General features: G+C 70.5%; 99 protein-coding genes, 3 tRNA genes and 1 pseudogene. 64 read left to right on the top strand and 39 right to left on the bottom strand.

Annotation, left to right across the window (positions count from 1 at the left end; translation table 11 throughout):
• The first annotated feature begins 351 nt into the window (after positions 1 to 351).
• Positions 352 to 3,099 carry a pyruvate dehydrogenase (acetyl-transferring), homodimeric type gene (gene aceE, locus ABT004_RS08525; RefSeq protein ID WP_351332852.1) on the top strand — a complete coding sequence of 916 codons (2,748 nt, stop codon included), beginning with the start codon at positions 352 to 354 and terminating at the stop codon, positions 3,097 to 3,099.
• A 126-nt stretch (positions 3,100 to 3,225) separates the two neighbouring features.
• Here aceE and ABT004_RS08520 read toward each other — a convergent pair whose 3' ends face one another.
• The 3 genes from ABT004_RS08520 to ABT004_RS08510 all read right to left on the bottom strand — a co-directional run bounded on the left by ABT004_RS08520 (position 3,226) and on the right by ABT004_RS08510 (position 5,841).
• The gene (locus ABT004_RS08520) at positions 3,226 to 3,534 is read right to left on the bottom strand and encodes a small hydrophobic protein (protein ID WP_451191223.1); all 309 of its coding nucleotides are present in this window, start codon (positions 3,532 to 3,534) and stop codon (positions 3,226 to 3,228) included.
• 106 nt (positions 3,535 to 3,640) lie between these two features.
• Positions 3,641 to 4,015, bottom strand: coding sequence for a peptidase inhibitor family I36 protein (locus tag ABT004_RS08515; protein ID WP_351332847.1), 375 nt, complete (start codon positions 4,013 to 4,015; stop codon positions 3,641 to 3,643).
• A 215-nt stretch (positions 4,016 to 4,230) separates the two neighbouring features.
• Complete coding sequence (locus ABT004_RS08510) at positions 4,231 to 5,841, bottom strand: MFS transporter (protein ID WP_351332844.1); 1,611 nt, start codon at positions 5,839 to 5,841, stop codon at positions 4,231 to 4,233.
• 110 nt (positions 5,842 to 5,951) lie between these two features.
• On the opposite strand from ABT004_RS08510, the gene ABT004_RS08505 reads away from it, so the two are divergent.
• From ABT004_RS08505 to ABT004_RS08475, 7 genes are all read left to right on the top strand, one after another.
• Positions 5,952 to 6,593, top strand: a complete 642-nt coding sequence (locus ABT004_RS08505; RefSeq protein ID WP_351332842.1) for a TetR/AcrR family transcriptional regulator — start codon at positions 5,952 to 5,954, stop codon at positions 6,591 to 6,593.
• Positions 6,594 to 6,776: 183 nt separating this feature from the next.
• Positions 6,777 to 7,988, top strand: a complete 1,212-nt coding sequence (locus tag ABT004_RS08500; protein WP_351332840.1) for an alpha/beta hydrolase — start codon at positions 6,777 to 6,779, stop codon at positions 7,986 to 7,988.
• A gap of 76 nt (positions 7,989 to 8,064) precedes the next feature.
• Positions 8,065 to 8,943 (top strand): DUF4429 domain-containing protein, encoded by an 879-nt coding sequence (locus tag ABT004_RS08495; protein ID WP_351332837.1) that lies wholly within the window; start codon positions 8,065 to 8,067, stop codon positions 8,941 to 8,943.
• Positions 8,944 to 9,073: 130 nt separating this feature from the next.
• A complete protein-coding gene (locus tag ABT004_RS08490; RefSeq protein WP_351332834.1) occupies positions 9,074 to 10,450 on the top strand; it encodes a sensor histidine kinase in 1,377 nt (458 codons plus the stop codon).
• A 15-nt stretch (positions 10,451 to 10,465) separates the two neighbouring features.
• The gene (locus ABT004_RS08485) at positions 10,466 to 11,143 is read left to right on the top strand and encodes a response regulator (protein ID WP_351332831.1); all 678 of its coding nucleotides are present in this window, start codon (positions 10,466 to 10,468) and stop codon (positions 11,141 to 11,143) included.
• 152 nt (positions 11,144 to 11,295) lie between these two features.
• Positions 11,296 to 12,426 (top strand): alpha/beta hydrolase, encoded by a 1,131-nt coding sequence (locus ABT004_RS08480; protein ID WP_351332828.1) that lies wholly within the window; start codon positions 11,296 to 11,298, stop codon positions 12,424 to 12,426.
• A complete protein-coding gene (locus ABT004_RS08475) occupies positions 12,423 to 13,652 on the top strand; it encodes an acyltransferase family protein (RefSeq protein ID WP_351332825.1) in 1,230 nt (409 codons plus the stop codon). Before ABT004_RS08480 ends, ABT004_RS08475 begins: the two co-directional genes overlap by 4 nt.
• Before the next feature lie 154 nt (positions 13,653 to 13,806).
• Here the strand turns inward: ABT004_RS08475 and ABT004_RS08470 are convergent, their stop codons facing one another.
• Complete coding sequence (locus ABT004_RS08470; RefSeq protein WP_351332823.1) at positions 13,807 to 14,280, bottom strand: MerR family transcriptional regulator; 474 nt, start codon at positions 14,278 to 14,280, stop codon at positions 13,807 to 13,809.
• Between the two features lie 96 nt (positions 14,281 to 14,376).
• Between ABT004_RS08470 and ABT004_RS08465 the strand changes: the two genes are divergently transcribed.
• Positions 14,377 to 14,844 (top strand): GNAT family N-acetyltransferase, encoded by a 468-nt coding sequence (locus ABT004_RS08465; RefSeq protein WP_351332820.1) that lies wholly within the window; start codon positions 14,377 to 14,379, stop codon positions 14,842 to 14,844.
• Between the two features lie 24 nt (positions 14,845 to 14,868).
• Positions 14,869 to 15,684 carry a serine hydrolase domain-containing protein gene (locus tag ABT004_RS08460; protein WP_351332817.1) on the top strand — a complete coding sequence of 272 codons (816 nt, stop codon included), beginning with the start codon at positions 14,869 to 14,871 and terminating at the stop codon, positions 15,682 to 15,684.
• Between the two features lie 76 nt (positions 15,685 to 15,760).
• On the opposite strand, the gene ABT004_RS08455 is transcribed toward ABT004_RS08460, so the two are convergent.
• On the bottom strand, positions 15,761 to 16,417 hold the full coding sequence (locus ABT004_RS08455) for a pirin family protein (protein ID WP_351332815.1): 657 nt from the start codon (positions 16,415 to 16,417) through the stop codon (positions 15,761 to 15,763).
• Between the two features lie 179 nt (positions 16,418 to 16,596).
• On the opposite strand from ABT004_RS08455, the gene ABT004_RS08450 reads away from it, so the two are divergent.
• The 5 genes from ABT004_RS08450 to ABT004_RS08430 all read left to right on the top strand — a co-directional run bounded on the left by ABT004_RS08450 (position 16,597) and on the right by ABT004_RS08430 (position 21,576).
• Entirely contained in the window at positions 16,597 to 17,826 is a 1,230-nt protein-coding gene (locus tag ABT004_RS08450; RefSeq protein ID WP_351332814.1) for a PucR family transcriptional regulator, read from the top strand.
• A gap of 89 nt (positions 17,827 to 17,915) precedes the next feature.
• Positions 17,916 to 18,842 (top strand): ACP S-malonyltransferase, encoded by a 927-nt coding sequence (locus ABT004_RS08445; protein WP_351332811.1) that lies wholly within the window; start codon positions 17,916 to 17,918, stop codon positions 18,840 to 18,842.
• Positions 18,843 to 18,860: 18 nt separating this feature from the next.
• The gene (locus ABT004_RS08440) at positions 18,861 to 19,892 is read left to right on the top strand and encodes a ketoacyl-ACP synthase III (RefSeq protein WP_351332809.1); all 1,032 of its coding nucleotides are present in this window, start codon (positions 18,861 to 18,863) and stop codon (positions 19,890 to 19,892) included.
• A gap of 73 nt (positions 19,893 to 19,965) precedes the next feature.
• The gene (locus ABT004_RS08435) at positions 19,966 to 20,217 is read left to right on the top strand and encodes an acyl carrier protein (protein ID WP_351332807.1); all 252 of its coding nucleotides are present in this window, start codon (positions 19,966 to 19,968) and stop codon (positions 20,215 to 20,217) included.
• 87 nt (positions 20,218 to 20,304) lie between these two features.
• Positions 20,305 to 21,576: a beta-ketoacyl-[acyl-carrier-protein] synthase family protein gene (locus ABT004_RS08430; RefSeq protein WP_351332805.1), complete on the top strand. Its 1,272-nt coding sequence runs from the start codon at positions 20,305 to 20,307 to the stop codon at positions 21,574 to 21,576.
• A gap of 224 nt (positions 21,577 to 21,800) precedes the next feature.
• Here ABT004_RS08430 and ABT004_RS08425 read toward each other — a convergent pair whose 3' ends face one another.
• Positions 21,801 to 22,295 (bottom strand): DUF3145 domain-containing protein, encoded by a 495-nt coding sequence (locus tag ABT004_RS08425; protein WP_351332803.1) that lies wholly within the window; start codon positions 22,293 to 22,295, stop codon positions 21,801 to 21,803.
• Between the two features lie 326 nt (positions 22,296 to 22,621).
• Between ABT004_RS08425 and ABT004_RS08420 the strand changes: the two genes are divergently transcribed.
• A complete protein-coding gene (locus ABT004_RS08420; protein WP_351332801.1) occupies positions 22,622 to 23,536 on the top strand; it encodes an SGNH/GDSL hydrolase family protein in 915 nt (304 codons plus the stop codon).
• 46 nt (positions 23,537 to 23,582) lie between these two features.
• The gene (locus tag ABT004_RS08415; RefSeq protein ID WP_351332799.1) at positions 23,583 to 24,584 is read left to right on the top strand and encodes an aldose epimerase family protein; all 1,002 of its coding nucleotides are present in this window, start codon (positions 23,583 to 23,585) and stop codon (positions 24,582 to 24,584) included.
• Between the two features lie 106 nt (positions 24,585 to 24,690).
• Here the strand turns inward: ABT004_RS08415 and ABT004_RS08410 are convergent, their stop codons facing one another.
• The gene (locus tag ABT004_RS08410) at positions 24,691 to 27,135 is read right to left on the bottom strand and encodes a beta-glucosidase family protein (protein WP_351332797.1); all 2,445 of its coding nucleotides are present in this window, start codon (positions 27,133 to 27,135) and stop codon (positions 24,691 to 24,693) included.
• A 111-nt stretch (positions 27,136 to 27,246) separates the two neighbouring features.
• Between ABT004_RS08410 and ABT004_RS08405 the strand changes: the two genes are divergently transcribed.
• Positions 27,247 to 27,831 (top strand): TetR/AcrR family transcriptional regulator, encoded by a 585-nt coding sequence (locus ABT004_RS08405; RefSeq protein ID WP_351332795.1) that lies wholly within the window; start codon positions 27,247 to 27,249, stop codon positions 27,829 to 27,831.
• Here the strand turns inward: ABT004_RS08405 and ABT004_RS08400 are convergent.
• The 3 genes from ABT004_RS08400 to ABT004_RS08390 all read right to left on the bottom strand — a co-directional run bounded on the left by ABT004_RS08400 (position 27,828) and on the right by ABT004_RS08390 (position 30,277).
• The gene (locus ABT004_RS08400; protein WP_351332793.1) at positions 27,828 to 28,688 is read right to left on the bottom strand and encodes an EI24 domain-containing protein; all 861 of its coding nucleotides are present in this window, start codon (positions 28,686 to 28,688) and stop codon (positions 27,828 to 27,830) included. The two genes, ABT004_RS08405 and ABT004_RS08400, sit on opposite strands and share 4 nt — an antisense overlap.
• A gap of 53 nt (positions 28,689 to 28,741) precedes the next feature.
• Positions 28,742 to 29,164 carry an organic hydroperoxide resistance protein gene (locus ABT004_RS08395; protein WP_351332790.1) on the bottom strand — a complete coding sequence of 141 codons (423 nt, stop codon included), beginning with the start codon at positions 29,162 to 29,164 and terminating at the stop codon, positions 28,742 to 28,744.
• 87 nt (positions 29,165 to 29,251) lie between these two features.
• Positions 29,252 to 30,277: an NADP-dependent oxidoreductase gene (locus tag ABT004_RS08390; RefSeq protein ID WP_351332787.1), complete on the bottom strand. Its 1,026-nt coding sequence runs from the start codon at positions 30,275 to 30,277 to the stop codon at positions 29,252 to 29,254.
• Between the two features lie 125 nt (positions 30,278 to 30,402).
• Here ABT004_RS08390 and ABT004_RS08385 point away from each other — a divergent pair, with 125 nt between their 5' ends.
• From ABT004_RS08385 to ABT004_RS08350, 8 genes are all read left to right on the top strand, one after another.
• Positions 30,403 to 30,840 (top strand): MarR family winged helix-turn-helix transcriptional regulator, encoded by a 438-nt coding sequence (locus ABT004_RS08385; protein WP_351332784.1) that lies wholly within the window; start codon positions 30,403 to 30,405, stop codon positions 30,838 to 30,840.
• A 116-nt stretch (positions 30,841 to 30,956) separates the two neighbouring features.
• Entirely contained in the window at positions 30,957 to 32,114 is a 1,158-nt protein-coding gene (locus ABT004_RS08380) for a mandelate racemase/muconate lactonizing enzyme family protein (protein WP_351332781.1), read from the top strand.
• Positions 32,111 to 33,133 carry a zinc-dependent alcohol dehydrogenase gene (locus ABT004_RS08375; RefSeq protein ID WP_351332778.1) on the top strand — a complete coding sequence of 341 codons (1,023 nt, stop codon included), beginning with the start codon at positions 32,111 to 32,113 and terminating at the stop codon, positions 33,131 to 33,133. Before ABT004_RS08380 ends, ABT004_RS08375 begins: the two co-directional genes overlap by 4 nt.
• 267 nt (positions 33,134 to 33,400) lie before the next feature.
• Positions 33,401 to 34,357 carry a hypothetical protein gene (locus tag ABT004_RS08370; protein WP_351332776.1) on the top strand — a complete coding sequence of 319 codons (957 nt, stop codon included), beginning with the start codon at positions 33,401 to 33,403 and terminating at the stop codon, positions 34,355 to 34,357.
• A gap of 137 nt (positions 34,358 to 34,494) precedes the next feature.
• A complete protein-coding gene (chvE, locus tag ABT004_RS08365; RefSeq protein WP_351332774.1) occupies positions 34,495 to 35,610 on the top strand; it encodes a multiple monosaccharide ABC transporter substrate-binding protein in 1,116 nt (371 codons plus the stop codon).
• A 30-nt stretch (positions 35,611 to 35,640) separates the two neighbouring features.
• Positions 35,641 to 37,191, top strand: a complete 1,551-nt coding sequence (mmsA, locus tag ABT004_RS08360) for a multiple monosaccharide ABC transporter ATP-binding protein (RefSeq protein ID WP_351332771.1) — start codon at positions 35,641 to 35,643, stop codon at positions 37,189 to 37,191.
• A complete protein-coding gene (gene mmsB, locus ABT004_RS08355) occupies positions 37,188 to 38,441 on the top strand; it encodes a multiple monosaccharide ABC transporter permease (RefSeq protein ID WP_351332768.1) in 1,254 nt (417 codons plus the stop codon). The genes mmsA and mmsB overlap by 4 nt, the downstream gene beginning before the upstream one ends.
• Positions 38,442 to 38,482: 41 nt before the next feature.
• Complete coding sequence (locus ABT004_RS08350) at positions 38,483 to 39,643, top strand: aldose epimerase family protein (RefSeq protein ID WP_351332765.1); 1,161 nt, start codon at positions 38,483 to 38,485, stop codon at positions 39,641 to 39,643.
• Positions 39,644 to 39,718: 75 nt separating this feature from the next.
• Here the strand turns inward: ABT004_RS08350 and ABT004_RS08345 are convergent, their stop codons facing one another.
• On the bottom strand, positions 39,719 to 40,705 hold the full coding sequence (locus tag ABT004_RS08345) for an arabinan endo-1,5-alpha-L-arabinosidase (RefSeq protein WP_351332763.1): 987 nt from the start codon (positions 40,703 to 40,705) through the stop codon (positions 39,719 to 39,721).
• Positions 40,706 to 40,838: 133 nt separating this feature from the next.
• On the opposite strand from ABT004_RS08345, the pseudogene ABT004_RS08340 reads away from it, so the two are divergent.
• Positions 40,839 to 42,047: pseudogene (locus ABT004_RS08340) on the top strand (pyridoxal phosphate-dependent aminotransferase); the annotation flags it as partial.
• Positions 42,048 to 42,052: 5 nt separating this feature from the next.
• Here the strand turns inward: ABT004_RS08340 and ABT004_RS08335 are convergent.
• The gene (locus tag ABT004_RS08335) at positions 42,053 to 42,517 is read right to left on the bottom strand and encodes an RrF2 family transcriptional regulator (RefSeq protein WP_351332761.1); all 465 of its coding nucleotides are present in this window, start codon (positions 42,515 to 42,517) and stop codon (positions 42,053 to 42,055) included.
• Positions 42,518 to 42,660: 143 nt separating this feature from the next.
• Between ABT004_RS08335 and ABT004_RS08330 the strand changes: the two genes are divergently transcribed.
• Positions 42,661 to 43,605, top strand: a complete 945-nt coding sequence (locus ABT004_RS08330) for a sulfite exporter TauE/SafE family protein (protein WP_351332758.1) — start codon at positions 42,661 to 42,663, stop codon at positions 43,603 to 43,605.
• 73 nt (positions 43,606 to 43,678) lie between these two features.
• Here the strand turns inward: ABT004_RS08330 and arfA are convergent, their stop codons facing one another.
• The 8 genes from arfA to ABT004_RS08290 all read right to left on the bottom strand — a co-directional run bounded on the left by arfA (position 43,679) and on the right by ABT004_RS08290 (position 51,735).
• Positions 43,679 to 45,184, bottom strand: coding sequence for an arabinosylfuranosidase ArfA (gene arfA, locus ABT004_RS08325; RefSeq protein WP_351332756.1), 1,506 nt, complete (start codon positions 45,182 to 45,184; stop codon positions 43,679 to 43,681).
• 61 nt (positions 45,185 to 45,245) lie between these two features.
• Positions 45,246 to 46,103: a carbohydrate ABC transporter permease gene (locus ABT004_RS08320; protein WP_351332754.1), complete on the bottom strand. Its 858-nt coding sequence runs from the start codon at positions 46,101 to 46,103 to the stop codon at positions 45,246 to 45,248.
• Entirely contained in the window at positions 46,100 to 47,041 is a 942-nt protein-coding gene (locus ABT004_RS08315) for a carbohydrate ABC transporter permease (RefSeq protein ID WP_351332751.1), read from the bottom strand. The genes ABT004_RS08320 and ABT004_RS08315 overlap by 4 nt, the downstream gene beginning before the upstream one ends.
• Positions 47,038 to 48,414 (bottom strand): extracellular solute-binding protein, encoded by a 1,377-nt coding sequence (locus ABT004_RS08310; RefSeq protein WP_351332749.1) that lies wholly within the window; start codon positions 48,412 to 48,414, stop codon positions 47,038 to 47,040. The genes ABT004_RS08315 and ABT004_RS08310 overlap by 4 nt, the downstream gene beginning before the upstream one ends.
• A gap of 174 nt (positions 48,415 to 48,588) precedes the next feature.
• Positions 48,589 to 49,437, bottom strand: a complete 849-nt coding sequence (locus tag ABT004_RS08305; protein WP_351332747.1) for an SMP-30/gluconolactonase/LRE family protein — start codon at positions 49,435 to 49,437, stop codon at positions 48,589 to 48,591.
• On the bottom strand, positions 49,434 to 50,210 hold the full coding sequence (locus ABT004_RS08300) for an IclR family transcriptional regulator (RefSeq protein ID WP_351332744.1): 777 nt from the start codon (positions 50,208 to 50,210) through the stop codon (positions 49,434 to 49,436). The genes ABT004_RS08305 and ABT004_RS08300 overlap by 4 nt, the downstream gene beginning before the upstream one ends.
• 139 nt (positions 50,211 to 50,349) lie before the next feature.
• Positions 50,350 to 51,579: a PucR family transcriptional regulator gene (locus ABT004_RS08295; protein WP_351332742.1), complete on the bottom strand. Its 1,230-nt coding sequence runs from the start codon at positions 51,577 to 51,579 to the stop codon at positions 50,350 to 50,352.
• Between the two features lie 3 nt (positions 51,580 to 51,582).
• A complete protein-coding gene (locus ABT004_RS08290; protein WP_351332739.1) occupies positions 51,583 to 51,735 on the bottom strand; it encodes a hypothetical protein in 153 nt (50 codons plus the stop codon).
• Between the two features lie 300 nt (positions 51,736 to 52,035).
• On the opposite strand from ABT004_RS08290, the gene pgfA reads away from it, so the two are divergent.
• The 11 genes from pgfA to ABT004_RS08235 all read left to right on the top strand — a co-directional run bounded on the left by pgfA (position 52,036) and on the right by ABT004_RS08235 (position 65,499).
• Positions 52,036 to 53,046, top strand: a complete 1,011-nt coding sequence (gene pgfA / locus ABT004_RS08285) for a cell envelope lipid trafficking protein PgfA (protein WP_351332737.1) — start codon at positions 52,036 to 52,038, stop codon at positions 53,044 to 53,046.
• Between the two features lie 181 nt (positions 53,047 to 53,227).
• Positions 53,228 to 54,376 (top strand): glycosyltransferase family 4 protein, encoded by a 1,149-nt coding sequence (locus tag ABT004_RS08280; RefSeq protein WP_351332734.1) that lies wholly within the window; start codon positions 53,228 to 53,230, stop codon positions 54,374 to 54,376.
• Between the two features lie 21 nt (positions 54,377 to 54,397).
• On the top strand, positions 54,398 to 55,147 hold the full coding sequence (locus tag ABT004_RS08275; RefSeq protein ID WP_351332731.1) for a class I SAM-dependent methyltransferase: 750 nt from the start codon (positions 54,398 to 54,400) through the stop codon (positions 55,145 to 55,147).
• A complete protein-coding gene (locus ABT004_RS08270; protein WP_351332728.1) occupies positions 55,144 to 59,379 on the top strand; it encodes an alpha-(1->3)-arabinofuranosyltransferase in 4,236 nt (1,411 codons plus the stop codon). The genes ABT004_RS08275 and ABT004_RS08270 overlap by 4 nt, the downstream gene beginning before the upstream one ends.
• The gene (locus ABT004_RS08265; RefSeq protein WP_351332725.1) at positions 59,376 to 60,677 is read left to right on the top strand and encodes a condensation protein; all 1,302 of its coding nucleotides are present in this window, start codon (positions 59,376 to 59,378) and stop codon (positions 60,675 to 60,677) included. The genes ABT004_RS08270 and ABT004_RS08265 overlap by 4 nt, the downstream gene beginning before the upstream one ends.
• Positions 60,674 to 61,426, top strand: coding sequence for a class I SAM-dependent methyltransferase (locus ABT004_RS08260; protein WP_351332722.1), 753 nt, complete (start codon positions 60,674 to 60,676; stop codon positions 61,424 to 61,426). The genes ABT004_RS08265 and ABT004_RS08260 overlap by 4 nt, the downstream gene beginning before the upstream one ends.
• A gap of 6 nt (positions 61,427 to 61,432) precedes the next feature.
• Positions 61,433 to 62,356: a hypothetical protein gene (locus ABT004_RS08255; protein WP_351332719.1), complete on the top strand. Its 924-nt coding sequence runs from the start codon at positions 61,433 to 61,435 to the stop codon at positions 62,354 to 62,356.
• Entirely contained in the window at positions 62,346 to 62,579 is a 234-nt protein-coding gene (locus ABT004_RS08250) for a Trm112 family protein (RefSeq protein ID WP_351332716.1), read from the top strand. Before ABT004_RS08255 ends, ABT004_RS08250 begins: the two co-directional genes overlap by 11 nt.
• Positions 62,576 to 63,415, top strand: a complete 840-nt coding sequence (locus ABT004_RS08245; RefSeq protein WP_351332714.1) for an FkbM family methyltransferase — start codon at positions 62,576 to 62,578, stop codon at positions 63,413 to 63,415. The genes ABT004_RS08250 and ABT004_RS08245 overlap by 4 nt, the downstream gene beginning before the upstream one ends.
• Positions 63,387 to 63,977 carry a hypothetical protein gene (locus ABT004_RS08240; protein ID WP_351332711.1) on the top strand — a complete coding sequence of 197 codons (591 nt, stop codon included), beginning with the start codon at positions 63,387 to 63,389 and terminating at the stop codon, positions 63,975 to 63,977. The genes ABT004_RS08245 and ABT004_RS08240 overlap by 29 nt, the downstream gene beginning before the upstream one ends.
• A 484-nt stretch (positions 63,978 to 64,461) precedes the next feature.
• Positions 64,462 to 65,499, top strand: a complete 1,038-nt coding sequence (locus ABT004_RS08235; RefSeq protein ID WP_351332708.1) for a rod shape-determining protein — start codon at positions 64,462 to 64,464, stop codon at positions 65,497 to 65,499.
• A 92-nt stretch (positions 65,500 to 65,591) separates the two neighbouring features.
• Here ABT004_RS08235 and ABT004_RS08230 read toward each other — a convergent pair.
• The 3 genes from ABT004_RS08230 to ABT004_RS08220 form a co-directional block, all read right to left on the bottom strand.
• A tRNA-Ile gene (locus tag ABT004_RS08230) sits at positions 65,592 to 65,665 on the bottom strand.
• A gap of 177 nt (positions 65,666 to 65,842) precedes the next feature.
• Positions 65,843 to 65,915: transfer RNA gene (locus ABT004_RS08225), tRNA-Asn, on the bottom strand.
• 5 nt (positions 65,916 to 65,920) lie between these two features.
• A tRNA-Asn gene (locus ABT004_RS08220) sits at positions 65,921 to 65,993 on the bottom strand.
• Positions 65,994 to 66,173: 180 nt separating this feature from the next.
• On the opposite strand from ABT004_RS08220, the gene ABT004_RS08215 reads away from it, so the two are divergent.
• The 4 genes from ABT004_RS08215 (at position 66,174) to ABT004_RS08200 (ending at position 71,816) form a co-directional block, all read left to right on the top strand.
• Positions 66,174 to 66,485: a YtxH domain-containing protein gene (locus tag ABT004_RS08215; RefSeq protein WP_351332705.1), complete on the top strand. Its 312-nt coding sequence runs from the start codon at positions 66,174 to 66,176 to the stop codon at positions 66,483 to 66,485.
• 39 nt (positions 66,486 to 66,524) lie between these two features.
• On the top strand, positions 66,525 to 67,955 hold the full coding sequence (locus ABT004_RS08210; protein ID WP_351332703.1) for a xylulokinase: 1,431 nt from the start codon (positions 66,525 to 66,527) through the stop codon (positions 67,953 to 67,955).
• A gap of 196 nt (positions 67,956 to 68,151) precedes the next feature.
• A complete protein-coding gene (locus tag ABT004_RS08205) occupies positions 68,152 to 69,891 on the top strand; it encodes an ABC transporter ATP-binding protein (protein ID WP_351332702.1) in 1,740 nt (579 codons plus the stop codon).
• Complete coding sequence (locus ABT004_RS08200; RefSeq protein WP_351332699.1) at positions 69,891 to 71,816, top strand: ABC transporter ATP-binding protein; 1,926 nt, start codon at positions 69,891 to 69,893, stop codon at positions 71,814 to 71,816. Before ABT004_RS08205 ends, ABT004_RS08200 begins: the two co-directional genes overlap by 1 nt.
• A gap of 173 nt (positions 71,817 to 71,989) precedes the next feature.
• Here ABT004_RS08200 and ABT004_RS08195 read toward each other — a convergent pair whose 3' ends face one another.
• The 5 genes from ABT004_RS08195 to ABT004_RS08175 form a co-directional block, all read right to left on the bottom strand.
• Positions 71,990 to 73,282 (bottom strand): RNA polymerase sigma factor, encoded by a 1,293-nt coding sequence (locus tag ABT004_RS08195; RefSeq protein ID WP_351332697.1) that lies wholly within the window; start codon positions 73,280 to 73,282, stop codon positions 71,990 to 71,992.
• 269 nt (positions 73,283 to 73,551) lie between these two features.
• A complete protein-coding gene (gene dnaG, locus ABT004_RS08190) occupies positions 73,552 to 75,459 on the bottom strand; it encodes a DNA primase (RefSeq protein ID WP_351332694.1) in 1,908 nt (635 codons plus the stop codon).
• 34 nt (positions 75,460 to 75,493) lie between these two features.
• Positions 75,494 to 76,759, bottom strand: coding sequence for an NAD(P)/FAD-dependent oxidoreductase (locus ABT004_RS08185; RefSeq protein WP_351332691.1), 1,266 nt, complete (start codon positions 76,757 to 76,759; stop codon positions 75,494 to 75,496).
• 78 nt (positions 76,760 to 76,837) lie between these two features.
• Positions 76,838 to 78,178: a deoxyguanosinetriphosphate triphosphohydrolase gene (locus tag ABT004_RS08180; protein ID WP_351332689.1), complete on the bottom strand. Its 1,341-nt coding sequence runs from the start codon at positions 78,176 to 78,178 to the stop codon at positions 76,838 to 76,840.
• 256 nt (positions 78,179 to 78,434) lie between these two features.
• Positions 78,435 to 79,316, bottom strand: coding sequence for a sirohydrochlorin chelatase (locus tag ABT004_RS08175; RefSeq protein ID WP_351332879.1), 882 nt, complete (start codon positions 79,314 to 79,316; stop codon positions 78,435 to 78,437).
• Between the two features lie 334 nt (positions 79,317 to 79,650).
• Between ABT004_RS08175 and ABT004_RS08170 the strand changes: the two genes are divergently transcribed.
• From ABT004_RS08170 to ABT004_RS08150, 5 genes are all read left to right on the top strand, one after another.
• Positions 79,651 to 80,322 carry a SanA/YdcF family protein gene (locus tag ABT004_RS08170; protein WP_351332686.1) on the top strand — a complete coding sequence of 224 codons (672 nt, stop codon included), beginning with the start codon at positions 79,651 to 79,653 and terminating at the stop codon, positions 80,320 to 80,322.
• Between the two features lie 80 nt (positions 80,323 to 80,402).
• Positions 80,403 to 82,490, top strand: a complete 2,088-nt coding sequence (locus ABT004_RS08165) for a molybdopterin oxidoreductase family protein (protein ID WP_351332683.1) — start codon at positions 80,403 to 80,405, stop codon at positions 82,488 to 82,490.
• Between the two features lie 237 nt (positions 82,491 to 82,727).
• Positions 82,728 to 84,296: a M4 family metallopeptidase gene (locus ABT004_RS08160; RefSeq protein ID WP_351332680.1), complete on the top strand. Its 1,569-nt coding sequence runs from the start codon at positions 82,728 to 82,730 to the stop codon at positions 84,294 to 84,296.
• A gap of 228 nt (positions 84,297 to 84,524) precedes the next feature.
• Entirely contained in the window at positions 84,525 to 85,076 is a 552-nt protein-coding gene (locus tag ABT004_RS08155) for a GVDTG sorting domain-containing protein (protein WP_351332678.1), read from the top strand.
• 142 nt (positions 85,077 to 85,218) lie between these two features.
• Positions 85,219 to 85,815, top strand: coding sequence for a class F sortase (locus ABT004_RS08150; RefSeq protein ID WP_351332876.1), 597 nt, complete (start codon positions 85,219 to 85,221; stop codon positions 85,813 to 85,815).
• A gap of 3 nt (positions 85,816 to 85,818) precedes the next feature.
• Here ABT004_RS08150 and ABT004_RS08145 read toward each other — a convergent pair whose 3' ends face one another.
• Both ABT004_RS08145 and ABT004_RS08140 read right to left on the bottom strand, forming a co-directional pair.
• Entirely contained in the window at positions 85,819 to 86,085 is a 267-nt protein-coding gene (locus tag ABT004_RS08145; protein ID WP_351332676.1) for a hypothetical protein, read from the bottom strand.
• Between the two features lie 23 nt (positions 86,086 to 86,108).
• Positions 86,109 to 86,516 carry an ATP-binding protein gene (locus ABT004_RS08140; RefSeq protein WP_351332674.1) on the bottom strand — a complete coding sequence of 136 codons (408 nt, stop codon included), beginning with the start codon at positions 86,514 to 86,516 and terminating at the stop codon, positions 86,109 to 86,111.
• Positions 86,517 to 86,744: 228 nt separating this feature from the next.
• Between ABT004_RS08140 and ABT004_RS08135 the strand changes: the two genes are divergently transcribed.
• The 3 genes from ABT004_RS08135 to ABT004_RS08125 are packed head-to-tail and all read left to right on the top strand — an operon-like array spanning position 86,745 to position 88,041.
• On the top strand, positions 86,745 to 87,596 hold the full coding sequence (locus ABT004_RS08135) for a helix-turn-helix domain-containing protein (protein WP_351332672.1): 852 nt from the start codon (positions 86,745 to 86,747) through the stop codon (positions 87,594 to 87,596).
• Between the two features lie 8 nt (positions 87,597 to 87,604).
• The gene (locus ABT004_RS08130) at positions 87,605 to 87,814 is read left to right on the top strand and encodes a DUF397 domain-containing protein (protein ID WP_351332669.1); all 210 of its coding nucleotides are present in this window, start codon (positions 87,605 to 87,607) and stop codon (positions 87,812 to 87,814) included.
• 8 nt (positions 87,815 to 87,822) lie between these two features.
• A complete protein-coding gene (locus ABT004_RS08125) occupies positions 87,823 to 88,041 on the top strand; it encodes a DUF397 domain-containing protein (RefSeq protein ID WP_351332667.1) in 219 nt (72 codons plus the stop codon).
• Here ABT004_RS08125 and ABT004_RS08120 read toward each other — a convergent pair.
• Together ABT004_RS08120 and ABT004_RS08115 are read right to left on the bottom strand one after the other, a co-directional pair.
• Entirely contained in the window at positions 88,010 to 88,792 is a 783-nt protein-coding gene (locus ABT004_RS08120; protein WP_351332664.1) for a sulfite exporter TauE/SafE family protein, read from the bottom strand. The genes ABT004_RS08125 and ABT004_RS08120 overlap by 32 nt on opposite strands.
• Positions 88,793 to 89,090: 298 nt before the next feature.
• Complete coding sequence (locus ABT004_RS08115; RefSeq protein ID WP_351332662.1) at positions 89,091 to 90,536, bottom strand: ferredoxin reductase family protein; 1,446 nt, start codon at positions 90,534 to 90,536, stop codon at positions 89,091 to 89,093.
• 367 nt (positions 90,537 to 90,903) lie between these two features.
• Between ABT004_RS08115 and ABT004_RS08110 the strand changes: the two genes are divergently transcribed.
• The 4 genes from ABT004_RS08110 (at position 90,904) to ABT004_RS08095 (ending at position 96,550) form a co-directional block, all read left to right on the top strand.
• A complete protein-coding gene (locus ABT004_RS08110; protein ID WP_351332659.1) occupies positions 90,904 to 92,172 on the top strand; it encodes an NAD(P)/FAD-dependent oxidoreductase in 1,269 nt (422 codons plus the stop codon).
• A gap of 1 nt (position 92,173) precedes the next feature.
• Positions 92,174 to 94,732, top strand: coding sequence for a nitrite reductase large subunit NirB (gene nirB / locus ABT004_RS08105; protein WP_351332656.1), 2,559 nt, complete (start codon positions 92,174 to 92,176; stop codon positions 94,730 to 94,732).
• On the top strand, positions 94,729 to 95,070 hold the full coding sequence (gene nirD / locus ABT004_RS08100; RefSeq protein WP_351332653.1) for a nitrite reductase small subunit NirD: 342 nt from the start codon (positions 94,729 to 94,731) through the stop codon (positions 95,068 to 95,070). Before nirB ends, nirD begins: the two co-directional genes overlap by 4 nt.
• A gap of 202 nt (positions 95,071 to 95,272) precedes the next feature.
• Positions 95,273 to 96,550, top strand: a complete 1,278-nt coding sequence (locus ABT004_RS08095; RefSeq protein ID WP_351332650.1) for a peptidase — start codon at positions 95,273 to 95,275, stop codon at positions 96,548 to 96,550.
• A 93-nt stretch (positions 96,551 to 96,643) separates the two neighbouring features.
• On the opposite strand, the gene ABT004_RS08090 is transcribed toward ABT004_RS08095, so the two are convergent.
• Positions 96,644 to 97,570 (bottom strand): oxidoreductase, encoded by a 927-nt coding sequence (locus tag ABT004_RS08090; RefSeq protein ID WP_351332647.1) that lies wholly within the window; start codon positions 97,568 to 97,570, stop codon positions 96,644 to 96,646.
• A gap of 215 nt (positions 97,571 to 97,785) precedes the next feature.
• The gene (gene ppdK, locus ABT004_RS08085; RefSeq protein ID WP_351332644.1) at positions 97,786 to 100,503 is read right to left on the bottom strand and encodes a pyruvate, phosphate dikinase; all 2,718 of its coding nucleotides are present in this window, start codon (positions 100,501 to 100,503) and stop codon (positions 97,786 to 97,788) included.
• Positions 100,504 to 100,975: 472 nt separating this feature from the next.
• Here ppdK and ABT004_RS08080 point away from each other — a divergent pair, with 472 nt between their 5' ends.
• Entirely contained in the window at positions 100,976 to 101,167 is a 192-nt protein-coding gene (locus ABT004_RS08080; protein WP_451191266.1) for a hypothetical protein, read from the top strand.
• An 11-nt stretch (positions 101,168 to 101,178) separates the two neighbouring features.
• Here the strand turns inward: ABT004_RS08080 and dusB are convergent, their stop codons facing one another.
• Together dusB and ABT004_RS08070 are read right to left on the bottom strand one after the other, a co-directional pair.
• Entirely contained in the window at positions 101,179 to 102,306 is a 1,128-nt protein-coding gene (dusB, locus tag ABT004_RS08075; RefSeq protein WP_351332641.1) for a tRNA dihydrouridine synthase DusB, read from the bottom strand.
• Positions 102,307 to 102,369: 63 nt separating this feature from the next.
• The gene (locus tag ABT004_RS08070) at positions 102,370 to 103,194 is read right to left on the bottom strand and encodes a helix-turn-helix transcriptional regulator (protein WP_351332638.1); all 825 of its coding nucleotides are present in this window, start codon (positions 103,192 to 103,194) and stop codon (positions 102,370 to 102,372) included.
• A gap of 126 nt (positions 103,195 to 103,320) precedes the next feature.
• On the opposite strand from ABT004_RS08070, the gene ABT004_RS08065 reads away from it, so the two are divergent.
• Positions 103,321 to 104,790 carry an MFS transporter gene (locus tag ABT004_RS08065; protein ID WP_351332636.1) on the top strand — a complete coding sequence of 490 codons (1,470 nt, stop codon included), beginning with the start codon at positions 103,321 to 103,323 and terminating at the stop codon, positions 104,788 to 104,790.
• Between the two features lie 5 nt (positions 104,791 to 104,795).
• Here the strand turns inward: ABT004_RS08065 and ABT004_RS08060 are convergent, their stop codons facing one another.
• Positions 104,796 to 105,710 carry a helix-turn-helix transcriptional regulator gene (locus tag ABT004_RS08060; protein WP_351332633.1) on the bottom strand — a complete coding sequence of 305 codons (915 nt, stop codon included), beginning with the start codon at positions 105,708 to 105,710 and terminating at the stop codon, positions 104,796 to 104,798.
• Positions 105,711 to 105,811: 101 nt separating this feature from the next.
• Here ABT004_RS08060 and ABT004_RS08055 point away from each other — a divergent pair, with 101 nt between their 5' ends.
• The 3 genes from ABT004_RS08055 to ABT004_RS08045 all read left to right on the top strand — a co-directional run bounded on the left by ABT004_RS08055 (position 105,812) and on the right by ABT004_RS08045 (position 108,957).
• Positions 105,812 to 107,242: an MFS transporter gene (locus tag ABT004_RS08055; protein WP_351332631.1), complete on the top strand. Its 1,431-nt coding sequence runs from the start codon at positions 105,812 to 105,814 to the stop codon at positions 107,240 to 107,242.
• Between the two features lie 89 nt (positions 107,243 to 107,331).
• Positions 107,332 to 108,348, top strand: coding sequence for an aldo/keto reductase (locus ABT004_RS08050; protein WP_351332629.1), 1,017 nt, complete (start codon positions 107,332 to 107,334; stop codon positions 108,346 to 108,348).
• 24 nt (positions 108,349 to 108,372) lie between these two features.
• Positions 108,373 to 108,957 carry a TetR/AcrR family transcriptional regulator gene (locus ABT004_RS08045; RefSeq protein ID WP_351332626.1) on the top strand — a complete coding sequence of 195 codons (585 nt, stop codon included), beginning with the start codon at positions 108,373 to 108,375 and terminating at the stop codon, positions 108,955 to 108,957.
• A 12-nt stretch (positions 108,958 to 108,969) separates the two neighbouring features.
• On the opposite strand, the gene ABT004_RS08040 is transcribed toward ABT004_RS08045, so the two are convergent.
• Together ABT004_RS08040 and ABT004_RS08035 are read right to left on the bottom strand one after the other, a co-directional pair.
• Positions 108,970 to 109,185, bottom strand: coding sequence for a hypothetical protein (locus ABT004_RS08040; protein ID WP_351332624.1), 216 nt, complete (start codon positions 109,183 to 109,185; stop codon positions 108,970 to 108,972).
• A gap of 140 nt (positions 109,186 to 109,325) precedes the next feature.
• Entirely contained in the window at positions 109,326 to 110,708 is a 1,383-nt protein-coding gene (locus tag ABT004_RS08035) for a glycine--tRNA ligase (protein WP_351332621.1), read from the bottom strand.
• Between the two features lie 190 nt (positions 110,709 to 110,898).
• Here ABT004_RS08035 and ABT004_RS08030 point away from each other — a divergent pair, with 190 nt between their 5' ends.
• The 4 genes from ABT004_RS08030 to ABT004_RS08015 all read left to right on the top strand — a co-directional run bounded on the left by ABT004_RS08030 (position 110,899) and on the right by ABT004_RS08015 (position 114,022).
• Positions 110,899 to 111,864: a metal ABC transporter substrate-binding protein gene (locus ABT004_RS08030; protein WP_351332619.1), complete on the top strand. Its 966-nt coding sequence runs from the start codon at positions 110,899 to 110,901 to the stop codon at positions 111,862 to 111,864.
• Positions 111,865 to 111,881: 17 nt separating this feature from the next.
• Positions 111,882 to 112,664 carry a metal ABC transporter ATP-binding protein gene (locus tag ABT004_RS08025; protein WP_351332616.1) on the top strand — a complete coding sequence of 261 codons (783 nt, stop codon included), beginning with the start codon at positions 111,882 to 111,884 and terminating at the stop codon, positions 112,662 to 112,664.
• Positions 112,665 to 112,669: 5 nt separating this feature from the next.
• Positions 112,670 to 113,554, top strand: a complete 885-nt coding sequence (locus ABT004_RS08020) for a metal ABC transporter permease (protein ID WP_351332613.1) — start codon at positions 112,670 to 112,672, stop codon at positions 113,552 to 113,554.
• A gap of 66 nt (positions 113,555 to 113,620) precedes the next feature.
• Positions 113,621 to 114,022 (top strand): Fur family transcriptional regulator, encoded by a 402-nt coding sequence (locus tag ABT004_RS08015; RefSeq protein WP_351332611.1) that lies wholly within the window; start codon positions 113,621 to 113,623, stop codon positions 114,020 to 114,022.
• Positions 114,023 to 114,212 lie beyond the last annotated feature (190 nt).

Below are 114,212 nucleotides of genomic sequence, written 5' to 3'. Positions count from 1 at the left end.
CGGATCGCGCAAGTACCCGGCCATCAAGACCGCCGAAACGGTGACTTTCCAGGCTGTGTCGCCGCAACTCCCGTCAAGGATCCCCGCCGTCCAGTGATCTGCGCCACAGCGATCTGTCAGCTTTGCCCGTCACTGCCCGAGCACCGAGCGCGACCGGGGCCCACGCCACCCCCTCGGAACGCCTGAGCGAAATCGGCGTATCGTGGCGATTTGAGCGCGACGGATGGCGGGATGTGGGCCGGACCTCGAATTACCTCTCGGTAGAGATGACGATTCCGAATTCGAGGTACACGATGGACAACGGCGCACCCGACGGTGCAACAGAGGCATCACCGACAGTGAAGGAACAGCGTGGTTTCCGGATCCGATCGCAACCCGATCATCATTGGCGGTCTTCCCAGCCAGGTCCCGGACTTCGATCCCGAGGAGACCCAGGAGTGGCTCGACTCCCTTGACGCCGCAATCGACGAGCGCGGCCGCGAGCGGGCCCGGTACCTGATGCTCCGGCTGATCGAGCGGGCCCGCGAGAAGCGCGTGGCCGTGCCCGAGATGCGCAGCACGGACTACATCAACACGATCGCCACCAAGGACGAACCCTTCTTCCCCGGCAACGAGGACATCGAGCGCAAGGTCCTCAACGCGACGCGGTGGAACGCGGCGGTGATGGTGTCCCGCGCTCAGCGGCCCGGCATCGGCGTCGGCGGCCACATCGCCACCTTCGCCTCCTCCGCGTCGCTGTACGACGTGGGCTTCAACCACTTCTTCCGCGGCAAGGACGAGGGCGACGGCGGCGACCAGGTCTTCTTCCAGGGCCATGCCTCTCCGGGCATCTACGCCCGCGCCTATCTCCTGGACCGGCTCAGCGAGGAGCAGCTCGACGGCTTCCGCCAGGAGAAGTCGAAGGCGCCCAACGGACTGTCCTCGTACCCGCACCCGCGCCTCATGCCGGACTTCTGGGAGTTCCCCACGGTCTCCATGGGCCTCGGCCCGCTGGGCGCGATCTTCCAGGCGCGGATGAACCGCTACATGGAGGCCCGCGGCATCGCCGACACCTCCAAGTCGCAGGTGTGGGCCTTCCTCGGCGACGGCGAGATGGACGAGCCCGAGTCCCTCGGCCAGCTCTCCATCGCCGCCCGTGAGGGCCTCGACAACCTCACCTTCGTCGTCAACTGCAATCTGCAGCGCCTCGACGGCCCGGTGCGCGGCAACGGCAAGATCATCCAGGAGCTCGAGTCCCAGTTCCGCGGCGCCGGCTGGAACGTCATCAAGCTGGTCTGGGACCGCAGTTGGGACCCGCTGCTCGCGCAGGACCGGGACGGCGTCCTGGTCAACAGGCTGAATACGACGCCCGACGGCCAGTTCCAGACGTACGCCACGGAGACCGGCGACTACATCCGCGAGCACTTCTTCGGCGACGACCACCGCCTGCGCACGATGGTCGAGAACATGACCGACAAGGAGATCCAGCACCTGGGCCGCGGCGGCCACGACCACAAGAAGATCTTCGCCGCGTTCACGGCCGCCCGGGAGCACAAGGGGCAGCCGACGGTCATCCTGGCGCAGACGGTCAAGGGCTGGACCCTCGGGCCGAACTTCGAGGGCCGCAACGCCACGCACCAGATGAAGAAGCTGACGGTCGACGACCTCAAGGGCTTCCGCGACCGGCTGCACATCCCGATCACCGACGCGCAGTTGGAGAGCGGCGCCCCGCCGTACTACCACCCCGGCCGGGACTCCGCGGAGATCCAGTACATGCACGACCGCCGCAAGGCGCTGGACGGGTACGTCCCGACCCGCGTCGTGCGCGCGAAGCCCCTCCAGCTCCCGGACGACAAGGCCTACGCGGGCGTCAAGAAGGGCTCCGGGCAGCAGTCGATCGCCACCACGATGGCCTTCGTCCGGCTGCTCAAGGACCTGATGCGGGACAAGGAGATCGGCAAGCGCTTCGTGCTGATCGCTCCCGATGAGTACCGCACCTTCGGCATGGACTCCTTCTTCCCGAGCGCGAAGATCTACAACCCGCTCGGCCAGCAGTACGAGTCCGTCGACCGTGAACTCCTGCTCGCCTACAAGGAGTCGGCCACCGGCCAGATGTTGCACGACGGCATCTCGGAGGCCGGCTGCACGGCGTCCCTGATCGCCGCCGGCTCCGCCTACGCGACCCACGGCGAGCCGCTGATCCCGGTCTATGTCTTCTACTCGATGTTCGGTTTCCAGCGCACCGGCGACCAGTTCTGGCAGATGGGCGACCAGCTGGCGCGTGGCTTCGTCCTCGGTGCGACCGCCGGCCGCACGACGCTGACCGGCGAGGGCCTCCAGCACGCGGACGGGCACTCGCAGCTGCTCGCTTCGACCAACCCCGCCTGCGTGGCCTACGACCCGGCGTATGCCTACGAGATCGCGTACATCGTCAAGGAGGGGCTGCGCCGGATGTACGGCCCGACCGCCGACGGCAAGGCGGGCGAGGACGTCTTCTACTACCTGACCGTCTACAACGAGCCGATCCAGCACCCCGCCGAACCGGCCGATGTCGACGTCGAGGGCATCCTCAAGGGCATCCACCGCATCAGCACCGGGACTTCGGGCTCGATCCCCGCCCAGATCCTGGCGTCGGGCGTCGGCGTCCCGTGGGCGATCGAGGCGCAGCAGATCCTCGCCCAGGACTGGAACGTACGGGCCGACGTCTGGTCCGCGACGTCGTGGAACGAACTGCGCCGCGAGGCGGTGGAAGTAGAGCGCCACAACCTGCTGCACCCAGAAGAGGAGCAGCGCACGCCCTACGTCACGCAGAAGCTGTCCGGCGCGCAGGGGCCGTTCGTCGCCGTCTCCGACTGGATGCGCTCCGTCCCCGACCAGATCGCGCGCTGGGTGCCCGGCACGTACCAGTCCCTTGGTGCGGACGGTTTCGGTTTCGCGGACACACGAGGCGCCGCGCGTCGTTTCTTCCACATCGATGCCCAATCGGTTGTGCTCGGGGTGCTCACAGAGCTGGCGCGGGAGGGCAAGGTCGACCGCTCGGTCCTCAAGCAGGCGATCGACCGCTACCAGCTGCTCGAAGTCTCGGCCGCCGATCCCGGCACGGCCGGGGGCGACGCCTGAGCGGTGACTGCCTGACCGGTGGTTACCTGGACCGGTCGTTACCTGGCTGGTGAGGGCCTCACCGGATACTGGGCGGAGGGCGGCGAGAGCTTCGGCCTCGCCGCCCTCCGGCATGTCCCGGTTCGCTCAGAACGCTCCGCCCGCGAGCGGCCCGGCCGCAGAGGCCAGCCAGACGATCGCGAGGAGAATGTCGATCGCGCCGAGCACGACCGCGACGAGTGCGGGTACCGACTGTGTGCCGGTCCAGCGACGGCCCATGGCCAGCCAGCCGCAGACGACGGCGACCGGTCCGAGCACGATCCCCAGGGTGAAGAAGCCGGCGATCGCGCAGATGAGGCCGATGATTCCGAGCGACGCGCGGTCCGGCCCGGTCCGTGACCCTACGCGGCCACGTGAGCGGGGGTGCTTGCGCGTGGTGTGTCCGAAGCCCGCCATCATCACTCCCTGAGATTTTCCGGTTCTTCCGGACTCGGGCGATGCTTCGGGTACCCCGCTTGCCGCGGTCTATCGCGCGCCGTACTCCACGGTTCCCGCCGACCCCCTATTGCTCCCAGACCTTGAACGCCCGGGCCCGGTACGGGGATTCGGGCTCCCATGTCCCGCTGCCGGGGTACGTCTGGAACTCACCGGTCTCCGCGCACACCGCGGATTGATAGGTGGTGACGGGACGGCCGGTGCGGTTGGCGAGGGACGTCGCGCTGCTCCCCTCCGGCAGCGCGATGCAGCTTTCGATGTCGATATCGGCCAGCTCATAGGCGTGCCTGGACCCCTTGAACCCGCTCTTGCCCCAGAGACACAGCTCCCCCGCCGCGCAGTCGCCCAAGGTCGGTGGCGCCGCCGCGGTGGCGAGGCCAGGAGTGAGTGCCACCGCGGCGAGCGCGGTAGCGGCGGCAGCCGTGGTCATGAATGTACGCATGTTCTTCAACCCCCGTGTCGTGTCGACCAGTTGCGGTCGCGACTGATCGCTTGCCAGACACTCTGGCCCGGAAGATCTGGTTCCGGGAAGAGCTGCCGAGGGACGTCACCCTGATAAGCGAAAGCCCCCGGATAGTTCCCGGGGGCTTCCCTCGCACGAGCGGTTTCGCACGCCATAAAAGCGGGTTACACGCGATCCGGGCCGGTGGTCGGCCGTCAGATGTGCGCTGCGCCCGCGCCCGCCTCCGCGTTCTCCCCGCGCTTGGTCAGCAGCGCGACGAGGATGGCGACGACGGCGACGCCCGCGGCGACCAGGCAGGCCGCGCTCATGCCCGAGATGAAGGTGTCCTGCGCGACGCCTGTGATCTTCTCGGCGAGCGCAGGCGGGGCGCCCGGAGGCACCGGCGCGACACCGACCTGGACCGCCTCCGCCGCCTGGCCCAGCTGCCCGTGCGTGAGCGGCGGGAGCCCGGCGCCCGTCCAGTTCCCGGCGAGGTCGCTGTCGACCTTGGACGCCATGACGGCACCGAGCACGGCGGTGCCGAGGCTGCCGCCGATCTGCATCGCGGCCTGCTGGAGTCCGCCGGCCACGCCGGAGAGCTCCAACGGGGCGTTGCCCACGATGACTTCGGTCGCTCCGACCATCACGGGCGCGAGCCCAAGACCGAGCAGGGCGAACCAGAGGGACATGATCCCGCTGCCCGTCCCCGCTTCCAGCGTGGACATCCCGTACATGGCGGCGGCGGTGAGCGTCATGCCACCGGCGAGCGGGACGCGAGGGCCGAACTTCGTGATCATCGCGCCCGCCAACGGCGAGCCGACGATCATCATGCCGGTCAGCGGAAGCAGGTGCATGCCGCTCTCGACCGGGCTCATGCCGTGCACGTTCTGGAGGTAGAACGTGACGAAGAACAGCCCGCCCATGAAGGCGATGGCCATGAGCACCATCAGCACCACACCGGCCGACAACGGCACGGACCGGAACAGGGCCATCGGGATGAGTGGTTCGGCGACGCGGGTCTCCCAGAGCGCGAACACCACGAAGCACAGCACCGAACCGGCGATGAACGTCCAGGTCATACCGTCGCCCCAGCCCCATGTCGGGGCCTTGATGAGCGCCCAGACCAGGCAGAACATCGCGCCGGACAGCAGCACGATGCCGAGGACGTCGAAGGACCGCGGCGCGTTCTCGGCGCGGTGGTCAAGGAGGATGAAGAGCCCCAGGGCAAGGGCGAGAACGCCGATGGGGACGTTGATGAAGAAGACCGACTGCCAGCTGACGTGCTCGACGAGCAGCCCGCCGACGATCGGGCCGCCGGCGGTCGAGGCGCCGATGACCATGCCCCAGATGCCGATCGCCATGTTCAGTTTCTCGGCGGGGAACGTGGCGCGCAGCAGGCCGAGGGCGGCAGGCATGAGCAGTGCCCCGAACAGGCCCTGGAGCACGCGGAACGTGATGACGAGGGCGATGCTGTCGGACAGGCCGATGGCCCCCGACGCGGCGGCGAAGCCGACGACACCTATGAGGAAGGTCTGTCGGTGGCCGAATCGGTCACCGAGCTTGCCCGCGGTGATCAGCGCGACCGCGAGAGCGAGGAAGTAGCCGTTGGTGATCCACTGAACGTCGGCGAAGCTCGCGCCGAGGTCCTTCTTAATAGTCGGGTTGGCGATGGCGACGATGGTGCCGTCCAGGGCGACCATCATGACGCCGATCGCGACGGAGAAAAGTGTCAACCAGGGGTGCCCGCGCAGCCCCTTGGCCGGTGCCGGGACGTGCTCGGGCTCCGGAACCCGATCCGCCTTGTCGACAGTGGTCTGACTAGTCATGTGTTCGAGGCTAATGACAGCCACTGACAGTTGACGAACTATTTAACAAGTCAGTAACTGTCACGTCGCTCACACTATGGTGAGCTGCACAAACGGCAAGAAAGAGGACCATGACGGATCGAATCAACCTGCGTGAACTCAAGAAGCAACGCACCCGAAACTCCTTGTTGCGCACCGCACTTGAGCTCTTCACGACCCAGGGGTTCGATCGGACGACGGTCGACGAGATCACCGAGGCCTGCGAGGTGTCCCAGCGCACGTTCTTCCGGTATTTCGCGAACAAGGAGGAGGTCGCGCTCGCGGTGCAGCAGACGGTGGAGTGCCGCTTCCTCGCCGCGCTGCGCGAACGCCCCTCAGGGGAAAGCCCGTTCGAGGCGCTGCGGCAGACCGTGCTCGGCACTTGGGATGCGATGAGCCGCGTAGTCGAGGAGCTCATCCCCCTCGAACTCCACATGCGCACCTACCAGATGATCGAGTCGACCCCCTCCTTGCTCGCGGTTCACTTGCGCCGCTCCATCGAGCTGGAAGAGGAACTCGCGCGCGTGGTCGCCGATCGCGAAAGCCTCGACGTGGACAGCGACCCGCGCCCGCGCGTGGCCGTCGCCGCGTTCGGTGGCGTCATGCGGATGACCGGACGCCTGTGGGGTGCGGGAGACGACGGGAGCATCGAATCGATCCGCGCGCTCACCGAGTCGTACCTGGATCACTTGAGGCCTTCACTGGCCGGGCAATGGCGCCGCGACCAGGAATGATCGACACGAAGACGGCAGGGTGAGATGAGTCGCACCCACGCGCGCGAAAGGCGTTTCCTGCCCCTACGTAGCGTGAGGCCATCACTGCAGCCGTGTCCGGTTCTACCCAAATACACCAGGGGAAACGTGATCCGGCTCACCTCATTCACGGTGCCGCACGCGCTTCTCCTAGGGTGTCCCGCAGTGACTTCCTTCGATACCTCTCCCCAACTCAACGTCTGGCGCGCACTGCTTGCGCTGGCCGTCGTGTTCGTCATGCTGGCCACCACCGGCTGGACCGCGGTGCGTCATCAGCGAGGCGTCACATCTCCGCTCCAGACCGCGCTCACCTCTTGGGAGCACGGCCGGATAAATGGACATGCCTTGCCCGCGCACGACGGTTCCCCCACCCGCCTCGCGCATTTCTTCGGCTCGTTGAGCGCGCACCAGCGCGGCGAGCTCGCCGCCCGGTATCCGCTCGCGGTCGGCAACATGAACGGCGCCCCTACAGAGCTGCGATATCGCGCCAACCACGTCGCACTCGACCAGGCCCGCCGGGTCGAGCACAGGCGTATGTACGACAACCGGTTGTCGTCCGTCGGTCACGCCGACGCGAAAAAGCGCATGAAGAGGTTCACATCCCTGGCGAGGCCCGATCGTAAGATCCTCTCCTTCGACCCCATGGGCGGCGGCCGGGTCGCCGAGGTCTTCGGTGACCTCGGCAAGGCCCAGCGGGTGTCCGTCGTGGTGCCCGGTGTCGACACGAACGTGCTCACCTTCGAACGCACATCGCGCCAGTACTCGGCGCCCGTGGGCATGGCGCGCTCGCTGTACGGCGCCGAGCGCAGCGCCAGTCCGCACACACGTACCGCGGTTGTCGCGTGGGCCGACTACACCGCGCCGGCCGGCCTGGGCGTGGACGCCGCCACGGCGATGCGCGCCGAGGACGGAGCGGTCCGGCTCAACGCCATGCTGCGCGGTCTGCCCGGCCGGTCCTCCGTCGCCCTGTACTGCCACAGCTACGGCTCGGTGGTGTGCGGCGTCGCGGCGCACCACATGCCGGGGCGGGTCAGCGACATCGCGGTGGCGGGCAGTCCGGGCATGCGCGCCCAGAGTGCGGCGGGCCTGGACACGCACGCGCGCGTGTGGGCCACCCGCGACAAGGACGACTGGATCCAGGACATTCCCTACATGGAGGTGGGCGGTCTCGGTCATGGAGCCGACCCCGTCTCCTCCGCTTTCGGCGCGCGCGTCATGGCGGCAGGGGATTCCAAGGGCCATACCGGCTACTTCGTGCCGGGCACCGAGAGCCTCGCCAACTTCGCCGACATCGGCACCGGCGGGTACAAGACAGTGCACTGTGCCGGCGGAGGTCAGGGCTGCCTGGACGGTTTCTCCGGGAACGTCTCCGCCTGACGCGCGTAGAAAGTGCTGAAACAGCGGTCTGCCGCGATAGGCGACGGACACGCGCGCTCCGCCTACGATGAGCCACATGGGTGACGTACTGGCCGGATTTCATGCCGCCTGGGAGTTCGAGTCCGACTCCGTGCTCATCCGCTTCGAACGGGGGATCCGCACGCCGAAGCTCCTTCAGGCGCTGGGCGAACGCCGCATCCCTCTGGAAGCGGTCGCGGCGGTGACCCTGACGCCTGGGAAACGCGGGACCGTCGTGCTGCACGCGGTGCCGCGGCCGGGCGCGGACCCTCTGATGGACGCTGCCGCGGGTCAGCTCAAGGAGGGGAGCGACCCGTACCGCCTCGTGCTGCCCGCGGAGCGGGAGACGCTCGGCGAGTACTACACCGACGAGCTGCGGGCGAAGCTCTCCGACCATGAGGACATGCGTCCGGAGAGCTATCTGGTGGCTCCTCCCGAGCCGCCCCGCCAGTTCAAGGCCTACGACGGGAAGGCGACCTTCGACGGCGACGCGGTGGCATTCCGCTGGTTCTGGACCGGTGCGTCCTCCGCGAAGTGGAAGGCCGGGGACAAGACGTTCCCGATCTCGGACCTGAGCGGCGTCGAATGGCGCTCGCCCGAACTCTTCGAGGGCCATCTGCGCCTGCTGCCCCGGGACGCTTCCGGCGAGCAGCCTGGTCAGGCGGACCAGGATCCGGCCGCGGTCGTCTTCGGTCTTGGCTACGGCCCGGTGCACGAGTCGCTGCCGTTCGCCGCCTCGGTGCTGGCGGCCGTGCGCGCGTCCGGCCCCACGCCGCAGCAGGGCGGGACTTTGTGTACCGAGTCGGCGGGTCCCGGAAGGCGCGACCCTGCGGACATCGCCGACCGCATCCGACACCTGGGAGAGCTGCACCAGGCCGGTCTGGTGACCGACTTGGAATTCACGTCGAAGAAGGCCGAGCTGCTCGCCGAGCTGTGACGGCCGGGCCGCGCGGCCCGGCGCCGGGGACACGCCCGACCGCCGGTTCTCTCATACCTGGGTAGGGGGTGCGGTTGAGCACTCCAGTATGACGGCGCGATCGACCCCGGGTGTCTACGCTGATCTGGCCATGAGCACTGCACCGCCATCCCCCGAGAAGACGCCCCGCCCACCGGACGACGGTTCCGGCCGGGCGGGCTCTCGGCGCGTGACCGGGGCAGTGCGTCGGCTGGGCGACCGGCTGGCCTCGGCCGGGGCGACGCTGACCGCGGCCCTGGGCGACGACCGGTCGGAGCCCCTGCTGGCGCACGCGCCGCGCCGTTGGATGCGGCTGCTGCCCTATCTGGTCGCGCTGGGCTTCACCGCGTCGCTGATTCCGGTCACGACCCAGGTCCTGGCGAACGACTACGGGGTCAGCGGTGGCCTCGCCGCGGCGATCGGCGTGGCACAGTCCGCTCCCCTGGTCCTCGCGGTGAGCCGGCCTCTGGCCGCCTGGTACATCATGATCACCGCGGCCGTGCTGGGCACGATCCCGGTCTTCCAGGGGGACGCTCACCATCCGTCGCCGTGGACACCCATGGTGGTCGTCGGGTACCTGGTGCTGTGCATCGCGCTTGCTCTGCGAGAGAGTCGTCGCACTCTCGTCAACATCTGGCTGGTGACCGTCGCCGCCAGCATCGTGGTCGGCATGTTCCGCGACAGCACCAGCCAGGACACGGGAGTACTCCTCATCGTCCTGAGCGGTGGGGTGCTGCTCCTGGGAGCCCTGCTGCGGGAGCGCGGCGAGACCAGACGCAAGCTCGTCGTACAGGAGACGATCAGCGAGGCCGAGCGGACCCGCAGAACACTGCTCGAGGAGCGGGCCAGGATCGCGCGCGAGCTGCACGACGTCGTCGCCCACCACATGTCGGTGATCACCGTGCAGGCGGACTCCGCGCCCTACCGGCTGCAGGACCTGCCCGGCGAGGCGCGCGAGGAGTTCGAGTCGATCGCCACGGGTGCACGCGCGTCGCTGACCGAGATGCGCCGTCTCCTCGCGGTCCTGCGCAGTGAGGAGACGCAAGGTGACCTGCTGCCGCAGCCCGGCCTCGCGCACCTGCGCCAACTGGTCGAGGCGACTGTACGAGGCGGGGTGCCTGCCGAACTGTCCTATCCGGAGCTGACTCTCGTCGGGGAACTGGTCCAGGTGCCCCCGGCGGTGGACCTCTCCGCGTACCGCATCGTGCAGGAGGCGTTGTCGAACGTGGTGCGGCACGCTCCGGGTGCGCGGACTCAGGTCTCCATCGGCCTCGACGGCGACGCCCTCCTGGTGGTCGTGGTCAACGGGCCGGCGGCGGAGCCGGTGTCGCCTGTCGAGTCGACCGCCGGTACCGGGCACGGACTGATAGGGATGAACGAGCGCGTACGGTTGGTCGGCGGGACGCTGGACGTGGGCCCGCTGCCCGACGGAGGTTTCCGTGTCGCGGCCCTGCTCCCGTTGAGCGTGCCCGACTCCCCGACGGCGTAAAGGAATTCGGCACGCATGACCATCCGCGTGATCATCGTCGACGACCAGAGCATGGTGCGGGCGGGTTTCGCCGCGCTGCTCAACGCGCAGAGCGACATCGACGTCGTGGGCGAGGCCCCGGACGGCAGGGAGGGTGTCCAGGTGAGCCGCTCCACGCATCCCGATGTCGTCCTCATGGATGTGCGAATGCCCGAGATGGATGGGCTGGCCGCGACCAAGGAGCTGCTGGATCCACCTCCCGGCGTGGTGCACCGGCCGAAGGTGCTGATGCTCACCACGTTCGACGTCGACGACTATGTGTACGCCGCTCTGTGGGCGGGCGCGTCCGGGTTTCTGCTCAAGGACGCGCCACCGGCCGATCTGATCGCCGCGGTTCGTGTGATCGCAGCCGGTGAGGCACTGCTCGCTCCGACGGTCACCAAGCGTCTCATCGCGGACTTCGCCAAGACCCGCCCCGCACAGCGCAAGAGCCACTCTCCGCTGCTGAAGAGCCTGACGCCGCGTGAGGCCGAGGTTCTCGAGCTGATCGCGCGCGGGCTGTCCAACCAGGAGATCGCGCAGAAATTGGTGCTGGCCGAGCAGACGGTGAAGACCCATATCGGCCGGGTGCTGGCGAAGTTGGGTCTCCGCGACCGGGCGCAGGCCGTGATCTTCGCGTATGAATCGGGTCTGGTCGCACCCGGCGGACAGTGAACCGCCACTCCTGAGACGCCCGACCCCCTACTGCGGTATTGGCCTGAGTACCCAGGTATCAACTGCTAGTTGGCTCCACAGTGTGACGCCCAGGCCGCGTCCGTCCTCTTACCTTCCCCTCGTCACACCACTGGACGAAGGGGAGACGGGCGATGGGCCTGAGCTCATGGAAACAACGCGGCCGTCGTGCCGTGGCAGCCGCCGCGCTCACGGCAATCGCCGTGTCCGGCACGGCGGGTTGGGCATCGGGCCAGGAGCAGCGCCCGCTCACCGGCCCTCCCCCGGGCACCGCTTCGTGGCGTGCGGACGATTCGCTGGGCCGCGGACTGCCTGACCCCGCGAGGGCCAAGCCCTCGCAAGTCGCTTTCTTCTTCCGCGGGTTGAGCGGGTCGGAACAGCACGATCTGGTCACGCGACACCCGTCGGTCGTCGGCAATCTGGACGGAGCGCCGATCGCTCTGCGGTACCAGGCGAACGCGCTGTCGCTGCGGGCCGCGCAGGACCGGGCCCGCGCCGACGCCGCGAACCGGACACTCACCGAGCGACAGCGGACCTCGGCGCGCGCGCTCGCCGACCGCTGCTCCCAACTGCTCGCGCAGGACCGCCGGATACTCGCCTTCGATCCTCGTGGGCGTGGCCAGGTCGCCGAGGTCTACGGGGACCTGGAGGCGGCTCGGCATGTCTCCGTGATCGTGCCGGGTTCCGATATCGACCTGGGCACGTTCGACCGGGCCAGGGACGTGTACGGAACGCCGACCGGGATGGCGCGCTCGCTGCACCGGGCGACGGGTGGGCAGACGGCCGTGGTGGCGTGGGCGGGATACACCACTCCGGTGGGTCTGGGCCCGGACGCGGCCACCGGCCGGCTGGCCGAGGCGGGAGCCCCCAGGCTGGCCCGCTTCACACAGGGCCTCACCGCGGCGGGCGCCCCGAAACCGGTCGTCTTCTGCCACAGCTACGGGTCAGTGGTGTGCGGGCTCGCCGCGTCCCGGCTTCCCGCAGCGGACCTTGTGGTCTTCGGTTCGCCCGGACTGCATGCCGACACGGTGACCGAACTGCACACCCGCGCCAGGGTGTGGGCGGCCCGCGACGACAGCGACTGGATCGGCAAGGTGCCGAACGTCGAGCTGTTCGGTCTTGGGCACGGAACCGACCCGACGGACGCGTCCTTCGGAGCCCACCGGGTGCCTGCCGAGCGAGCACAGGGACATACGGGCTACTTCGCGCCGGGCACGGACTCGCTGCGCGCCTTCGCCGACATCGCCACCGGAGCTGCGTCATGACCCCCACCTCTCTCCGCGCCTCCCTTTCCTCCGCCGTCACCTCGATCGACGCGAAGACCCCGGCGCACCGGGACCGGGCGGTGGACGGGCTGCGGGCGTTGGCTCTGCTCGCCGTGCCCACCGGCCACTGGCTGCTCGCCGGCTTCACGCTGGACCCACAGGGAGCCCTGCACAATGCGAGCCCGCTGAGCAGCTTCGGCTTCTTCGCGCCGCTCAGTTGGGTGTTGCAGATGCTCGGGGTCTTCTTCCTCGTCGGCGGATACGCGTCGGTCCTGTCGTTCCGTCGGGCGCGGGAGCGTGGCACGTCGACGGCCGGCTGGCTGCGAGGCAGGCTCGCCCGGCTGGGCCGGCCCGTGCTGGGTGTGACCGCGGTATGGGCCGCGATGGCCCCTCTGCTGTACGTCCTCGGGGTGCCCATGGCGACGTTGCGCACAGCTTCCACCCTGGTGATACAGCCCCTGTGGTTCGTCGGCATCTACACCGTGATCACCGCGCTCACACCGTGGTGCATCAAGGCGGCGCACAGACTCGGCGCCTGGTCCGCGGTCCCACTGATCGGATCGGTCGCCGTCGTCGACTTCCTCCGATACGGCCCCTTCTCCTCGGCCATGCCGTCGTGGTTGAGCCTGCTCAATCTCCTTCCGGGCTGGATGTTCGCCTACCAACTCGGTGTCTGCTGGGGTGAGAAGAGGCTCGGCAAGCGGGGGGCCTGGGCACTGCTCGCCGGTGGAACGGCTCTGTTCGCGGCCTTGTTGCTGCTCTTCCACTACCCGGCGTCGATGGTCGGGGTACCTGGCGAGGCACGGACGAACTCGCACCCGCCGTCGCTGTTGGTCCTCGCCCTCGCGGCCGCACAGAGCGGCGCGGCGATTCTGGTGCGGGACCGCCTGGGCAAGCTGCTGCGCCGGCCAGCCCTGTGGGCACCGGTCGTGGTCATCAACCTGTCGGCGATGACCATCCTGTGCTGGCACCAGACGGCGCTGCTCGTGGCGGCGATACCCGGCTCGTTCGCCGGCGCGATACCGGGCCTCACGACGGCACCGGACACGCTCGCCTGGATAGCGGTCCGCCTTGCGTGGCTGCCGCTGATCGCGACCTTGCTCGTCCTGATAGGACGCTATGCGCGGGGCTTCGAGTCACCGTGGAAGCGGGTGAGTCGGGGGCGGCGGGCGCTGGCAGGACTGCTCGCCGCCGGGTTCGCGGTGTTCGCGCTGGGGCTGGCGTGAGCAGCACCGGTGGCCCACAGGCCCAGGCCGTCCCCAACTAGCCGAGGTTTATCAGCCCACCACGGGCCCGTTGCTTCTCAACTCAACAGTGAGAATGCGCCGCTGCTCGCCCGCCCGCCGGCCCGCGGCGTCCGCTCCGGGCTGCGCATGCGGTTCACGCGCTCTCCGGCGCCGGGCGGGCGCCCGCATAGAAGTCGATCTTGTAGTCCAGCACGGCCAAAGTGTCCTGCAGCTCCGCCACCCGGTTCAGGACATCACGGCGGGTCGCTTCGAGCAGTTCCCTGCGCTCGTCGAAGGTCTGCTCACCCTGGCGCACGAGCTCGGCGTAGCGCACCATGTCGGCCACCGGCATCCCGGTGAGCCGTAGCTTGCCGACGAGCGCCAGCCAGTCCAGGTCACGGTTGCTGTAGCGGCGCTGCCCGGTGTGCGAGCGGTCGACGTCGGGCATCAGGCCGATCCGCTCGTACCAGCGCAAGGTGTGGGCGGTCAGTCCGGTGAGGGCGACGACCTCGCTGATGGTGTAGTGGTCCTGCCCCTCCGGGCGGGGGTGCGAGGGTGGCGCCGAGGCGCAGTTGTCGGTCTTCCGGGTCGCTGCGCGGGACCGGGGCGTGGTCTCCATCACCGTCATGGCCCCCACGCTAGAACCTTGGAGTGCACTCCAAGCAAGCACGGCAAACAAATATCGGGACGACACCTCGAATACGGTCCGGCTACGGTGCGGGCCATGACTGCCGTACGCCGCGCCACGCCTGCCGACGCCGAGGAACTGGTCCGCCTGCGCAAGATCATGCTCGACGCGATGAGACCGAGCGACGACGTGGAGTGGCAGCCGTACACGGCGCGGGCCCTGCGGTCCCATCTGGCCGACGAGGGTGGCCCGTTGGCGGCGTTCGTGGTCGAGGCGCCGGATGTTCCAGGCGCGCTCGCGGCCTGTGTGACCGGCACGGTCAACCTCAGCCTGGGCAGCCCCGGAAACCCGGAGGGCACTTCGGGGCACGTCTTCAATGTCTGCACCGATCCGGCGTACCGGCGCCGCGGCTACTCGCGGGCCTGCATGGATGCGCTGCTGGCCTGGTTCAAGGAGCGGGCCGTGCGCCGCATCGACCTGCACGCCTCCGCCGAGGGTGAGCCGCTGTACTCCTCCCTCGGATTCGCTCGCACTCCCGCGCCCGCGATGAGGCTGACTCTGTGACGACTTCGGCGAGGAATTAGGCTCGTGGGCATGCAGAGCCTCGCGTTGATCGAGAACTGGCCGGTACCGACCGCCGCAGCAGCCGTCGTCCGTGCGGACGGCACGGTACTGGGGACCTGGGGTCCCACGGCCCACCGTTTCCCGCTGGCCTCGGTCACCAAGCCGCTCGCGGCCTACGCGGCACTGGTCGCGTACGAGGAAGGGGCGATCGAGCTCGAGGACCCGGCCGGGCCCGAGGGCTCGACGGTCCGGCATCTGCTGGCCCACACCAGCGGGCTCGCCTTCGACGAGCACAGGACGACGTCGGAGCCGGGAACCCGGCGGCTGTACTCGAACGCGGGCTTCGAGGTGCTCGGGGACCACATCGCGAAGGCGACGGACATTCCGTTCGGCGAGTACCTGCGCCAGGCCGTGCTCGAACCGCTGGGGATGACGGCGACGGCGCTCGACGGATCGCCCGCCAAAGACGGTGTGTCGACGGTGGACGACCTGGTGCGGTTCGCCGCCGAGGTGCAGGCGCCTCGGTTGCTCGACCCGCGGACCGTGGCCGAGGCGATGACCGTGCAGTACCCGGGCACGAATGGCGTGCTTCCGGGGTACGGGCACCAGAACCCGAACGACTGGGGCCTTGGCTTCGAGATCCGGGGCCACAAGTCGCCCCACTGGACGGGGAGTTCGTCGTCGCCGCGGACGTTCGGGCACTTCGGGCAGTCGGGCACGTTCCTGTGGGTGGACCCAGATGCCGGGGTGGCCTGTGTGGCTCTGACGGACAGGGCGTTCGGGCCGTGGGCGGCCGAGGTGTGGCCGCCGTTCACCGACGCGGTGCTCGCGGAGATCTGACCGCGGACCGGGCGCCTCGGCTCGGGCACCTCGCGCACCTCGGTCACCTCGGGGCCCTCTGGTCACCCGGCCCGGGTCACCCGTCCATCTCCCAGATCAGCAGCTGCGCCTCCGTCGCCGCCAGCACCTCGAGGCCGGTCTCCGCGGTGATGCGGGCGGCGTCCCCGTCGGCCAACTCCGTGTCCCCGAGCCGAACTTCACCCTCGACCACGTGAATGTAGACGTGGGGGGCGGCCGGCACCTCTCCTCGCTCGCCCGCCGCCAGGCGCCGGACGTGCAGCATGGCGCCCGCAGCGGGGACGTCGTAGGGGGTGGAGTCCGCGATGCCGTGCACCACCTCGTACGCCGGGTCGCCTCCCGGGTCGAGGGGGGCGAGCCACATCTGGACGAAGGTGAGGGGCTCGACGCCGTCGTTGCGTTCGACGTGGCGGACGCCGCCGCCGGAGCTCAGACGCTGCACGTCGCCGGGGCGGACCACCGACTCGTGGCCGGTGGAGTCGCGGTGGGTGAGCTCACCGGTGACGACCCAGGTGACGATCTCCGTGTGGCTGTGGGGGTGTTCGTCGAAGCCGGCGCCCGGCGCGAGGCGTTCCTCGTTGCAGGCGAGGATCGCGCCGAAGCGCAGGTTGTCCGGGTCGTAGTGCGGGCCGAAGGAGAACGCGTGGAGGGATTCGATCCCCTCCTCGGGTTCGCCACCGGGGTAGCGGTCGCCGGAGCGACGTACGTCAATCATGCAGGTTCGTCTCCTGGCAGCACCGCGGGCCTGGCCGCGGCCCGTACGCGGGTCTGTCGTTCCGGCTGGGGGGTCCGGGGGTCACGCGGTACACGGTAGCCGTCGTTTCCGGCCTTTCGGCGGGCTCGCCTCGGACCCTCCACTCCGCTGAGGCGTCCCGATAAGGCAGTCTTGTCCCCGTGCCCCAATCGGAATCAGAGCAGCCCTCAGCGAACGAACCGACGGCCCGTCCAGGCGGCCCGGCGGAGCCTCACCCGCACTCGGCGACCCTGAAGCGCCTGGAGAAATCGTCCGGGGCACTCGCCGCGCAGGCGATTACGCGCATGGACGAGACGTTGTCCTGGTACCGGGCGATGCCTCCGGAGAACCGGTCGTGGATCGGTCTGGTGGCGCAGGCGGGTATCGCCGCGTTCACCGAGTGGTTCCGGCACCCGGACGCCCCGCAGGCCATCTCGACCGATGTGTTCGGCACCGCGCCCCGGGAGTTGACCCGGGCGATCACGCTGCGCCAGACGGTGGAGATGGTGCGGACGACGATCGAGGTCATGGAGTCCGCGATCGACGAGGTGGCGGCGCCCGGCGACGAGAGCGTGCTGCGGGAGGCGCTGCTCGTGTACGCGCGGGAGATCGCGTTCGCGACCGCCCAGGTGTACGCGCAGGCGGCGGAGGCGCGGGGCGCCTGGGACGCGCGGCTCGAGTCGCTCGTGGTGAACGCCGTGCTGTCCGGGGAGGCCGACGAGGGCGCGATCAGCCGGGCCGCGGCGCTCGGCTGGAACTCCCCCGAGCACGTGTGCGTGGTGCTCGGCACGGCACCCGACGGGGACAGCGAGCTGACAGTGGAGGCGATCCGGCGGGCCTCGCGCCACGCCAAGCTGCAGGTCCTGACCGGGGTGCTCGGGAACCGGCTCGTCGTGATCGCGGGTGGCAGCGACAATCCGCTGGCCGTGGCGAAGTCGCTGATCGGGCCGTTCGCGGCGGGGCCCGTGGTCGCCGGGCCCGTGGTGCCGGACCTGTTGGCCGCCACCCGGTCCGCTCAGGCCGCGGCCGCCGGGCTCAAGGCGTGTGGCGCCTGGCAGGACGCTCCGCGTCCGGTTCTCGCGGACGATCTGCTTCCGGAGCGCTCGATCGCCTCGGACCCCGCCGCGCGGGACCAGTTGGTGGAGGAGATCTACAGACCGCTCGAGGAGGCGGGCTCGGCGCTCCTCGAGACGCTCAGCGTCTATCTGGAACAGGCAAGCAGTCTGGAGGGCGCGGCCCGGATGCTCTTCGTGCATCCGAATACCGTCCGCTACCGGCTCCGACGTGTGACCGACGTCACCGGGTGGTCGCCCTCGGACGTCCGCTCGGCGTTCACCCTGCGCATCGCCCTCATCCTGGGGCGTCTGGCCGAGGCCGATCCCCAGCCGTAGGCTTTTGTCGGGGGTCTACAATTCCCCCTTCGGTTCTTCGTCCCTGTCCCCACCGGCGGCCCAACCCGTCCCCAAGAGAGAGTGTGAGAGTGCTCGTACTCGTCGCTCCCGGCCAAGGCGCCCAGACGCCCGGCTTCCTGACTCCCTGGCTCGAACTCCCCGGTGCCGCGGACCGCGTTGCCGCGTGGTCCGACGCCATCGGCCTCGACCTTGCCCACTACGGCACGCAGGCCGACGCGGACGCGATCCGTGACACGGCCGTGGCCCAGCCGCTCCTTGTCGCGGCCGGGCTGCTCTCGGCCTCCGCTCTCGGCGATGTGACGCCGGGCGCCGTGGCGGGGCACAGCGTCGGTGAGATCACCGCCGCCGCGTTCGCGGGGGTGCTCGACGAGGCCGCCGCGCTGAAGCTCGTGCGCACGCGCGGTCTGGCCATGGCCGAGGCCGCGGCGATCACGGAGACGGGGATGTCGGCGCTGCTCGGCGGCGACCCCGAGGTCACCGTCCCGCACCTGGAGAAGCTCGGCCTGACGCCGGCGAATGTGAACGGCGCGGGCCAGATCGTGGCCGCCGGCACGCTGGAGGAGTTGGCGGCGCTCGAGTCCGACAAGCCCGAGGGCGTGCGCCGCGTGGTGCCGCTGAAGGTGGCGGGAGCGTTCCACACCCGGCACATGGCTCCGGCCGTGGCGAAGCTGGAGGAGGCCGCCAAGGAGCTGGCCCCGGCCGATCCCACGGTCGCGTACGTGTCGAACAGGGACGGCAAGGCCGTCGCATCCGGTGCCGAGGTGGTCTCCCGCCTGGTCGGCCAGGTCGCGAACCCCGTCCGCTGGGACCTGTGCATGGAGACGTTCAAGGAACTCGGCGTGACCGCGCTCATCGAGGTGTGCCCGGGCGGCACCCTCACCGGGATCGCCAAGCGCGCGCTCCCCGGCGTCAAGACTCTCGCCCTGAAGACCCCCGACGACCTCGACGCAGCCCGCGCCCTGATCGCCGAAACAGCCGCAGCAGCCACGGCCTGACAAGGAGATCCGAGCAGCATGTCGAAGATCAAGCCCAGCAAGGGTGCCCCGTACGCGCGCATCCTCGGCGTCGGCGGCTACCGTCCGACCCGGGTCGTGCCCAACGAGGTGATCCTCGAGAAGATCGACTCGTCCGACGAGTGGATCCGCTCGCGCTCCGGCATCGCCACCCGTCACTGGGCCAGTGACGAGGAGACCGTGGCGATGATGTCGGTCGAGGCGTCCGGCAAGGCCATCGCCGACGCGGGCATCCGGCCGGAGCAGATCGGTGCCGTGGTCGTGTCGACCGTCTCGCACTTCGCGCAGACGCCGGCCATCGCGACGGAGATCGCGGACAAGCTCGGCACGGCCAAGGCCGCCGCGTTCGACATCTCCGCGGGCTGCGCCGGCTTCGGCTACGGCCTGACGCTCGCCAAGGGCATGATCGTCGAGGGCAGCGCGGAGCACGTGCTCGTCATCGGCGTGGAGCGGCTGTCCGACCTCACCGACCTGGAGGACCGCGCGACGGCCTTCCTGTTCGGCGACGGCGCCGGTGCCGTGATCGTCGGCCCGTCCCAGGAGCCCGAGATCGGCCCGACCGTGTGGGGCTCCGAGGGCGACAAGGCCGGCACCATCAAGCAGACCGTGCCGTGGGACGCGTACGCGATCGGCGATGTCTCGCAGTTGCCGCTGGATTCCCAGGGCAACGTCAAGTTCCCTGCGATCACGCAGGAGGGCCAGGCGGTGTTCCGCTGGGCCGTGTTCGAGATGGCGAAGGTCGCCCAGCAGGCGCTGGACGCGGCCGGGATCAACCCGGACGACCTGGATGTCTTCATTCCCCACCAGGCCAACGAGCGGATCATCGACTCGATGGTGAAGACTCTGAAACTGCCGGAGCATGTCACGGTCGCCCGTGACATCCGCACCACCGGCAACACGTCGGCCGCCTCGATTCCGCTCGCGATGGAGCGGCTTCTGGCGACCGGCGAGGCGAAGAGCGGCGACACCGCGCTCGTCATCGGCTTCGGGGCGGGTCTCGTGTACGCCGCCACGGTCGTTACCCTCCCCTAGGCAACTCGTCCGGATCTTCGGATCCGCACCGTTGCCGCCACACCCTCTGGATACACACCGAAGGAGCGCCACAATGGCCGCCACGCAGGAAGAGATCGTCGCCGGTCTCGCCGAGATCGTTAACGAGATCGCCGGGATCCCCACCGAGGACGTCGAGCTGAGCAAGTCCTTCACCGATGACCTGGACGTCGACTCGCTGTCCATGGTCGAGGTCGTCGTCGCCGCCGAAGAGCGCTTCGACGTGAAGATCCCGGACGACGACGTCAAGAACCTCAAGACCGTCGGCGACGCCACGAAGTACATCCTCGACCACCAGGCTGCCTGAGCCTCAGGCTCAGCCCGTTGGTCAGTCGCTCCGCCACCCGGCGGTGGCGCCGCTGAATCCCTCGGATCCGTTGGAGAAAGAATTCCTGTGAGCTCGACCAATCGCACCGTGGTCGTCACCGGTATCGGCGCAACCACACCGCTGGGTGGCGACGCGACGTCCACCTGGGAGGGACTGGTCGCCGGACGTTCCGGCGTCAAGCCCCTCGACCAGGAGTGGGCCGCCGACCAGGCGGTTCGCATCGCCGCGCCGGTCGCCGTGGAGCCGGGTGAGGTCATCCCCCGCCCGCAGGCCCGCAAGCTGGACCGGTCCGCTCAGTTCGCGCTGATCGCCGCCAAGGAGGCGTGGGCCGACGCCGGTTTCACCGACAAGGCGGGCGACGACCCGAATGTCGACCCCGACCGTCTCGGCGCCGTCATCGCGTCCGGCATCGGCGGCGTGACCACGCTCCTCGACCAGTACGACGTGCTGAAGGAGAAGGGCGTACGCCGCGTCTCCCCGCACACCGTGCCGATGCTGATGCCCAACGGCCCTTCGGCCAACGTGGGCCTGGCCGTGAACGCCCGCGCGGGTGTGCACACGCCGGTCTCCGCCTGCGCCTCCGGCGCCGAGGCCATCGGCTACGGCATCGAGATGATCCGCACGGGCCGCGCCGACGTCGTCGTCTGCGGTGGCACGGAGGCGGCCATCCACCCGCTGCCCATCGCCGCATTCGGCAACATGATGGCGATGTCGAAGAACAACGACGACCCGCAGGGTGCGTCGCGCCCCTACGACACGGCCCGGGACGGCTTCGTCCTCGGTGAGGGCGCGGGCGTCATCATCCTGGAGTCGGCCGAGCACGCCGCCAAGCGCGGCGCCCGCGTCTACGCGGAGGCCGTCGGCCAGGGCATCTCCGCCGACAGCCACGACATCGTGCAGCCGGAGCCGGAGGGCCGCGGTATCGCGCACGCCCTGCAGAACCTGCTGGACAACACCGACCTGGACCCGTCGGAGATCGTTCACGTCAACGCGCACGCGACGTCGACGCCCGCCGGTGACATCGCCGAGCTGAAGGCGCTGCGCAAGGTGTTCGGTGACGAGGCCGACCACTTCGCCGTCTCCGGCACCAAGTCGATGACCGGGCATCTGCTCGGCGGCGCCGGTGGTGTCGAGTCCGTGGCGTCGGTGCTCGCGCTGTACAACCGCGTGGCTCCGCCGACCATCAACGTCGACAACCTCGACCCGGAGGCCGTGGGCACCGCCGACGTCGTCCGTGGTGAGGCGCGCAAGCTGCCGGTCGACGGCCGGATCGCCGCGTTGAACGACTCGTTCGGCTTCGGTGGGCACAATGTGGTGTTGGCCTTCCGCACGATCTAGCGCTCCGCTGAACGTGGGAGTGGGCCCGCCCCGGGTTTCCGGGGCGGGCCCACCTCTTTTCGCCTGAGCGTGTGGCGCGGATGCCTGTATCGCGTGTGCGGTTCTCGTCGGTGCCGGTTTGCGCAGTTCCCCGCGCCCCTAAAAGATGCGCCCACGCGGCGGAGCCGCAAATTGACACAGCCCCGCGCCCCTAAAATGCTCCTCCCGGAGCCCCTGCAGAGCCCTCACACCACCTGGTGGAGCCAGCGGACCGGGGCGCCCTCGCCTGCGTAGCGGAAGGGCTCGAGTTCGTCGTCCCAGGGTTTGCCGAGGAGGGTCGCGAGTTCGGCTTCCAGGTCTGTCTTGTCGGCCTTGGAGCGGGTCAGTGCGGCGCGCAGGCGGTCCTCCGGGATGAGGATGTCGCCGTGGATGCCGGTGATGGCGTGGAAGATGCCGAGTTCGGGGGTGGCGCTGTAGCGCTCGCCCTCGGCGGCGGTGCAAGGTTCGGCCGTCACCTCGAAGCGCAGCAACTGCCAGCCGCGCAGCGCGGAGGCCAGCTTGGCCGCGGTGCCCGCCTCGGCCCGCCAGGAGAACTCGGATCTCCAGGTGCCCGGCGCCGCAGGCTGCCTGATCCAGTCGAGGCTTACGCGCGCGCCAAGTACGCCCGCGACCGCCCATTCGACGTGCGGGCACAGCGCGCGCGGAGCGGAGTGCACGTACAGAACTCCACGTGTCGTCACCGGGACCTCCAGTGTGGGTCGAGGTTCGCCTTCCCCAGCGGCCTCGCGCCCGTGCCGAGCCTTCTTCCCCTGTTGCCCGGAACGAAAAGGTCCAGACAAAAAGGGACACATCTGACGTGTAGTAATTTAGCGGAACCGGTACAGCGGACCCCCAGTGGGTCGACCGGGGATCCCGGGGCGAGGCTATCGCGCAGCAGCGCAAGGAGTGTGACGTACTGTCGGTCCCGGGGGTCACAAACACCGACCTTTCACCCGCGGGACGCAACCCCGCCCCCGCATACGACGTCAGACGGGGCGGGGCGGTGAGTAAGAGGGCAGGAGGGCTGATGCGGAAGCGTAGCGACCGGTCGTTCGCCGTTCGGGCCGCTGTCGCCGCTGTGACGGCGGCCGTGTGCGGTGTCGCCTCGCTCGCCGCGTGTGACGCCACGGGTGGCAGCTCCCCCGGCCCTTCCGGATCTCCGAGCGCCGCGAAGCCGTCACCGAAGCCCACTCCCACGTGGGACACGAAGCCCCGCTCGGTTGCCGCGGTGGGTGACTCGATCACGCGCGGCTTCGACGCGTGCTCGGTGCTCTCCGACTGCCCCAAGGCGTCGTGGGCGACGGGGACGGACAAGTCGGTCAAGAGTCTGGCGGTACGGCTGCTCGGTGAGAGCCGTGCCCAGACGCACAGTTGGAACCACGCGCGGACCGGGGCGCGGATGGCCGATCTGCCCGAGCAGATGAACCGGGCGGCGGCCGAGAAGCCGGAGCTGGTGACGGTCATGGCGGGTTCGAACGACGCGTGCCGGCCTACGGCCGCCGGAATGACCCCTGTCGCGGATTTCCGGGCCGATTTCCAGGAATCCCTGCGGCAGTTGCGGCGCACGGCACCCAAGGCGCAGGTGTACGTACTGAGCGTGCCGGACCTGAAGCGGCTCTGGTCGCAGGGGCGGGAGAATCCGCTGGGCAAGCAGGTGTGGAAGCTCGGCATCTGCGCCTCGATGCTGGCCGATCCGGACGATCTGAAGTCGGCGGCCACCGCGCGGCGGGACTCCGTGCAGGCGCGCGTGGTGGCGTACAACGAGGTGCTGCGCGAGGTCTGCGCGAAGGACAAGAAGTGCCGGTACGACGGCGGGGCCGTGTTCGGGTACAAGTTCGGGCAGGCGCAGTTGAGCGAGTGGGACTGGTTCCACCCGAGCGTGAACGGGCAGGCGCGGCTCGCCGCGCTCGCGTTCCGCGGGGTGACGGCCGAGCGGCCGTAGCAGCCTCACGGCCGGGGTCCGGGCGTGCGGGCGTAAAGTCGCGATCATGCGCAGCGAACTCTTCGGCACCCTTCCCGACCCCGACGGCACGCCCGTCCACCGCTGGACCCTGGAGCGGGACGGTGTCCGGGTACGTGTCCTGACGTACGGCGGAATCCTGCAGTCGGTGGAGGTGCCCGACCGGGACGGCGCCGTGGCCGACGTGGTGCTCGGGTTCGCCGATCTGGACGGGTATCTGGCGCACCCGGAGCCGTATCTCGGGGCGATCGTCGGGCGGTACGCGAACCGGATCGCCGGCGGCCGGTTCGAGCTGGACGGGCGGATCTACCACCTCGCGCAGAACAACGGGCCGAACGCGCTGCACGGCGGCGAGCGCGGCTTCGACAAGCGGGTCTGGAACGCGGAGGCCTCCGGCGAGTTCGGGGTGCGGCTGAGCCGTGTGTCGCCGCACGGCGAGGAGGGGTACCCGGGGCGGGTCGAGGTCTCGGTGACGTACGAGTTGGGGGCGGGCGGTGTGCTGCGGATCGGCTACGAGGCCGTGACCGATGCGCCGACGCATCTGAACCTGACCAATCACACGTACTGGAACCTCGGTGGAGCCTCCTCCGGGAGTGCGGTGGGGGGACATGAACTGCGGATCGACGGTGGGCGTGTGACGGCCGTCGACGAGGGGCTCATTCCGACCGGTGAGCTGGTGGACGTGGCCGGGACCCGGTTCGACTTCCGGGAGAGCCGGAAGGTCGGGGCCGGGTACGACCACAACTATGTGCTCGACAAGGGGGTTGGCGGTGAGGCGGTGGAGGTCGCGGAGTTGCGGGATATGGCGTCGGGGCGGGTGGTGAGTGTGGCGACGAGTGAGCCAGGTGTGCAGTTGTATACGGCGGATGGGTTCGATGGGGCGGTGGGGTTTGTGCCCGGTGGTGGGATTGCGTTGGAGACGCAGTGCTTTCCGGATTCGCCGAACCGGGTGGAGTTTCCGTCGACCGTGGTGCGGCCGGGGGATGTGTATCGGTCGGAGACGGTGTATCGGTTCGGGAACCGGGGTTGACGTTGCGGGGCTCTGCCCCGGACGCCGCTGCTCAATCGCCGCAGGGGCTTGGATTGGCTCGAGCGTCCCTGAGGCTTGAAAAGCCTGCTCAATCGCCGCAGGGGCTTTAATCGGCTGGAGTGGTGCGCAGTCGGGTGTCGGTCAGGGAGCGGCCTGCGAGGACCTCGTATGAGGCGGTCGGTACTGTCCACCCGCTCGTGGACTCGTCCCAGGTTTCGAAGGTTCGGTGGGGGATGTCGATGGTGGTCGATACGGTCTCGCCGGGGGCCGCCGTGACGGTTGTGAAGCCGGCGAGCCAGCGGGCGGGGCGGGTCGTGTCGGGGGCGGTCGGGGATACGTAGAGCTGGACGACCTCGCGGCCTGGGCGGTCACCCGTGTTGCGGATGCGGATCGTCGCCGTAGTGCCGTGGAGGTCGAGTGACTCGTACGTCCAGTCGGTGTAGCCGAGGCCGTGGCCGAAGGGGTAGGCCGGGGTCGCGCCGGACTTGTCCCAGGCGCGATAGCCGATGAAGGTGTCTTCGGTGTAGGGGAGTTGGCCGTCCACCGGTGTCACCTGCGTGACCGGGGCGTCGGCGAGTGCGCCCCACGTGGTGGGGAGGCGGCCGCCCGGTTCCTCGGCTCCGGTGAGTACGTCGGCGAGGGCGGCGCCGCCCTCCTGGCCGGGGAACCATGACAGCAGCACCGCGGCGACGTCCTCGCGCCACGGCAGCTCCACCGGGGAGCCGGAGTTGACGACGACCACGGTGTTCGGGTTGGCGGCGGCGACCGCTCGTACCAACTCGTCCTGGCGGCCGGGGAGTCGGAGGTCGGCGCGGTCGAAGCCCTCGGACTCCACGCGGTCCGTCGTGGCGACCACGACGACGGCGACCTCGGCGTCGCGCGCGGCGGCGACGGCCTCCGCGAGCAGCGCGTCCTCGTCCCGGCGCGGGTCGAGGTGCACGAGGCTGAAGAGGACGGCGGGCAGTGGCATGGCGAGGGACTTGTCGAGGGTGTGGAGGAGTGAGACGTCGACCGGGTGGCCTTCGGCCAGGGGCACCTTGCCGCGTTCTTCCGGGGCGCCGAAGAACGCCTCGAAGGGGTCGGACTCGGCGCCCATGGCCTGGACGCCCTCGTAGAGGACCGTGCCGTCGACGGTGAGGGTGAAGGCGCCGAGGCCGCGGGTGCCGAAGGCGTGGTCGCCGCTCTCGCGCGGGGTGAAGGTGCCCGTCACCTCGATGCTGTGCAGGGCGTCGTGGGTGACTCCGGGCGGCAGGTCGGCGCCGAACCACTGGACCTGGCCGTTCGGGAGCGTGCCCTCGCCGAGGACGGCGCCTTCGGCGTCGCGGCAGATGGCGCGGAGCGTGAACCCCTTGTCGGCGACGGCGAGTTCGTCGCTCGGGTCGGCGCCGACGCTGTACGTCAGGGACGGCAGCGCGGCGCTCAGGCCGTCGAGCGGCGAGACGATCCGGGGCGGGAAGACGGTGGCGGATCCACCGCCGAGGACGCGGGCGTCGCGCGCGGCGGCTCCGATGAGGGCGACCCGCGCGTCCGAACGCAGCGGCAGCACACCGGAGTTGCGGACGAGGACGAAGGCGCGGTGGGCGATCTCGCGGGCCAGGGCCTCGCCGTCGACCTCCGCCGGGAGGTCCGTGACGGCGGGTTCCGCGCCCTCCAGCGCGCCGACCCGCGCCGCGAGCCGCAGCACATTGCGTACGGCCCCGTCGACCTCGGACTCGTCGACCTCGCCGGAGCGGACTGCCTCGACCAGCGCCGGGCCGTACACCGTCAGCGGGCCGGGCATCGCGACGTCCAGGCCGCCCTTGATGTCTCCGACGGTCGAGCGGGCGGCCATCCAGTCGGAGACGTTGAAGCCGTCGAAGCCCCACTCGTCGCGCAGGATCTCGTTGACCAGGTAGCGGTGTTCGGTCATCGAGGTGCCGTTGACGGAGTTGTAGGCGGTCATGACGCCCCACGGGTGGGCGTTCTTGACGATGGCCTCGAAGGGCGCCAAGTACAGCTCGCGCAGGGCCCGTTCGGAGACCAGGTTGTTCACGGTGAAGCGGTCCGTCTCGGCGTCGTTCGCCACGTAGTGCTTCATGGTCGTGCCGACGCCGCCGGACTGGACGCCCTGGACGTAGCCGGTGCCCATGAGCCCGGCGAGGTACGGGTCCTCGCTGTACGTCTCGAAGTGCCGGCCGCCGAGCGGGGAGCGGTGCAGGTTCACGGTCGGGGCGAGCAGCACGTGGACGTTCTTGCGGCGGGCCTCCTGCGCGAGCAGCACACCCGCGCGGCGCGCGAGCGAAGGGTCCCAGGTGGCGCCGAGCGCGGTCGGGGACGGCAGCGCGATCGACGGGTCGTCGGCACTCCAGCGCACGCCGCGCACGCCGATGGGGCCGTCGGACATGACGAGGGACTTCAGGCCGATGTCGGGGACCGCGGGCAGCGACCACATGTCCTGGCCGCCGAGCAGCCGGGCCTTGGTGTCCAGATCGAGCTTGCCGAGCGCGGCCTCGACCGCCGCCTCGCGGGCCCGGTCGGCCCGCCCCCTGCCGTCGTCCGCCTGCTGCGCCATGTCGGCACCTCCTCGTCGAAGTGTGGGCACGTCCATCCTGCACCCGCGACTTGTGGAGCGGTAGGTTTTGTTATCTTGCCGTTACGAACGGGGTCGGGGAGCGCTCCGACCGTGTCGTACCGTGACCGCATGAGCAGCACCAGGACCGCCAGGAGCCAGGAACGTCGGGCCGAGATCTTGCGGGCCGCGCTCGACGTCATCGCGGAGCGCGGGTACCGGGGCGCGAGCCTGGCGGCGGTGGCCGAGCGCGTGGGACTGACCCAGCAGGGGCTGCTGCACCACTTCCCCACCAAGGAGGCGCTGCTCGTCGCCGTCCTTGAAGAGCGCGACCAGTGGGACTCGGTGCCGAGCAGCCAGTGGCGGCTCGATCTGCTCGGCACGCTGGTCGAGTACAACGCGATGCGGCCCGGGATCGTGCAGACGTTTTCGGCGCTGCTCGGCGAGTCGGTGACCGAGGGGCACCCGGCGCGGGAGTTCTTCACGCGGCGCTACGCCGACGTGCGCGGGTCGATGGCCGAGGTGCTGCGCGCCGAGTACGGGGAGCGGCTGCCGGGCGGGCTCACGCCCGAGCGGGCCGCGCCGCTGCTCGTCGCGGTGCTGGACGGCCTGCAGTACCAGTGGCTGCTCGACCCGGAGGCCGTGGACATGCCCGGCGCGGTGCGCGACTTCCTGGAGCTGCTGGCGGTCGAGGGCTAGTTGGTCCAGCCCTGACCCTGGCCTTGAACATGTCCCTGGCCATACCCCTGGCCATGAGGGGCCGGCCACTGCGCGTCGGGGCCCGGAGGCTGCGCGTGTGCCGGGTCCTGGGCCCGCGGCTCGCCCTCCAGCTCCCGCACCATCAGCGTCGCCCCCGCCACCGCCCCCGGCATCAGGAACACCGCGACGAACGGCACGAGGAACGCGAGGGCGAGCGGCGTGCCGAAGCCCCACGCGAGGCCCTTGCGGGAGCGCAACAGGGCCAGTCGTTCCCGGACTTCACGGCCCCGGCGCTGCCACGCCACCGACGTCAGCTCCTCCGTGAGGAAGTAGCCGGTGACGAAGAAGCCGATGACCGGGACCACGGTCTGGCCCACGAAGGGGATGAACCCGAGCGCGAAGAGGAGGATCGCCCAGAGGACGGCGCGCACCAGCAGCCGCAGGCTGTCGCGCGTCGAGATCCACAGTTCACGCCAGAGCGGGAGGCCGGACTCCGGCGCGTGGCCGCCGCTCTCGGTCCGGTCGACCTCCTCGGACAGCGACTCGTAGAAGGGCTGGCCGATCAGCAGGGTCACCGCGGTGAAGGTGAGCACCGCGAGAAGCAGAGCGAGGGCGAACAGGACCGCCGTGAGGAAGCCGCGGAACAGGCCCTGCCACGGGGACGTCCAGCCGTCGGCGAACGGGGTGGACCAGGAGACGAAGTCGCCGCCCCAGACCCCGAGGCAGACCAGCGCCGCCGCGTACAGGACGAGGGTGATCAGCCCGGGCAGCAGGCTCCAGCCGTACTGCTTTCCGTGCTGGGCAACCCAACGTTGCCCCTTCATCAAATAGTTGAAGCCCGCCCCGAGATCACGCATGGCGCACACCCTACGGGACGGGCTCCGGCCCCCGAAAAGTACGGGGATCAAGCTCAGACGGAGAGCGTGACCGTGATGTTGTCGCGGGTCGCCTTGGAGTACGGGCAGACCTGGTGGGCCTTCTCGATCAGGGACTTGGCGGCGGCAGCGTCCACGTTCGGGATCGCGGCCGAGATCTCGACGATGATGCCGAAGCCGTCGTCGTTCTTGCCGATGCCGACGTTGGCGGTGACGGTCGAACCGGAGACGTCGACACCCTCCTGGCGGGCGACGACGGCGAGCGCGCCCTGGAAGCAGGCGCTGTAGCCGGCCGCGAAGAGCTGCTCGGGGTTGGTGCCCTCGCCGGAGCCGCCCTGCTCCTTGGGCGGGTTGACGACGAGGTCGAGCTTGCCGTCGCTGGTGGAGACGCGGCCGTCGCGGCCGTTCTCCGCGGTGGCGGTGGCGGTGTAGACGACGTCCGACTGCGTGATGGCCATGACCGGCTCCCTCGTTCGCGCGTAATACTTTCGGTTAGCGGAACGAGGTTACCGAATCATGGAATCAATGCATGTGGCGGGGGTCACTCACAGCTTGACGATCATCTTTCCGGTGTTGTCGCCGCGCAGTACCCCGAGGAACGCCTCCAGGTTGTTCTCGACGCCCTCGACGAACGTCTCGCGGTACTTCAGCTCGCCGGAGCGCACCCAGGCGCCGACCTCCTGCACGAACTGCGGCTGCAGGTCGTAGTGGTCGCCGACGAGGAAGCCCTCGATGCGGCCGCGGGTCTGGATGAGGCGGGAGAGGTTGCGCGGGCCGGGGGCCGGCTCCGTGCTGTTGTAGACGGAGATCGCGCCGCAGATGGCGATGCGGCCGTCGCGGTTCAGGCGGGCGATGGCGGCCTCCAGGTGGTCACCGCCGACGTTGTCGAAGTAGACGTCGACACCGTCGGGAGCCGCCTCCTTCAGGAGCGTGTGGACGTCGCCCGTCTTGTAGTTGAACGCGGCGTCGAAGCCGTACTCCTCCAGGAGCAGCTTGACCTTCTCGTCCGAGCCGGCCGAGCCGATGACCCGCGAGGCGCCCTTGAGCTTGGCGATCTGGCCGACCTGGCCGCCGACCGCGCCCGCGGCGCCTGAGACGAAGACGCTGTCGCCCTCCTTGAAGTCCAGCGTGCGCAGCAGGCCCGCGTAGGCGGTGAGGCCCGTCATGCCGAGGACACCGAGGTACGTGGAGAGGGGCGCGGCGTCCGGGTCGACCTTCACGGCCTGCTTCGCGTCGAACGTCGCGTACTCGCGCCAGCCGAAGAAGTGCAGCACGTGGTCGCCCACGGACACGCCCTCGTCGTTCGACGCCAGGACGACGCCGACGGCACCGCCCTGCATGGGCTTGCCCAGCTCGTACGGGGCCACGTACGACTTCGCGGCGCTCATCCGGCCGCGCATGTACGGGTCCACGGAGACGTACAGGTTCTTGACCAGCACCTGGCCGGGGCCCGGCTCGGCCACCGGGGCCTCGCGCAGCTCGAAGTCCTCGGGCTTCGGCCACCCGACGGGGCGGCTGACCAGGGTCCACTCGCGGCCGGTGGCGGGGATCTGGGGGGTGTCGGCGGTCATGCGCTGATCCTTTGTCGAGGGGGCGGAAGCACGTGGGCCGAAGCATCCGAAAAATACTTCAGTACCTGAAACAACAATGCTCCTGAATATTTCATGATGTCAAGTAACTGGGTACTCTGGTGGACATGGCCGCAACGAATTCCCCCCGCACGGAACCGCTCACCCTCGAGGTCGTCGAGCTGATCGGGGAGATCGTCGCGCGCTACCACCAGGAGTACGAGGAGGCCGCATCGCGGCACGGGCTCACCGGCGCGCAGGCGCGGGTGCTCGGACTGCTCTCCCTGGAGCCGCTGCCGATGCGGCAGGTGGCGCAGCGGCTGAAGTGCGAGCCGTCGAACGTGACGGGGATCGTGGACCGGCTCGAGGCCCGCGACCTCGTGGAGCGGCAGCCCTCGCCGGGCGACCGCCGGGTGAAGGTGGCCGCCGCCACCGCTCAGGGGCGGCGGATCGCGCGGGCACTGCGCGAGTCGCTCGACTTCGCGCGCGAGCCGCTGGCGGGACTTTCGCAGGATGAGCGGGTCGCGTTCCGGGACATGTTGCGGCGGATGCTCGGCACGGGCTGAGACCGGCCCCTACATACACCACACCAACCCATTGACACCCCGTGAGGGTCGATTTACTGTCACGCCAGCATTTCGAACGCGTGACGACATTTCGAACAGCACAGGGGGCAACTGCCTTGCGGATCACGGGAATCAGCACGCACGTGGTCGGGACTCCGTGGCGGAACCTGACCTACGTACAGGTGCACACCGACGAAGGACTCACCGGTGTCGGCGAGACCCGGATGCTGGGCCACACCGACGCGCTCGTCGGCTACTTGCACGAGGCCCAGGCCAACCACATTGTCGGCTCCGACCCGTTCGCCGTCGAGGACCTCGTACGGCGGATGAAGTACGGCGACTACGGCCGGGCCGGCGAGATCGTCATGTCCGGCATCGCGGTGATCGAGATGGCCTGCTGGGACATCAAGGGCAAGGCCCTCGGCGTACCGGTGTGGCAGCTGCTCGGCGGCAAGGTGACCGACAGGGTCAAGGCGTACGCGAACGGCTGGTACACCACCGAGCGCACACCGGAGGCGTACCACAAGGCCGCGCAGGCGGTGGTGGAGCGCGGGTACAAGGCGCTGAAGATCGACCCGTTCGGCACCGGTCACTTCGAGCTCGACCACGAACAGTCCCTGTACGCCGTGTCGTTGATCGAGGCCGTGCGCGACGCCATCGGGCCCGAGGCCGAGTTGATGCTGGAGATGCACGGGCGGTTCTCCCCCGCCACGGCGATCCGGCTCGCCCGCGACCTGGCGCCGTTCAACCCGGCGTGGCTGGAGGAGCCGGTGCCGCCGGAGAACCTCAAGGCACTGGAGAAGGTGGCCGCGAAGGTGGAGATGCCGGTGGCGACCGGTGAGCGGATCCACGACCGGATCGAGTTCCGGGAGCTGTTCGAGAGCCAGGCCGTCGACATCCTGCAGCCGGACGTCGGCCACATCGGCGGCATCTGGGAGACGCGGAAGCTGGCCGCCACGGCGGAGACGCACTACATGCTGGTGGCTCCGCACAATGTGGGTGGGCCTGTGTTGACTGCCGCCTCCTTGCAGGTCGGGTTCTCCACTCCGAACTTCAAGATTCTTGAGCACTTCAACGACTTCGCGGACGCCGAGATCAAGAAGGTCGTGAAGGGCGCGCCGACGGTCGTCGACGGCTACTTCGAGCTGTCCCACGAGTCGGGTCTCGGTGTCGAGCTCGATGTCGACGCGGCGGCCGAATTCCCGCAGCAGCAGGCCCGGTTCGACCTGTGGGCCGAGGGCTGGGAGAAGCGCGATCCGAAGGCGGCGTCGTGAGTTCCGGCGTCGCGAGTTCCGCCGTCGTCGTCGAGGCGCCGGGCAAGCACCGGATCGTCCCGCACGAGCCGGTGGCACCGGGCCCCGGCGAGGCGCGGGTGCGGGTGCACGCCGTGGGGATCTGCGGCAGCGACCGTGAGGTGTACCAGGGCAACCGGCCCGAGGGGTACGTGCGTTACCCGCTGACGCCGGGGCACGAGTGGTCCGGCGTCGTGGACGCGGTGGGCGACGGGGTGCCCGCGTCCCTGGCCGGGCGCAAGGTCGTGGGGGAAGGCTTCCGCAACTGCCAGGTGTGCGCGCGGTGCCACGCCGGTGAGACGACGCTGTGCACCGACGGGTACGAGGAGACCGGGTTCACTCAACCGGGGGCCATGGCCGCGACGTTGACGCTTCCAGCGCGGCTGTTGCACGTGCTGCCCGACGACGCCGACCTCACCGCCGCGGCGCTGCTCGAACCCGCCGCGTGCATCGCCGCGGCCGCGCTGAAGGCGGCGGCGGTGCCGGGGCAGCGGGTGGGGGTGGTCGGGACCGGGACGCTCGGGATGTTCGCCGTGCAGTTCCTCGCGGCGGCCTCGCCGGCGGAGCTGGTGGTGGTCGGTACGCGGGGTGAACGGGTGGCGCTGGCACGGCAGTTCGGCGGCACCGACTTCCGGTTGCGTACGGATGTGCTGCCGGACGATCTCGACGTGGTGATAGAGACTGCCGGGTCCGCGTCCGCGGCGCGTACCGCCGCGTCGTTGCTGCGGCGGGGCGGGCGGCTCGTGCTCACCGGGATTCCGGCGGCCGGGGCGGCGGAGGGGCTCGACCCGACGGATCTCGTGGTGCGGCAGCTGGAGGTGCGGACGGTGTTCGGGGCGGCGGCGGATGCGTGGGGGCATGCGGTGCGGATGTTCGGGGCGGGGTTGTTGGATCCGTTGCCGCTCGTTACACATGAGGTGGCGTTGGAGCGGTTTGCCGAGGCGATCGAGTGGGTGGGGGCGGGGGACCCTGCGGTGGGCAAGGTGTTGTTGCGGCCCTAGCCACGCGGGAGGCCTGCGGCAGCGGGTGGGTGGGCCTCGCTCATCCGGAGCGTCGCGGTCGACCGGGGTCTTGTGGGGCTCTGCCCCACACCCCGCTGCTCAATCGCCGCAGGGGCTTGAAAGGCCCGCACCCCGCTGGCTCTCATCCCCGAGCGGGGCTTGAAGTGCCCGCGCCGCCCGCCCCAAGCGAGGCGGCTTGATATGGCCGACCGAGCTCAAGCGTCTCGAACCTCATCCGAAATTTCGAACGATCCGTAAAGGAACACCGTGACCGACGCACCCCGCCGACCCGGCGAACCCGCACTCTCCGCTCTCGGTCTGAGCGGTCCCGACCAGCAGGATGCCGACACCTCCCCCCACACCTTCCCCGACGGCGGCACCTGGCGGACCGAAGTTCCGTCGGTGGAAGGGCCGGAGGCCGTTGGGGTCGTGCTCAAGGAGGCGTCGCGGCTCGACGTGCCCATTCACCGGATCAGCCAGGGCAGCGGCATCTGGATGCTGCGGGACACCGAGATCCAGGAAATGGTCGAGGCGACCGCCGAACGCGACATCGAGCTCTGCCTGTTCACCGGGCCGCGCGGCAGCTGGGACACCGGCGCCTCCGTGCGGACCGACTCGGGCGGCGCGGGGCTGCGCGCCCGTGGGCACGACGCCGTCGCCGGATGCGTCGAGGACGCCGTGCGGGCGACGGAGTTGGGCGTCAAGTGCCTGCTCGTCGCCGACGAGGGCGTGCTGTGGACGCTGCACCGGGCGAGGCAACAGGGCGTCATCCCGGGCGACACCACCCTCAAGGTGTCTGCGCTCGTCGGGCCCGTGAATCCTGCCTCGTACGCCGTGTACGAGCGGCTCGGGGCCGACTCGTTGAATGTGCCGAGTGATCTGACGCTCGCGCATCTCACCGAGATCCGGCGGGTCTCCGCCGCGCCCATGGACATGTACGTCGAGGCGCCCGACGACCTCGGCGGCTATGTCCGGATGTACGAGATCGCCGAACTGGTCCGCCGCGGCGCCCCGTTGTACCTGAAGTTCGGGCTCGCCAAGGCGCCGGCCATCTACCCGTACGGGGCCCAGCTGCGCGACGTCACCCTGGACACCGCCCGCGAGCGGGTGCGCCGGGGGCGGCTCGCGCTCGACCTGCTGGAGCGGCACGGGGCCGACGGCGGAATGTCGCCGGTGGGCTCGCGGCTGCCGGGAGCTCTCAACCGGTTCGACACGGGCCAATAACGTTCCGGGCGCGGAACTTCCCAGAACTGGACAGGGCCGCGCAGAATCCAACGCATCTCCACTCGGTCAACCCACGCTCCGCACAGGGGACTTCGCACCGCCCGCAGTTGTGCACTCACACATCAAGGATGATGACCATGCGAAACCGCCGAGCCGCACTCACCGCGATAGCCGCTTCCGCCTCCCTCGCGCTCGCCCTGTCCGCCTGCGGCCAGAGCGGCGAGGGCGGGAGCAAGGACGAGAAGAAGAGCGCGAAGGGCTCCACCGTCGGCATCGCGATGCCGACCAAGTCCTCCGAGCGGTGGATCGCCGACGGCAACAACGTTGTCAAGTCGCTGAAGGCGAAGGGTTACAAGACGAAGCTGGCGTTCGGTGAGGACGACCCCGACCAGCAGGTCTCGCAGATCGAGAACATGATCACCCAGGGTGTCTCGGCGCTGATCGTCGCCTCGATCGACAACAAGTCGCTCACCAACGTGCTCCAGGAGGCGAAGGACGCGAACATTCCGGTGATCGCGTACGACCGCCTGATCCTGGACTCGAAGAACGTCGACTACTACGCGACGTTCGACAACGAGAAGGTCGGCGAGCTGCAGGCCGGCGCCATCGTCAAGAAGCTGGGGCTCGACAGCGGCAAGAAGGGCCCGTTCAACCTGGAGCTGTTCGCCGGCTCCAACGACGACAACAACACCAAGTACTTCTTCAACGGCGCGATGTCCGTGCTCAAGCCGTACATCGACAAGAAGCAGCTGGTCATCAAGTCGGGGCAGACCAAGCTCAACCAGGTCACCACGCTGCGCTGGGACGGCGCCACCGCGCAGAAGCGCATGGACGACATCCTGACCTCCACGTACAAGAGCACGAAGGTCGACGCGGTGCTCTCGCCGTACGACGGCATCTCCATCGGCATCCTGTCCGCCCTGAAGTCCGACGACTACGGCACGAAGGCCAAGCCGCTGCCGGTGGTCTCGGGCCAGGACGCCGAGGTCGCCTCCGTGAAGTCGATCATCGCGGGCCAGCAGTACGCGACCGTCTACAAGGACACCCGCAAGCTCGCCGAGGTCTCGGTGGACATGGTCGACGACGTGCTCAACGACAAGAAGCCCAAGGTCAACGACACCAAGACGTACGACAACGGCGTCAAGGTCGTCCCCTCGTACCTGCTGACCCCGGTCAGCGTCGACAAGACCAACTACCAGAAGACGCTGGTCGACAGCGGCTACTACTCCAAGTCCGACCTGGGCCTGAAGTAGTCCGTACACGCCTCATAGAAGGGCACGACCATGGCGGGACCCGTCCTGGAAATGCGCTCGATCGTCAAGACCTTTCCCGGCGTCAAGGCGCTGTCGGACGTCTCCCTGAGCGTCCGCCCCGGCGAGGTCCACGCCATCTGCGGGGAGAACGGCGCCGGAAAGTCCACCCTCATGAAGGTGCTCTCCGGCGTCCACCCGCACGGGAGTTACGAAGGGGACATCCTCTTCGAAGGAGAACACTGCGAGTTCAAGGACATCAACGCCAGTGAGGCGCGCGGCATCGTCATCATCCACCAGGAGCTGGCGCTCGTGCCGTTCCTGTCGATCGCCGAGAACATGTTCCTCGGCAACGAGCACGCGAACCGCGGCTTCATCAACTGGCACGAGACCCTTGGCCACGCGACGCGCCAGCTGCGCCGGGTGGGCCTGAACGAGAACCCCAACACCCGCGTCACCGACATCGGGGTGGGCAAGCAGCAGCTCGTGGAGATCGCCAAGGCGCTCGCCAAGGAAGTGAAGCTGCTGATCCTGGACGAGCCGACGGCCTCCCTGAACGACGAGGACTCCGACACGCTCCTCGATCTGATCCTTGAGCTCAAGGATCAGGGCATCACCTCGATCATCATCTCGCACAAGCTGAACGAGATCCGCAAGGTCGCCGACTCGGTGACGATCCTGCGCGACGGGCGGACCGTCGAGACCCTCGATGTGCGGGCCCCGGAGACCACCGAGGACCGGATCATCTCCGGCATGGTCGGCCGGGACCTGGACAACCGCTTCCCCGACCGCACGCCGCACCAGCCGGAGGCGGGCGCGGCGCCGGCCATGGAGATCCGCAACTGGACGGTGCGCCATCCCATCGACCGCGAGCGCAAGGTCGTCGACGACGTCTCGCTCACCGTGCGCCGCGGCGAGATCGTCGGCATCGCGGGTCTGATGGGCGCTGGCCGCACCGAGCTGGCGATGAACGTGTTCGGCCGTACGTACGGCAGGTACGCGGGCGGAAGCGTCCTGAAGGACGGCGCGGAGATCAGTACGCGGCATGTCTCCGAAGCGGTCGGCCACGGGATCGCGTACGTCACCGAGGACCGCAAGCACTACGGCCTCAACCTGATCGACACCATCGGCCGCAACATCACGATGAGCGCCCTGGGCAAGGTCGCCAAGCGCGGCATCGTCGACGAGCACGAGGAGCGGCAGGTCGCCGAGAGCTACCGCAAGTCGATGAACATCAAGGCCCCGACGGTGTTCGAGCCGGCGGGCAAGCTGTCGGGCGGCAACCAGCAGAAGGTCGTCCTCAGCAAGTGGATCTTCGCGGGCCCCGATGTGCTGATCCTCGACGAGCCGACGCGTGGCATCGACGTCGGCGCGAAGTACGAGATCTACACGGTCATCGACAAGCTCGCGGCCGAGGGCAAGGCGGTCGTCTTCATCTCATCCGAGCTGCCCGAGCTGCTCGGCATGTGCGACCGCATCTACACGATGGCCGCGGGCCGCCTGACCGGCGAGGTGCCGCGCGCCGAGGCGACACAGGAATCGCTGATGCGCCTGATGACGAAGGACAAAGAGGTAGCGCGATGAGCACGAACGTGACGGACAAGATCCCGGCGGCGGCGCCGCCACCGCCGCCACGCAAGGAGGGCGCGGCGGCCGGAGGCGGCCTGCTCCAGCTCGTCGTCGCCGGCATGCGCCGCAACATGCGCCAGTACGGGATGCTGATCGCGCTCGGCCTGCTGGTCGCCGTCTTCGCCGTGTGGACCGACGGCGACCTGATCCTGCCGCGCAACGTCTCCAACCTGGTGCTGCAGAACAGCTACATCCTGATCCTCGCGATCGGCATGATGCTGGTGATCATCGCGGGCCATATCGACCTGTCCGTCGGCTCGTTGACGGCGTTCGTCGGCTCGATGGCCGCGGTGCTCACGGTCAGCCACGAGATCTCGTGGCCGGTCGCCGTGATCCTCTGCCTGGTGATGGGCGGCATCGCCGGTTCGATACAGGGCTGGCTCATCGCGTTCGGCGGCATACCGTCGTTCATCGTGACCCTGGCGGGCATGCTGGTGTGGCGCGGGCTCACCGAGATCCTGCTCAAGGGGCAGACGCTCGGCCCGTTCCCGGACGGACTCCAGAAGATCGGCAACGGCTTCCTGCCGGCGGTCGGCCCGAACACCAACTACCACAACCTCACGCTGCTGCTCGGCGTCGTGCTGGCCGCCGCCGTGGTCTGGCAGGAGATGCGGGACCGGCGCAGGCAGCGCGAATTCTCCCTGGACGTCGTCCCGTTCAACCTGTTCGTGCTGAAGCTGGTCGCGATCGTCGCGGCGATCGCGGTCGTGACGCTGCTGCTCGCCAGCTACAAGGGCACCCCGATCGTCCTGATCATCCTCGGCGTCCTCGTGGTCGGCTACGGCTACGTGATGCGCAACTCGATCTTCGGGCGGCACATCTACGCGATCGGCGGCAACCTCCCGGCGGCGAAGCTCTCCGGTGTGAAGGACAAGAAGGTCACCTTCTACGTCTTCCTCAACATGGGCGTGCTCGCGGCCCTGGCGGGCCTGGTCGTCGCGGCCCGCCTGAACGCGGCCTCGCCGAAGGCGGGGCTCAACTTCGAACTCGAGGCGATCGCCGCGTCGTTCATCGGCGGCGCGTCGATGAGCGGCGGAGTCGGCACCATCCTCGGCGCGATCATCGGCGGTCTCGTCCTCGGCGTGCTGAACAACGGCATGAACCTGCTCGGCGTCGGCTCCGACTGGCAGTCGGTGATCAAGGGCCTGGCCCTGCTCGCCGCGGTCGGCTTCGACGTGTGGAACAAGCGCAAGTCCGGTTCGTAGGTCTTCTTCCTGTTGGCAGGTCTTCTTAGGGAGCGGCACAGATGGAACTGAGCAGACGCAACGTCATCGCATCCGCGGCCGCCGCCGGGGTCGCCGCCACGGCCCTGGGCGGCACGGCCCACGCATCGGGAACCACCTCCGGAGGCAGAAAGCCCGTGAAGGAGTCCTTCGGCAAGCTCGCCGACGGCACGAAGATCTACCGCTGGTCGCTGGAGAACGGCGGCACGCGCCTGAAGGTCCTGAACTACGGCGGCATCGTCCAGTCGCTCGAACTCCCGGACCGCCACGGCAAGTACGTGAACGTCTCCCTCGGCTACGACACCGTCGAGGAGTACATCGCCGGCACCACGTTCTTCGGCGCCACCATCGGCCGCTACGGCAACCGCATCGCCAAGGGGAGGTTCACCCTCGACGGCAAGGCGTACCAGGTCTCCGTGAACGACGGCGAGAACTCGCTGCACGGCGGCGCCAAGGGCTTCAACACGCGGGTGTGGGACATCGAGCCCTTCACGTCCGGCTCCGACGTCGGCCTGCACATGCACTACACGTCCGTCGACGGCGAGATGGGCTACCCCGGCACGCTGAAGACGACGGTCACGTACACGCTGACGGCGCGCGGCGACTGGCGTATCGACTACGAGGCGACGACGGACAAGGCGACCGTCGTGAACCTCACCAACCACACGTACTTCAACCTCGCGGGCGAGGGCAACGGCACCATCTACGACCACGAGCTGTCGCTGGCCGCCTCCCGCTACACGCCCACCGACGCGGGCCTCATCCCGACCGGTGAGCTGGCGAAGGTCGCGGGCACCCCGTTCGACTTCCGCAGGGCGAAGCCCATCGGCCGCGACATCCGCGCGGCCCACCCGCAGCAGATCCTCGCGAAGGGCTTCGACCACAACTGGGCGATGGACAAGGGCAGCACGGCCAAGCCGGTCCTCGTCGCGACGCTGCGCGACCCGTCCTCGGGCCGCAGCCTGAAGATCGCCACGGACCAGCCGGGGCTGCAGTTCTACTCGGGCAACTTCCTCGACGGCACGCTCGTCGGCCAGTCGGGGCGCACCTACCGGCAGGGCGACGGCCTGGCCCTGGAGACCCAGCACTTCCCGGACTCGCCGAACCAGCCGAAGTTCCCTTCGACGGTGCTGCGTCCGGGCGAGACGTACCGGACGACGACGGTGCACTCGTTCGGCGTGTGAAGCGGCGTCCGACGTCGCTCTGAACCGGTGAGCGGCCGGGGCCCTGCGGGGTCCCGGCCGCTCCTGTGTTCCGATTCAGTACGCGACCGGCCAGCCACTCCCCCAGTTCAGCAGGTTGACGCCCATCTTCGGCGCTCCGCCGTCCGTCCCGTCGTAGTAGTGGTAGACGAGCAGATCGCCGTCGGAGTCCGAGAGCACGGACTGGCCGCCGGGCCCGATGTACTTGCCGTGCGTGGCCAGTACCTCGGTGCCGCCGTTCTCCGTCATCCGTACGCCGCTCTTGTCGACGTACGGGCCCGTGGGTGAACTCGCCCTGCCCACCTTGATCTTGTAGGTGGACGAGGTGCCGGCGCAGCAGGTGTCGTAGGAGGCGAGGAGGTAGTAGTACGAGCCGTGCTTGACGACGGCGGGCCCCTCCACGGCCTTCGTACCGGTCGGTCGCGCGGCCAGCGGGCGGACCGTCGTGTCGGCGGCGTACTGCTTGCCGGTCGACGGGTCGAGCCTGATCATCTTGATGCCGGAGGACCAACTCCCGAACGACAGCCACCACTTGCCGTCACCGTCGACGAAGAGGTTCGGGTCGATGGCGTTGTAGTCGGAGGACGTGCTCGTGGCGTGCACGACGCCGTGGTCGGTCCAGGTACCCGGCTGCCCGCTCGGCGAGGACGCGAAGCCGATCGCCGAGTGCGTCGAGCCGAAGGTCGAAACGGCGTAGTACATCAGGTACTTGCCGCCGCGGTACGAGACGTCGGGCGCCCACACGTCCTTGTCCGGCGAGTACGTCGACCACCACGACGGGAGCGTCGTGAAGGCGGCGCCCGCGCGCTTGAAGGCCGTGCGGTCGGTGGAGGTGCGGGCCTCGACGCCGTTGTGGGTGGAGTAGACGACGTAGCCGCTCGACGTCTTGACCATCGACGGATCATGTACGGAGACGTCGCCGGTGAGCAGGCCCGAGCCGGGGTAGGCCGCCTGGGCGGTGCCGGGGACGAGGGCGTAGGCGGTCGCGGCGGCAGCGGCGGCGAGTACCGGGAGCAGGCGGCGCTTGCGGGTCTTTTCCTTCATGCAGGTGAGTCGCCGTGGGCGGCGCGGGGGTTGCCTCGTCGGCGTCACGCACGTCACATTCGCCCCACGCGCTGAACATCGCCCGCCCCGTCCTCGTACTCATGCCCGACACCCGGCCGATGGGAGGCATTTCATGAGCGGAAGCGTCGTCTCGCTGTTCCAGGGCTCGACCGCCCACTCCCCCTCGTACGGCCAGCTGACTCGGGCCGGGGCGGGTGACGGCAGCGGCGGGGTCGTCGACTTCTGCATCCCCTGCAACCCCTACTTCCCCACCCCCGCGATGCTGGACGCGCTCCGCGGCCGGCTGCACGAGATCCTGACGTACTACCCCAGCAGCACCGAGCACATCACCGCCGAGCTGTGCCAGGTCCTCGGCCTCAACCCGCAGACCGTGGCGATGGGCAACGGCTCGACCGAACTCATCACCTGGATCGACCACTTGCTCGTCCGCGAGTCGCTCGCCGTGCCCGTACCGACGTTCGGCCGGTGGACGGACCAGCCGATGGAGACGGGCAAGCGGGTCGACATGTTCCCGCTGCCCGAGCGCGACGCCTTCGCGCTCGACCCGGCCGCGTACGCGGAGTTCATCCACGCGCGCGGCTCGCGGGCCGCCGTCGTCTGCAACCCGAACAACCCCGACGGCGGCCTGCTCCCGCGCCGGGCCCTGCTCCCCCTCGTCGACGAGCTGCGGCACCTCGATCTGGTCGTGATCGACGAGTCGTTCCTCGACTTCGCCGACGCCGAGGGCGGGCAGGACCCCAGCCTCGTACAGGAGGCGATCCTGCGCCCGAACGTGATCGTGCTGCGCAGCCTCGGCAAGAACTTCGGTCTGCACGGCGTGCGCTTCGGCTACCTGGTCGCGAACCCGGGCCTCGCGGGAAAGGTGCGCTCCGCACTCCCCAAGTGGAACCTCAACTCCTTCGCGGAAGCGGTCGTCTTCATGCTCCGCGAGCACCGCCAGGAGTACGCCGACAGCCTGCGCCAGGTGTGCCGCGACCGCCAGGACATGCGCTGGCACCTGGCGCGCCTGTGCCCGCTCACCGTCTACCCCTCGCAGGGCAACTTCCTCTACGTGCGCCTGCCGGACGGGGTCGACGGCGTGACGGTCCGCGACCGGCTGCTCGCCGGGCACGGCGTCCTGGTGCGCGAGTGCGGCAACAAGATCGGATCGTCCAGCAGCTTCCTGCGCCTCGTGGTGCGACCCCAACCGGACGTCCTGCGCCTGGTGGCCGGTCTGGAGTCGCTCATGGGGACCGGGAGGGGAGCCGCCGTGCCCGAGCTGAACGGAGGGACCACCTACAGCTCGGGCACGGCGGCGGTCGACCGCCTCATCCGGTCCACAGGCTCCTAAGGGTTGCGCCAGGCGGCCGGGTCCTCGGCGAGTTCCTTCACCGGGTCCGGCAGCCGGTCGTGCGCGAGGTCGGCGAGCGTGACGCCCTCCAGGATCTTGCGCACGTTGGCCCGCAGCGCCACCCACAGCGGGAGGAGCGGTTCGGCGGGGCCCGTGTAGCTGAGCGCGTTGGGCCGCTCGCCGCGCACCGAGACGATGGGGCCCTCCACGGCGCGTACGACGTCGGCGACGGTGATCTCGGCGGCCGGGCGGGCGAGCAGATAGCCGCCGTTGCCGCCCCGCTTACTCACGACGATGCAGCCGCGCCGCAGGTCGCCGAGGATCCCCTCCAGGAACTTGTGCGGAATCTCCTGTGCCGCGGCGATGGCCTCCGCCTTGATCGGAACACCGTCCCCCTCGGCATGAACGGTGATTTCCAGGCAGGCACGTACGGCGTAGTCGGCGCGGGCGGAGATCCTCATGGGCTCATTGTGGTGGACGCTCGCGGCGCGCGGTGCGGTGGATCTTGCTTGAGCCCCCTCGGGTCTTCCTCGGGTCTTCCAGCATCTGGGACACACAGATCTTCCCTACCTTTCCCATAGGGATGGTGCGTACAGTCGCCGACATGGACTTCTCCTGGGCGATAGTCGTCGCGGGCGCGCTCGTCGGGGTGGCGGTGGGCCTCACCGGCATGGGCGGCGGTGCGCTGATGACGCCGATCATGGTGATGCTGTTCGGCGTCAACCCGACGGCCGCGATCGGCAGCGACCTGGCGACCTCGGTGTTCATGAAGCCCTTCGGGGCGGCCGTGCACCAGCGTGCCGGGACCGTGCGCTGGGACATCGTGCGCTGGCTGCTGCCGACGGCGATGCCCGCGGCGGTCCTCGGCGCGCTCTGCCTGGGGCTGCTCGGCGACGGGGATCAGCTCCAGGAGCGCGTGAAGTACGTCATCGGTGGCGCGCTCGTCCTCGCGGTCGTCGGGATGCTGGCCCGCATGTGGTTGGACGCGCGGCGCGGCACGGGCGCGGAGGAGGCGGAGGACGCACACGTGGCGGTCCGCCCGCTGGCCACCCTCGCCATCGGCCTGATCGGCGGCTTCATCGTCGGCATGACGTCGGTGGGCTCCGGCTCGCTGATCATCGTGATGCTGATGCTCGCCCACCCGCGCCTGAAGGCGAACCACCTGGTCGGCACGGACCTCGTGCAGGCCATCCCGGTGGTCGCTGCGGCGGCCCTCGGCCACGTCCTGTTCGGCGACGTCGCCTTCGGCATGGCCGGCACGCTGCTGATCGGCGCGATCCCCGGCGTGGTGGGCGGCGCTCTCCTCTCCACCCGCATCTCGGGCCCGGCCCTGCGCTGGGCCCTGGTCACACTCCTCGCGGGCTCGGGCCTGGCGATGTGGGGCGTATCGGGGATCCCGCTGCTGGCGGTGTGCGCGGCGTTCGCGGCGGTCGGCACGGTGGTCACGCTGCGGGGCCGGAGGAGTCGGTCGCTGGTGGTGGCGGGCGCCCCGGCGCCCGCGCCGTCCGACACGGAGAAGACGGTGTCGGAGGCGGGCTCCAGGGTGTAGCCGCGGCTACGACCGGCCGGGACTGTGACGCAGAACCACGGAAGTATCGCGGTTCTGCGTCACAGTCCCGCGGTCACGCCAGCCGGATCACGTTCCACGACAGGGGTTCGAGCGGCGCCGTCAGCGTCCCGTCTTCCAGGGTCGTCCCCGATGCCGCGTGCGGTACCACGCGCTCCGGGTCCGCGAGGGTGTTGCGGGCGTCCGGGTCGGGGTCGGAGAGGACGCTGTGGTCGGCCACGCGTGCGAGGTCGAGCCCGTTCAGGGCGACCTCCAGCGGGAGGGTCTCCGTCTGGCTGCGGTTCACCGCGAAGACGGTGACCGTGCCGTCCTCCGCGCGGACCGCCGTCGCGTGCAGGAGGTCGGCCGTGCCGTGGCGCTGCGTGTCGTGGGTGGGTCCTGAGACGCGGACGTCGAGGACCTCGCCACGGCCGTACCGCGAGGCCGCGGCGAACGGGTAGAAGGTCGTCTGCCGCCACGCGGGGCCGCCCGGCTCGGTCATGATCGGGGCGATGACGTTGACCAGCTGGGCGAGGCACGCCACCGTCACGCGGTCCGCGTGGCGCAGGAGCGCGATGAGGAGCGAGCCGAAGACGACCGCGTCCGTCACCGTGTAGACGTCCTCCAGGAGGCGCGGCGCCTCCGGCCAGTCGAGGGCCGCGACCTCGGACTCGGTACGCGACTGGTACCAGACGTTCCACTCGTCGAAGGAGAGGTTGATCTTCTTCGACGACTTGAGGCACGCGCCCACGTGGTCGCAGGTCGCCACCACGTTCTCGATGAACGACTCCATGTCGACCGCCGAGGCGAGGAACGAGTCCCGGTCGCCGTCGTGCTCCTCGTAGTAGGCGTGCAGCGAGATGTGGTCGACGAGGTCGTACGTCTCGGCGAGGACCGTCGCCTCCCATCCGGCGAACGTCGGCATCGCCTGGCTCGAGCTGCCGCACGCGACCAGCTCCACGCCCGGGTCGATCTGCCGCATCGCGCGCGCCGTCTCCGCCGCGATCCGCCCGTACTCCTCGGCCGTCTTGTGGCCGGTCTGCCAGGGGCCGTCCATCTCGTTGCCGAGGCACCACAGGCGGATGCCGAAGGGGTCCTTGTCGCCGTGTTCCGCCCGCAGGTCCGACAGGGCGGTCCCCGAGGGGTGGTTCGCGTACTCCTGGAGCTCGATCGCCTCCGCGACGCCGCGCGTGCCCAGGTTCAGGGCCATCATCGGTTCGGCCTGCGGGCCGAGCTTGCGCAGGAAGGCGATGTACTCGGACAGGCCGAAGCGGTTCGACTCCGTGGTGCGCCAGGCGAGGTCCAGGCGGGCCGGGCGGTCATCGACGGGACCGACCGAGTCCTCCCACTTGTATCCGGAGACGAAGTTGCCGCCGGGGTAGCGGATCGTCGTCACCCCCAACTCCCGTACCAGGTCGAGGACATCGGTGCGCAGCCCGGCCTCGTCCGCGCTCTCGTGACCCGGCTCGTAGATGCCGGTGTAGACGCAGCGGCCGAGATGCTCCACGAACGAGCCGAAGAGCCGGGGGTTGACCGTGCCGACGGTGAAGGCGGGGTCGAGGGTGAAGCGTGCGGTGCGCAAAGCGTTCCTTTCGACGTGGGACTGAATGCTGGCGTGGGACTGACTACTGGCGCGGGGCCGACTACTGGCCGGCGAGGCCCGTGTGGGCGACGCCCGCCACGATCTGACGCTGGAAGAAGACGAAGACGATGATCAGGGGCAGGCCCGCCATCAGGCCACCGGCCATCAGCTGGGCCCACTGGATGCCGTAGGAGTTCATGACGGTCGCGATGCCGTTCGGCATGGTCATCAGGTCGGGGTTGTTGGTGACCATGTACGGCCACAGGAAGTTGTTCCACGAACTGATGAAGGTGAAGATGCCGACCGCCGCGAGCGAGGGGCGGGACAGCGGCAGGATGACGGTGAAGAAGACCCGCCAGCGGCCCGCGCCGTCGATGAAGGCCGCCTCCTCCAGTTCCTTCGGGATGCCCTGGAAGAACTTGTAGAGGATGTAGACCATCGCGGCGGGCGCGCACTGCGGAAGGATCATGCCCCAGTACGTGTCGACCATCCCCATCTGCTGGACCGTGGTGAACAGCGGGACGCCGAGGACGGCCGGGGAGATCATCAGGCCCGCCATCACCACGCCCATGAGGAAGGCCTTGCCCCTGAACTCCGTACGCGCGAACCCGTATCCGGCGAGTGACGCGACGAAGAGGACCACCGCCGTCACGACCACGGAGACGACGACGGAGTTGACGAACCAGTTGGTGATGTTGCCGGTCTCGAAGAGGGCCTTCCACGCCTGGCCCGTCCAGACCTCGGGCAGCCAGTGCGTCGGCACCTCGACCGCCTCGGTCTCCGACTTGAGCGAGGTGAACAGGGCCCAGGCCAGCGGGGCCAGCATGACGGCGGAGACCGCAGCGCCGAGCAGCGTGAGGACGATCTGGCTGGGCGTCCAGGGCCTGCGAGCACGTGTCCGAACCACGGCGCCGCTCATCGCGCGCCCTCCTCACGGTTGCGCAGCAGCCACATCCGCGCGAGGGCGACGGCCGCGATGATCACGAAGAAGAAGATGGAGACCGCGGAGGCGTAGCCGACGCGGTAGGCGGTGAAGCCCTCCTCCAGGGTGAACTGCACAAAGGTGCGCGTGCTGTCCTCGGGCCCTGGACCGAAGTCCATCATCACGACCGCCTGGTCGAAGACCTGGAGCGAGGCGAGGATCAGCAGGGCCACGACGAGGCCCGTGATGTTGCGGAGCATCGGCAGCGTGATGTGGACCATCCGGTGCCAGGCGTTGGCGCCGTCCAGCTTCGCGGCCTCGTACAGGTGGACCGGAATGCCTTGGAGGGCGGCCAGGTACAGCAGGAAGCTGAAGCCCGCCGTCCACCACACGGTGCAGATGACCACGCCGAGCAGCGCGTACGACTTGTCCGACAGCCAGGGCGTGTCGATGCCGAGGACGTGATTGACCATGCCCGTACCGGGGTTGAACAGCCACTGCCACAGGTTGCCCGCGACCGTCGAAGGCAGCAGGAACGGCAGGAAGAAGCAGAGCCGCCACAGCCACTTTCCGCGCTCGATGTGGTGGGCCAGCATCGCGAGGAGGAAGGCGAGGACCGTGATGGAGGGCACGACCAGCAGCGTGAAGTACGCGCTGTGGCCGAGCGAGTCCCACATCAACTGGTCCTGGAGGGCCTCCTTGTAGTTGTCGAGGCCGACGAAGTTCGCCGCGTCACCGGAGATGTTGGCGTCGGTGAAGGAGAGGTACACGCCGCGGATCAGCGGCCAGATCACGAAGAGCGCGAACACGGCCAGGAACGGGGCCACGAACCAGCCCCCGTGCTGGAACCCCTGCTTGCGGCGGACCGTCGTACTGGCGGCGGCGGTCTTCGCGCGCGGCGGTACGACGACGGTCTCGGCACTGGTCGTCGTCATGCGACCGCACCTCCCTGCGCGTGACGCGGACCGGAAAGGGCCTGGGCGGCGGTCTTGCCGTCCATCGGATTCTTGGATGCGAGGAGCTGGGCCAGCGTGCCCTTCAGGCGGCGGGCCGCGGCCTCCGGCCTGCTGGAGCCCGCCGTCGAGGACATGACGATGGGCCCGGTGCGCTGGGCGAGCAGCCCGGTCGATCCCGCGAACCACACTTTCGGCTCGGTGGCCTGGTGGTTCATCGCGGACACGTACTCGCTCTGCGGGTGCATCTTCTTGTACGCGGCCGAGGCCAGGGTCGGCGTGTTCGCCGGGATGTGTCCGCCGAGCGCCCACTTCCGGGCGTGCTGGACGACGTACGCGGCGAGTTCGTGCGCCGCCTCGTTCACCGCGCCGCCGCGGCCCTCCTGGTGCGGCAGGACGAAGGAGTGCGACTCGGCGTGGGTGGCCTGCTTGCCGAAGACGGGCGGCAGCGGGGTCGCTCCGTACTCCACCTTGGCGCCGTCGAAGACCGGCACCGACCAGTTGCCCTCCCAGTCGAACGGCGACCCGTTGATGAACTGCTCGGCGTCGGCCGCGCCCGAGATGGTGTAGCCGTCGGTGATGTGCTTGCGCAGGAACTCCAGGACCTGGGTGGCCTTGCCGGTGTCGAAGGTGACCTCGGCGTTGGCCTTGTCGAACCAGGTGCCGCCGAGCTGTGTGTAGAAGGCGACGAACATCCACCACTGGATGTTGAGGTCGTTGACGTGCAGGCCGAGGGTCTGAAGTCCCTTCTTGGTGGCCTTCTTCGCCTCCTTCAGCATGTCGAACCACTCGTCGGTGGACGTCACTTGGAGCATCCGTCCGTCACCGTCGAGCAGACTCGCCTTCTTCAGCACGTCCTTGCGGTAGTAACAGAGCTGTACGTGGATATCGAGCGGCAGCGCGTAGAGCTTGCCGTCGATCACCGCACGCTTCCACAGCTCGGGGTTGTAGTCGGCCTCCTTCACGCCGTACTTGGCGAGCAGACCGACGTCCCACGGGTCCAGGAGGCGGCCGGGCGAGAAGCCGGTGAGGCGGCCCAGGTGCATCACCGCGAGGTCGGGTGCGCGGTTGCCCGCGGCGGCCATCGCGAGCTTCGTGTAGTACGGGGTGCCCCACTGGAGCGTGGAGTCCTTCACGTCGACGTCCGGATGTTCCTTACGGAAGTCGTCCAGCATCGAGATCATGTTGTAGCCGTCGCCGCCGCTGAAGAGGTTCCAGTAGCGCACGCGGGTGTCCGCGCCCGAGGCGAGCGCGTCGGCGCCCGTGCCCAGTGCCGCGAATCCCAGGCTTCCCGCGACCGCCAACCCGCCCGCACCTGCGAGGAGTTGTCTGCGGTTCAGGCCAGGTCGTCCCACAACCGGCCCCTCCCTACGTTCGATATTTCGAATGCCGCTCGTAACTTCGAACGGGACCGTAAAATCGAAGCGCTTCCGCGTCAATGGGTCGCGCGGGAATCGCGGGAAAAAGTACGGGGCGCACGACGCGAACGCCGTACGCCCCCGCCTCCTGGAAGTGGCTTCGCCGAAGTCTCAGCCTCCGAAAGCCGCCTGGGTCACCCCTTGCCCAAGTCCCGGCAGTACGAGCAGCGAGCCCGCGAGCGGCTCCGGCCGCTCCAGGCCGACCCGCGCCGACGTCACGTACAGATCCGTCAGGTCGGGACCGCCGAAGGCGCAGGCCGTCGGGCGCGAGACCGGCAGCCGTACGACGCGGTCGAGGGCGCCGGACGGTGTGTAGCGGCGGAGGGCACCCCCGTCCCACAGGGCCACCCACACGCAGCCGTCCGCGTCGACGGTCAACCCGTCGGGCGAGCCCGCTCCGCCCTCGACGGCCACCAACTCCCCGCGGTTTCCTATCCGTTCACCGTCCACGTCGAAGACGTCGATACGGCCCGTCGGTGTGTCGACGTAGTACATGCGGGCGCCGTCGGGGCTCCAACCGGTGCCGTTGGAGATCGTGACGTCGTCGAGGGCCTCGGTCACCGCGCCGTCGGGTGCGACGCGGATCAGGTTGCCGCCGCCGGGCGTCTCGTCGTACGGCATCGAGCCCGCCCACAGCGCGCCGTCGGGGGCCACCGCCGCGTCGTTGCCGCGCCGGCCGGGGACGGGCTCGCGGTGCAGCCATGCGAAGGCCCCGTCCGGGCCGTAACTCCCCACGCCGTCACGGAGGTTGACGACCAGGCCGCCTCCCGCGCGCGGCTTGGCGGCGCCCACGTGCTGTTCGGTGGCGAGGACGGTGCGGCGGCCGCTGCCCGGCTCGTAGGTGTGCACGCGGGAGTTCAGGATGTCCACCCAGATCACGCGGCCCGCGGCCGGGTCCCAGGTCGGGCCCTCGCCCAGTTCCGCCGAGGCCCGCACGGCCTCCTCGACGCGGACCGTCATCGCGCGGCCCCCCGGTGGCCGAGGCGCTCGGAGAGGTCGGCGGCGCCCTTCGCGGCGAGCCCCGCCAGCTCGTCCTCGCGCGCGTCGCTCCAGCGGATCATCGGTACGGAGATGGAGAGCGCGGCGACGACCCGGTTGGTGCGGTCGCGGACCGGCGCGGCGACGCACGACACGTCCGTGTTCGACTCGCGGCTCTCCACGGCGACGCCGCGCTCGCGCACGTCCTCCAGGTGCGCGCGCAGGGCCGCCGGGTCGGTGATCGAGTTCTCGGTCATGGCGATGAGGTCCGCGTCGTCCGGGATCCGCGCGGTCAGCTCGGCGTCGGGCAGCGACGCGAGCAGCATCTTGCCGACGGACGTGCAGTGCGCGGGGAGGCGGCGCCCCGCGGCGGACACCATGCGCACGGCGTGCGTGGAGTCGACCTTCGCGATGTAGATGACGTCGGTGCCCTCGAGGATCGCCACGTGGACGGTCTCGTCGCAGGTCTCCGCGACGTCGCGGGCGACGTGCTGCCCCTCGGCGGCGAGGTCGAGCTGCTCGGCGTACCGGCTGCCGAGCTGGTACGGGCGCACGCCGAGCCGGTAGCGGCCCGGCTGGCTCGGGACCTGCACGATGTACTGGCGGGCGGCGAGCGTGGTGACCAGTTCGTGGACCGTGGTCCGCGGAAGCTGTAGCTTGCGGACGATGTCGGGGGCGGACAGCGTGCCGTCCCCGTCCAGGAACAGCTCCAGTATGTCCAGAGCGCGGGTCACGGCTGGCACGAGACGTCCCACAACCGACCCCTCCCTATGTTTCGAGTCGTTCGAGATTTCAACGGACGGTCGGTATCACGAACATAGGCTAAGCGCAGGGGCATTGACCGGGCAATGGGTGTTCCCGTGCCCTGTACACGGTCTGAACGGGCCGCACGGTCTACACAGGCCCGAGCTCCCCCCGAAGGCGCCTGGCCCGCAGCACCAGTTCCAGCTCGAAGCGGCGGTCCGGGTCGTCGACCTCATCGCCCCACAGCTCGCGGATCTGGCGCAGCCGGTAGCGGACGGTCTGCGGGTGGACGCCGAGCCGGGCCGCGACCTCGGGGGCACCGCCGCGGGTCTCCAGCCAGGCGAGCAGCGTCTCGGCGAGCCGCCGCGCATGCGCGGGGCCGCAGCGGCCGAGGGGTTCGAGGGCGCGCCGCGCGAGATCGTCGACGAGCTCCTCGGGCTGGAGCAGGACGAGGGCCTGGGTGTGCTGGGTGCACTGCACCACTTCGGCGTCGGGCAGCAGTCCGCGCTCCATGAGGCCGACCGCGGCCTCCGCCCAGCGCAGCGACTTCGCCGCGTCGGCGGGCGCGACGGGCGGCCCGATCGCCCCGGTCCAGCCGGACAGCGCGCGGCGCAGCAGATCGGCGCGGCCCGCCGCGTCGGGTTCGGACAGGACGAGCCGGGGCCGCTCCGGCTCCATGTCGAGGAGGACGTCGGACCCGACGGCGGGGGCGACCGCGTCGCGGGCGGGCCGGAGCAGCACGCCGACGGCGACGTGCGCGGGCACCGGCCATCCGACGCGCGCCGCGCGTTCGGTGAGCGCCTGCACGGGGTCGCGGGGTGCGGCGGTCCGCCCTTCGAGGAGCAGGTCCATCAGCTTGCGCTGCTGACGCAGACGCTCGCCGGCCTGCCGGGCGGCGGCCTCTGCGTAGCCGCGCACCGACTGGTCGACGAGGCCGTCGAGGTACTCGTAGCCGGCCTCCGCGAGTTCGTACATCGCCGGGGGCGGGATGTGCAGCCGCTGCCCGATGTCGGCGAGGCGGCGCCAGGACATCTTCACGCCGAGCCGGTACATCGCCTGGAGCGAGTCGAGGCTGCGGCCGTGCAGGGACTGGCCGCGTCCGAACTCCTGGAAGAGGGCCGGGGCATGGCTCTCCGGGAGGCCGTCCGCGGCCCCGTCGGCGAAGCCGCGCACGAAGTCCTCGACGGCGCGGCGGATGCCGACGAGGGCCACCGCCTCGCCAGACTCGTCGAGCACGACGGGCAGTTGGGGGAACTCGCGGTGGATCTCGTCGAGGATGTCCCGGGCGAGCCGGGGTGCCTCGTCGAGGGCGAGCGCCACGAACTGCTTGGCCTGGAGGCGCGGCACGTCGCACCATGCGGAGCGAGCGGTGGCCGGCACGGATCAGCCCCCTTGGCCGGGCGTCTCGTAGGTCACCAGGGGCGTATTGGGCTGGTCCGGCGTCACGTTGATCAGCGCGAGCACGCCGAAGGCGGCCGCGAGGGCGAGCGCGGCTCCCGTGGCCGCGGACAGCGCGGCGGCGAGCAGTCGGTTCATCGCAGGGTCAGCCTCTCGTCGGTGATCCCGAGGTCGTTCCAGAGGTCGTTCCCCACCCGTGCGATGCGACGCGCGAAGCACTGCACGTCCCAAGTACCCAGTCTCCGCAGCACATTGACACTTCGTCAAGGGTACGTCTACGGTTCCCGGCCCAAAGGACCCTTCTGACGGATCCTGCTGGAGTCGCGGGCCCTGGCACGCACATCTGCTGCATTGTCGTCGGTTGCCCGATCCGTCAGAAGGGTCCTCACCGGCCGACCGCGTAACAGCACGCGAAGCCCCTTCTCCCAGGAGTGCCGGATGCGCCGTACAGCCTCACCGAACTCGCTGGTCATGACGGGTCTCGGCACCTTCCTCCTCGTCCTGGCGGCCCTGCTCGCCTGGTACGTCGAACCGCGTGCCGAGCGCACCCCCGTCGACGTCGACACGACGACCGTGTTCACCGGAACCGGCAGTTATTTCGACACCGCGAAGATCAGGACCGTGCGCGACCGCAAGCTGATCATCACCCGACAGGCCCGCGGCGACGTGGCCGAGAGCGAACGCAGCGGCCGGGCGGTGTGGGACGTCACGACGTCCGTCGACACCGCGAAGACCCTCCCGGCGGCCGATCCGCACGACGCGCTGCAGTGGACCCTGGAGCGCTGGGTCACCGACCGGAGGACGAACGCTCCCGTGCACTGCTGCGGCGAGCAGCCCTCCTTCAGCGGCGAGGCCTACCTGAAGTTCCCCTTCAATGTGCAAAAGCGCACCTACACCTGGTGGGACAACACGCTCGGCGCGACGGTCCCGCTCCGCTTCAGCGGCACGACCAAGGTGCAGGGCTACGAGGGCTACCGGTTCACCGGCACCGTCCCCGCCGCCAGGACCGGCTCCCGGCTCGTGCCGGGCCGGATCGTGGGGCAGCCGAACAAGAGCCAGGTCCTCGCCGAGGAGTGGTACGCCAACCACGGCGTCGAACTCGTCGTCGACCAGCGCACGGGCCGGGTCATCCACGCGGCCATCGGCCCCCGCAAGACGCTGCGCGCGCCCGGCGAGGACAAGGACGCGGCGGTGCTCCTGGACAGCCGGAGGATCGCCTTCACCCCGGCCACGCAGCGCGACCAGGTGGCCCTGGCGAAGGACGACAACGACCGGCTCACACTGCTCGGTACGACGCTGCCGCTGGTGGCGGGTGGTCTGGGTGTGCTGCTCGTGGCGGCCGGTCTCGTGTTCGTCGTACGGGGCAGGGGTGGCAGGCCGGAGCCGGAAGGGTCACAGCGTCCGGATCCCGATACGTCCCCGACGACCCTGGAAACGTCCACGATGTGACGGTACGTCAGTCAAATACGGACCGAAACTTGTCACGCGGGTGAGTAGCCGCATCGAACAGCGGGGCGAAAACTGTCCCTCCCCACCCCGTGCACAAGCTCCGCACAGCTTCGGCACCGTACCTCCCAGTACGCCCAAGTACGCCTGAACACCCGCGTACGCCCGACGAGTTGGAGCACCCATGCCCCAGCACGTGCCCCTCCCGCTGCGCGCCACGGCTCCACCCGGCGCACGGCATCCGCGACACGACCCCCCACACCCGCGCCGCATCGTGTTCCTCGCCCACCGCGACCTCGGCAACCCGGCCGCGGGCGGCTCCGAGCTCCTGGTCGACCGACTCGCCGAAGGACTGACCCGCCGGGGCCACCAGGTGACGCTGCTGTGCGGCGGCCCGGCGGCCTTCCGCGACTACCGGGTCGTCTCCGCCGGCGGCGAGCACGCCCACTACCTGCGGGCCCGCTCGGCCTTCGCCCGCCAGGTCGGCGACTGCGATCTACTCGTCGAGGTCTGCAACGGGATGCCGTACCTGGCCCCGCTGTGGCACCGCGGCCCCACGCTCTGCCTGGTCAACCACGTCCACACGGACCTGTGGCGGATGCGCCTTCGCGGACCGCTCGCACCCGCCGCCCACCTCGGCCGAAGACTTGAGCACTGGGCGCTCTCCGGCGCCCAGCGCCGCAATCTGCTCGTGGCCGTCTCGCCGTCGACGGCGCACGCACTGCACGCCATCGGCGTGGACCAGGACCGGATCCGCCTCGTGCCGAACGGCGTCGAGGAGCCGGGTCCGTGCGCGGACCGCTCCCCGGACCCGCTGTTCCTGGCGATGGGCCGGCTCGTCGAGTACAAGCGGATCGACCTGCTCCTGCGCCTGTGGGAACGGGTGCGTCCGGTGACGGGCGGCCGGCTCGTGATCGTCGGGGACGGACCCGAGGCGCCGCGCCTTCGCCAACTGGCGGGCGAAGGCGTCGAGTTCACCGGACACGTCTCCGAGGCCGAGAAGCACCGCCTGCTCTGCGAGGCCTGGCTGCTGCTGCATCCCTCGGCCGTCGAGGGCTGGGGCCTGGTCGTCACCGAGGCGGCGGCGCGCGGCACACCGGCGGTCGGCTTCGACGTGCCCGGAGTGCGCGACTCCGTCGAGGACGGCGCCACCGGACTGCTCGCGCGCGGCGAGTCCTCCTTCGCGGCGGCCTGGTGCACGCTCGCCCTGTCCGGGCACCGCCGCGAGCTGATGGGCAAGGCGGCCCAGGAACGGGCCGCGGGCTACCGGTGGGCGCACACCGTGCGGCAGTTCTCCGCGGTGGCGGCGGAGGCGGTGGGGGCCCGTGTCTGAGCCCCTCATGGGCCGGGCGCCATGACGGTGGTGGCCGGGGTCACCGGCTTCAAGGACCCGTCGTTCAGCCGGTCCCTCACCCTCTTCAAGGCGTTCCTGCGCGAGCAGCGCGACCCCGAGACCTGTTACGCGCTGCTCGCCCGGGACGCCGCCGACCAGGTGGAGGCGTACGGGAAGGTGGCGGGGAAGGTCGTCGTGGACGTGGGCGGCGGCAGCGGGCACTTCACGCGCGAGTTCCGGGCGCGCGGCGCGCAGGCCCTCCTCTTCGAGCCGGACACCACCGAACTGGGCCAGGACCCGCCGGCCGGCACGGTGGTCGCGGACGGCTATCTGCTGCCGCTGCCCGACGCGTCGGCGGACGTCACGTTCTCCTCGAACGTCCTGGAGCACGTCGCCGACCGCGACACGTTCGTGAGCGAGCTGATCCGGGTCACGAAGCCGGGCGGCCTGATCTACGTCGCGTTCACCAACTGGCTGTCCCCGTGGGGCGGTCACGAGTGGGCGCCCTGGCACTATCTGGGCGCCGACCGCGCGCAGGCCCGCTACCGGCGGCGCACCGGCCGCGCGCCCAAGCACACCCTCGGCGAGAACCTCTTCGCCCATCACATCGGCCCCACCCTGCGCCATGTGCGCGCCCGCGACGACGTGTCGGTCGTCGCGGCGCGTTCCCGTTACTGGCCGTTCCTCGCGGAGTCGGTCACGCGGGTCCCCGGCGTGCGCGAGTTCGCCACCTGGAACCTCCTCCTCATCCTCAGGCGGTGTCCCCCATGACGACCATGGTCCAGGCCCCACCGGCCGCGGCGACGCACCCGGACCCCGAGCCGGGTGCGCGTCCGCGCCGCTGGCTGTTCGCGTTCTGGGCCGTGTCGTTCGTCGCGTTCTGCGCGGTGCAACCGGGGCGTGCGACGTTCGAGACGAAGCTCGGCGTCTCACAGGATCCCTGGAAGTTCCTCGGTGACCTCGGGGAGCTGTGGCACGACAGAGCCGGTTTCGGCGGGATCTCCGACCAGTACATCGGCTACGCGTTCCCGATGCTGCCGTACTACGGCCTGACCGATCTGTTGCAGGTCCCGGTGTGGCTGGCCGAGCGGCTGTGGATGTCGATCGTCGTGACCGTCGCCTTCTGGGGCGCCCTGCGCCTCGCCGAGCGTCTCGGCATCGGCACGTCGGGAAGCCGCCTGCTCGGCGCGGTGGCGTACGCGCTGTGGCCGACGTTCACGATCGTCGTCGGCTCGACGTCGGCGGCGGCGCTGCCGGGCGCGTTCCTGCCATGGGTACTGCTGCCGCTCACCAACCCCCGTACGACGGCCCGCATTTCGGCGACCCGCTCGGCACTCCTGATCCCATTCATGGGCGGCGTGAACGCGGCCTCGACGCTGGCTTCCCTCCTTCCCGTCGGCCTGTATCTGCTCTCCCGGCCGCCGTCCGCCCGCAAGCGCCGCCAGATCGCGTGGTGGGCCCCCTCCGTGGTCCTGGCGACGGCCTGGTGGACGATCCCGCTCGTCCTGCTCGGCATCCACGGCGAGAACTTCCTTCCGTTCGTGGAGAGTTCACAGACCACGACGGACACCATGTCGGCGACGGAGACGCTGCGCGGCTCCGGGAACTGGGTGGCGTACCTGCACCTGGGCGACGCCTGGCTGCCCGCCGGCTGGGCCGTGGCGACGTCGGTGGTCGTCATCGTCTGCTCGGCGCTCGCCGCCGCGCTCGGCCTCGCGGGCCTGGCACGCCGCGACATCCCGGAGCGCCGCTGGCTGCTGCTCACCGTGATGGCCGCGGCCCTCATCACCCTTGCCGGCTACGGGGGTTCACTCGGCGCGCCCTTCCACGACACGGTGCGGTCGTGGCTGGACGGGGGCCTCGCCCCGTTCCGCAACGTCTACAAGTTCCAGAGCGGGCTTGCACTGGCCCTCGTGCTCGGCATCGTCCACCTCGTGGGCGTGGCCGCGAATCCGCGCGGCGCCCGTCCCGTGCGCGGGAGGCGGTACGCCACACTGATCGCGGCGATCCTCATCGTGCCGGGCCTCGCCTGGCCGTACCTCAACGGCTCGATCCTGCAACCGGGCGCGTTCCAGAAGCTCCCCACGTATTGGGAGACGACGGCCGACTGGCTGAAGAAGTACTCGCCGGACTCCCGCGCCCTCGTCGTGCCCGCGACCGCCCACGGCATCTACACCTGGGGCTCCCCCATCGACCAGCCGCTCGACGTGCTCGCCGACTCCCGCTGGGCACAGCGCGACTACGTCCCGTTCGGCACCCGCGGCAACCGGCGCGCCATGGACGCCGTCGAACAGGCCCTGATGAGCGGCACCCAAGTACCGGGTCTCCAGGACTACTTGAGCCGCTCAGGCCTGCACTACGTGGTGGTCCGCGGCGATCTCGACCCCGACCAGTTCGGCTACGTCCCGACAGCCACGGTCAAGCGGACGCTGACCGAGTCGGGCTATGAGCGGGTGACCGGGTTCGGCCCCAAGGTCACGGGCGGCCGCATCGCGGAGAAGACGCCGGTCCAGATCGAGGGCCTGTACCCGCGCAGCCGCGCCGTCGAGATCTACGCGCCGCGCGACGCCTCCGACCGTCCCGGCCAGGCGGGCCTGCTCCCGGTCCAGAACACGGCGGAGGTCAGCGGCGGCCCCGAGGCCCTGCTCCGGCTCTCCTCCGACCCGTCCTTCCTGAACCGCCCCGCCGTCCTGACCGGCGACAACCACCCCGGCATCGGCAACCCCGCCCTGAAGATCGCCGCCGACGGCCTGCGCCGCGCGGACACCCGCTTCGGCCTGGTCAACACCAACACCTCGTACCCGTACACGCCGAAGGAACGCAACAGCCCGAACGCCTCCGAGAACCCGGGCGAGGAGCCGAAGCAGATCCTCCCGACCGACGGCATCGCCCATCAGACGACGGCCGACATCCGGGGCGCCCGCTCGGTGACAGCCTCCTCCAGCGGCAACTGGCTGCTGCACCTCCCCCAGTTCGACCCGGTCAACGCCTTCGACAAGGACCCCGACACGGCGTGGGCGGAAGGCGCCCCCGACTCCGCCAAGGGCGAATGGGCGCGCATCGACTTCTCCGAACCGACGCGGATCCCCGCCACCATCCACCTGACACCACTGCCGCAGAACAACGTGCGGGCGGCCCCGACCCGCGTACGGATCGAGACGGACAAGGGCTCCACGACGGCCAACATCCAGCCGAACGGCAAACGCCAGAAGATCAAGTCTCCTTCCGGTACGGCGAATTGGCTGCGCGTGACGATCCTCGACGCGCAGCGCGCCCGCCCCGGCCTGACCGGCGCCGGATTCACGTCCATCGACATCCCCGGCGTCCGGGCGACCCGCGCGCTGCGCCTCCCGGCCGACTCCGAGCAGGCCGACCAGTACTCCTTCCACCGCGCCACGAGCGACGGCGGCCTCACCCTCACCGACACCGAGCGCTCCCTGAACCGCGTCTTCACGACGACCGGCGAATCCACGTACGACTTCGAGGCGAAGGCCGCCCCCACCCCCGGCCCCGCGCTCGACAAGCTCCTCTACGACCTGGCCCCCGACCAGCGCCGCAAGATGACGGCGACCGCGGACTCCACGGCCGAACTCGGCCTCAACACCACGCCCCGCAACCTCACCGACGGCGATCTGACGACGGCCTGGATCGCGGGCGACGACCCCACGATCCACCTGCGCTGGCCGGACAAGCAGCCCGTCTCCACCCTCGTCCTCGCCGGGGCCGGCGGCCTCACCACCCGCCCCGAGAAGATCGAGATCAGCAGCCCGGACGGCGCGGCGGTGGCCGGCGTCGACGAGAACGGAGTGGCCCGCTTCGACCCCATCACCACGAACCGCCTGGACATCACCATCACGAAGTCGGCCCCGCTCAAGGTCCACAACCCGGTCGCCGACAAGGACCTGCAGCTCCCCGTGGGCCTGACCGAGGCCTACATCCCCACCCTCGACGCCTACCGCGTCGAACAGCCCACGCCAGAGCGCAGGTTCAGCCTCCCCTGCGGCAAGGGCCCGACGGTGACGATCGACGGCACCCGCCACCGCACCTCCGCGAGCGGCACCCTGCGCGCCCTGACGGAACGCCGCCCGGTCACCGTGAAGCCGTGCGGCGCGGCCCTGGACCTCCCGGCGGGTCCGCACACCCTCAAGACCTCCCCCTCCGGCCCGCTCTCCCTCACGGACATCACCCTCACCAACACCACAGCCACCACGGAGGCCGCGCCCACCGTCCGCGGCCTCACGGTCCGCGACTGGCTCGGCGACCGCCGCGAAGTACGGGTCGACGCGGGCGAGGCGACGTACCTGACCATGTACGAGAACGCCAACGACGGCTGGGAGGCGACCCTCGACGGCAAGAAGCTGTCCTCGCTGCGCCTGGACGGCTGGCAGCAGGCGTGGCTGATCCCCGGCGGAGCGAGCGGCACGGTCAAGCTCTCCTACGCCCCGGCCCGCACGTACGAGATCGGCCTGTTCGCATCGGGCGCGGCGATCCTGGCACTGGGCGCGCTCTGCCTGTGGCGCAGGCGGGACACGGAAGCGGCGCCCCCGGCCCCGCCGCCGGCGCCCGGCTGGATCATCGGCACGGCCCTCCTCACGGCCATCGGCATCGTGATCGCGGGCCCCTGGGCGGCCCTGGTCCCGGCCCTCGCCCTCCTCGCCTGGAAACGCCACGCCCTCCTGGTCCCGATCGCGTTCGCGGCGATGACGGCGGCTGGCGTGGTGGCGGCGACGGGAGCGGGCGAACCGGTCCGGGAGGGATCGGGCGCATACGGCGCGACTCCCCAACTCCTGGCGCTACTGGCCCTGTTCGCAGCACTGGTGACGGTTCATTCAGCCCCGCCGGCGATTGAGTCGCGGGGCCCAGCCAATCAAGCCTTGCCGCCACATGAGGCGCAGAGTCCAACTATTCAAGCTCCTCCGGCGATTGAGGAGCGGGGTCCGGGGCAGAGCCCCGCGACCTCGACCGAGTCGGCCGAGACCTCACGGAAGGGCGCCACCCCATGACCGCCCTGGACCGCCCCACCCGGGGCAACCACAGCAATCGGCCCAGCCGAATCCCCTTCCCGACCGTCGACGAGGTCTCCCGCCACTGCCTCCAGGACCGCGAACCGGAAACCGTCCACATCGAGATCCACCTCACCGGCACCCTGAACCCCACCCGCCTCACCACCGCGTTCACGAACGCCCTCCACCACCACCCCCGCATCCTCATGCGCGAGGCCCCCCGCCCCTGGTACAGCCGCCGCTACGAGTGGGAACTGACCCCGACCCCGGACACCCCCTCCGTCTCCTTCCCGGCCCCCACCCCGAACGCCCTGCACGAGGCCCGCACCCGCTCCCTCGCCGAGGCCCCACCCCTCACCGCCTCCCCACCCGTACGCCTGGAGGCGGTGGAGCACCCGCTCACACACACCACCGTGCTGTTCCTCACCATCAACCACACGGCCCTCGACGGCCCCGCCTGCCTCCGCGTCATCGCCACCGCGGCGGAACTGTACGGAGGCCGCGACAACTCCCCGCCCCCCGGCGGCGCACCGCAACCACCTCCCCCGCCACCGGAGGCCCAGCCGTCCCCCTGGTCCCGCCCCGCCCGCGTGGCGACCGGCACCCCGGACCCCCGCCCCGGCAACGGCCTCCTGGTCACCGAGCTGTCGGTGCCCCGCCGCCCCAAGGGCGCCCCGTACACCGTCAACGACCAGCTGATGGTGGCCACGGCCCGCACCATCGCCGACTGGAACGAGGAGCACGGCACCCACCACACCCACCGCCCCCTGCGCGTCACCATGCCGGTGGACGACCGCCCGCGCGACACGACGATGCCCATCGGCAACGGCACCCGCCTGGTAGAAGTAGCGCTCACCCCGACCGAGTTGAGCTCACCGACCCCCACCCTCCTCCGCCTCACCGCCACCCGCACAGCCGCGCTCAAAGGCCAACCACGCCCCCAACTCGGCCACGGCGCCGCCCTGTTGACCAGCCCCTACGCCCCGGTCGCCTGGCGCGCCGCCGCCACCCGCGCCCTGCGCACGGCAGCTGCCCCGTGGACGTCGACGACCCTGCTCAGCAACATCGGCCGCATCCCGTACCCGCTGGACTTCGGCGACGGCGGCCACGCCCGCGCCGTCTGGTTCTCAGCCCCGGCCCGGATGCCGCGCGGCCTCACCTTCACGACGGCGGCCACGGCGGGCCGGCTCCACCTGGCCCTGCGCTGGTCGCGCACGCTGCTCGGCCCCGGCGACGGGGCCCGCCTGCGCGACCTGTTCGAGCAGCACCTCCACGCGACGCAGGAGGAGGCACCATGACAACGACAACGCACCCCGAACCCGAGTCCCCACCAAAGGACTTGAGGGACTTCTACGAGAACCCGGCCGTCCCGGTGGCCTCCGGCACCCCCCGCACCCGCCGCCAGGCCCGCATCCTCGCCGCCGCCCTGTCCGGCACCCGCCACGCCACCGTCCTGGACATCGGCTGCGGCGACGGCACGGCCGCGGCCACCACCGCCCGCCTCCTCCCCGGCACCGACGGCCACCGCCTCATCGGCGTCGACTGGTCACAGGACGCGCTGCGCCGCGCGGCCCGCCGCGTCCCCGGGGTCGTACGCGGTGAACTGACGGGCCACGGACTGCCGTTCGCCGACGCATCCGCCGACGCGGTGTTGCTCTCCGAGGTTGTCGAGCACCTCGTCGACCCCGACGCCGCGCTCGACGAGATCCGCCGCGTTCTTCGCCCGGGCGGCCATCTCATGCTGTCCACCCCGAACCTGGCCGCCTGGTACAACCGGGCGCTGCTCCTCGCCGGAGTGCAGCCCGTCTTCTCGGAGGTGAGCCTGCGCGCGATCCACGGCAGGCCGGGCACCGAGGTCGTGGGCCATCTGCGCCTCTACACGCCGCGCGCCTTGCGGGAGTTCGTCGCCGCGTCGGGCTTCGAGGTCGTACGCCTCGCGGGGGCACCGTTCCACGGAGTGCCACGCCCGCTCCGCCCCCTCGACCGGCTCGCCTGCGCGGCCCCTTCCCTCGCCTCGATCCTTCTCCTGCACGCGCGAAGGACGTGAGGGGCGATGCCCGCCGTGGCATGGGGAGTCGGCGCGGCACTGCTCGCCAACACGCTCTACAGCGTCGGCTTCGTCCTGGAGAAGCGGGCCCTCACCAGCCTGCCCGAGGTGAGCGTGCGCCGCCCGGCCCACCTCCTGCGCCAGGTGGTGACGAGCCCGCTGTGGCTGGCCGGTTCCATCGCCCTGGCCTCCGGCTTCGGCGCCCAACTCGCCGTCTACCGAACGCTTCCCATCGCCGCGGCCCAGGGCATCTTCGTCTCCGGCCTGGTGCTGCTCCTGCTCCTGTCGGCCCGGCTCCTCGGCGAACGCACCTCGGGCCGCGAGCGCTACGCCATCGCCGCGATCCTGGCGGCGCTGCTCATGGTGGTGCTCTCGCTCCAGGGGAACGAGGAGAACGCGGACGCGGTGGGGCACACCTCGCCCGCGCCCCTCATCCTCCTGGTGTGCGTGCCGTCGCTGGCGGCGGGCCTGTCCCTGTACGCCGCCGCGGAGCGCCGCGCGCGGCACCGCCACCGGCTCCCGACCACGGGCGTCGAGTACGGGGTCGCGGTGGGCCTGCTCTACGGGGTCAGCTCGCTCGCCATCAAAGGTGTGTCGGGCGTGCTCCCGGACATCCCGGCCCTGCTCACCTCGCCGTACCCGTATCTGCTGATGTGCACGGGCGCGTTCGGGCTCGTCATGTCGCAGGCGGCCCTGCAACGCTGCCGCGCCTCGCTGATCGTCCCGGTGTGCACGACGGTGACCTGCCTGTTCACGGCGGTCCTCGGCACGCTCGCGTTCGGCGAGTCGCTCCCCCACGAACCGGTGCCCCTGACGCTGCGCGTGACGGGCACGGCCCTCGCGGTCGCCGTGCTCCTCCTGATGCCGAAACACGACGCCTCCCCACAACCCGACCAAGAGCCAAGGGAGTTGCTCCCGAATGAACCCTGACGACCCGCTGCTCAAGATCCTCGCCTGCCCGCTCGACAAGGGGCCGCTGCTCCTGCTGCCCGCACCGGAAGGAGTCGCGGGCGACTGCCTCTACAACCCCCGGCTGCACCGCCGCTACCCCATCGTCGACGGCATCCCGCAACTCCTCCCTTCGTCCGGCGAACAGGTCCCGGAGGGCGAGCACGAACAGCTCCTGCAACGGGCGAAGCGGGCCCTGCCATGACGACGCTCGCCGCCCGGATCGCCCCCTGGCTGCCGGCCCGGCTGACCGCGGCGACGGCCCGCGCCCTGTACCCGCGCTTCGAGCCGGAGCTGACCCGGCTCGCCGACATGCTGCCCGCCGCGGGCTCCTGCGGCACGGCAGTGGACGTCGGCGGCTGGTACGGCCCGTGGACCCACCGCCTCGCGGGCCCGGCCCGCCGCGTGATCACCCTCGAACCGGTCCCGCACCTGGCCCGGGTGCTCGCCGCCTCCGCTCCGGCGAACGTACGGGTCGTGCGGGCGGCCGCCAGCGACCGCCCCGGTACGGCCCCGCTGTGGCAACCGCCGCACGACGAGCGCGGCGAACGCGGAGTGTCGTCGCTCGTGCGCCGCGAGGGCCTGCACGCGCCGTCCGGCCGCGCCGTCCCCTGCGTGACGCTCGACGAACTCGCCCTCCACGACGTGGACTTCATCAAGGTCGACGTGGACGGGGCGGAGCTGCGGGTGCTGCGCGGCGCCCGCGCCCTGCTCGCCCACGACCGACCCGCCCTCTTCATCGAGCTGGAGACCCGTATCCAGCCGATCGCCCCGGTCGTCGACCATCTGCGGGCGCAGGGCTACGAAGGCTGGGTCCTGCCATCCGCCGGCGCCGACACCGACTGGCTGCCGCTGCCCTCCTACGATCTGGCGGCCCATCAGCGCGGCACCTCCCACATCGCGTCGCAGGGCCTGCTGCGCCGGGCCCTCACCCCGGCCGGGCGCCGGCCGCGGTACGTGAACTCGGTGCTGTTCCTGCCGGACGGGCGGGCCCCCGGCGGCGTACGCCACCATGGGGCGCATGCCAGGACGCCCCGCTGACCCCTTCACTCCGCTGGACTTCCAACTGGTCCTGCTGCGCCGCATGGCCGACCACAACCCGGAGCTCGTGGAGACCGCCCGCGCCGACCTCGGAGTCGCCGTCGCCGACATGCGGGAGGCGAACCGCCGTTGGCAGGCGAAGCTGCACTCGCGTCACGCGCGGGGAGCGGTCTCCCGCTACCGGTCCGTGCTCGGCGCCCCGGAGCGCACCCTGATCCGCAAGGTCGGCGACCTGGAGTGCGAGGCGCTGCTGTGGCCGGTGCCGCTCTGGCCCGACCTGCGCTTCGAGGTGCTGCTCGCACCCACGGGCGGGATCTGGAACGAGTGGCTGATCCGCGCTCCGGGCACCCCGGGCCCGGCCCTGCGCACCCTCGCCGATCTGACGCCCTGGTCCTGCACGGTGGACGAGGCGGCCCGCGCCTTCGCCCCGGCCCGCCCCCTCGAAGGCTCGGCGCCCACCCGCTGGGGCCTGGCGTTCCGCGCCCCCGACGAGTCGGGGACGCCCCGCGAGGTGCGGGCGGAGTTCACGTGGGGACTGCTTCAGCGCTGGTACGAGGCGTAGAAGCAGCCAAAAAGATAAACGAACGCCGAAAACGAACAGTGGCGCAGTTGTTCCCTGGAACAGGTGATCGTCGCCCAGAAGTTTGCGCCGCCGACCCGCGACGAACGATGCTTACGGAGCGCAAGCAACGGGCTGCAGACCGTAGCGACCGCATCGCGATGCACATCTCAAGTCCCAAGTCCCATATGCACTTTGCACCACCAGTGCACTTTGCATCATCGCTAGGAGAACGCGTCACATGAACGTCATCACCGACATCGTCGCCGGCCTCGCCCACTTCCTCGGCTGGCTGGTGTAGCACCGTCGGACACCGAAGCGGCGCCGTCTCCCACGTCCCACGGGAGGCGGCGCCCCGGTGTTTCCGGACCGTTCCAGACCCACCCGGCCTACTCCAGCGGGCGACCTCCCGCGCGCGACCGCAGGATGCCAGAAGGGTCGCCGCCCGGCGAGCCCACTACGGTCCGCGCTCTCGGGAGGATCTGCCATGACCGCCAGTCTGGAGCAGTTGCGCCGCTGCCACTTCGCCGTCGATCTGGGTGCCGCGCGCACCCGCGTGTACGTGAAGGGCGCGGGCCTCGTCGTCGATGAACCGAGCGCGGCGGCGGTCAACACCCGCACCGGCGCGCTGATCGCGGTCGGCGAGTTCGCCGAGCGGATGACGGGCCGCACCCCGCACTACATCCGCGTCGTGCGCCCGGTCTCCGGTGGCACGGTCGTCGACATCGAGATGGCCCAGCGGATGCTGCGCCACCTGCTCGGCGACAAGCTCCGCCGCACCCTTCGCCGCAAGCCCCGCCTCCGCGCCGCGGCCGCCGTGCCGCACGACGCGGACCCGCTGGCCCAGCGCGCCGCCGTCGAGACCCTCGTCGGCCTCGGCGCCCGCCGCGTGGAGCTGGTCGACACCCTGATCGCGGCCGCGGTCGGCTGCGGCCTCCCGGTGGAGCAGCCCGAGGCCACGATGATCATCGTCTGCGGCGCGGCCACCACGCAGATCGCGGTCCTCTCGCTCGGCTCGATCGTGACGGCCGCCCGCATCCCCGTTGGCGGCGACGCCATCGACCACGCGGTCGTCCAGCACCTGCGCCAGCACCACGCGCTGATGCTGCCCTCCCAGTCCGTACGCCCCCTACAGCTCGCCCTGAGCGGCAACGGGCTCACCCCGCTGGGCCCGGAGCAGACCGAGATCCACGGCCGCGACGTGGCGACGGGCCTGGCCCGCTCCGTGCACGTGGACACGGCCGCCGTCCGCAGCGCGATCCACACCCCGCTGACCGCCGTCCTCGACGGCATCGGCAGGGTGCTGCGCGACTGCCCGCCCGACCTGGTCGCCGACCTCGCGGAGCGCGGCATCATGATGGTCGGCGGCTCCGCCCTGCTGCCGGGGCTCGACCAGATGCTGCGGTCCGCGACGGGCGTCCCGGTGCACATCGCCGAGCGCCCCGACGTGTGCGCGGTGCGGGGCCTCGGCGAGATGCTGGAGGGCCGGATCCAGCCAATGGCCCTGAACCCGCTGGCCGACTGACAGAAACGCCGAATGGCCCGTCACGGCTTCCGTGACGGGCCATCAGCTTGCGTACGAGCCGGTCGCATCGTTTCTGCGCCACGTACATACGGTGGGGCGGGTGGGACTCGAACCCACGGCCGACGGATTATGAGTCCGCTGCTCTAACCGGCTGAGCTACCGCCCCGTTTCGGCGTGGCGCGTACAAGTGTGCGCGCCGTCTGCCGCAGCATAGCCGCTCATACGATCTCCTGCCTCGGATGGTCCGGCTCTGCACGACCATGAGGACTCCCCTGTCGAGCCGGTGGTTCCACCAGGCAAGAAAAAGCCCTCCGGAGGGGGCTCCGGAGGGACTTGTTCACAGCTCTCCCGACTGGACTCGAACCAGTAACCTGCCGATTAACAGTCGGCTGCTCTGCCAATTGAGCTACGAGAGATCGAGCTCCCCCGACTGGACTCGAACCAGTAACCTGCCGGTTAACAGCCGACTGCTCTGCCAATTGAGCTACAGGGGAATGACCTCGTCGCATCGAACGAACTCACCTGGGTACTCCCCAGGCGGCGTGCGCTCGCTGCGACACATACATTAGCGCAAGGAGGGGGGTGCTCCGCCAATCGGTACCCCTCAGGTGATCAACAAGTTCGACGGTGACCGCACCGACCACGAAGCCTCGCTACGGAAAGGGTGGCCGACCATGCGCTATCGGCTCACATTCATCGCCGGTCTGGCCCTGGGATACGTGCTGGGCACGAGGGCCGGCAGGGAGCGTTACGAGAAGCTGAAGAAGTCCGCGCGGGAGATCGCCCAGAACCCGGCCGTGCGCAATACGGCGGAGACGGCGGCGCAGCAGACGCGCAACGTCGCGGGCAAGGCCTTCCACTCGGTGAGCGAGAAGGTCGAGAGCAAGGTCCCGGACTCGGTCGCCGGCCGGGTGCGCACGCTGCGCGAGCGCGGCGGCCCGGGGGACGGCGCGGCGACCGACGACTGGGGCACCAGCAACACCTGACGGCACAGAAGCGTCCGGCGGTACGGCAGTATTTCAGTCATGGGGATAGTCGCCGGGCTGGACAGTTCGCCCGAATTTACGCGCATAGTCGTTTGTGACGCCGACACCGGGGCCGTGCTGCGGCAGGGGTATGCCCCGCACCCGCTGGAGGCACCGGAAGGCGGCGGACGGCCGTCCGACGTGGATCCCCAGGCGTGGCTTCTCTCGCTCGGCGAGGCCGCGGGCGGAGGGCTGCTCGAAGGCGTGCAGGCCATCGGGGTCTCCGCGCAGCAGAACACCGTGGTGCCGTTGGACGCGCACGGCAATACCGTGCGCCCGGCGCTGGTCGGCGGGGACAAGCGGGCGCAGGTCGCGGCCGCCGACCTGGTCGACCGGCTCGGCTCGCGCGAGGCGTGGGCCGAGGCCGTGGGGAGCGTGCCGCAGGCGGCGCTGCCGGTGACCAAGCTGCGCTGGCTGGCGCGGAGCGAGCCTTCGAGCGCCGAGCAGGTGGCCGCCCTGATGCAGGCCCACGACTGGCTGGTGTGGCAGCTCCTCGGCCGGCCCGCGCGCCGGACCACCGACCGTGGCGGGGCCTCGAGCACCGGGTACTGGTCGGCGGCGAGCGCCACGTGGCGGCCCGATCTGGTGGAGCTGGCGCTCGGGCACCAGGTGGCGCTGCCGGAGGTGATCGGCCCCGGTGAGGCGGCCGGGCGGACCCCGGAGGGCCTGGTCATCTCGGCCGGGACCGGGGAGACGATGGCCGCCGCGTTCGGGCTCGGCGTGCAGTCCGGGGACGCCGTGGTCTCCCTCGGGGCCTCGGGCTCCGTGATGGCCGTGCACCATGAGGCGCTCGTGGACTCCAGCGGTTCCATCACCTCGCTCGCCGACGCGACCGGAATGCACCTGCCGGTGGTCCATACGTCGAACGCGGTACGGGCGCTGCGGGGCACGGTCGACATGCTGGGGCTCGACGGAGGCCTTGAGGAGCTGTCCGAGCTGGCCATGAAGTCGACGCCGGGCGCCCACGGACTCGTACTCCTGCCCTATCTGGAGGGCGAGAAGACGCCGAATCTGCCGCACACCGCGGGGACGCTGAGCGGGCTGCGCCGGGAGTCCATGAAGCCGGAGCATCTGGCGCGGGCGGCGTTCGAGGGCATGGTGTGCGGGCTCGCCGACGCCATGGACGTGCTGCGGGGCCGTGGCGTGGAGATCCGGCGGGTGTTCCTGCTGGGCGCCGCCGCCGAGCTGCCGGCCGTGCAGAGCGTGGCGCCGGCCCTTTTCGAGGCGCAGGTCGTGGTGCCGCAGCCCGCGGACTACGCGGCGATCGGTGCGGCGCGACAGGCCGCGTGGGCGCTGAACGGGCAGCTGCCGCAGTGGCAGGGCGCGGCCGCGCAGGTCTTCGAGGCGGGCGACGAACTGCCGGTGGGCAAGGCGGTGCGGCAGCAGTACCGGGCCGTACGGGACCAGATCCACCCCGGCGCGTTCGCCTGAGGGACCCGGTCTCCCGGCGTTCCGGAAGCTCCGGGTCCGCCGATCCTTTGAGTGCTCTTGGTTAATTCGGTTGAGGTAACGCGGGTGGAGTGTTCGACGATAGGGGTCCATGCGTCGCCGTTTCGGCGTCGGCGCGGATCGATCCCCCTCCCCGAACACCGCTCCGCCCACTACCGCCGACCCCGAGAGACCGAGCGTGCTCATAAGACTTCTGCGGACCCACCTGAGTCCGTACAAGAAACCCATCGGACTCCTGGTGCTGCTGCAGTTCCTGCAGACCTGCGCCTCGCTGTATCTGCCCACCCTGAACGCCGACATCATTGACAACGGTGTCGTGAACGGCGACACCGGCTACATCCTGGAGTTCGGCGCCCTGATGCTGGGCGTCACCGTCGTCCAGGTCGTCTGCAACACCGGCGCCGTCTACTTCGGCGCGCGGACCGCCGCGGCGGTCGGCCGGGACCTGCGGGCCGCGATCTTCGACCGCGTGCAGTCCTTCTCGGCCCGCGAGGTCGGCCAGTTCGGCGCCCCTTCGCTGATCACCCGCACCACGAACGACGTGCAGCAGGTCCAGATGCTGGCCCTGATGACGTTCACGCTGGTGGCCTCGGCGCCGATCATGTGTGTCGGCGGCGTCGTCATGGCGCTCGGCCTGGACGTGCCGCTGTCGGGCGTGCTGCTCGCCGTGCTGCCCGTCATGGCGATCGTCCTGTCGCTGATCATCCGTAAGATGCGGCCGCTGTTCCGGTCCATGCAGGTCAAGCTGGACACGGTGAACCGGGTGCTGCGCGAGCAGATCACCGGCAACCGCGTGATCCGCGCCTTCGTGCGCGACGACTTCGAGAAGGACCGGTTCGGAGCCGCGAACCGGGACCTGACGAACGTGTCGGTCGCCACCGGCCGGATCATGGCGCTGATGTTCCCGTTCGTGATGACGATCGTGAACGTCGCGTCGATCGCCGTGGTCTGGTTCGGCGCGCACCGCATCGACAGCGGCGGCATGCAGATCGGTGACCTGACCGCGTTCCTCGCGTATCTGATGCAGATCGTGATGAGCGTGATGATGGCCACGTTCATGTTCATGATGATGCCGCGCGCCGAGGTGTGCGCCGAGCGCATCCAGGAAGTGCTCGGCACCGATTCGAGTGTGGTGCCGCCGCGGCCCGACGCCTCGGTGCGTGAACTGCGCCGCCACGGCCACCTGGAGCTCAGGGGCGCCGACTTCGGCTACCCCGGCGCCGAGGAGCCCATCCTGCGCGGCATCGACATCACGGCCCGCCCCGGCGAGACCACGGCGATCATCGGTTCGACCGGCAGCGGCAAGTCGACGCTGCTCGGCCTCGTACCGCGGCTGTACGACACCACGGCCGGGACGGTCTACGTGGACGGCGAGGACGTCCGCGAAATCGATCCGGCGCTGATGGCGAAGACGGTCGGGCTCGTACCGCAGAAGCCCTACCTGTTCTCCGGCACCGTCGCCACGAACCTGCGCTACGGCAGCCCGGACGCCACCGACGAGGAGCTGTGGCACGCGCTGGAAGTGGCGCAGGCCAAGGGCTTCGTCGGCAAGCTGGAGGGCGGGCTCGACGCGCCCATCGCCCAGGGCGGCACGAACGTCTCCGGCGGCCAGCGCCAGCGCCTCGCCATCGCGCGCACGCTGGTGCAGCGGCCGGAGATCTACCTCTTCGACGACTCGTTCTCCGCGCTCGACTACGCGACCGACGCGGCGCTGCGCCGGGCGCTCGGCGAGGAGACCCGCGACGCGACCGTGGTGATCGTGGCCCAGCGGGTCTCGACGATCCGCGACGCCGACACGATCATCGTGCTCGACGAGGGCCGTGTCGTCGGCACCGGACGCCATCACGAACTGATGGCCGACAACGAGACGTACCGGGAGATCGTTCTCTCCCAGCTGACGGAAGCGGAGGCCGCCTGATGAGTGGGCCCATGGGGCGAATGGCGGCCGGTGCGCCCGGTTCGCGTTCGATGGACTTCAAGGGGTCCGGCAAGCGGCTCCTGAAGCGGCTCGCCGCGCACCGCGCGGCGGTCACCGGAGTGCTCGTCTCCGTCGTGATCAGCGTCGGCCTCTCGGTGGTCGGGCCGAAGATCCTCGGTCACGCCACCGACCTGCTGTTCGGCGGGATCATCGGCGGGCGGATGCCGGCCGGGCAGACCAAGGAACAGGTCCTCGCCGGCCTGCGGGCCAAGGGCGACGGCGGCGCGGCCGACATGCTCGGCGGCGTCGACTTCACACCCGGCCAGGGCGTCGACTTCGGCGCGATCGGCGAGGTGCTGCTGCTCGGCCTCGCCGTGTTCGCGGTCGCCGGTCTGACGATGATGATCGGCACGCGGCTCGCCAACCGGACCATCAACCTGGCCGTGGGGCAGCTCCGCGCCGAGCTGCAGGACAAGCTGTCGCGGCTGCCACTGTCGTACTACGACAAGCAGAAGCGCGGCGAGGTGCTGAGCCGGGCGACCAACGACATGGACAACCTCGGGCAGACGCTCCAGCAGACGATGGGGCAGATGCTCAACTCGCTGCTGACCGTCATCGGCGTGCTCGCGATGATGTTCTGGATCTCCTGGCTGCTCGCGCTGGTCGCGCTGGTGACGGTGCCGCTGTCGGTGTTCGTCGCGGCGAAGGTCGGGAAGCGTTCGCAGCCGCAGTTCGTGCAGCAGTGGCGGGCGACCGGCGCGCTGAACGCGCACATCGAGGAGATGTACACCGGCCACAACCTGGTGAAGGTGTTCGGCCGGCAGAAGGAGTCGGCGGAACTGTTCGCCGAGCAGAACGACGCACTGTACGACGCGTCGTTCAAGGCGCAGTTCAACAGCGGCATCATGCAGCCGCTGATGTTCTTCATCTCGAACCTGAACTATGTGCTGGTCGCGGTCGTGGGCGGGCTGCGGGTGGCCAGCGGCTCGCTGTCCATCGGTGATGTGCAGGCCTTCATCCAGTACTCGCGCCAGTTCTCGATGCCGCTGACGCAGGTCGCGTCGATGGCGAACCTGGTGCAGTCGGGTGTCGCCACGGCCGAGCGGGTCTTCGAACTGCTCGACGCCGAGGAGCAGTCGGCGGAGCCGGTGCCCGGCGAGAAGCCGGACCACCTGCGCGGGCACGTCGAGTTCGAGCACGTGGCCTTCCGCTACGAGAAGGACAAGCCGCTCATCGAGGACCTGTCGCTGACCGCCGACCCCGGTCATACGGTGGCGATCGTCGGGCCGACCGGCGCGGGCAAGACCACGCTGGTCAACCTGCTGCTGCGGTTCTACGAGGTGACCGGTGGCCGGATCACGCTCGACGGCGTCGACATCGCGAAGATGTCGCGGGAGGAGCTGCGCGCCGGGATCGGCATGGTGCTCCAGGACACCTGGCTGTTCGGCGGGACCATCGCGGAGAACATCGCGTACGGCGCCCCGAAGGACGTCACCCGCGAGGAGATCGAGGAGGCGGCGAAGGCCGCGCACGCGGACCGGTTCATCCGGACGCTGCCCGACGGGTACGACACGGTGCTCGACGACGAGGGGACGGGGGTCAGCGCGGGTGAGAAGCAGCTGATCACCATCGCGCGGGCGTTCCTGTCGGATCCGGTGATTCTCGTGCTCGACGAGGCGACTTCGTCCGTGGATACGCGGACCGAGGTGCTGATTCAGAAGGCGATGGCGCGGCTCGCCGCGGGGCGTACGTCGTTCGTGATCGCGCACCGGTTGTCGACGATTCGGGACGCGGACACGATCCTCGTGATGGAGAACGGGGCGATTGTGGAGCAGGGGTCGCACGACGCGCTTGTCTCCGACGGTGGGGCGTATCAGCGGTTGTACGAGGCGCAGTTCGCGCAGGCGGTCGCGGAGGTGGACTGAGGTTCGGCCAGTTCAAGCCCCGCCGGCGTTTGAGGCGCGGGGTCTGGGGCAGCGCCCCAGGACCGCAACGCCGGTGGGGCTTGAGTGGCGCCGAACCGGCGTTACGGACGCGGGGCTCTGCCCCGGACCCCGCTGCTCAAACGCCGCAGGGGCTTGATTGGCGGGGCTTGAGGTCAGTCCAGGTAGCCCCTCAACTGGTCCGCGAACGCGTGGTCGCGGAGTTTGTTCAGGGTTTTGGATTCGATCTGGCGGATGCGTTCGCGGGTGACGCCGAAGATGCGGCCGATCTCCTCAAGGGTGCGGGGACGGCCGTCCGCGAGGCCGTAGCGGAGCTGGACGACCTTGCGCTCGCGCTCGCCGAGCGTGGAGAGCACCGCCTCCAGGTGTTCCCTGAGCAGGAGGAACGCCGCCGACTCCACGGGGCTCGTCGCGTCGCCGTCCTCGATGAGGTCGCCGAGAGCGACATCGTCCTCCTCGCCGACAGGGGCATGCAGGGAGACGGGTTCCTGCGCCAGGCGGAGCACCTCGCTGACGCGCTCGTGCGGCAGGTCGAGGTGGGCGGCGACCTCCTCGGGGGTCGGTTCGTAGCCGCGCTCCTGGAGCATGCGGCGCTGGACGCGGACGACGCGGTTGATCAACTCGACGACGTGGACGGGGACGCGGATGGTCCGCGCCTGGTCGGCGAGGGCGCGGCTCATGGCCTGGCGGATCCACCAGGTCGCGTACGTCGAGAACTTGTAGCCGCGGGCGTAGTCGAACTTCTCGACCGCGCGGATCAGGCCGAGGTTGCCCTCCTGGACCAGGTCGAGCATGGTCAGGCCGCGGCCCACGTACCGCTTGGCGACGGAGACGACCAGGCGCAGGTTCGCCTCGATGAGGCGGCGCTTGGCCATTCGGCCCATGACCACCAACTTGTCGAGGTCCAGTGCCAGTTGGGAGTCGAGGTCGGGCGCGTGGGCGAGCTTCTCCTCGGCGAACAGACCCGCCTCGACGCGCCGCGCGAGATCCACTTCCTCGGCCGCGGTGAGCAGCGGGATCCGGCCGATCTCGCGCAGGTACTGGCGGAACAGGTCCGAGGACGGACTGCCGGTGTCGGCGCGGGAGGCACGCACCCGCTCGGGCGGGTCCGCGGACCCTTTGGGGCCGGCCGGTTCCGGTTCCTCCGGCTCGGCCTCGGGATGGTGCGCGACGCGGCTCTGCGAGGGCACCGAGGCCAGCACTTCGCCCTGCGGCACGGCACCCTCGGGCGCGGCTTCGGGGTCGGCGAGGGCCTGCGCTGTGCTGTCGCTCTGGGTGAGGGTCTGGGTCTGCACGGGGGCGACCTCCAAAGTGATCGCATCTGAGGCGTGCGGCAGGGGGGCGGGAACGACGGCCTCGCCGCTGTCCGTCCCGTACGCGATGAGCGGAACCGCGGGGGTGTCGGACCCGTTGTCCGGGCTCCGGCCGCGCTCCGAGGACTCAGGCACCGCAACCCAGTGTGGAGTACGACACAGTGCCGCCACGAGGGGCGTGCGTTGACTTTTTGAGTCCAGTGCGTGACCGCGCGGTTACCGTGCTGGACGGTTACCCGCCTTTCCCCGACCCGAACACGGCCAAACACCCCGGGGCTCCGCCCCGGACCCCGCGCCTCAAACGCCGGCGGGGCTTGAAATACCAACCGTCGGCCTTTCAAGCCCCTGCGGCGATTGAGCAGCGGGGGCCGGGGCGGAGCCCCGAGGCCGGGGGGGCGACGGGGCTACAGTGCTTCCGCGCCCCGTTCGCGGAGGGCCTGTCCGTACTGCTGCAGCACCCACAACTCGTTCTGCACCGCCGCCAGTTGGTGCGGATCGCCACCCGCGCCGAGGCGGGTGAGCGTGCCCTGGACGTCGCGGATGCGGCGGTCGACGGCCCGCTTGCGCACGGTCACCAGCTGCTCCCCCGCATACGCCTCGTCGACGGTCTTGCGGCGGATGGCCTCGACGGCGAGCTCCGTCACCATCGCCCGCACCGCGTCGTCGGGCGCCGCCTCGCGCACCGCGATCAGGTACTCCTGCGGGTCGTGGACGCCCTGCTCGGCGCCGCCCGCGTCCAGGACGGCCTGGCGGACGGCGGCGTACGGATCGGCCGTGAACTCGTCCATCCCGTACGCGTCGAAGGCCGGGGAGACCAACTGCGGGTACTGCAGGGCGAGTTTGAGCAGTTCGCGTTCGGTCGTGAACACCGGGTTGCGCAAGGTGAGCGCCGGGCCGCCGAAGGGGCGGGCGGGGGCCGTGGCGGGGCCGGCCTGCGGACCGCCACGCCCCGGGGCGGGCGCGGGCCCGCGGCCACCGCGCTCGCGGGCCCAACGGGCGAGCTGCCCCACTCGCTTGACCACGAACTGGGTGTCGAGGATGCCGAGCATGCCCGCGAGCTGGACCGCGACCTCGTGCTGCGAGGCACTGTTCTTGATGCGGGCGACGATGGGCGCCGCCTCGTCGAGCGCGGAGGCGCGGCCCGCCGGGGTCTCCAGGTCGTAGCGACTCACGATCTGGCGCAGCGCGAACTCGAAGAGCGGCGTGCGGGGTTCGACCAGGTCGGAGACCGCGTCGTCGCCCTTGGCGAGGCGCAGGTCGCACGGGTCCATGTTGTCCGGCGCGATCGCGATGTACGTCTCGGCGGCGAACTTCTGGTCGTCCTCGAAGGCGCGCAGGGCGGCCTTCTGGCCCGCCGCGTCGCCGTCGAAGGTGAAGATCACGCGCGCCGAGCCGTTGTCCATCAGGAGCCGGCGGAGGATCTTGATGTGGTCGCCGCCGAACGCCGTGCCACAGGTGGCGATGGCGGTGGTGACGCCGGCCAGGTGGCAGGCCATCACGTCCGTGTACCCCTCGACGACGACCGCGCGGGAGGACTTGGCGATGTCCTTCTTCGCGAGGTCGATGCCGTACAGGACCTGCGACTTGCGGTAGATCGGCGTCTCTGGCGTGTTCAGGTACTTCGGTCCGTTGTCGTCCTCGCGCAGGCGGCGGGCGCCGAAGCCGACGACCTCGCCGCCGATGTCGCGGATCGGCCACATGAGCCGTCCGCGGAAGCGGTCGATGGGGCCGCGCCGCCCCTCCTGGGAGAGGCCGGAGAGCAGGATCTCCTTGTCGCTGAAGCCCTTGCCGCGCAGGAAGCGGGTGAGGTGGTCCCAGCCGGCCGGGCTGTACCCGACGCCGAAGTGCTGGGCCGCGGCCTGGTCGAAGCCGCGCTCGGCGAGGAACTTGCGGCCGATCTCGGCTTCGGGTGACTCCAGCTGGTCGACGTAGAACTGCGCGGCGACCTTGTGCGCCTCGACCAGCCGGATGCGCTCGCCGCGCTGGTGGGTGGGGTTGTACCCGCCCTCCTCGTAGCGCAGCGTGATGCCCGCCTGACCGGCGAGGCGCTCCACCACTTCGGAGAAGGAGAGGTGGTCGACCTTCATCACGAATGTGATGGTGTCGCCGCCCTCCTGGCAGCCGAAGCAGTGGAACAGGCCCTTACTGGGGCTGACCTGGAAGGACGGGGACTTCTCGTCGTGGAACGGGCACAGACCCTTGAGGTTTCCGCCGCCCGCGTTGCGCAGTTGCAGGTACTCGGAGACCACGGCGTCGATCGGGACCGCGTCCCGAACCGCCTTCACGTCCTCGTCATTGATCCTGCCTGCCACGCGGTAAGTCTACGGGCGACGACTGACACTCCGGTCACTGCTCCAGAAGATCACTCAGCGGGACCGAGGGGTCCGACAGGCGCTCGACGCCGGGCTTCGCCCCGGACCTGATCAGCCGCTGGATCTGCTCCGTGACGTCCCACACATTCACGTTCATCCCCGCGAGGACCTGCCCGTCCTTCAGCCAGAACGCGATGAACTCGCGCTTGCCCGCGTCCCCGCGCAGCACCACTTCGTCGTACGAGCCCGGGGGCGCCCAGCCCGAGTACTCCAGGCCCAGGTCGTACTGGTCGGAGAAGAAGTACGGCACACGGTCGTAGGAGATGTCCATGCCGAGCATGGCGCGGGCCGCAGCTGGGCCGCCGTTCAGCGCGTTCGCCCAGTGCTCGACGCGCAGCCGGTCGTCGAAGAGCGGGTGCTGGACCGCCGCCACGTCGCCCACCGCGTAGATGTCGGGGTCGGAGGTGCGCAGCGTCGCGTCCACGGCGATGCCGCCGCCGTGCGCCCGGTCGGCGAGGTCGAGGCCCGCGGCCTCGGCGAGCGCGGTGCGCGGGGCGGCGCCGATCGCGGCCAGCACGTCGTGCGCCGGGTGCTCCTCGCCGTCGTCGGTGAGCGCGGCGAGGACCATGCCGTCCTGGCCGGTGATCTCCGTGAGCCGCGCGCCGAAGTGGAAGCGGACGCCGTGGTCGCCGTGCAGCTCGGCGAAGATCTGGCCGAGTTCGGGGCCGAGCACGGAGTGCAGCGGCGTGGCCTCGGGCTCGACGATGGTGACCTCCGCGCCGTACTCACGGGCGGCCGCCGCGACCTCCAGGCCGATCCAGCCGGCGCCGGCGATCACCAGGTGCCCATTGTCCCTGCCGAGCGACGCCAGTACGCCCTTCAGGCGCTCGGCGTGCGCGAGGCGGCGCAGGTGGTGGACGCCCGCGAGGTGGGTGCCGGGAACGTCGAGGCGGCGCGGCTCCGCGCCGGTGGCGAGCAGCAGCTTGTCGTAGCGGACCACGGCGCCCTCGCCGAGCCGCACCGTCTTGTCGGCGCGGTCGATCTCGACGACCGTCTGGCCGAGGTGCAGCTCGATGTCGTTGCTCGCGTACCAGGCCGGTTCGTGGACGAAGACGCTGTCGCGCTCCTCCTTGCCCTGGAGGTAGCCCTTCGACAAGGGCGGCCGTTCGTACGGGTGGTCCCGTTCGTCACCGATGAGGATCACCCGGCCGGTGAAGCCCTCCGCGCGAAGTGTCTCGGCGGTCTTGGCTCCGGCGAGCCCTCCCCCGACGATGACGAACGTCTGGTCCGCGTCGACCACTTGATGCCTCCTCATAGCCATGCCGTCATATGCGAGCGTCCCGCACGCAGCGTAATGCGGGAAGGGGGCGTGGCCCGATCAGGGCATCTTTTCGTCACGCCCAGTGGTCGCGTCTCCTTCCCGATGATGCCCGCCGACGGTAAGCCGCGCGTGAAGGGAACGGGCCGAGGGGTCGGTCAGCGACGCGATCTGGTCGATGATCACCCGCTTCCTCGCGCGGTCGTCGGGCGCGGTCTCGAACAGGGCGCGGAACTGCGGGTCGAGCCCTTCGGGCGCGCGGGAGGTCAGCGCCTGCGCCAACTCGGCGACCACGATGCGCTGGTCGGCCCGGAGCCGCTCCTGCTGGGGTCGCTGCATCACATACCGGTCGGCGACCGCCTTGAGCACCGCGCACTCGTACCGGGCGGCGCGCGGCACCACCAGCTCCGCCTCGTAGCGTGTCAAACGGCCCGAACCGTGTCTCGCGCGTGTCGCGCCCTCGGCGGCGAGGCAGAGGCGCCCGATCAGCTGGCTGGTCGCGTCCTTGAGCCGGGCCTGGGCGACCGCGGTGCCGTCGTAGCCGTGCGGCCACCACTCCTGGTCGAGGAGCCGGTCGAGGGCGGCGGAGAGCTCGGCGGGATCCGTGCCCTCGGGAACGTAGCGCCCGATGGCGACCGCGAAGATGTCGGCGCGCTCGGGTTCCGCGTGCAGCACGTTCGGGTCCAAGTGCCCCGCGTGCAGGCCGTCTTCGAGGTCGTGCACGGAGTACGCCACGTCGTCCGACCAGTCCATGACCTGTGCCTCGAAGCAGGTGCGGCGGCCGGGTGACGTCCTTCTGATCCAGTCGAAGACCGGCCGGTCGTCCTCGTAGACCCCGAATTTGTGCGACTCGGGGTCACTGGGGTGCTCGCCGCGCCCCCACGGGTACTTCGTCGCGGCGTCGAGCGCCGCCCGCGTCAGGTTCAGGCCTACGCTGGTCAGCTCGCCGGAACTGTCGTCGCGCACGAAGCGCTTGGGCTCGATGCGGGTGAGCAGGCGCAGCGACTGCGCGTTGCCCTCGAAGCCGCCGCAGTCCTGCGCCACCTCGTTGAGCGCCTGCTCGCCGTTGTGCCCGAAGGGCGGGTGGCCCAGGTCGTGCGAGAGGCAGGCCGTCTCGACGAGGTCGGGGTCGCAGCCGAGCGCGGCGCCCAACTCCCGCCCCACCTGGGCGCATTCGAGGGAGTGCGTCAGCCGCGTGCGCGGGCTCGCGTCCCAGTGCCGGCTCCTCGTCCCCGGCGTGACGACCTGGGTCTTGCCCGCGAGGCGGCGCAGCGCCGACGAGTGCAGCACCCTGGCCCGGTCGCGCTGGAACGCGGTGCGCCCCGGGCGCTTGTCGGGCTCGGGGGCCCAGCGCTCGGCCGCCGCCTCGTCGTACGTGTCGCTGCCTACGCTGTCTTCCATGGCCCGACAGTAGCGACCTGGGGAGAAATAGGGCTCGGGAGAAGGAGCGGCGTCCGGTGCGGCAACGCCGCGGGCGGCCGCCCCCGGGGGGGCGGCGCCCGGCCCCAATTTTACCCAGGGGGCCCCGGGGGCCCCCGCCCATAGGGGGGCCCGGCGCCCCCCCCCCCCCGCGCGCCCCCCCGGGGCGTCGCGACGCCGAGCCCTATTTCTCCCCAGGTCGCCAGGGCGACCACCGACAATCGGGGCCCGCGACGGCTCAGACGGCGGCGGTCCGCGCCACTGCGTACGCCTCCGTGGCGTACGTCTCCGTGGCCGGGGCCCTGTCGTAGCGGTGCAGGACGAGACGGGCCAGCGCGGGGTGGGTGCCGAGCGGGGCGGCGGCGATGCCGGGGGCGGCCGCGGCGGTCTCCGTGGCGAAGCGGCCGGGGGCCGTGAAGTACGAGGCGACGGCGATCCGGTCGCGGCCGCGTGCGGCGAGGGAGCGGGCGGCGGTGGCGACGTCGGGCGCGGTGGCGGAGGCGTAGCCGGGGACGACGGGGACGCCGAGGCGGCGGGCGAGGAGGTCGGCCGTGCGGCGGACGTCGGCGGCGGCGTGCGGGTCGCGGGACCCGGCGGCGGCGAGGACGACTCCGGCGCGGCGGCGGTCCCGGTCGTCGGCGGTCCGCTCGGGCCAGCCGGCCTCGACGAGCCGGTCGTGGAGGGCCTCGACGAGCAGCGGGTGCGGGCCGAGCGGGTCAGCGACGCGGGTGCGCAGGTGCTCGGCGGCGTCGGCGGCCCGCGGCAGGTCGTGCTTGACGTGGTGGCCGCGGGAGAGGAGCAGCGGTACGAGTACGGCGCGGGCGGCGGGCAGCGCGGCGAGGGTGTCGCCGAGCAGCGGCTCGTTGAGTTCGATGTGGCCGAGGCGGACGGTGAGGCCGGGGCGGCGCTCACGTATCCGCTCGACGAGTTCCGAGACGGTGGCCAGGGCCCGGGGGTCGCGGCTGCCGTGCGCCACGAGTACGAGGGCGGGCGGCTGCCGGTGCCCGTTCCCGCGCAGCGGGGACACGTGGCTGAGCCTGCTGCCGAGCTGGTCGCTGATCATGCTGAGGAGTCCCGCCGTGCCGACTGTGTGATCCAGGTGGGTCGTGCCGTGGTCCATGGGGCCGTACGACTCATCCGTCATGAACAGATCGTGCCGGTCGGGGGTTGCCGGGTCGTTGCGCGCCGGTGACGAGTGGTTGCCGGGGGTTCACGGAGTGGCCCGGGGCGCGGTGAGCGCGGCTTCCGAATGTCCTGCCGGACCCCGCTGCTCAATCTCCCCCAGCTAACGCTGGGAGGTGCCCCCTGCAGGGGCTACAAATAGCCCCTGCGGCGATTGAGCAGCGGGGTCCGGGGCGGAGCCCCGAGGCGTAAGGCCGGGTGGCGTGAACCATCGGGGTGGCGGGGGCGTCTTAGGGCGAGCCCGTACCAGTCCGGCTACCCAGGGGACCGCGATGCGCCTGCCACGTACCCGAAGAGCCCAGCGCAGGATCACGCAGGCCCTGATGGCCACCTGCGTACTCGCCCTCCTACCGGCAACCTGGCTGCACACCTCGACCGGGGACCACCTCCGTACGGTCGCATCCACCCCACACACCAACACCACCATCGTGTTCGGCGCAGGCCTGCAGAACGGCACCCCCTCCCCCTACCTGGCCCACCGCCTCGACACCGCAGCAGATCTGTACCGCACAGGAAAGACCCGCGTCCTCCTGGTCACAGGTGACAACAGCCGCGAGGAGTACGACGAACCCGACGCCATGCGCGCGTACCTGACCCGCCACGGCGTGCCCTCCCGGGCCGTCGTCAGCGACTACGCGGGCTTCGACACCTGGGACTCCTGCGTCCGTGCGAAGAAGATCTTCGGCGTCGACCGGGCCGTCCTGGTCACCCAGGACTTCCACGCGCGGCGCGCGGTGGCGCTGTGCGAGGCGGCGGGCGTCTCCTCGTACGGGGTCGGGGTCGCCGAACCGCACGACGTGACCTGGTACGCGGGCGGCGCGCGGGAGACCCTCGCGGCGGCGAAGGCGGCGCTCGACGTACTCGTACGGCCGGATCCGCACTTCCTGGGCCCCGAGGAGAAGGGCGTGCGCGAGGCCCTCGCCGCGACCTCACGCCGTCCGTAGGACGGCCGGGAGATGCTCGTTCCGGCTACGTAACCTCCAGGCACGCCGACCGGCAACACACCCCCCGCACCCTCAAGGGCATGCTCAACACCACGGCGACGCCCACCCACTGCCCGTACTGCGCGCTGCAGTGCGGCATGAACGTGCTGCCCGGCACCGGGGCCGAGGTCCCCACGGTCGAGGGCCGCGCGGACTTCCCGGTCAACCAGGGCGCGCTGTGCGGCAAGGGACAGAGCGCCGCGTCCGTGCTCTCCTCCCAGGTACGCCTCACGGAGCCGCTCGTGCGCAGCCCCGTCACCGGTCGGCTGACACCCGCCACCTGGGAAGAGGCCCTTGACAGGGTCGCGGACGGCCTGTCACGCGCGCGTGCCGGGCACGGAGCGGACGCGTGCGGCGTGTTCGGCGGTGGCGGCCTGACGAACGAGAAGGCGTACGCGCTCGGCAAGTTCGCCCGCATCGTGCTCGGCACCTCGCAGATCGACTACAACGGCCGGTTCTGCATGTCGTCGGCGGCGGCCGCCGGGCAGAAGGCCTTCGGCCTGGACCGGGGGCTGCCGTTCCCGCTGGAGGACATTCCGCGTACCGGATGCGTGATCCTGGTCGGCTCGAACCTCGCCGAGACCATGCCGCCCGCACTGCGCTACCTCTCCGAACTCCGGTCCAACGGCGGCACGTTGATCGTGATCGACCCCCGCCGCACCCGCACCGCGGAACAGGCGGACCTGCATCTGGCACCCCGCCCCGGCACGGACCTGGCGCTCGCGCTCGGGATGCTGCACCTGGTGGTGGCGGACGGCCGCGTCGACGAGGAGTACGTACGGGAACGTACGCAGGGCTGGGCGGAGGCCCGGTCGGCGGTGATGGCGCACTGGCCGGAGCACGTGGAGCGGGTCACGGGTGTGCCGGTGCCCCAACTGCGCGAGGCGGTCGGCATGTTCACGGCGCCGGAGCGGGCGATGATCCTCACCGCACGTGGACCCGAGCAGCAGTCCAAGGGCACGGACACGGTGGGCGCGTGGATCAACCTGGCGCTCGCGACGGGGCGGCCCGGCCGCCCGTTCTCCGGTTACGGGTGTCTGACCGGTCAGGGCAACGGTCAGGGCGGCCGCGAACACGGCCAGAAGGCGGACCAGTTGCCCGGCTACCGCAAGCTCACGGATCCGGCGGCCCGCGCACATGTGGCGGGGGTCTGGGGCGTGCACCCCGACTCGCTGCCCGGTCCCGGACGGTCGGCGTACGAGCTGTTGGACGCGCTGGGCGGTGACATCCGGGCGCTGCTGCTGATGGGCTCGAACCCGGTGGTCTCCGCGCCGCGGGCGGCGCACGTCGAGTCCCGGATCCGCTCGCTGGACTTCCTGGCCGTCGCCGATGTCGTCCTGTCCGAGACGGCCGAACTGGCCGACGTGGTGCTGCCGGTGACGCAGTGGGCCGAGGAGACCGGCACGGTGACGAACCTGGAGGGGCGGGTGCTGCTGCGGCAGCGCGCCCTGACACCCCCTTCGGGGGTGCGTACGGACCTGGAGGTCCTGAACGAACTCACCGCGCGCCTCTCCCCCGGCCTGGAGAAGGGTTTCCCGACGGACGCGCGGGAGGTGTTCGACGAGCTGCGGCGCGCGTCGGCGGGCGGCCCCGCGGACTACTCCGGGATCAGCTACGACCGACTGGCCGAGGGCGAGGGCGTCTTCTGGCCCTGCCCCGCCGACGACAGCGGCGGTACGCCGCGGCTCTTCCTCGAACGGTTCGCCACGGAGGACGGGCGGGCGCGGTTCGTGCCTGTGGCGCACCGGCCCGCGGCGGAGGAGCCGGACCCCGAGTACCCCCTGTACCTGACCACGGGCCGAGTGGTGGCCCAGTACCAGTCGGGGGCCCAGACGCGGCGCGTGCCGGAGCTCAACAAGGCGGCTCCCGGGGCGTTCGTGGAGCTGCATCCGAGGCTGGCGGGGCGGCTCGGGATCGCGCAGGGCGACGCGGTCGCGGTGACGTCGCGCCGCGGCCGGGTCGAGGCCCCGGCCCGCGTCACCTCCACGATCCGCCCGGACACCCTCTTCATGCCGTTCCACTGGCCGGGGGCGGGACGGGCCAACACACTGACGAACCCGGCCCTCGACCCGACATCCCACATGCCTGAATTCAAGGTGTGCGCGGTGCGGGTGGAGCGCGTGGGCTGACCGGGTCGTTGTTGCGCGGCACCGGGGCCCCAAGGCGGCGGACCACTTCCGACTGTCCTGCCGGACGGGCCTGTAGGGCCGGTGCCGGTCAAGACGTCTCCGCCCGGACCCAGCTCCTTCACAGGTCCGACACCGCGGATCCCTGGACTCCATTTGTCATGGCCCCCTAAAACTGAATCAGCGTCAGGATTTCGCCGGTCGCCCCACCGCCCCCACGCGTCCCCACGGAGCCGCCCGATGAGACCCGTACGGACCATCACCACCCTGGCCACCCTCCTCGCCGCCACCCTCGCCCTCGCACCCGCGGCAACGGCGGCCCCCGCCTCCGCCGAGGCCACCTCCGTACGGGACGTGATCACCGACCCCGACGGGTCCCGGCACATCCGCTACGACCGTACGTACGGTGAACTCCCCGTCCTCGGCGGGGACTTCGTCGTCCACGAGGCCGCGGACGGCACGTACGAGGGCACCGACCGCGCCGTCCCCGGCAGCGTCTCCGTCCCCACCACCACGCCCCGCCTGTCCGCCCCCAAGGCCGCGGACCTCGCCACGACGCTCCTGCGCAAGGCCAACCCCGGCAAGGTGCTCCGCAGCCTCATGGCCAAGCCGCGACTCGTCGTGGACGCGCTGCACGGCAGCCCCAAACTGGCCTGGCGGACGACGGCCGCCGCGAAGGACTCACTCGGCAACCCCATGGCCCGCACCGTCCTCACCGACGCCACCACCGGCGCCGGGATCGACGCATGGGACAGCCTCGAAACCGCCACCGCCGGCGCGGCCACGGGCGACGGCCGGTCCCTCTACTCCGGCACCGTCCCCCTCACCGCCACCCGCACATCCTCCGCCTCTGGCGGCTACGAGCTGAACGACTCCACCCGCGGCAACACCTACACCGGCGACGCCGACAACAAGACCGACACCTGTGTCCTCGGCATCTGCCTGGAGCGCGCCCCCGCCGAGGTCTACACGGACGCCGACAACCACTGGGGCACCGGAAAGGCGGCGGACCGCAGCACGGCCGCCGTGGACGCCCAGTACGGCACGGACCAGACGTGGGACTACTACAAGGACGTCCACGGCCGAATAGGGATAGCCGACGACGGCAAGGGCTCGTACAACCGCGTCCACTACGGCAAGGACTACAACAACGCCTTCTGGGACGACAACTGCTTCTGCATGACGTATGGGGACGGCGACGGCAAGACGTTCGGCCCGCTGGTCGCCCTCGACGTCACGGCCCACGAGATGTCCCACGGCGTGACCTCGTCCACCGCGGCCCTCACCTACTCCGGCGAGTCCGGCGGCCTCAACGAAGCCACCTCCGACATATTCGGAACGCTCGTCGAGTTCCACGCGAACAACGCCTCCGACCCCGGCGACTGGCTCATCGGCGAGAAGATCGTCAAGCCCGGAGCGAAGGCGTCGGCCCTGCGCTACATGGACAGGCCGAGCCGCGACGGGAAGTCGGCGGACTGCTGGAACTCCAAGGTCGCCGGCCTCGACGTGCACTACTCCTCCGGCGTCGCGAACCACTTCGCGTATCTGCTCGCGGAGGGCAGCGGCCCGAAGACGGTCGGCGGCGTCCAGAACGACAGCCCCACGTGCGACAAGTCGAAGCTCGCCGGCATCGGCAAGGAGAAGCTCGGCAAGATCTGGTACCGCGCGCTGACCGTCTACATGACGTCGTCGACGGACTACAAGGGCGCGCGCACGGCGACGCTGAAGGCGGCCAAGGACCTGTACGGGTCGGGAGGCAAGGAGTACGCGGCGGTGGCGGCCACCTGGTCGGCGGTGGGCGTGAACTGATGGGGCATCACTCGCGTGCCGCCTCCGTCACCCGGTCGCACGCCTCCCCGCCCGGTTCGGACACTTTCCACCGAACACGCCGCTGACCTGCTGGAACGCACCCGCCGACTCGTCAGAAGCGGCCCGCTTCCAGGCCTCCTGACGTCACATCAGGAGGCGCCCCGCCACAACTGGCACTTGTCTCGACCTTGGCAGGGCGCGTCCGACGCCCGCAAAGGAGCGTGGACGATGCGCGTGCGCAGGGGCATGGGCCGACCGCTGGCCGCGGCGGCGTTTCTCACCACCGCGGCCGCGACGGCGGTACTCGCCGTCGGCGCCCCCGCGACCGCCGCGCAGGGCGGCCTGGAGGTCTACCCGGCGACGGCCTCCCCGGGCGACCGGGTCACGGTGGACACCACCGCGTGCGCCGGGAGCGACACGGCGACGGGTGACGCCAGCGCGGTCGGCGCGGGTACGTTCACGCTGGCGCCGGACACGGATGCCCCGGCCGCGCCGAACGCCACGGGGCAGTTCCGGGTTCCGGTGTCCGCGCAGCCGGGAACGTACGAGGTGGTCGCGAGGTGCGCGGGCGGTCCCGAGGTGACGGGCGACCTCATCGTCTCCGTGACCGGCTCCGGCGCGTCCGTCGCCCAGCTTCCGAAGGGCCACGTGGACACGGGCGTCGGCGGCGCGCTCGGCCCCGAGCCCACGCGGACCTCCGCGGGCGTGGCGGCGCTGGCGCTGGCGGCCGCGGGCGGCACGTGGCTGCTGCACCGCAGGGCGCGCGGCGAACGTTTCTGAGCCCAGGTCAGCCCCGCCTGCACCCGGCCTGCGCCCGCGCCGCGAAGAACTGCGAGGAACCCCAGCCCCCATGCACAACCCCGCGCGCAAGCCCGAGCGCCCCAGCACACGCAGGCGTGCCACGAACCGCGCCAACGCCGCCATGGGAGCGGCCACCGCCCTGGCCCTCGCCGCCGGCGCCTGGCTGCTGGCCAGCGGGGCGGAGGGGCAGCCGCCGCCCCAGCCGTCCGCCGCGCAGGCACACGTCGACCGGGACCGTGAACCACCGGCCGCCGCGCCCCTGGCCCCGTCCCCGCCGGACCGCGTCCGCATCCCGTCGATCGGGGTGGACGCCCCGCTGATGGGTCTCGCCCTGACCCGCTCCGGCAGCCTCGACGTACCTCCGCCCGACAGGAAGAACCTCGCGGGCTGGTACGAGTCGGGCACCAAGCCCGGCGAGACGGGTACGGCGGTGATCGCGGGCCACGTCGACAACGCGCGCGGCCCGTCCGTCTTCTACGCCCTGGGCTCCCTGAAGCGCGGCCGCACGATCGAGGTGGAGCGGCGGGACGGTTCGGTGGCGGTGTTCACGGTGGACGCGGTCCAGGTGTACGACGCGAAGCACTTCCCCGACGCAAAGGTCTACGGCGCGGCCCACCGCCCCGAGCTCCGCGTGATCACCTGCGGCGGCCCGTACTCCAGCAAGACGGGCTACCAGGGGAACGTGGTGGTCTTCGCGCACCTGACGGGTGGCCGCTAGCTCTCACCCGGCGAACAGCCCCCGGGCCTCCGACACATGTACGGCCCGCTCGGCCCACACCGTCAACTGGTCGCCGTCCGTGCACGCCATCACGCGTTCGCGGACGTCGTCGGGCACGGGAACGCCGCGCCACTCCAGAATCCGCAGGGTCATCTCGGCCCGGTCCTCGATCCGGCCCACCTCGCGACCTTCCTCGCGACCTTCTTCGCGGCCCTCCTCGCGCAGGCCCTCGGCGACGGGGTTCCGGAAGAAGTAGTTCTTCGTTGCCATCAGGTTCCTCCAGATGTCTCGGGCTACGCCGCCGCCAGTTCGCACCACACGTACTTGCCGCGGTTCGCCCCGTGTCCCAGCGGGTGCCAGCCCCACCCATCGGCGCAGGCCCGTACGAGCACGAGCCCTCGCCCCTCCTCCGCCTCGGCACCCGACATCTGCGGTCCCGGTGGCTCCGGTGGTTCGGGGTCGGTGTCCCACGCGCCAAGACGCAGCACCCCGCCCGCGCAGCGCAACCGCAACGCCGCGGGGCCCTTTGTATGCCGTACGGCGTTGCCGACCAGCTCGGCGGCGAGGAGCTCCGCGACGTCGGCCAGGCGGATCAGGCCGTGCATGGTGAGGATGAGGCGCAAGGTGCGGCGGCAGATCGGTACGGCGCGGGGATCGTTGGGGATGTAGAGGCTGTACTCCCACGGTTCGGTTTCGGGCATGGGGCATCAACTCCGTTGAGGTGAGGGTGGGTTCGCGAACGGCGGACGGCGGCATGCCGCGTCCGCCATGGCAGGGCAGAGCGGTGCGCTTCCGACTCCGCGGCGATTCGCAGCGTGTAGTTTGCGTCACTGACAGTAGGGTCCAATTTTGTCCCCACGCAAGCCGTTGGCGTAATCTGTCGCCCGAACGAGGCGCCTCAGCGATGCAGTTGGGGCCAAGGAGGTCACATGCCACGTAGGCAGCAAGCCAACGCCCGGCAGGAGCGCCTGGGCGCGGAGCTGCGGAAACTACGCGAGGCGGCAGGACTCAAAGGGATCGCAGCGGCCGCGCTGCTCGGAACGGACTCGGCGCAGATCAGCCAGACCGAGGCTGGCCTCGCAGGCGTCAGCGAGGAGCGCCTGCGGCGTATGGCGGCCCACTACGCCTGTACGGACCAAGAGTTGATCGAGGCGCTCGTGGTCATGGCCACCGACCGGACACGTGGTTGGTGGGAGGAGTACCGCGGCTCTCTTCCGACGGTCTACCTCGATCTCGCCGAGCTGGAGCACCGCTCCACGTATCGGCGCGATGTCGAGTTTCTACACATCCCCGGCCTCCTCCAGACGGAGGACTACGCCCGCTCCGTCTTCTCGTACCAGGTACCCGCCCTACCGGAGGCGGACCTGGCTCTACGCGTACGGCATCGCATGCAGCGCCGGGCCGTCATCGAGGAGCCCAGCCCCGTCGCCTACGAAGCCGTCATCCACGAGGCGGCTCTGCGCATCAGAACCGGCGACCGCGCCGCCGCGCGGGTCCAACTCGACCAGGTCCTGGACCTCTCCGGAACCGAGCACGTCACGGTTCGGGTCATCCCGTTCGATCTCGACGGGTTCGGCGGAGCCTGGAGCGCCATGATGTACGCAGGCGGGGGCGTGCCCAAACTGGACACGGCGGTACGGGATTCGCCGCACGGAACCACGTTCATCGATTCCGAGGCTCAACTCAGCGCGTTTCGAGCCCTTTTCCGTAAAATCGAATCCGCGGCGCTCACTCCCGAACGCTCGCGTGACTTCATCCACCGACTGGCCAAAGACCTGTGAGGGACGCCGTGACCACCCCGTGCAACTGGCAGAAGTCGTCCTACTCCGGCGGCGGCGAGGGCAACAACTGCGTAGAGGTCGCCCACCTCCCCGCCCGTACAGCCATACGCGACTCCAAAGTCCCGACCCAAGGCACCCTGACCTTCCTCACCGGCGCCTTCACCACCTTCGTCGACGCCCTCAAGGGCCCCGACCGCTCCATGTCCAAAGACCTGTGAGGCACACCGTGACTGTTCCCGACAACTGGCGGAAGTCCTCCTACTCCGGCAGCGGCGACGGCAACTCCTGCGTGGAGATCGCCGACCTCCACCCCCGCGTAGCGATACGCGACTCCAAAGCACCCACCCGCAGCGCACTCACCTTCCCCGCCCCCGCGTTCACCGCGTTCACCGCATTCGTCGAGGCCGTCGTCCTCACGCCACCCACTGCTCGTACGCCATCTTGACCACCAGCGCGCACACCACCGTCAGCAGCACCACCCGCACGAAACCGGCCCCCCGTTTCAGGGCCGTATGTGCGCCCACCATGCCGCCCGCCAGGTTGAACACCGCCATCAGTGCCGCGAGCTGCCAGTAGACCGTGCCCTTGAAGGCGAACATCGCCAACGCACCGGCGTTGGTGCAGCAGTTGACGATCTTCGCCGTGGCGGAGGCCGTGACCAGGTCGAGGTGGAGGATCGCGGTCAGGGCGAGGACGAGGAACGTTCCGGTGCCCGGGCCGATCAGGCCGTCGTAGAAGCCGATGCCGAGGCCGGCGAAGCCGATCGCCGCCCAGATCCGGCGGGGCGAGGCCGGGACGGCGGTCGGCGCCGTGCCGAACGACGGGCGGAAGATCACGAACGCGCCCACCGCGACCAGCACCACCATCACGACCGGCTTCAACACCTCCGTGCTCATGCCCGCCGCGAGCAACGCCCCGCCCGTCGAGCCGATGAGCGCGGCCGTGCCGATGCGCACGGCGAGGCGTACGTCGACGGGCGCCTTGCGCGCGTACGTGACCGCGGCGCCGGTCGTGCCGACGATGGCCACGGCCTTGTTCGTGCCGAGGGCGTACGCGCCCGGCGTGGAGTGCGGCAGGCCGAGCAGGAGGGCGGGGAGCAGCAGCAGGCCGCCGCCGCCCACCACGGCGTCGACCCAGCCGGCCGCGAGCGCGGCGAGGCAGAGGACGACGACGGTGGTCAGGGATATGTCGGGCATGATCGCGAGCTTATGGACGCGATCCGTGCCCCGTCCACGAATATGTGACGAACTGAGCATCCACTGAGGTGTCCGGTCCGGTATGTGGGACGGTCCGGTCCGGGGCCGGTGGCGCCGCCGGGTCGACGGTCAGCGCGAGGCACGTCGCGAACAGTGCGCTGGCCGACGCCAGCCCGGCGGCGAGTCTGCGGCGGGCCTGGATCGTGGGGGCGTGCGCGGTACGGGTGGGTCTGGTGTGGCGGCCCATCAGGGGTGTCTCCTCTTCTCCGGGAGGGGGCGGACATGGCCAGTACGTGCGTCAGTACGTGAAGGACTCCGCGTGGATACGGGTCTCGGGCACGCCCGCCCTCACCAACGCCGACGTCGCCGCCTCCGTCATACCGGGCGGGCCGCACAAGTAGACGTCGTGGGAGGCGAGTTCGGGCACCAGCGCGCGCAGCGACTGCGGGGCGAGCGGGTCGAAGGACGTTCCGGAGGAGCCGAGCAGGTAGTGCAGGGACGCTCCCCGGCTGCCGGCTATGGAATCCAACTCCTCGCGCAGCACCAGCTGTTCGGTGCTGCTCGCGCGGTAGAGGAGCGTGATGTCCCCGGGGGCGCCGGGCAGCGTCTCGAACAGGGCCCGGAGTGGCGTGATGCCGACTCCCCCGGCCAGCAGCAGCACCTTGCGGCGGGTACGGCGGTGCGCCGTGAGCGCGCCGAACGGGCCCGTGGCCACCACCTGTACGCCCGGACGCAGCCGTCGTACGCGGCGCGTGTGGTCGCCGACCGCCTTCACCGTGATCCGGACGTGGTCGCCGTCGACCGGCGCCGACAGGGAGAAGGGGAGCGCCGTGTGCCACAGGCGCCGCGTCAGGAACCGCCAGCGGAAGAACTGGCCCGGTTCCGCGCACAGCTGCCCCAGGTCGGTGCCGCGCATCAGGACCGAGGCGACGCCGGGGCCCTCCTGCCGTACGTCGACGATCCGCAGCCGGTGCCGCAGCGCCTGCCGCACCGGCACGACGAGGCGGTACCAGACCAGCAGCACCGCGACGGTGGCGTGCAGCAGTGACCACAGGCCGAGGGCGGCGGGGTTCGACGCGATGTCCGGGCCGGAGAGCTGGTGCGCGAAGGCCAGCGCCGCGGCGACGTACGTCAGCAGGTGCAGCCCCCGCCACGCGCCGTGCCCGACCCGGCGGCGGACGGCGCGGGCACTGCTCACGCCGACCGCGGCGAACAGCGCGGTACCGGCCGCCGCCGCGGCGAGCGCCGGGTAGCCGAGCAACTCGGTGAGGGTGCCGACCAGGTCGGTTCCGGTGTGCGCCGCGTAGCCGCACAGGGCGAGCACGATGTGGGCGGCGCAGAGGGTGAGGACGTGGCGGCCGCCGCGTGCGTGGTGGCGGGCGAGGCGGTCGGCGCCGATGCCGTGCTCGACGGCGGGCACCCGGGCCATGAGGAAGAGCATGACCAGGATTCCGTACCCGGCGAGCAGGCCGGTGAGGTGGGCGCCGGTCGTGAACAGCGCGTCGATCCGTGCAGACGGGCGGATTTGCGCCATCCACAGGGCTGTCACGAGCAGCGCGCCCGCACGGATCCCGGCCCGCAGTTGGTACGGGGTGAGCCGGGCGGGCGCGGCTGGCCGCACACGGGGTGCCCTGCGGGGGCGCGGCGGGATCGGCGGTGCCTCGCGGCGCGGCTCGGTCTGTCTGCGGTAGGCCGACAGCGCGGGATGGCGGGGAAGTTCGGAGTCGGCGGCCTGGATCGTCACGCCCGCACACTAGGCTCCGCCGAGCCGCGATTTCGGCTGGTCAGGACCTCAGCGCCGATCCTTAAGGCCCCCTTGAGGACGGCCTGACCACGGATTAAGCCATCGCCTGGCCAGGGCTCGCCCAGGACGCTGTTGGCGAACCGGCTTCCCCTCCCGGGAGCACTACCCTCCCCCAGAAAAATGTCGCAGTGTTACGTATAACTGCGACACTTTTCCGAGCCCACACCTCCTCCGGGAGGCCTCGCCCGGATTCACCGGACACCCACCCGCCCCTCACACCGGCCCACCGCGCACGCTGAGCCCACCGTTCCTCACGGGAAATCATCGGGACGCCACCGGGAAACACCCGCCCCGCAGTCTGCGATGCATGACCGCACCGTACGAGCACGACGACGCCACGACCGGCCCCGGCCCCGGCCGCGTCGTCGTCATCGGTACCGGCCTCGCCGGCACCCGCGTCGCCCACCGCCTGGGCGAGCGTGCCACGCTGATCGGCGAGGAGACGCACGCCCCGTACAACCGCGTGCTGCTCGCCGAGGTGCTGGCCGGGACGTACCCCCCTGAGGTCATCGAGCTGCCCCGCGCCACCGGCCCGCACCTGCGCACCCGCGCCGTCCGGATCGACCGCGAGCGGCGGCTCGTGCAGTGCGAGAACGGGGACGAGCTCGGCTACGACACCCTCGTCCTCGCGACCGGCTCGAACCCCGTACTGCCGCCACTGCGCGGCCTGTTCGCGCCGGGCGCCACCGAACTGCCCGGTGGCGTCCACGCGTTCCGCACGATGGACGACTGCCTGGCGCTGACCGAGGCCGTCTCCCACAAAGCGGAAGGCACTCGCGCCGTCGTCATCGGCGGCGGCCTCCTCGGCGTCTCGGCGGCCCGCGCGCTCGCCCGGCGCGGCGCGCAGGTCGTCCTCACCCAGCAGTCCGAGCGGCTCATGGAGCGCCAGCTCGACCCGCGCTCCTCCGAACTCGTCCGCCGCCACCTCACCTCCCTCGGCGTGGAGATCCACACCGAGTGCCGGGTGCGCGGCGTCGGCGTCGTCGAAGGACACGTACGCCGCGTCGAACTGCACGACGGGTACGTACTGGGCACCGACGTCACCGTCCTCGCCTGCGGCGTCCGCCCGCGCGCCGGTCTCGCGCAGGCCGCCGGGCTCGACGTCCGCAAGGGGATCGTCGTCGACGACACGCTGCGCACCAGCGACCCGCACATCCGCGCGGTCGGCGACTGCGCCCAGCACGCCGGCACCGTCTACGGCCTCGCGACACCCGCCCTGGAACAGGCCGACGCGCTCGCCGACGTACTCACCGGCACGACAGGCGCCGCGTACACCGGCACCCGCACACTCACCCGGCTCACCCTCCCGCACGAGGCCGGGCCGCTGGACCTCGCCGCGTTCGGCGAGACCGAGGCGCTGCCCGGCGACGACGTCGTACAGCTCGCCGATGCCACCCGCGGCACGTACCGGAAGGTCGTCGTACGCGGCGACCGCCTGGTCGGCGGGGTGCTGGTCGGGGAACTGGCCACGGTCGGCGCCCTCGCGCACGCCTGGGAGTCCGACGAATCACTGCCCGCCGACGACGCTGTCGGCGCGCCTCTGCTGCACCTGCTCACCCACGACGGAGGCCTCTGACATGGCGACCATGGCGACCTCAATGCCCACCCTCGTACTCGTCGGCCACGGCATGGTCGGGCAGCGTTTCCTCGAAGCCGCCGCCGAGCGCGGGCTGACCGGGACGCACCGTGTGGTCGTCCTGTGCGAGGAGCCGCGTCCCGCCTACGACCGCGTGCACCTCACCTCGTACTTCTCGGGCACCACCCCCGAGGAACTCTCCATGACGGACCCGGAGTTCATCGAGAAGCACGGCATCGAGCTGTACGTCGGCAATCCCGCCGTGGTCGTCGACCGCGAGTCCCGCGTCGTGCACACACGCTCCGGACTCAAGGTCCCCTACGACACGCTGGTGCTGGCCACCGGCTCGTACCCGTTCGTCCCGCCGGTGCCCGGCAAGGACGCGACCGGCTGCTTCGTGTACCGGACGATCGAGGACCTGTACGCGATCGAGGAGTACGCCAAGAACAACGCGACGGTCGGCGCCGTCGTCGGCGGCGGGCTGCTCGGGCTTGAGGCCGCGGGCGCGCTCCAAGGGCTCGGACTCGCCACCCACATCGTCGAGTTCGCGCCGCGCCTCATGCCGGTGCAGGTCGACGAGGGGGGCGGCGCGGCCCTGCTGCGGACCATCTCCGACATGGGGCTCGACGTGCACACGGGCGTCGGCACCCAGGAGGTCGTCGCGGACGGCGACTCCGGAGCGGTGCGCGCCATGTTGCTGTCGGACGGCAGCGAACTCGCCACCGACCTCGTCGTCTTCTCCGCCGGTGTCCGCCCCCGCGACCAGCTCGCCCGCGACATGGGCCTCACGGTCGGCGAGCGCGGCGGCATCACCGTCGACGAGCGGTGCCGCACCAGCGACCCGGACGTATTCGCGATCGGCGAGTGCGCGCAGGCCTCGGACGGCCGGGTGTACGGGCTGGTGGCCCCCGGTTACGAGATGGCGCTCACGGTCGCCGAGACCATTGCCGATGCGTCGAAGGGCGCGTCCTTCATCGGCGCCGACCTGTCCACCAAGCTCAAGCTCCTCGGCGTCGACGTCGCCTCGTTCGGCGACGCGCACGGCGCCACCGACGGCTGCCTCGACGTCGTCTACTCGGACTCGCGCTCGGGCACGTACAAGAAGCTCGTGATCGGCGGCGAGGGCGAGCTGCTCGGCGGCATCCTCGTCGGCGACGCGGAGGCGTACGGGACGCTGCGCGCGCTCACCGGGACCGTGCCGCCGATCGCTCCCGAGCAGCTGGTCCTGCCGGCCGGTGCGGGCGCGCCCGCCCAGCTCGGCCCGGAGGCGCTGCCCGACGACGCCGTCATCTGCTCCTGCCACAACGTCACCAAGGGCGCGATCTGCGAGCACACGTCGCTGCCCGAGGTGAAGAAGGGCACCAAGGCCGGTACCGGCTGCGGGAGTTGCGTCAAGCTCATCGGCCAGCTGCTGCCGAAGTCCGGCGACGACGGGCTGTGCGGCTGCTTCAAGCACACGCGCTCGGAGCTGTACGAGATCGTGCGCGTCAAGCGGATCACGACGTACGCGCAGCTCCTCGACGAGCACGGCCGGGAGGGCGCGCGCGGCGGCGAGGGCTGCGAGATCTGCAAGCCGACGGTGGGCTCCATCATCGCCTCGCTCGCCCCGTCGATCGGCGCCGACGGCTACGTCCTGGAAGGTGAGCAGGCCGCGCTCCAGGACACCAACGACCACTTCCTCGCCAACCTCCAGAAGAACGGCTCGTACTCGGTCGTGCCCCGGATCCCCGGCGGCGAGATCACGCCCGAGAAGCTGATCGTGATCGGCGAGGTGGCGCGGGACTTCGGCCTCTACACGAAGATCACGGGCGGCCAGCGCATCGACCTGTTCGGCGCGCGGGTCGACCAACTGCCGACGATCTGGGCCCGGTTGGTGGACGCGGGCTTCGAGTCCGGGCACGCGTACGGCAAGTCGCTGCGCACCGTGAAGTCGTGCGTCGGGCAGACCTGGTGCCGTTACGGGGTGCAGGACTCGGTCCGGATGGCCATCGACCTGGAGCTGCGCTACCGGGGCCTGCGCTCGCCGCACAAGCTGAAGTCGGCCGTCTCCGGGTGCGCCCGGGAGTGCGCGGAGGCCCAGTCGAAGGACTTCGGCGTCATCGCCACCGCCAACGGCTGGAACCTGTACGTGGGCGGCAACGGCGGCATGACACCACGTCACGCCGACCTGCTGGCCCAGGACTTGAGCGACGCGGAGCTGGTCCGGCTCATCGACCGGTTCCTGATGTTCTACATCCGCACCGCCGACCGCCTGGAGCGCACCTCGGTCTGGCTGGACCGGATCGACGGCGGCCTCGACCACGTACGGGACGTCGTCGTGCACGACTCGCTCGGCATCTGCGACGAGCTGGAGGCGCTGATGCGTGAGCACGTCGCGCACTACCGCGACGAGTGGTCCGAGACCATCAACGACCCCGAACGCCTGTCCCGCTTCGTCTCCTTCGTCAACGCCCCCGACACCCCGGACCCGACGGTCCGCTTCATGCCCGAGCGCGACCAGATCAAGCCCGAGCTGCCGCTGATTCCCCTGGCCTCCATGGAAGGACTGGCTGTCCGATGACCATCGCCCCTGAAGTGACCACCCTCGTACAACTCGACGTGGACGGCGAGCTGTTGTCCGTGTGCGAACCGTCCCGCCTGAGCGCGGGCCGCGGTGTCGCCGTCCTGCTGCCCGACGGCCGGCAGGCCGCGGTCTTCATGGACCGCACGGGCCGCGTGTACGCGATCGACAACACCGACCCGTTCACGGGGGCGTCCGTGCTCTCGCGCGGGCTGCTGGGCTCGGCGGAGGGCCGGCCGTTCGTGGCCTCGCCCCTGCTGAAGCAGCGGTTCGACCTGGAGACCGGGCGCTGCCTGGACGACGACGGGGTCGCCGTCAGGACGTACGCGGCACGTTGAGACCGGCAGTGACATCAGTCACAGAGAAAACACAGGGATAGAGAGCAACTTTCACAATCCGTCCGTATTTCATCTCCAGTAAGCGCAGAACACCGCTCACACCCGGACAGAAAGCCACGCACGGGCGCCCTCGAACCGCCTTAGGATCTCGGCACCTCAGCGCTTACACGCGCCTTACTCCGATCCGAACAGAGGGCGTCCCGTGCAGATCCGTCAGATTCTCGCGACAGCCGCAGTCGCCGCCGTGACCGCTCCGGTGGCGCTGCTGTCCGTCTCTCCGGCGTACGCCGGGACCACGTCCACCGTGCAGAGCCAGGAGCAGTCCTCCATAGCCGAGCTCGAGCAGGCCGTGAAGGACGCGCAGAAGGCGTACGACGACGCCGTGGCCGCCAAGAAGGCACTGGTCGACGAGCTCGAGGCCACCAGCGAGCCGACGTTCCCGCTGCGCGTCACCGCCGTGGCCGCGGCGGAGGCCGCCAAGAAGGCCGGCGCCGACAAGACCTCCGCCGACCAGGCCGTCGCCGACGCGCAGAAGGTGCTGGACGCCGCCACCACCGACGAGGAGAAGGCCGCGGCCCAGCAGAAGCTGGACGAGGCCGAGACCGCCGCCACGGCCGCGGACGCCGCGAAGACGGCGGCCGACGCCAAGGCCAAGGAGACGCAGACCGCCCTCGACGACCACCGCGTCGGAATCGCGAAGAAGGTCTACAAGGTCGACCAGGACATCGACGCCGCGCTCGCCACGAAGAAGGCCGCCGAGAAGGCCCTCGCCGACGCGAAGGACGAGACGCCCGACCCCGACGAGCCGACGGACCCGCAGTGCACTGAGGGCACCGACCTCAAGGCCGCCCTCTCCGGCCTGCCCTCCAAGGTCGCCGCCGGCTCCTCGGTCGACTTCAAGCTGCGCCTGACCAACACCACCACGAAGACCCTCGACGAGGTGCTGCCCTTCGTGATGGTGCTCGCGGCCGACAAGTCCGGCGAGAAGGACATCAGCAGCAAGCTGCACCTCAGGTCCAAGCAGGACGGCAAGTGGAAGTCCGTCGAGGAGGGCGAGTACGCGGGCGAGTTCACCAACGTGAAGGCGGGCGCACACGTCGACCTGCCGCTGCGTCTGTCGATCGACCGCTCGGCCCCGGCCGGCCAGGGCGTCAGCTTCGTCGCCGGTGACTACTTCAACCAGGACGAGTCCTGCGGCGGCAGCGAACTCGCCGACTACTACTTCACGATCAACCCGGTCGGCGCCGGCAACTCCGGCACCCCCGCCGACAAGGGCAACAAGCCCAAGCCACAGGGCAGCGCCTCCCCGGTGGCGAACTCCGGCTCGGGCAACGGTTCCGCCGACACGGACGGCTCCCTCGCCACCACCGGCTCCTCCTCCGCCCTGCCGACGATCGGCCTCGCGGGTGGCGCCGCCGTCGTGCTCGGCGCCGGTGCGGTCTACGTGGTGCGCCGCCGCAAGGCCGACGCCAACAGCTGAGGCCCGCACCACCGATGGCCGACGGCGGACCCGCGCCCCTGCTGGAGGGGGCGCCGGTCCGCCGTCTTCATCGGCCCTGCCGACCGGTCGCCGTCACCGGTCGAGCACCTTGAAGTCCACGCCCGTCAGCTGCTCCGACGCGGCCCACAGCCGCTCCCCCGCCGCGTCGTTGACCGTCCACGACGCCCGCCAGGACGTGACGGGGGCGCCGCGCCACATCGCCACGCGCGGGCCGTAGAAGTCGTCGGGGCGCACATCCGGGGCCGTGGCCGCGCGCAGCGTCGGCAGTGCCCCGGCCGCGGCGGGCTGCCCGACGAACCGGTTGCCGACCGCGTAGAACCGCTCCATGCCCTTGCGGCCCTCCATCCGGGCGCTGCGCGCCTGTAGCTCCGTGGCCGCGTAGCCGGGATGCGCGGCGGCCGCCACCAAGCTCGAACCCGCCGCCCGCGCCCGCCGCGCCAGCTCGTGCACGAACAGCAGGTTGGCCGTCTTCGACCGCCCGTAGGCGACCCAACGCCTGTACTGCCTCTCGCTGTTGAGGTCGGCGATGTCGATGTTGGCCAGGGCGTGCAGCGCGCTGGAGACGGAGACGACGCGGGGCGCGGGCGCCGCGAGCAGCGCCGGCAGCAGCAGCCCGGTGAGCGCGAAGTGCCCCAGGTGGTTCACGCCGAACTGGGTCTCGAAGCCGTCGACGGTGCGGCCGTACGGGAGGGCCATCACGCCCGCGTTGTTGACCAGGAGGTCGAGCGGGCCGTCCTGGCGGGCCTCGGCGAAGGCCCGCACCGAGGCGAGATCACCGAGGTCGAGCGGCGCGAACTCGGCCTGGGCTCCCGGGACTTCGGACGTCAGGCGCTCCAGGGCCGCGGTGCCGCGCGACTCGCTGCGGCAGGCCAGGACCACGTGGGCGCCCGCGCGGGCCAGTTCGTGTGCGGTGACGTAGCCGATGCCGGTGTTGGCCCCGGTGACCACCGCCGTACGGCCGTGCTGGTCGGGAATGTCGGTCGCGCTCCAGCCGCTCATGGGTCGGCTCTCCTTCGGGGGGGGGGGACGTCGTCTGTGGGGGATGTGGGGATGTGGGAGTTACCGAAGGGTACGCACGCGCGGAAAAGGGCGGCACCCCCCGCACAGGGGTGCCGCCCTTTCCTGGATACGTAGACGTCGCTACGTGGATACCGGAGCCGTCGCGAATCGGTGAGGGTCGGGGACTCGCGACGGCCCCGGAGTTCAACCGCCGGTCAGCGGTGGTCGCTGCCCGCCGAAGTGGACGCCGCGCGGCCCGCCTCCAGGCGGGCGACCGGGATGCGGAACGGGGAGCAGGAGACGTAGTCGAGTCCGACCTCGTGGAAGAAGTGGACCGACTCCGGGTCGCCGCCGTGCTCGCCGCAGACGCCGAGCTTGAGGTCGGGCCGCGTGGCACGGCCCGCCTCGACGGCGGACTTCACGAGTGAGCCGACGCCGTCCCTGTCGATCGTCTCGAACGGCGACACCCCGAAGATGCCCTTCTCCAGGTACGCGGTGAAGAACGAGGCCTCCACGTCGTCGCGGGAGAAGCCCCAGACCGTCTGCGTGAGGTCGTTGGTGCCGAAGGAGAAGAACTGGGCCGCCTCGGCGATCTGCCCGGCCGTGAGGGCGGCGCGGGGCAGCTCGATCATGGTGCCGATGGCGAGCTTCAGCTTGACGCCGGTGGTGGCCTCGACCTCCGCGATGACCTGGTCGGCCTCCTCGCGGACGATCTCCAGCTCCTGGACGGTGCCGACGAGCGGGATCATGATCTCGGCGCGCGGGTCGCCCTTGGCGTTCTTGCGCTCCGCGGCGGCCTCGGCGATGGCGCGGACCTGCATGGTGAACAGGCCGGGGATGACGAGCCCCAGGCGTACGCCGCGCAGGCCCAGCATCGGGTTCTGCTCGTGCAGCCGGTGCACGGCCTGGAGGAGGCGCAGGTCGTTCTCGTTGTTGTCCTTGCGGGACTCGGCGAGCGCGACACGCACCGACAGCTCGGTGATGTCCGGGAGGAACTCGTGCAGCGGCGGGTCGAGCAGGCGGACGGTGACCGGGAGGCCGTCCATCGCCTCGAACAGCTCGACGAAGTCCTGCTTCTGGAGCGGCAGGAGCTGCTTCAAGGACTCCTCGCGCTCGCTGTCCGTGTCGGCCAGGATCAGCTTCTCGACCAGCTCGCGCCGGTCGCCGAGGAACATGTGCTCGGTGCGGCACAGGCCGATGCCCTGCGCGCCGAAGCGGCGGGCGCGCAGCGCGTCTTCCGCGTTGTCGGCGTTGGCGCGTACGCGCAGGCGGCGTACTCGGTCCGCGTAGGCCATGATCCGGTGCACGGCGCCCACGAGTTCGTCGGCGTCGTCGGCGCCGGCGTGCATCCGGCCCTCGAAGTACTCGACGACCGGGGACGGCACGACGGGCACCTCGCCGAGGTAGACCTTGCCGGTGGAGCCGTCGATGGAGACGACGTCGCCCTCCTCGACGACGGTCTCGCCGATGGTCATCCGGCGGCGCTTGGTGTCGACTTCGAGGTCCTCGGCGCCGCAGACACAGGTCTTGCCCATGCCGCGCGCGACAACGGCGGCGTGCGAGGTCTTGCCGCCGCGCGAGGTCAGGATGCCCTCGCAGGCGATCATGCCGTCGAGGTCGTCGGGGTTGGTCTCGCGGCGGATCAGGATGACCTTCTCGCCGGAGCGCGACCACTTGATGGCGGTGTACGAGTCGAAGACCGCCTTGCCGACCGCCGCGCCCGGAGAGGCGGCGATGCCGCGGCCGAGCAGGTCGACCTTCGCCTCGTCGTCGAAGCGCGGGAACATCAGCTGGGCGAGCTGCGCGCCGCTGACCCGCTGGAGGGCCTCGGCCTCGTCGATCAGACCCTGGTCGACGAGCTGCGTCGCGATCCGGAAGGCGGCACCGGCGGTGCGCTTACCGACGCGGGTCTGGAGCATCCACAACTGGCCGCGCTCGATGGTGAATTCGATGTCGCAGAGATCCTTGTAGTGGTTCTCCAGGGTCTCCATGATCTGCATGAGCTGGTCGTACGACTTCTTGTCGATCTGCTCCAGCTCGGCGAGCGCCACGGTGTTGCGGATACCCGCGACGACGTCCTCGCCCTGGGCGTTCTGCAGGTAGTCGCCGTAGACGCCCTGGTGGCCGGAGGCCGGGTCCCGGGTGAAGGCGACGCCCGTGCCGGAGTCGGGGCCGAGGTTGCCGAAGACCATCGAGCACACGTTGACGGCCGTGCCGAGGTCGCCGGGGATGCGCTCCTGGCGGCGGTACAGCTTGGCGCGGTCGGTGTTCCACGACTCGAACACGGCGTTTATGGCCAGGTCCATCTGCTCCCGCGGGTCCTGCGGGAAGTCGCGCCCTGCCTCGGTCTTGACGATCTTCTTGAAGCGCGTGACGAGCTTCTTGAGGTCGGCGGCGTCCAGGTCGGTGTCGACCGCGACCTTCTTCGCCTCCTTGGCCTTCTCGAGCGCGTCCTCGAAGAGCTCGCCGTCGACGTCCAGGACGGTCTTGCCGAACATCTGGATGAGGCGGCGGTACGAGTCCCAGGCGAAGCGGTCGTCGCCGGCCTGCTTGGCGAGACCCTGCACCGACTTGTCGGAGAGCCCAATGTTGAGGACGGTGTCCATCATGCCGGGCATGGAGAACTTCGCGCCCGAACGGACCGACACCAGAAGGGGGTTGTCGGGCTGGCCGAGCTTCTTCTCCATCTTCTTCTCGAGCGCGTCGAGGTGCTGGGAGACCTCGTCACGGAGTGCCACCGGCTCCTCGCCGCTGTCGAGGTAGACCTTGCAGGCCTCGGTGGTGATCGTGAAGCCCGGAGGAACGGGAAGGCCCAGGTTGGTCATCTCGGCGAGGTTCGCACCCTTGCCGCCGAGGAGGTCCTTGAGGTTCTTGTTCCCCTCGGTGAAGTCGTAAACGAACTTCGCTACCTGAGGATCTTTGTTTTCCGACACGGGTCTCGACTCCTCGAGGCTCGGGTGGCTGCCCTGACGGCGAGGAACATACCCAGATCCAAGGCTCATGGGTACGTCCACTCAGCTGTCATACGGGCGTAACCACCCGTCCGCCAGGAGATCGAAATCGCTGGACGGGAGTGGGCACCCCCACCGCTATCTTCACTACTTGAAGGCACTACCCCCGTAGACCCCGCTAATCGCTCAGATGAGCGCGTCATGCTCGTTTGTGCGTTCAGATCATAAATGATCGAGCGGTGGCACTGAGTGCCAGGGCTTGGAGAAGTGCAGACGAGCTTCAAGCGCTCGTTTGAGCGCAACCCCGATCAGAGGTGGCGAGAATCACGCCGAAGAAAACAACTCCCGGACGCCCCCGTTCCAGCATGCGGACGCCGGCCCGGTGGGGATCTTGTTTGTCCGGCGCGCGGCTGGACACCCGACCTGCGCACCGTCGAACCGAACGCAGGACGCTGTGACGGCACGGCGTCACCGCTTGATCAAGGCGAGCCCGACGGCGGTGTGGGAGGTCCTCGCCGACGGCGGCACGCTGCACAACGCGGGCATCGAGGTGCTGATCCAGCTGCGGCACCGGACGATGCCGGCCCGGCTGGCACGGCTGTGCGAGGAAGAGGCGGCGCGTCCAGGCGGTGCCGGCGGCGCCTGACACGGTCGTCGTCAGCCGCCGGACGTGTCCAGTTCCGCGTCCTCGGAGAGGCCCGCGCAGTCGTACGGGTCCTTCAGCCAGCCGTCCGGCAGGACCACCCGGCCGTTGCCCGACGTGCGGCCACGCGGGCCGTCGGCGCCCGCGGGCCACCCCTGGTCGAGGTCCAACTCATCGAGCCCGTACCGGAGTTCCTCCAGTGACGACGTGGTGGCGAGCCGCTTGCGCAGCTCACCCCCGACCGCGAAGCCCTTCAGGTACCAGGCCACGTGCTTGCGGAAGTCGATGACGCCGCGCGCCTCGTCGCCGATCCACTCACCGAGCAGCGCGGCATGCCGCACCATCGCGTCGGAGACGACCCGCAGCGTCGGCCGGACCCGCTCCTCGCGGCCCTCGAACGCTGCCACCAGGTCCGCGAACAGCCACGGGCGGCCGAGGCAGCCGCGCCCCACCACGACCCCGTCGACCCCGGTCTCGCGGACCATGCGCAGCGCGTCGTCCGCCGACCAGATGTCGCCGTTGCCGAGCACGGGGATCTCCGGGACGTGCTCCTTCAGGCGCGCGATCGCGTCCCAGTCCGCCGTGCCGCCGTAGTGCTCGGCCGCCGTACGACCGTGCAGCGCGATCGCCGTGACGCCCTCCTCGACCGCGATCCGGCCCGCGTCGAGGAACGTGATGTGGTCGTCGTCGATGCCCTTGCGCATCTTCATCGTGACCGGCAGGTCACCGGCGCCCGCCACCGCTTCCCTGAGGATCGCGCGCAGCAGCGGGCGCTTGTACGGGAGCGCCGAGCCGCCGCCCTTGCGGGTCACCTTCGGGACCGGGCAGCCGAAGTTCAGGTCGATGTGGTCGGCGAGGTCCTCCTCCGCGATCATGCGGACGGCCTTGCCGACGGTGGCCGGGTCGACCCCGTAGAGCTGGATGGACCTCGGCTTCTCACTCTCGTCGAAGTGAATGAGCTGCATGGTCTTCTCGTTGCGCTCGACCAGCGCCCGCGTCGTGATCATCTCGCTGACGAAGAGGCCCTTGCCACCGCTGAACTCCCTGCACAGTGTGCGGAACGGCGCGTTCGTGATCCCTGCCATGGGGGCGAGGACCACCGGCGGCTGCACGTGGTGGGGGCCAATGTTCAGAGCGGACATCGCAGGGCTCTCCGGGACGGACGACGGGGTGGGGGCAAGCATCCATTGTCCCTCACTCCCCGCTCAGCCCGTCACGGCCGTCAGAGCCGCCAGTTCCGCCAGGCGCCCACCGGTCTCCTCGTCAGCGGGAACGTACGCGACCAGGCGGTACGCGCTGCTCTCCGGCGAGAGCCACAGGTTGCGGTGCTCCAGGCGCAACAGGCCCACCTCGGGGTTCTGGTATCGCTTCACGTGCGGCACCATCGGCGCGACCTCGTGCCGCTCCCAGATCACGCGGAACTCCGCCGACACCTCCAGGAGGCGGGCCACCCGCGCCTTCCAGGCGGGTTCGGCGACGTGCTCGGCCATCGACGTGCGGTACTTGGCGGCCAGGTCGCGCAGCATCTCGTCACGGTCGAGGAGCTGCTCGCGCCACCGGTCGCTCATGGCGAGCAGCCACATGCAGTTGCGCTCGTCGGGAACGAGTTCGGCGGGGTCGCCGAAGACGTCGGCGTAGGGGCGGTTGGAGGCCAGCACGTCGTAGCGGGCGTTCTGCAGGGCCGCCGGGTAGGGCGCCAGGCTCTCCATGAGGCGCAGCCTCGTCGGCGTGACGGCCGGGCAGACGGTCTCCGCGTGCGGGTCGGTGGTGCCCGCGAGCGCGAAGGCGTGGGAGCGCTCGGTCGGGTCCATCTGGAGGGCGCGGGCGATCGCGTCGAGGACGCCGGGCGAGACGTTGATCGCGCGGCCCTGTTCCAGCCACGTGTACGACCTCCTCGCGGCGCAGGCCGGGGGTGCGGCGGCGCCGTTGGCGCTGCACGGTCGTGATTCCCTTCCGGCCGACCACTCCCACGCCTCGGGGCTCCGCCCCGGACCCCGCTGCTCAATCGCCGCAGGGGCTTGATAGATCAAGGCTCGCCGACGGTTGGTATTTCCAGCCCCGCCGGCGATTGAGGCGCGGGGTCCGGGGCGGGGCCCCGGTCTTCTGGGCCCACCTCGCCTGCTCGTCGCACAGCGGATCCCGCTACTGTCGAAAACATGCCCGATGCACGACAAAACCTGACCCACCGCAGGCGGATGCTCATCCTGGCGATCTGCTGCATGAGCCTGCTGATCGTCAGCCTCGACAACACCGTCCTGAACGTCGCCCTCCCCTCCATGGCGAAGGACTTCGACGCCACGCTCTCGGGCATGCAGTGGACGATCGACGCCTACACGCTGGTGCTGGCCGCGCTGCTGATGCTGGCCGGTTCGACGGCGGACCGGATCGGGCGGCAGAAGGTCTTCAAGGTCGGCCTCGTCATCTTCACGGCGGCGTCCGTGGCCTGCTCCCTCGCGCCGAACCTGGAGTCGCTGGTCGCGTTCCGGATGTTGCAGGCCGTCGGCGGCTCGATGCTCAACCCGGTCGCGATGTCGATCATCACGAACACGTTCACGGATCCGCGCGAGCGGGCCCGTGCCATCGGCGTGTGGGGCGGCGTCGTCGGCATCTCGATGGCGGCGGGCCCGCTGGTCGGCGGGGTGCTCGTGGACTCGATCGGCTGGCGGTCCATCTTCTGGATCAACCTGCCGGTCGGCCTCGCGGCGCTGCTGCTCACCATCCGCTACGTCCCCGAGTCCCGCGCCCCGAAGGCCCGCCGCCCCGACCCGGTCGGCCAGCTCCTGATCATCGCGCTGCTCGGCTCCCTCACGTACGCGATCATCGAGGCGCCCAACGCGGGCTGGACGTCCGTGCGGATCCTGATCTTCGCGGCGGTCGCCCTCGCCTCGCTCATCGGCCTCCTGCTCTACGAGCCGCGCCGCGAGGAACCCCTCATCGACCTGCGGTTCTTCCGTTCGGCGCCGTTCAGCGGCGCCACCGTGATCGCGATCTGCGGCTTCGCGGCGCTCGGCGGCTTCCTCTTCCTGTCGACGCTGTACCTCCAGGACGTACGCGGTTTGGACGCGCTGCACGCGGGCCTGTGGATGCTGCCGATGGCGGCGATGACGCTGGTGTGCGCCCCGCTCTCCGGCCGCCTGGTCGGCAACCGCGGCCCGCGGCTTCCCCTGCTCGTCGCGGGCGTGATGATGACGGCGAGCGGCGTCCTCTTCGCCGCGTTCGACGCGGAGACCTCGAACACGACGCTCTTCATCGGCTACGTCCTGTTCGGCATCGGCTTCGGCTTCGTGAACGCCCCGATCACCAACACGGCCGTCTCCGGAATGCCCCGCGCCCAGGCGGGCGTCGCCGCGGCGGTCGCCTCCACCAGCCGCCAGATCGGCCAGACCCTCGGCGTCGCGGTGATCGGCGCGGTGCTCGCCTCCGGCGTCGCGGGATCCTCGTACGCGAAGGCCTTCGTCGGCGCCAGCCGGACCTGCTGGTGGATCATCGCCGGGTGCGGTCTCGCGGTCCTGGTACTCGGCGCGCTGACCAGCGGCCACTGGGCACGGGAGACGGCGCGGCGGACCGCCGAGCGGCTCGAGGAGCCCGAGGACGCGGCGATCAGCCGGGCGGCCGCCGGGTCATGAGGCACTCATGAGACGTGGCCGAGCGCCAACTCCTGGAGCCGGTCGAGGCGTTCGCGGGTCGCGTCGTCCGCCGGGGTGTACGTCACCAGGCGCGCCCCGCAGTCCCGGCCCAGCCACAGGTCCGTGTGCACGACGGAGACCGGACCGACCTGCGCGTTGCGGAAGTGCTTCACCTTGCTGGGCACCGCCCGCGCCACCTCGTACCGGTCCCACATCTCGCGGAACTCGGCGGACTCCGCAGTCAGCCGCTTGAGGATCAACTTCCAGGCGGGCTCGCCGAGATGGTCCGCCATCGTCGCGCGGAACTTGGCGGTCATCATGGGCAGCACCTCGTCCAGGTACACGATCGAGGAGCGCCACTGTTCGTTCGTGAACGCCAGCAGCATGCAGTTGCGGTCCTCGACGGGAACGGCGTCCAGGTCGCAGAAGAGCGTCCCGTAGGTGCGGTTGTAGGCAAGGATGTCGTAGCGGCTGTTCTGCACACAGGCCGGGAACGGTTCCAACTGGACCATCATCCGGCGCAGTTCGGGCGTGAGCGTGGTGCAGCTCGCCGCCGGGGTCGGGTCGATCGCCCCGGCCAGGCCGAACAGGTGGGCGCGTTCGCTCCCGTCGAGCCGCAGCGTCCGGGCGAGCGCGTCGAGGACCTGCGCGGAGACCTGGATGTCGCGGGCCTGCTCCAGCCACGTGTACCAGGTGACACCGACCGCCGAGAGCTGCGCGACCTCCTCACGGCGCAGACCGGGGGTGCGGCGGCGCCGGCCGCGCGGAAGCCCCACTTCCTCGGGCGTGATCCGCTCGCGCCTGCTGCGCAGGAAGGCCCCCAGCTCGTGCCGCCTGATGTCAGCCGAACCGCTGTCCCGTCGGATGCCGGCCGGAGCACTGTCCCGCACATCCGGTACACCCCGTGTCATCGTGGCCATTCACCCAGGATGGACCCGCCCGGAGCCTGTTTCCAGGTGGCGCTGCTACCAGGATAAGAACACTCTGGTACCCGTCTCGGAACCGGCGGACGCTCGACGGCATGACGACCCACACCCAGAGCCGGCCGGCGCACACCGGCGACCGGACCCCGCCGGCACTCGGCGGCCTCGGCCTGCTCACCGTGCTGCTCGGCGCGGCCCTGCCTCTGATCGACTTCTTCATCGTCAACGTCGCCCTGCCCACCATCGGCCGCGATCTGCACGCGAGCGAACCCGTCCTCGAACTCGTCGTGGCCGGCTACGGGATCACGTACGCGGTCCTGCTCGTCCTCGGTGGCAGGCTCGGCGACCTCCTCGGGCGCCGCCGCCTGTTCGTCCTCGGCACGGCCGCCTTCGGACTGACCTCGCTGGCCTGCGGACTGGCGCCGACGGCGTGGGCCCTGGTCGCCGCCCGGATCGCGCAGGGCGCCGCGTCCGCGCTGATGCTGCCGCAGGTCCTCGCCACGATCCAGGCCACGACGAGCGGCCCGCACCGGGCGCGCGCCATGAGCAAGTACGGTGCCACGGCCGGGCTTTCGATGGTCGCGGGCCAGGTGCTCGGCGGCCTGCTCGTCTCGGCCGACCTGCTCGGCACGGGCTGGCGCTCGGTGTTCCTGGTGAACGTGCCGGTGGTCGTCCTGGCCCTGGTGCTCACCGCCCGTACGGTCCCGGAGACCCGCTCGCCGCACCCCGAACCCGTCGACGTGCCCGGCACCGTGCTGCTCGCGGCCGCCCTGATCGCACTGCTCGCCCCGCTGACCGAGGGCCGGGCGGCGGGCTGGCCGCTGTGGACCTGGGCGTGCCTCGCGGCGTTCCCGTTCCTCGCGTACGCCTTCTACGCGGTGGAGCGCGCGGCCGACCGTGCGGGCCGCACCCCTCTCGTACCGCCGTCGCTTCTCCAACTGGCGTCGCTGCGACGCGGGTTGGTGATGGTCGTGCCCTTCTCCGTCGGCTTCAGCGGCTTCATGTTCGTGATCGCGGTGGCGCTCCAGCGCGGCGAGGGCCTCGGCGCGACGGAGGCCGGGCTGACGATCGCGCCGATGGCGGCGGTCTTCTTCGTGACCTCGCTCGCGGGGCCGCGCCTGGTGGCCCGCTGGGGCGCGCGGGTCGTCACGGTGGGCGGACTGCTGCAGGCGGCCGGGGTGGCGCTGATCGCGCTCGCCGCGTGGCGCGCCTGGCCCGACCTCGGGATCCTGGAGATGCTGCCGGGCGCGGTGCTCGCCGGGGCGGGCCAGGCCCTCCAGCTCCCGATCATCTTCCGGATCATCCTCTCGGAGGTTCCCGCGGCGAGGGCGGGTGTCGGCGGCGGCGTGATGACGACGACACAGCAGGCGGCGCTCGCCCTGGGCGTGGCCACGCTGGGCTCGCTCTTCCTCTCCCTGGCCCCGAGCATGGGCACGCGCGACGCCCTGGTGCTGACCCTGCTGGTCCAGCTCGCGACGGTGGCACTGACGGTGGGGCTGAGCCTGCGGCTGCCGCGGCGGATCGCGTGAGAGCCACCACTGCCACATGACAACTGACAGATATTGAAATCTGTCAGTTGTCATGTGATGCTGGAGTCATCCACTCGAAGGAGCCACTGATGACCACCGCCCTCCCCACCCGCACCCTCGGCACCACCGGCCCCCGCACCGCCGCCCTCGGCCTCGGCTGCATGGGGATGTCCGCGCTGTACGGCGAGGCCGACCGCGCCGAGTCCATCGCCACGGTGCACGCCGCGCTCGACGCCGGGGTCACGCTCCTCGACACCGGCGACTTCTACGCGATGGGCCACAACGAGATGCTGCTCGGCGAGGCCCTGCGCACCGCCCCCGCCGCGGCCCGCGAGAACGCGCTGACCAGCGTGAAGTTCGGCGCCCTGCGCGGCCCGGACGGCGCGTGGAACAGCTATGACGCCCGCCCCGAGGCCGTGAAGAACTTCGCCGCGTACTCGCTGCAGCGCCTCGGCGTCGACCACATCGACATCTACCGGCCCGCCCGCCTCGACCCCGAGGTGCCGATCGAGGAGACGGTCGGCGCCATCGCCGAGCTCGTCGAGCAGGGCTACGTACGCCACATCGGCCTGTCCGAGGTCGGCGCGGACACCATCCGCCGGGCGGCGGCGACGGCCTCGATCTCGGACCTCCAGATCGAGTACTCGCTCATCTCGCGCGGCATCGAGGACTCGATCCTGACCGCCACCCGCGAGCTGGGCATCGGCATCACCGCGTACGGCGTGCTCTCGCGCGGCCTGATCTCCGGCCACTTCACGCGCGACCGCGAGCTCGGCGCGGGCGACTTCCGTGCCTTCAGCCCGCGCTTCCAGGGCGAGAACCTCCAGCACAACCTGGACCTCGTCGACCGGCTCCGCAAGATCGCCGAGCAGAAGGGCGCGAGCGTCGCGCAGATCGCGATCGCGTGGGTGACCGCGCGCGGCGAGGACATCGTGCCGCTGATCGGCGCCCGCACCCGCGAGCGCCTCACCGAGGCCCTGGGCTCGCTCGACGTCACCCTGGACGCCGCCGACCTCGCCGCCATCGAGGAGGCCGTGCCCGCCGACGCCGCGGCCGGCGACCGTTACCCGGCGTCCCAGATGGCACACCTCGACAGCGAGCGCTGATCAGCGCCGGGTAACTTCATAGCCATGGCCCCCGAGACCCTGACCCCCGAGCGCATCCTCGCCGCGACCGAGGACGTGCTGCGCCGACACGGCCCCGCGAAGGCGACGGTCGTCGACGTGGCCCGCGCGCTCGGGGTCAGCCACGGCTCGGTGTACCGGCACTTCCGTACGAAGGCGGAGCTGCGGGACGCGGTCACCAAGCGCTGGCTGGACCGGACGACGGGCGTGCTCGCCGAGGTCGTCGCGGGCGACGAGGCCCCCGCCGCCAAGCTGCGAAGCTGGCTCTCGGCCCTCTTCGAGGCCAAGCGCCACAAGGCGGGTGACGACCCGGAGCTGTTCGCCACGTACTCGGTGCTCACCGAGGGGCAGGGCGGCGTGGTCGACGCACACATCGCCGAACTCACGGGCCAGTTGACGGACATCGTCCAACAGGGCGTGGACAGCGGCGAGTTCGAGTCGCCGGACGTCTCCGCCACGGCCCGCGCCGTCTTCGAGGCGACCGCCCACTTCCACGACCCGGCGTACGCGGCGACGTGGTCGCGCGAGGACGCGCAGCCGGCGTTCGCCGCGCTGCTCTCCCTCATCCTGCGCGGCCTCGAAACCCGCTGACCCGTAAGGCCGTTAGATCTCTTCCGGGGCGGCCGGGTCCACGGTCGCCTGATGGGCCTCCCCCAGATGTTCCTCGGCCTTGAGCCACGGCAGGAACTGCGCGGCCTGCTCCCACCCGCACGTCTCGCACGTCAACTGCCGCCGCACACCAGCCTTTTCAACCCGCACGACGTGGTTCCGCCCGTGCTGATCCCACCGACTGACCTTGCTGCTCGTCATATGAGGCATGCCGGCCAGTGTGCCGCACCACCGAACTCTTCAAGCCCCTGCGGCGATTGAGCAGGCTTTTCAAGCGCAACGCCGCCGGGGCCCGCCCCACCGCCACAGCGATGGAACGGACCCCGGCGAACAGAACCCGCAGCTCTACGTCAGCAACCGACCAGCCGACTGGCCAGGTACCCCTCGATCTGGTCGAGCGACACCCGCTCCTGCTTCATGGTGTCGCGCTCGCGCACGGTCACCGCGTTGTCGTCGAGCGTGTCGAAGTCGACCGTGACGCAGAACGGCGTACCGATCTCGTCCTGGCGACGGTAACGACGGCCGATGGCGCCCGCGTCGTCGAAGTCGATGTTCCAGTTCTGCCGCAGCGCCTGCGCGAGCCCCTTCGCCTTCGGCGACAGCTCCGGGTTGCGCGACAGCGGAAGCACCGCGACCTTCACCGGAGCGAGCCGGTGGTCGAAGCGCATGACGGTGCGCTTCTCCATCTTGCCCTTGGCGTTGGGCGCCTCGTCCTCGACGTACGCGTCCATCATGAACGCGAGCATGGCGCGGCCGAGACCGGCCGCGGGCTCGATGACGTACGGCGTGTAGCGCTCGCCCTTCTCCTGGTCGAAGTAGGAGAGGTCCTGGCCGGAGGCCTTGGAGTGCGCCGACAGGTCGTAGTCCGTGCGGTTGGCGACGCCCTCGAGCTCGCCCCACTCGTTGCCGCCGAAGCTGAACCGGTACTCGATGTCAGCGGTGCGCTTCGAGTAGTGGGAGAGCTTCTCCTTCGGGTGCTCGAACCAGCGCATGTTCTCCTCGCGCATGCCGAGGCCCGTGTACCAGTTCCAGCGCTGCTCCATCCAGTACTCCTGCCACGCCTCGTCCTCGCCGGGCTTGACGAAGAATTCCATCTCCATCTGCTCGAACTCACGGGTGCGGAAGATGAAGTTGCCGGGCGTGATCTCGTTACGGAACGACTTGCCCGTCTGCGCGATGCCGAACGGCGGCTTGCGGCGCGAAGTCGTCTGCACCTGGCTGAAGTTGGTGAAGATGCCCTGCGCGGTCTCGGGGCGCAGGTAGGCGACCGAGCCGCTGTCCTGCGTCGGGCCGAGGTGCGTGGAGAGCAGGCCGGAGAACTGCTTGGGCTCGGTGAACGTGCCCTTGTTGCCGCAGTTGGGGCAGCTGAGGTCGGCGAGGCCGTTCTCGGGGAGCCGGCCCTTCTTCGCCTCGAACGCCTCCTCCAGGTGGTCCGCGCGGAACCGCTTGTGACAGGAGGTGCACTCGGTGAGCGGGTCGGTGAACGTGGCGACGTGGCCGGAGGCCTGCCAGACCTCGGTCGCCAGGATCACGGACGAGTCGATACCGACGACGTCCTCGCGCGAGGTGACCATGTAGCGCCACCACTGACGCTTGAGGTTCTCCTTCAGCTCGACGCCCAGCGGCCCGTAGTCCCAGGCGGCGCGCTGACCACCGTAGATCTCGCTGCAGGGATAGACGAAGCCACGGCGCTTGCTGAGGCTGACGATGGTTTCGATCTTGTCGGCGGCCACGGTGCTCTCTTCATTACGACGACGGTGAGCGCGCTGGATACGCGCTCCGGGAGCGAATGCTTCAGGTTACCGGCGGGCCTACCCCCCGAACCAAATCGGTTCGCGGGACCGAGCATGACGAAGGCCGTGACGAAGGCCTCGACGGACGCCTTGTTGACAACGGTTTCCAGTTTTGTTGAAAATGACTGTCATGAACGTACGCATCCCCCGCCGCTCCCGCCGCCTGATACCCGTCGCCGCCGTCACCGCCCTCGGTCTCGGCGCCCTGACCGCTTGCGGCAGCTCCGCCGCGCAGGACAAGGGGAGCGACGGCAGGCTGAGCGTCGTCGCGTCGTTCTATCCGATGCAGTACCTCGCCGAGAAGATCGGCGGCGACCACGTCGACGTCACGAACCTGACCGAGCCCGGCCAGGAGCCGCACGACCTGGAGGTCAGCGCCAAGCAGCGCGCCCAGCTCGAGGAGTCCGACGTCGCGGTCCACCTGAAGGGTCTCCAGCCCTCCGTGGACGAGGCCATCGACCAGTCGGACATCAAGACGAAGATCGACGCCGGCACCCTGACCTCCCTCGAGAAGCACGGCACCGAGGTCGACGGTCACGACCACGGGCACGCCGAGCACACCCACGACGAGGAAGCCGCCGACCCGCACATCTGGCTCGACCCGGTGAAGTACGCCGAGGTCGCCGAGGGCGTCGGCAAGGCCCTGGAGAAGGCCGACCCGGACCACGCCGCCGACTACAAGAAGAACACCAAGGCCCTGGTCGGCGAGCTGGACGAGCTCAACACCAAGTTCGAAAAGGGCCTCAAGAACACCAAGTCCTCGACGTTCATCACCACGCACGCCGCCTTCGGCTACCTCGCCGAGCGCTACGGCCTCACCGAGGAGGCCATCAACGGTCTGGACCCGGAGAGCGAGCCCAGCGCGGCCCGCGTCAAGGCGCTCCAGAAGATGGCCAAGGACGACGGCGTCTCCACGGTCTTCTACGAGACGCTCGTCAGCGACAAGACGGCCAAGACCCTCGCGAACGACGCGAAGCTCAAGACCGATGTGCTCGACCCGATCGAGGGCATCACGAAGAAGTCCAAGGGCGACGACTACGTCTCGGTCATGGAGTCGAACCTGGCCGCACTCCAGAAGGCGCTGGGCACCAAGTGACCCCGGAGGAGGGCGACATGGGCGACACGGGCGATCGGGAAGCCGTCATCTCGCTGAGCAACGTGACGGCCGAGCTCGGCGGGCGCCCCGTGCTGCGCGGCATCGGCCTCACCGTGCACCGCGGCGAGGTCGTCGCCCTGCTCGGGGCGAACGGGTCGGGCAAGTCCACCGCCGTCCGCAGCGTCATCGGGCAGGTCCCGACCACCGGCGGCGGCATCGAGATCTTCGGCACGCCGCGGCGGCGCTTCAAGGACTGGGCGCGCGTGGGCTACGTACCGCAGCGCACGACGGCCGCGGGCGGCGTGCCCGCGACGGTGTCCGAGGTCGTCTCCTCGGGCCGCCTCTCGCGCGCCAGGTTCGGCATCCTGCGCAAGGCCGACCGGGACGCGGTGACCCGTGCCCTGGAACTCGTCGGGATGGCGGACCGCGCGAAGGACTCCGTGGACGCGCTCTCCGGCGGCCAGCACCAGCGCGTGCTCATCGCGCGCGCCCTGGCCTCCGAGCCCGAGCTGCTGATCATGGACGAGCCGATGGCGGGCGTCGACCTGGCGAGCCAGGAGATCCTCGCGGCGACGCTGCGCACGCAGGTCGCGGCCGGCTCCTCCGTCCTCCTCGTACTCCACGAACTCGGCCCGCTGGAACCGCTGATCGACCGCGCGGTCGTGCTGCGCGACGGCTGCGTGCTGCACGACGGCCCGCCCCCGAAGGCCGTCGGCCAGCACGCGCTGCCCGGCCACGACCACATCCACCCGCACACCCACGCGGGCGCCGAACCGATCCGCACAGGACTGCTGAGCTGACTGCCATGGAACTTCTCTCGTACGACTTCATGCAGCGGGCGCTGCTGGCCGCCGTCCTCGTCGGCATCACGGCCCCGGCCGTCGGCATCTACCTCGTGCAGCGCCGCCAGGCCCTGATGGGCGACGGCATCGGCCACGTCGCGATGACGGGCGTCGGCCTCGGCTTCCTGCTCTCGACGTCCCCGGTGTGGATGGCGACGCTGGTCTCGGTCCTGGGCGCCGTGATCATGGAACTGATCCGCTGGTACGGGAAGACGCGCGGCGACATCGCGCTCGCGATGCTCTTCTACGGGGGTATGGCGGGCGGCGTCATGTTCATCAACCTGGCGCCCGGCGGCTCCAACGCCAACCTGAACTCGTACCTCTTCGGCTCGCTCTCGACGGTGTCGCAGAGCGACGTCCTCGCCATCTGCCTGCTCGCGGCCTTCGTGGTGGTCGTGACGGTCGGCCTGCGCAAGCAGCTGTTCGCGGTGAGCCAGGACGAGGAGTTCGCGCGGGTCACGGGCCTGCCGGTGCGCTTCCTTAACCTCCTGATCGCGGTCACGGCGGCGGTCACGGTGACGGTCGCGATGCGCGTCGTCGGCCTGCTCCTGGTCTCCGCGCTGATGGTGGTGCCGGTGGCCGCCGCCCAGCAGCTGACCCGCAGTTTCAAGGCGACGTTCGTGCTCTCGGTGGCGCTCGGCGTCGCGGTGACACTCGGCGGCACCGCGACCTCGTACTACCAGGACGTGCCGCCCGGAGCGACGATCGTGCTCCTGGCCATCGCGGCCTTCATCGTCCTCGCACTGCTCGCGAAGCCGCTCGCCCGGCGCAGGGCCCGAGCCGTCCCGGCGGCGCCCTCCGAGTGCCCGATCCCGGAGCAGGCGGCGACTCCTTCGCTTCACGGATGACCCGCGCACAGCGCCGCCTGGCACAATGGCGGCGATACGTACGTGCAGGGATGTGAGGAGGAACCCGTGGCAGCCCCAGTTCGAGGCAGGTCGACCCGCCAGCGTGCGGCCGTGGCGACGGCGCTCGACGAGGTGGACGAGTTCCGCAGCGCCCAGGAGCTGCACGATGTCCTCAAGCACAAGGGTGACTCGGTCGGGCTGACCACGGTCTACCGGACGCTTCAGTCCCTCGCCGACGCGGGCGAGGTCGACGTCCTGCGCACCGCGGAGGGCGAGGCGGTCTACCGCCGCTGCTCCACGGGTGACCATCATCACCACCTGGTCTGCCGCGTCTGCGGCAAGGCGGTGGAGGTCGAGGGCCCCGCGGTCGAGAAGTGGGCCGAGTCGATCGCCTCCGAACACGGATACGTCAACGTGGCCCACACGGTCGAGATCTTCGGCACGTGCGCGGAGTGCGCAGCTTCCTAGGCCCGGTTCGGCCAAATCAAGCCCCTGCGGCGATTGAGCAGCGGGGTCCGGGGCAGAGCCCCGAGGCGTCAACCACGCGGAGCCGTGGGGGGGGGGGGGGGGGCCCCCCCCCCCCCCCCCCCCCCGCGGGGGGGTGTGGGATGCGCCCCCCGGCGGGGTCGCCCCCCCCCCCCCCCCCCCCCCCCCCCCG

It is taken from the genome of Streptomyces sp. NPDC002790, assembly GCF_040295505.1.
GTDB lineage: Bacteria > Actinomycetota > Actinomycetes > Streptomycetales > Streptomycetaceae > Streptomyces.
The sequence above is the reverse complement of the archived record's forward strand: the minus strand, read 5'-3'. Positions and strand labels throughout refer to the sequence as shown.

What these genes read in the sequence shown, in the direction of transcription:
- ABT004_RS08520 (WP_451191223.1), bottom strand. Translation starts at nt 3,534, where the DNA reads ATGGCGGGCTTCGGACACACCACGCGCAAGCACCCCCGCTCACGTGGC.
- ABT004_RS08515 (WP_351332847.1), bottom strand. Translation starts at nt 4,015, where the DNA reads ATGCGTACATTCATGACCACGGCTGCCGCCGCTACCGCGCTCGCCGCG.
- ABT004_RS08510 (WP_351332844.1), bottom strand. Translation starts at nt 5,841, where the DNA reads ATGACTAGTCAGACCACTGTCGACAAGGCGGATCGGGTTCCGGAGCCC.
- ABT004_RS08505 (WP_351332842.1), top strand. Translation starts at nt 5,952, where the DNA reads ATGACGGATCGAATCAACCTGCGTGAACTCAAGAAGCAACGCACCCGA.
- ABT004_RS08495 (WP_351332837.1), top strand. Translation starts at nt 8,065, where the DNA reads ATGGGTGACGTACTGGCCGGATTTCATGCCGCCTGGGAGTTCGAGTCC.
- ABT004_RS08490 (WP_351332834.1), top strand. Translation starts at nt 9,074, where the DNA reads ATGAGCACTGCACCGCCATCCCCCGAGAAGACGCCCCGCCCACCGGAC.
- ABT004_RS08485 (WP_351332831.1), top strand. Translation starts at nt 10,466, where the DNA reads ATGACCATCCGCGTGATCATCGTCGACGACCAGAGCATGGTGCGGGCG.
- ABT004_RS08480 (WP_351332828.1), top strand. Translation starts at nt 11,296, where the DNA reads ATGGGCCTGAGCTCATGGAAACAACGCGGCCGTCGTGCCGTGGCAGCC.
- ABT004_RS08475 (WP_351332825.1), top strand. Translation starts at nt 12,423, where the DNA reads ATGACCCCCACCTCTCTCCGCGCCTCCCTTTCCTCCGCCGTCACCTCG.
- ABT004_RS08470 (WP_351332823.1), bottom strand. Translation starts at nt 14,280, where the DNA reads ATGACGGTGATGGAGACCACGCCCCGGTCCCGCGCAGCGACCCGGAAG.
- ABT004_RS08465 (WP_351332820.1), top strand. Translation starts at nt 14,377, where the DNA reads ATGACTGCCGTACGCCGCGCCACGCCTGCCGACGCCGAGGAACTGGTC.
- ABT004_RS08455 (WP_351332815.1), bottom strand. Translation starts at nt 16,417, where the DNA reads ATGATTGACGTACGTCGCTCCGGCGACCGCTACCCCGGTGGCGAACCC.
- ABT004_RS08440 (WP_351332809.1), top strand. Translation starts at nt 18,861, where the DNA reads ATGTCGAAGATCAAGCCCAGCAAGGGTGCCCCGTACGCGCGCATCCTC.
- ABT004_RS08435 (WP_351332807.1), top strand. Translation starts at nt 19,966, where the DNA reads ATGGCCGCCACGCAGGAAGAGATCGTCGCCGGTCTCGCCGAGATCGTT.
- ABT004_RS08420 (WP_351332801.1), top strand. Translation starts at nt 22,622, where the DNA reads ATGCGGAAGCGTAGCGACCGGTCGTTCGCCGTTCGGGCCGCTGTCGCC.
- ABT004_RS08415 (WP_351332799.1), top strand. Translation starts at nt 23,583, where the DNA reads ATGCGCAGCGAACTCTTCGGCACCCTTCCCGACCCCGACGGCACGCCC.
- ABT004_RS08410 (WP_351332797.1), bottom strand. Translation starts at nt 27,135, where the DNA reads ATGGCGCAGCAGGCGGACGACGGCAGGGGGCGGGCCGACCGGGCCCGC.
- ABT004_RS08400 (WP_351332793.1), bottom strand. Translation starts at nt 28,688, where the DNA reads ATGCGTGATCTCGGGGCGGGCTTCAACTATTTGATGAAGGGGCAACGT.
- ABT004_RS08395 (WP_351332790.1), bottom strand. Translation starts at nt 29,164, where the DNA reads ATGGCCATCACGCAGTCGGACGTCGTCTACACCGCCACCGCCACCGCG.
- ABT004_RS08390 (WP_351332787.1), bottom strand. Translation starts at nt 30,277, where the DNA reads ATGACCGCCGACACCCCCCAGATCCCCGCCACCGGCCGCGAGTGGACC.
- ABT004_RS08385 (WP_351332784.1), top strand. Translation starts at nt 30,403, where the DNA reads ATGGCCGCAACGAATTCCCCCCGCACGGAACCGCTCACCCTCGAGGTC.
- chvE (WP_351332774.1), top strand. Translation starts at nt 34,495, where the DNA reads ATGCGAAACCGCCGAGCCGCACTCACCGCGATAGCCGCTTCCGCCTCC.
- mmsA (WP_351332771.1), top strand. Translation starts at nt 35,641, where the DNA reads ATGGCGGGACCCGTCCTGGAAATGCGCTCGATCGTCAAGACCTTTCCC.
- mmsB (WP_351332768.1), top strand. Translation starts at nt 37,188, where the DNA reads ATGAGCACGAACGTGACGGACAAGATCCCGGCGGCGGCGCCGCCACCG.
- ABT004_RS08350 (WP_351332765.1), top strand. Translation starts at nt 38,483, where the DNA reads ATGGAACTGAGCAGACGCAACGTCATCGCATCCGCGGCCGCCGCCGGG.
- ABT004_RS08345 (WP_351332763.1), bottom strand. Translation starts at nt 40,705, where the DNA reads ATGAAGGAAAAGACCCGCAAGCGCCGCCTGCTCCCGGTACTCGCCGCC.
- ABT004_RS08335 (WP_351332761.1), bottom strand. Translation starts at nt 42,517, where the DNA reads ATGAGGATCTCCGCCCGCGCCGACTACGCCGTACGTGCCTGCCTGGAA.
- ABT004_RS08330 (WP_351332758.1), top strand. Translation starts at nt 42,661, where the DNA reads ATGGACTTCTCCTGGGCGATAGTCGTCGCGGGCGCGCTCGTCGGGGTG.
- ABT004_RS08320 (WP_351332754.1), bottom strand. Translation starts at nt 46,103, where the DNA reads ATGAGCGGCGCCGTGGTTCGGACACGTGCTCGCAGGCCCTGGACGCCC.
- ABT004_RS08315 (WP_351332751.1), bottom strand. Translation starts at nt 47,041, where the DNA reads ATGACGACGACCAGTGCCGAGACCGTCGTCGTACCGCCGCGCGCGAAG.
- ABT004_RS08305 (WP_351332747.1), bottom strand. Translation starts at nt 49,437, where the DNA reads ATGACGGTCCGCGTCGAGGAGGCCGTGCGGGCCTCGGCGGAACTGGGC.
- ABT004_RS08290 (WP_351332739.1), bottom strand. Translation starts at nt 51,735, where the DNA reads ATGAACCGACTGCTCGCCGCCGCGCTGTCCGCGGCCACGGGAGCCGCG.
- pgfA (WP_351332737.1), top strand. Translation starts at nt 52,036, where the DNA reads ATGCGCCGTACAGCCTCACCGAACTCGCTGGTCATGACGGGTCTCGGC.
- ABT004_RS08280 (WP_351332734.1), top strand. Translation starts at nt 53,228, where the DNA reads ATGCCCCAGCACGTGCCCCTCCCGCTGCGCGCCACGGCTCCACCCGGC.
- ABT004_RS08275 (WP_351332731.1), top strand. Translation starts at nt 54,398, where the DNA reads ATGACGGTGGTGGCCGGGGTCACCGGCTTCAAGGACCCGTCGTTCAGC.
- ABT004_RS08270 (WP_351332728.1), top strand. Translation starts at nt 55,144, where the DNA reads ATGACGACCATGGTCCAGGCCCCACCGGCCGCGGCGACGCACCCGGAC.
- ABT004_RS08265 (WP_351332725.1), top strand. Translation starts at nt 59,376, where the DNA reads ATGACCGCCCTGGACCGCCCCACCCGGGGCAACCACAGCAATCGGCCC.
- ABT004_RS08260 (WP_351332722.1), top strand. Translation starts at nt 60,674, where the DNA reads ATGACAACGACAACGCACCCCGAACCCGAGTCCCCACCAAAGGACTTG.
- ABT004_RS08255 (WP_351332719.1), top strand. Translation starts at nt 61,433, where the DNA reads ATGCCCGCCGTGGCATGGGGAGTCGGCGCGGCACTGCTCGCCAACACG.
- ABT004_RS08250 (WP_351332716.1), top strand. Translation starts at nt 62,346, where the DNA reads ATGAACCCTGACGACCCGCTGCTCAAGATCCTCGCCTGCCCGCTCGAC.
- ABT004_RS08245 (WP_351332714.1), top strand. Translation starts at nt 62,576, where the DNA reads ATGACGACGCTCGCCGCCCGGATCGCCCCCTGGCTGCCGGCCCGGCTG.
- ABT004_RS08240 (WP_351332711.1), top strand. Translation starts at nt 63,387, where the DNA reads ATGGGGCGCATGCCAGGACGCCCCGCTGACCCCTTCACTCCGCTGGAC.
- ABT004_RS08235 (WP_351332708.1), top strand. Translation starts at nt 64,462, where the DNA reads ATGACCGCCAGTCTGGAGCAGTTGCGCCGCTGCCACTTCGCCGTCGAT.
- ABT004_RS08215 (WP_351332705.1), top strand. Translation starts at nt 66,174, where the DNA reads ATGCGCTATCGGCTCACATTCATCGCCGGTCTGGCCCTGGGATACGTG.
- ABT004_RS08210 (WP_351332703.1), top strand. Translation starts at nt 66,525, where the DNA reads ATGGGGATAGTCGCCGGGCTGGACAGTTCGCCCGAATTTACGCGCATA.
- ABT004_RS08200 (WP_351332699.1), top strand. Translation starts at nt 69,891, where the DNA reads ATGAGTGGGCCCATGGGGCGAATGGCGGCCGGTGCGCCCGGTTCGCGT.
- ABT004_RS08180 (WP_351332689.1), bottom strand. Translation starts at nt 78,178, where the DNA reads ATGGAAGACAGCGTAGGCAGCGACACGTACGACGAGGCGGCGGCCGAG.
- ABT004_RS08175 (WP_351332879.1), bottom strand. Translation starts at nt 79,316, where the DNA reads ATGGACCACGGCACGACCCACCTGGATCACACAGTCGGCACGGCGGGA.
- ABT004_RS08170 (WP_351332686.1), top strand. Translation starts at nt 79,651, where the DNA reads ATGCGCCTGCCACGTACCCGAAGAGCCCAGCGCAGGATCACGCAGGCC.
- ABT004_RS08165 (WP_351332683.1), top strand. Translation starts at nt 80,403, where the DNA reads ATGCTCAACACCACGGCGACGCCCACCCACTGCCCGTACTGCGCGCTG.
- ABT004_RS08160 (WP_351332680.1), top strand. Translation starts at nt 82,728, where the DNA reads ATGAGACCCGTACGGACCATCACCACCCTGGCCACCCTCCTCGCCGCC.
- ABT004_RS08155 (WP_351332678.1), top strand. Translation starts at nt 84,525, where the DNA reads ATGCGCGTGCGCAGGGGCATGGGCCGACCGCTGGCCGCGGCGGCGTTT.
- ABT004_RS08150 (WP_351332876.1), top strand. Translation starts at nt 85,219, where the DNA reads ATGGGAGCGGCCACCGCCCTGGCCCTCGCCGCCGGCGCCTGGCTGCTG.
- ABT004_RS08145 (WP_351332676.1), bottom strand. Translation starts at nt 86,085, where the DNA reads ATGGCAACGAAGAACTACTTCTTCCGGAACCCCGTCGCCGAGGGCCTG.
- ABT004_RS08140 (WP_351332674.1), bottom strand. Translation starts at nt 86,516, where the DNA reads ATGCCCGAAACCGAACCGTGGGAGTACAGCCTCTACATCCCCAACGAT.
- ABT004_RS08135 (WP_351332672.1), top strand. Translation starts at nt 86,745, where the DNA reads ATGCCACGTAGGCAGCAAGCCAACGCCCGGCAGGAGCGCCTGGGCGCG.
- ABT004_RS08120 (WP_351332664.1), bottom strand. Translation starts at nt 88,792, where the DNA reads ATGCCCGACATATCCCTGACCACCGTCGTCGTCCTCTGCCTCGCCGCG.
- ABT004_RS08110 (WP_351332659.1), top strand. Translation starts at nt 90,904, where the DNA reads ATGACCGCACCGTACGAGCACGACGACGCCACGACCGGCCCCGGCCCC.
- nirB (WP_351332656.1), top strand. Translation starts at nt 92,174, where the DNA reads ATGGCGACCATGGCGACCTCAATGCCCACCCTCGTACTCGTCGGCCAC.
- nirD (WP_351332653.1), top strand. Translation starts at nt 94,729, where the DNA reads ATGACCATCGCCCCTGAAGTGACCACCCTCGTACAACTCGACGTGGAC.
- ABT004_RS08090 (WP_351332647.1), bottom strand. Translation starts at nt 97,570, where the DNA reads ATGAGCGGCTGGAGCGCGACCGACATTCCCGACCAGCACGGCCGTACG.
- dusB (WP_351332641.1), bottom strand. Translation starts at nt 102,306, where the DNA reads ATGTCCGCTCTGAACATTGGCCCCCACCACGTGCAGCCGCCGGTGGTC.
- ABT004_RS08065 (WP_351332636.1), top strand. Translation starts at nt 103,321, where the DNA reads ATGCCCGATGCACGACAAAACCTGACCCACCGCAGGCGGATGCTCATC.
- ABT004_RS08060 (WP_351332633.1), bottom strand. Translation starts at nt 105,710, where the DNA reads ATGGCCACGATGACACGGGGTGTACCGGATGTGCGGGACAGTGCTCCG.
- ABT004_RS08055 (WP_351332631.1), top strand. Translation starts at nt 105,812, where the DNA reads ATGACGACCCACACCCAGAGCCGGCCGGCGCACACCGGCGACCGGACC.
- ABT004_RS08050 (WP_351332629.1), top strand. Translation starts at nt 107,332, where the DNA reads ATGACCACCGCCCTCCCCACCCGCACCCTCGGCACCACCGGCCCCCGC.
- ABT004_RS08045 (WP_351332626.1), top strand. Translation starts at nt 108,373, where the DNA reads ATGGCCCCCGAGACCCTGACCCCCGAGCGCATCCTCGCCGCGACCGAG.
- ABT004_RS08040 (WP_351332624.1), bottom strand. Translation starts at nt 109,185, where the DNA reads ATGCCTCATATGACGAGCAGCAAGGTCAGTCGGTGGGATCAGCACGGG.
- ABT004_RS08030 (WP_351332619.1), top strand. Translation starts at nt 110,899, where the DNA reads ATGAACGTACGCATCCCCCGCCGCTCCCGCCGCCTGATACCCGTCGCC.
- ABT004_RS08025 (WP_351332616.1), top strand. Translation starts at nt 111,882, where the DNA reads ATGGGCGACACGGGCGATCGGGAAGCCGTCATCTCGCTGAGCAACGTG.
- ABT004_RS08020 (WP_351332613.1), top strand. Translation starts at nt 112,670, where the DNA reads ATGGAACTTCTCTCGTACGACTTCATGCAGCGGGCGCTGCTGGCCGCC.